Consider the following 115,343-nt stretch of genomic DNA (forward strand, 5'->3'; position numbering starts at 1 on the left):
ATCATTGCAAAGGCTAACTTATTTCAAGTATTGGGTGAGCAAGTAATTGGGAAAAAAATTGATGACATACTTGGAAGAACTATTGATTATTCTTCAAATCAAATAAAAAGTATGATTATTGCTGTTATTATCTCTTTTTTATTGTTGATTAGTACTATATATATTGCTTATAGGAATACAAAGATTGCTTCCAACGAAGGGAGTAATGAAGGAAAAGAGAAAAATGAATTTGTTACTCTGATTATGAATAGTCAAATTATGCTATTTACTACCGTATTAATAATACCGATGATGCCAGATATATATAGAATTCAAAGATATGGTATATTGTTAAACTATCTAGGATGTTCAAAGTATGAGATATCTGATGTTAATAAAAAAGTGATGAATAGTTTTTTTTACAATTTTTTAACAATTATTATTTCAGTATTGCTTTTTTATTTACAAATACAAAAGCTTGGAAATTTTGAATCTACTTTTATGTCACTAATGACTAATAACAAATTCTTGTAATTGGAGGATGAAATGAAGGTAACATTCGTTGTTAAGACTATTCCTAGAAAAATTGGAGGTGGTCCATTAATTATATTTAAATTGGCTAACTTTTTAGCTAGCAAAGGATATGATGTTAATATTCTAGTTGTTAAGCCTGATATGTGGGCGCGGGCACATTTACCAGAAGTATTTAGAAAATTATTAGTACGCCTTAGTGTTAAATTAAGACCGAAGTGGATAGAGCTTGATAGTCGTATTAAAAAGAATGTAGTATTTAGTGATGAAGAAAGAGTTGAAATATCAGATGCAATAATTGCTACTGCAGTTGATACGGCAGAATTTGTTTATAACTTACCGGACATTAATGGAAAAAAGTATTATTTAATTCAGGACTATGAAAATTGGGTGCTTCCTGATAGTAAGGTACAAAATACTTATGGATTTGGAATGACAAATATTACTGTATCAAAATGGTTAAGTAGCATTGTTGATAAATACTCACTCTCTCAATCAATTAATATTTCAAATGGAATTGATACTTCGATTTTTTATTTAAGAAAAAAACTGACTGAGAGGCCACCACATTCAATAGTTTTTCAATATCGCTCAAATTATTCTAAAGGAGGAAAGTATGCCATAAATGTAGCAAAAAGAGTCTATGAATTGTATGATGATGTTGAAATAAATGTTATAAGTAACGAGAAGAGGCCAAGTGATTTCCCAGAATATTTTAATTTTTATCAAAATATTAGTCAAGAAGAGGTTGCAACTATTAATAATAATTCTACTTTATTTTTGTGTACATCTGTGGATGAGGGATTTGGACTTCCAGGATTAGAAGCGATGGCTTGTGGATGTGTAGTTGTTTCAACTGATTATACAGGAGTACATGAATATGCAATTGATAAATATAATGCTTTATTGTCTCCTGTTTGTGATGTAAATGCACTTGTAACAAATATTCAAACGGTATTTGAAAACGAAGAATTAAAGCAGAATCTTAGTAAAAATGGTATTAATACAGGATATGATTCTTCGTTTGAGAATGTCGCTAAAAGGTTTGAAAAAATAATCCATAAATAAACTTAATGGTATTACAAAAATGCTTGATTAGGACAATATAATGTTGTTATTAGTTGTTAGTCTGTAAGTATTTTATTTGTATTACAACAATTTTTGATATATAACGAAAATTGTCAGAATTTATTATATTTAAATTGAAAGGTTGGGCAATGGATTACAAAGAACAAATATTAACTAATCACACACCTAAAGTTCGTAATTCAAGTATTGAATTGCTGAAAATTATCGGTATTATCTTAATTGTAATGAGCCATGTTATTCAAACACTTCATAGTTCTAATAGTATGGTAGGAATGCAAGATTATATATTACATATATCTATAGCAACAACCAATATACAATATTTAATTTTGGCTATGTTGCAATCTAGTGGCTCCTTTGGTAATACCATATTTTTTGTTTGCAGTGCATGGTTTTTATTAGATAGCAGTAAAGTGAATAAGAAAAAGATGTTGCAAATGTTGTTAGATATATGGGTAGTATCTATTGTAATTTTTATTGTTGTTTATTTTTTGAGAAATGGAAATATTGGTTTAGTAATGATTATAAAACAAGTATTTCCTACAACTTTCCAAAATAATTGGTATATGACATGTTATCTACTTTTTTATCCAATACACCCAATATTGAATTGGATAATTAAAAAAATGGATCAAAAAACGTTGTTTAGGACATCTTGTATTTTATCGTTTTTATATATTGGAGTTAATTTTGTACAGGATGGACACTTTTTCACATCTCAATTAATTTTGTGGGTTACAATTTACTTGATGATTGCTTACATGAAATATTACCTTGTTGATATGTCTAATAATATTAAACTTAATATTAGATTATTTATTGTAGGATTTGTAGGAAATTACGGAATAATAGCTTTGACTAATTTTTTAGGACTACACATTGTTGTTTTTAATGATAAACTACTAAGATGGGGGTCTAATTGTAGTCCGTTTATTATATTAATGGTGATCGGTATGTTAAATATTGCTAGAAATATTCATTTTGAAAATAGTATTGTAAATTATATATCGAAGTTATCATTATTGATATATATAATCCACGAAAATATTTTACTTAGAACATACTATAGACCCTTGATGTGGCAATGGGTATATACGAATATGGGGTATAGTCATGTGTTACTTTGGACGATCATTCTTACTGTAATAGTGTTTACTTTTGGATTAGTTGCAAGTATTATATATAAAAATACAATTCAAAAATGCGTTACAAAATTTATTAATGCTGCATATCCGTCATTATGCAAGAAATACACGAAATTTGAAATGCTATTATTAAGACTTCATTGATATAGGCTATAAAAATACAGTGCTATAATTAAGACTTAGCAATGCATAACTAGTGCTAAGTCTTTTTTTATAGTGAAGTTCAATGATAACGAGACGTATTGTTAAAATTTTAGAATTATTTCTAATAAACACCGCTCCTTACTGCTTTTTCTGAAAAAATAGTGTAAAATAGTAGGGAATGATTTAAAAGGTTTACAAGCCTTTAGATATTAAAAAACGAGGAGTGCTAAAATGATTTTAGTTACAGGTGCCAATGGGCAATTAGGAACAGAATTACGTTATCTTTTGGATGAACGTGGTGAGGAGTATGTAGCGGTTGACGTTGCAGAAATGGACATCACTAATGCTGAAAAAGTTGATGAAGTATTTGCACAAGTAAAACCAACACTTGTTTACCACTGTGCGGCTTACACTGCGGTTGATGCTGCTGAAGATGAAGGTAAAGAACTTGATTATGCGATTAACGTAACAGGTACTGAAATCGTAGCTAAAGCTGCAGCAAAATATGGTGCAACTCTTGTTTACATTTCAACTGACTATGTTTTTGATGGTAAAAAACCAGTTGGTCAAGAATGGGAAGTTGATGATACTCCAGATCCTCAAACTGAATATGGTCGTACAAAACGTTTGGGTGAAGAAGCGGTTGAAAAATACGCTAAAAACTTCTACATCATCCGTACTGCATGGGTATTTGGTAACTACGGTAAAAACTTTGTCTTCACAATGCAAAATCTTGCCAAAACTCATGACACATTGACTGTTGTTAATGACCAACACGGTCGTCCAACTTGGACTCGTACTTTGGCAGAATTCATGACTTATTTGACAGAAAACCAAAAAGAATTTGGTTACTACCACTTGTCAAATGATGCTGATGAAGATACAACTTGGTATGACTTCGCGGTTGAAATCTTGAAAGATACTGATGTTGTCGTTAAACCAGTTGATTCAAGTCAATTCCCAGCAAAAGCAAAACGTCCACTTAACTCAACAATGAGTCTTAAAAAAGCAAAAGCTACTGGTTTTGTCATTCCAACATGGCAAGAAGCTTTGCAAGAATTCTACAAACAAGACGTTAAAAAATAATGATTAGAAACGAGGGTTTAAGCCCTCGTTTTTTTATGCGTAAAAGCAGTAATAATTTTAGTATAACAAGAAAAAATGGTATAATAGGGCCATAGAAAATAGGTGGTATAATTATGGTTGCTATTATTGAAAGAAATCGAGATTTTAAGTTTTTGACTAATAAGGAATTGTTAGAGCAGGCAAAGATTAATTCGAAAAAACAGGGAACTACTTTGTCGAAGGCACTTGATTTATTTGTTAAGCAAGTGGCTATTACCGGAGAAATTAATCTGATGAGTGAAGAAGAGCTTGAAAAAGAAAGATTGTTTAGACAACTTCAAACAGAGGTAAATGAAAGTATAGCAGAATATAAAACTGGAAAATATTATACTGAGGAAGATTTAAATGAACGATACGGTTTATGAGATTGTTTTCCAAAGTAATGTGATTACAAAACTAGATGAAATATATGACTACATAGCTAGAGAGCTTTCTGCTCCGATTACTGCAAAGAAAAAAATTAAAGAAATTCGAGATAATATATCTGTATTGAAAATGTTTCCTGAAGCTGGTTTTGATGCAGATGAGAAATTTGGAAAGGTAATAGATTCCAATAACAAAACGAGGGGAATCACTTTAAAAAGAGATTATATTGTTTTATATTTTATTGATGATAATCAAAGACGTGTAGTTGTTACAAATTTATTTTCAACAAAAAGCGATTATATGAAACTTTTTAAGTAGACTAAGAAAAGAAACCTCCTCTTGAATTTTTGGTACTTCAGGAGGAGGTCTTTGTTATATTTTTCAAAGGTTAACTATTCGTGATTTAGGATTGTTGCGCCTTCAAAATCATCCATCATATGTAAGTTGCTTTTTTCCTTGAAAGGGTTAGATAGTTCAGTTGTTAACAATTTAGAATTGTTTTGCTCTTATTAAGCTTTATTGGTTTTACTGTAAAAGCCATTAAAATCCCTTCCTTCTCATTAGGGATAGAGTATGGGAAGAATCTTTTCCTGTCAATTAATATATCGTTCGGTTTTTCTTTTTATTTTCAGGCTTCTTATCTTTTTTTCGTTGTTCTTTTGCCTATTATATGATATATTAGTAGTAAAAGATTGTAATAAAAATGTAATATAAATTGTAATATAAATTGTAAGGTGAGTGTGATGGTAGTGAAGAAAGATATGAACTCAAATGGACATCGTTTATTAATTCAAAAATTACTTGTCAGCATTCATTACCTAACACTTTTCAGAGATGAGATTGTTTTGGTTGAGAAGACCCCATCTTTATTGGGGGCTTCTTTTTCGCCAAATGTTGTGCAATCAGAGTTAGGTGAAATTTTGGCAGCAGTGGATGCGCTTTCTAAGCAAGAAAAGTTGATTAAGTCAACTTTCTGGTATGATGAAGCGTCATTCAGATTGATGAATCACTCTTTGGATATTGTCGGTACTTGGGTTCGCGGGATTGATAACGTCTTAGAAATTTGCGAATCTAAGTCTGTTTTCCATGCGATTTTGGGTGATAATCGTCAACGTGTTTTTGGTGTTTTGATTGATGTCTTTACCTCTCTTCGTGTGACAAATTTATCAATCAAAGAAGAATCTGAATACCCTCTTTTGGTTGATCCGCTACAAGTTGTGGAATACAAGAAAAGAGAAGTCAAAAAAGCAGAGCTAATGGCTAAGATTGATGCTTTGACACCGAGAAAATCTGAAGAAGTTTATGATGACAGTGAAGACGAAAAAGTTGAGTCTATTCCAGAATTAGTAGAAAAAGAATTAGCTAAAGAAAAAGCAGCTAAGTCCGAAAAAGTCCTTGGACCAGGTGAATTAAAAGAAGTTGTTAAAGGAAATGACGAAGTAACTGACAGTCAAGAAGACGATGAGGAAGTTCTTGAACCTGTCGTTGCTGACGAAGCAGAAACTGTTGAAACTACTGATGCTGAAGAAGATGCTCCTCAAACTGAAGAAGTAAGCGAGTCAGTTGACGAAGAACCAGCTGTTGAGGTAGAGGTGGAAAATTCTGACGAGGAGAGTGAAGAGCAAGTTCAAGAAGAAGTGACTCAATCTCCTGAAGAAGAAACTGAACAAGAAGTCTCAGAAGAAGCTGAGTTTGAAGAAGTTTCTGATGAAAATGAAGAAATTGAAGAAACTGTAGAACTAGAATCTGAAGATGACCTTGTCGAGGCAGAAGAGCCTGAGACAGTTGACGAAGTTGCCACAAGCGATGAAAAACAAGTTAGTGATGAAGTTGATGAAGTTCTTCTTGATGAAGAATCTGAGAAAGAAGAAGTCAAAGAGTCTGAATTTCCAGTAATCAGTCGTGATGAGGCTGTTAAACAGTTCCGTCACTTTCTTTTCGACCATAAAGGTTTGGTGTGTGTCTTGGATGCTGGAGATGATTTGAAGCGCGAGATTAACTTCTACAATGCTTTTGATCGTTTTTATGGTGCAGTAGATAATATCTCAGATTGCTTGGTTATCCTTGAAAATGTTTTAGATGAATTACGCCGCCGTAAAAAAGAAGTCTTCGATGCAGAAGGAAACTTGATTAGCGAACCGACTGAACCAATCAATCTATTGGTTTACGGACAAAATATCTTGCTAGAAGATAGTCGCTTTGAAACCTTGATGTCAGAAATCGCCCCATTTACCGGACGCTCTGATTTACACATCTATTCTTATGCAGCATATCTAGATTAAAAAAACAGTCCAGTGGACTGTTTTTTCATGAGCCTGAAAACAGAAAAGCGAATAAGTCCAGTGAACAGGTTTTTTACGAGCCTAAAAATAAGAAAGCGAGTTAAGTCCAGTGGACAGTTTTTTCACAAGCCTAGAAATAGAAGAGCGAGTTAAGTCCATCAGAAACTTACAAAAATAATTGACAAGCAAATGAAAACGCGTTATAATAGTGAAAATTTGAAAACCTTTAATTAAGTCCAGAGAGACTTTCAAGGTTACTGTAAAAAAGAGTGTGATCTCTGATAAAGGGTATGAGTGTACTTTGGTGTGCTCTGCTTATTTTGCTGTAACCTTGCCTTCTGGTGAGGTTTTTTTGTGTGAAAGGAACACTATGAATTCAAGTTGTAAAGACAAAACTTCTGTGTTAAAAGAAGATTTACTGATTGTTAGTCAACGTGAGATTGCCCCACGCATTTTTGAGATGAAGCTTTCTGGTGAGATGGTCTTGGACATGGCACCTGGTCAATTTTTGCACTTGCGTGTGCCGGACCCTAGCAAACTCTTGCGACGTCCGATTTCGATTTGTCAGATTGATAAGGTCAATAAAGTTGCAACGATTGTTTACCGAGTAGAACGTGCTGGGACGGCTATTTTATCTCAGCTAAAAGCTGGTAATCGCGTTGATACCATGGGACCTCAGGGAAATGGCTTTAATCTGTCAGTTATCTCAGCTGGTCAAACAGCTCTTCTCATTGGTGGTGGTATTGGTGTTCCGCCTTTGGTTGAAACAGCTAAGCAGCTTGCTGCTAAGGGTGTTGAAGTTGTTTCTGTACTTGGCTTTGCGACTAAAGATGCTGTAATTCTAGAAGAGGAATTGTCAGCTTATGGTAAGGTTTATGTGACAACAGATGATGGCTCATATGGTATTAAGGGTTATGTGTCAACGGTTGTCGATGATTTGGTTGAAAAGCAGTCGTTTGATGCCATTTATTCATGTGGTGCGCCCGGTATGCTAAAATATGTGGACAAGAAATTTGAAAATCACCCACATGCTTATTTGTCAATGGAATCACGTATGGCATGTGGCATGGGAGCTTGCTACGCTTGCGTAGTACATTTGCGAAATGCCAAAGAAGCAGCCAACAAGCGCGTGTGTGAAGATGGTCCAGTCTTTGAAACTGGTCAAATCATTTTGTAAGGAGGCAAAATCATGTCAGAAAATCGTTTAGCGGTCAAACTTCCAGGGCTTGATTTGAAAAATCCGATTATCCCAGCGTCAGGATGTTTTGGTTTTGGGCAAGAATATGCTAAGTACTATGATTTGGATAAACTTGGTTCAATCATGATTAAGGCAACGACCAAGGATGCGCGTTTTGGTAATCCGACGCCTCGTGTGGCAGAAACACCGTCAGGCATGCTAAATGCTATTGGGCTGCAAAATCCTGGTGTTGATGTGGTCTTGTCAGAAAAACTTCCTTGGTTAGCTGAGCATTTCCCAGAATTGCCAATCATTGCTAATGTTGCAGGATTCTCAAACGACGAATACGCTTATGTGTCAGAAAAGATTTCAAAAGCTCCAAACGTCAAAGCAATTGAGCTTAACATCTCATGTCCGAATGTTGACCACGGTAATCATGGCCTTTTGATTGGTCAGGTACCAGAATTGGCTTATGCTGCTGTTAAAGCCAGTGTAGAGAACTCAGATGTGCCAGTCTATGTCAAGTTAACACCAAGCGTCGCTGACATTACGACGGTTGCTAAGGCTGTTGAAGAAGCCGGTGCGACAGGATTTACCATGATTAATACTTTGGTTGGTATGCGATTTGATTTGAAAACACGTAAACCAATCATCGCCAATGGTACTGGAGGCATGAGCGGTCCAGCGGTCTTTCCAGTAGCTCTTAAGCTTATTCGTCAAGTAGCGCAAAGTTCTGATTTACCAATTATTGGCATGGGTGGTGTTGATTCGGCAGAAGCTGCACTTGAGATGATGATTGCTGGCGCGTCAGCAATCGGTGTTGGAACAGCTAACTTTGCTGATCCATATGCGTGTCCAAATATCATCGACCGTTTGCCTGAGGTTATGGATCAATATGGTATCACTGATCTAGAAACACTCCGCCGTGAAGTCAGACAAGAATTACGCGGCAAATAAGCTCTGCTATTTTATTAAAAAGTCAGTAAATTTTTGACTTTGAAATTCAAAAAAGCTATAATAATTACAACTGAATAACCTTTAATTGAGTCCAGAGAGGCGAGAAAGGTTCGTGAAAAAATAAAAAGATATTTTCTTTGACTAATGGGTGTTTGCTACCCTAGTTTTCGTGTAACCTCGCCCTCGGGCGGGGTTTTCTTTATAGAAAAAGGAGAAAAAATGCACGAAAGTCGTCCGATTATTGCTCTTGATTTTCCATCGTTTGATGATGTGAAATCATTTCTTGCTTTGTTTCCAGCTGATGAGAAACTTTATGTCAAGATTGGTATGGAACTTTATTATGCTGAAGGACCAGAGGTTGTACGCTATGTCAAATCTCTAGGGCATTCAGTCTTCCTAGATTTGAAGTTACACGACATTCCAAATACGGTCAAATCAGCTATGCGAGTCCTTTCAAATCTGGGTGTGGATATGACTAATGTCCATGCAGCCGGTGGCGTTGAGATGATGAAAGCTGCGCGTGAAGGGCTTGGGCAAGGTCCGAAACTTATTGCAGTTACACAACTAACATCAACATCTGATGAGCAAATGAAATCTGACCAAAATATCCAGACAAGTCTTGTTCAATCAGTTTTGCACTATGCTAAGAAAACTCAAGAGGCAGGACTTGATGGTGTTGTTTGCTCAGCAAATGAAGTGGCTGTAATCAAGGATGAAACATCAGATGATTTTATTTGCTTGACGCCTGGTATTCGACCAGCTGGGTCAGCTGTTGGAGACCAAAAACGTGTCATGACGCCGAGTCAAGCAAGTGCAATTGGATCAAGTTATATTGTTGTTGGACGTCCAATTACAAAAGCAGAAGATCCGGTTGCAGCTTACAAGGCTATTTACGACGAATGGAATATTTAGTATTGGAATACTAAAATTGTTTTAGGGTTAGTATGGAGTTAACAATGAGGCAATCTTACAAAGCGGTTATTGATAGACCGATCGGTTATCAAGATAGATACGGGAATAACTATCCAATCAATTATGGTTATATTCCAAATCTACTCGGAGGTGATGGTGAGTGGCAGGATGTTTATATTATTTCCGAACAAGTCTCAACTCCTTTAGAGGTATTTGAAGGGGAATTAGTGGCTATCATTCACCGTGCTGATGATGTAGAAACTAAATGGATTTTAACTAGCCCTGGTGAGGAAGTTAGTTACGAGCGCATAAAACAAGCGACACGTTTTTTAGAACAATATTTTACATCAACCATTGAGTTATTATAGAAAAGAGGAATAAAATGACTTTAGCATCACAAATTGCATCAGATTTGCTTGATATTCAAGCAGTTTACTTAAAACCAAATGATCCATTTACATGGGCATCTGGAATCAAATCACCAATCTACACAGATAACCGTGTGACTTTGTCTTACCCAGAAACACGTACTTTGATTGAAAATGGTTTTGTTGACAAAATCAAAGAAGAATTTCCAGAAGTTGAAGTGATTGCCGGAACTGCAACAGCTGGTATCCCACACGGTGCCATTATCGCTGATAAGATGAATCTTCCATTTGCTTACATTCGTAGCAAACCAAAAGATCACGGTGCTGGAAATCAAATCGAAGGTCGTGTAAGAAAAGGTCAAAAAATGGTTGTCGTTGAAGACCTTATCTCTACTGGCGGTTCAGTCCTTGAAGCTGTTGCAGCTGCAGAACGTGAAGGTGCTGATGTTATCGGTGTGGTAGCCATCTTCACTTATGAATTGCCAAAAGCAACTGAAAACTTTGAAAAAGCAGGTGTAAAACTTGTAACACTTTCTAACTACACAGAGCTTATCAAAGTGGCTAAAGTGCAAGGTTACATCACTGCTGATGATTTGACATTGTTACGTAAGTTCAAAGAAAATCAAGAAACTTGGCGTGACTAATTGAGTTAGTATTTGGCTACTAAGGTGAAAAAACTTTGGTGGCCTTCTTGGTTTAAACATGGAAAGGGGTTATAATGAAACTATCATCACCATTTAAAGATAATGTTTTACCAGATACCTATGCTAAAGGGGCTAGTGTTCAAGTGAGAGGAAACGCTGTGATTTCTTTTCCTTTTACGATTGAGGATGCTCCTAAAGGAACAAAGACATTTGCTTGGACCTTTGTCGACTATGATTCTATTCCAGTTTGTGGCTTTGCTTACATTCACTGGGTAGTGGCTAATGTTCCTAGTGATATGACAGCTATCTCAGAGGATTTTTCTCGTCTAGATGCTAAGCACACTCATGGTAAAAATAGCTTGGTTAGCAAGTTTTTAAATGAGGATAACTCAGATATTTATGATGGTTATATGGGACCATATCCACCGGATAAAGACCATGTTTATACCCTTACGGTCTATGCTTTGGATTGTGAATTGCCACTTGAAAATGGTTTTTACATGAATGATTTGCGACATGCTATGGATGGTCATGTCTTGGCAAAAGAAAAGCTAGATTTAGTAGGGAAATACTAAAACTAACGAGGAGTGAACATGCAACATTCAACTTGGCATGAATTAATTAAAAAGGAATTACCAGAGCATTATTTTGGGCAAATCAATCAGTTTATGGACTTCGTCTATCAACAAGAATTGGTTTACCCACCACGTGAAAAAGTCTTTAACGCGATTCAGACAACAGCACTAGAAAATGTAAAAGTTGTCATCATTGGTCAGGATCCTTATCATGGTCCGAATCAAGCACAAGGATTATCATTTTCAGTGCCAGAAGACATTCCAGCTCCGCCATCTTTGCAAAATATTTTGAAAGAATTGGCAGATGATTTGGGGCAACGTGATCACCACGATTTAACACCTTGGGCACAGCAAGGAGTGCTTCTTTTAAATGCTTGTCTGACGGTTCCAGCTGGTCGTGCAAATGGTCATGCTGGTCAAATCTGGGAACCTTTCACAGATGCGATTATCAAGGTGGTTAACCAAAAAGAAACACCTGTTGTCTTCATCTTGTGGGGCGGCTTTGCACGTAAGAAAAAAGCTCTCATTACCAATCCTATCCATCATGTCATTGAAAGTGCGCATCCAAGTCCACTCTCAGCTTATCGAGGATTTTTTGGCAGCCACCCTTTCTCAAAAACTAACGCTTATTTGACAGAGGATGGACTCGAACCAATTGATTGGTTGAAATAATAGGAGTTTAACATGTTACTTATTAAAAATGGTCGTGTTGTTGATCCGAAATCTGGTTTTGATCAGGTAGCGGATGTACTTGTTGATGGTAAAAAAGTTGTTAAGATTGCGGATGCAATTGAAGAAGCTGGCGCTGAAGTAATTGACGCTACTGGTCTTGTTGTGGCACCAGGTTTGGTGGACATTCACGTACACTTCCGTGAACCAGGTCAAACGCATAAAGAAGACATTCACACAGGTGCATTAGCAGCGGCAGCTGGTGGCTTCACATCAGTTGTGATGATGGCAAATACCAACCCTACCATTTCTGACGTTGAGACTTTGAAAGAAGTTTTAGCAAGTGCAGCTAAGGAGAACGTTCACGTTTACACTAATGCAACCGTAACGAAAAACTTTGACGGCAAGACTTTGACTGATTTTAAGGCTTTGCTTGAAAATGGTGCTCTTAGCTTTTCTGACGATGGTATTCCGCTTCAAAGCACAAAAGTGTTAAAAGAAGCCTTGGATTTGGCTAAAGCAAACAACACATTTGTGGCTGTGCACGAAGAAGACCCAGAATTAAACGGCATCCTTGGATTTAACGAAGGTATCGCACGTGATAAATTCCATTTCTGCGGAGCAACAGGTGTGGCAGAATACAGCATGATTGCGCGTGATGTTATGATTGCCTATGACTGCGGAGCTCATTTGCATATCCAACACTTGTCAAAAGCTGAATCAGTGAAAGTGGTTGAATTTGCTCAACAATTGGGAGCAAACGTCACTGCAGAAGCAGCACCACAACATTTCTCAAAAACAGAAGACTTGCTTCTCATCAAAGGCTCTGCAGCTAAGATGAATCCACCTCTTCGTACTGAAAAAGACCGTTTGGCAGTTATTGAAGGTTTGAAATCTGGCGTTATTTCAGTGATTGCGACTGACCACGCTCCACACCACGCTGATGAAAAGAATGTCGAAGACATCACAAAAGCCCCATCAGGTATGACAGGGCTTGAAACGTCGTTATCACTTGGTTTGACAAACTTGGTAGCGACAGGCGACTTGACGCTTTCAGAATTGCTTGCTAAGATGACTATTAATCCATCATCTATGTACGATTTCGATGCAGGTTATTTGGCTGAAAATGGCCCAGCAGATATCGTGATTTTCGCTGACAAAGAAGAACGTGTTGTCTCAGACCATTTTGCTTCTAAAGCTTCAAATTCACCATTTATCGGTGAAAAACTCCAAGGTGTTGTCAAATACACTATCTGTGATGGTAACATTGTTTATAAAGCATAAAAAAAGAATTAGCGTTTTGCTAATTCTTTTTTTGTTCTTGATGACTTAAATTCATTCCCCAAGGAACGAGGTTTTCTTCATGATTTTTAATACGAATGATATTATCTTTGTGTCGTACAATGATGATGCCTGCAATAATGATAATGAGTAATGTAAAGAGCAAATCATAGTGAGTAAGCAAGAATCCAAATGCTGGAAAGACAAGTACACTAACCACAGCTGCGCTTGCAGCAACGACACTAGATAATGAAATCATGCTATAAAGGTAAAGTGTGATAACAAAGATAACGGCAAGGAAAAGAAGAAATAGCGGTGCGTATCCAAGAAGAACACCAGCACTTGTCGCAACTGCCTTACCACCTTTAAACTGTGCAAATAGTGGGAAGGTATGACCAATAATGGCAAATAAACCAATAAGAACAGGTGACACACCACTAACACCAAAGATAAGTGGAAGGAGTGCTGCCAGAGTTCCTTTTAGCATGTCAATCACAAATGTGACAATTCCTGCTTTGACACCTAAAACTCGAAAAGTATTGGTTGTCCCAGTATTACCGCTACCATGTTCTCTGAGGTTGACATGATAGAAGAATTTTCCAATCCATAGACCAGTTGGGATTGACCCCAACAAGTATGCAATCACAATCATAACTAAAATTTTCATGTTTTCATTATAACATAATCAGTTCTTATGAAAAGGTAAAATTTGAAAAATAAATAACTTGAAGAATCAAGTTAAATTTGTGATAACGCTTTAAATTTGTTATACTATTTCATGAAAAAATTAGTGATTTTCCTTGTAAAATCCTTATTCGATTTGATTTTTTTTTGCAAAAATCTGAAAAAACTTGTAAGATAAAAAAGATGAATTATTTGGAGGTCGCTTTTGGCTAAAAAAGAAATTAATGTAAATAATTATAATGACGATGCCATTCAAGTGTTAGAGGGGCTAGATGCCGTACGTAAACGCCCCGGAATGTACATCGGTTCAACAGATGCGACAGGACTACATCATTTAGTTTGGGAGATTGTTGACAATGCCGTCGATGAAGCACTTTCTGGTTTTGGTACTCAGATTGATGTTATTCTTAATCAAGATGGTAGTGTGACCGTAAAAGACCAAGGACGCGGTATGCCAACTGGTAAGCACGCTATGGGGATTCCAACTGTAGAAGTTATCTTCACAGTACTTCACGCAGGTGGTAAATTCGGTCAAGGTGGTTATAAAACATCTGGTGGGCTTCACGGTGTGGGGTCTTCAGTTGTTAATGCCCTCTCAAGATGGCTTGAAGTCGAAATTACTCGTGATGGTGCGGTTTACAAACAACGTTTTGAAAATGGTGGTAAACCTGTGACAACCCTTAAAAAGATTGGAACAGCACCAAAATCTAAGTCAGGTACTATGGTTACTTTTATGCCTGATGACACGATTTTCTCAACGACAGACTTTAAATTTAACACCATTGCTGAGCGCTTAAAAGAATCTGCCTTTTTGCTTAAGAATGTTACATTGACGTTGACGGATAATCGTCCAGAAGAAGCAGAACATCTAGAATTCCATTATGAAAATGGGGTGCAAGACTTTGTTGAATATCTTAACGAAGACAAAGAAACATTAACACCTGTCATTTGGGTGACTGGTGAAGACCAAGGTTTCCAAGTCGAAGTTGCACTTCAATACAATGACGGATTCTCAGATAATATCCTTTCTTTTGTTAACAATGTTCGTACTAAAGATGGTGGAACACACGAGACAGGATTGAAATCTGCCATTACCAAGGCAATGAATGACTACGCTCGCAAGTCAGGTCTTTTGAAAGAAAAAGATAAGAACCTTGAAGGGTCAGATTACCGTGAAGGGCTATCTGCAGTGCTTTCAATCTTGGTTCCAGAAGAACACTTGCAATTTGAAGGGCAAACCAAAGATAAACTCGGTAGTCCCCTAGCGCGTCCGATTGTAGACAGTATTGTCTCTGAAAAACTCACTTTCTTCCTTTTGGAAAATGGTGAAGTAGCATCTAACCTTGTTCGTAAGGCGATTAAAGCGCGAGATGCCAGAGAAGCAGCTCGTAAGGCGCGTGACGAATCTCGTAATGGTAAGAAGAACAAGAAAGACAAAGGACTCCTTTCTGGTAAATTGACACCAGCACAGTCTAAGAACCCTAAGAAAAACGAACTGTATCTCGTCGAAGGGGATTCTGCCGGCGGTTCAGCTAAGCAAGGGCGTGACCGCAAGTTCCAAGCTATTTTGCCACTTCGTGGTAAAGTCTTGAACACGGCAAAAGCAAAAATGTCTGACATCGTGAAAAATGAAGAAATCAATACCATGATTTACACCATTGGTGCAGGTGTCGGTGCTGAATTTAACGTTGAAAATTCAAACTACGATAAAATCATTATCATGACCGATGCCGATACCGACGGTGCTCACATTCAGACATTGTTACTAACTTTCTTTTACCGTTACATGCGTCCGCTTGTGGAAACAGGTCATGTCTATATCGCTTTGCCACCTTTGTATAAAATGTCCAAAGGTAAAGGTAAAAAAGAGCAAGTGGAGTATGCTTGGACTGATGGTGAGTTAGAAGAACTCCGTCAAAAATTTGGTAAAGGAGCTCAACTCCAACGTTACAAAGGTCTTGGTGAAATGAACGCTGACCAATTGTGGGAAACAACCATGAACCCTGAAACACGTACGCTTATTCGTGTGACTATTGATGATTTGGCGCGTGCAGAACGCCGTGTCAGTGTCCTTATGGGTGACAAAGTTGAACCACGCCGCAAATGGATTGAAGACAACGTTAAATTCACCTTGGAAGAAAATACAGTGTTTTAAGAATAATTTTTATTATCTTATTTTCTTTTCTTTTCTTGAAATAGTATTGTCATTTTTTGTTTATTATATTTGAATAGGAAAGTTTGTTATGAAAAGGAAATTTGTAGGAATTATATTTCTTGCTACTACAGTTTTAGCTTATTCGCCTTTGAATTCAGATGTTGTGCATGCTCAAAGAAAGAGTGTCAACAAAGTAGTTCTTTCGAAAGAGAAGAAAAAACAAGAGCAAGTGATTTATTCGGGCGATAAAGTTATAAATAAATATTTGATTAGTTATAATCAAAAAAATCCGGATGATGTTATTACACCGGATATGTTTGATGTATATTATCATCATGGAAGAAAACATGATAATCAAATTAAATTTTTTAATAAAGGTGGTTTTGAAATAGTTATTACTAATACTATTGGTAATATTGAAATTGTAATTGATAAATCACAGGGTGAACAATCGTTAAAAACTGTTGATGAGTTTAAAGCTGAATTTAAAAAATTTGCTAAGGCATCTAAAAAATCAGTTACTGATGATGAATTAGAACAAATTTGGAATGATGCTTTTGCTAATTATGGACATTATAGTTCAAAAACCTTAGAAGTTAGTTTGACTTCTTACGATTCTAAGGTTGAAAGAATTATGATTTCTGGAAAAACATCTTAAATATTAATCATAAAGAGGGCTTTTATGAGCAATGTACAAAATATGTCTCTTGAAGACATTATGGGGGATCGTTTTGGACGATACTCCAAATATATTATTCAAGAGCGGGCTTTGCCAGATATTCGTGATGGTTTGAAGCCTGTTCAACGTCGTATCCTTTATTCAATGAATAAGGACGGCAATACTTTTGATAAGGGTTTTCGTAAATCGGCTAAATCAGTCGGTAACGTCATGGGTAATTTTCACCCACACGGTGACTCATCAATTTATGACGCCATGGTGCGCATGAGTCAGGACTGGAAAAACCGTGAAACCTTGATTGAAATGCATGGTAACAATGGTTCTATGGACGGTGATCCACCGGCTGCCATGCGTTATACCGAAGCGCGCTTGTCAGAAATTGCTGGCTATTTGCTTCGTGATATTGATAAAGATACTGTTCCATTTGCTTGGAACTTTGATGATACCGAAAAAGAACCAACTGTTTTACCAGCTGCCTTTCCTAACCTTTTAGTGAATGGTGCGACAGGTATTTCAGCAGGTTATGCAACAGATATTCCACCACATAACTTGGCAGAAGTGATTGATGCGGTGGTTTACCTTATTGATCATCCAAATGCTAAATTAGACAAATTAATGGAATTCTTGCCTGGGCCTGATTTCCCAACAGGAGCCATCATCCAAGGTAAAGATGGTATTCGTAAGGCTTATGAGACTGGTAAAGGTCGTGTTGTGGTTCGCTCACGCACTGACATTGAGAACCTTCGTGGCGGTAAAAAACAAATCGTCGTCACTGAAATTCCTTATGAAGTCAATAAAGCCGTACTCGTTAAGAAAATCGACGATGTTCGTGTCAACAATAAAGTCCCTGGCATTGCAGAAGTTCGTGATGAGTCAGACCGTGATGGACTTCGTATTGCTATCGAACTTAAAAAAGATGCAGACGAGCAAACGATTCTCAACTATTTGTTGAAATACACTGATTTGCAAGTGAACTATAACTTCAACATGGTTGCTATTGACAACTATACACCACGCCAAGTGGGTATCATTCCGATGTTGACAAGTTACATTGCACACCGTAAAGAAATTATCGTTGCCCGTTCAAAATTTGACAAGGAAAAAGCTGAAAAACGTCTTCACATCGTGGAAGGCTTGATTCGTGTTATTTCAATTCTGGATGAGGTTATTGCGCTTATTCGTGCGTCTGAAAATAAAGCTGACGCCAAAGAAAACCTCAAAGTCAGCTATGAATTTTCAGAAGAACAAGCCGAAGCCATTGTGACTTTGCAATTGTACCGTTTGACAAATACCGATATCGTGACGCTTGAAAATGAAGAAGCAGAGCTTCGTGAACGCATCACTATGCTTAAAGCCATTATCGGTGATGAACGTACGATGTATAATGTCATGAAACGTGAATTACGTGAGGTTAAGAAGAAATTTGCTAATCCACGTTTGACAGAATTACAAGCCGAAGCACAAACGATTGAAATCGATGTAGCAAGCTTGATTGTCGAAGAAGATACTTATGTTAGCGTGACAAAAGGTGGTTACATCAAACGTACAAGTCCGCGCTCTTATAACGCCTCTACGGTTGAAGAAATTGGTAAACGTGATGATGATGAACTGGTCTTCGTCTCACAAGCTAAGACAACTCAACATTTGTTGATTTTCACAAATCTTGGTAATGTAATCTATCGTCCAGTCCATGAATTGACAGATATTCGCTGGAAAGACATTGGGGAACATTTATCACAAACCATTACTAATTTTGCGACAGACGAGTATGTCTTGTATGCTGAAATTGTCGATGAATTTGGTTCGCAAACTTATTTTGCAGCCACAAAATATGGTCAAATCAAACGCTTTGAACGCAAAGAATTCACGCCATGGCGCACTTACAAATCAAAAGCTGTTAAGTATGCTAAGTTGAAAAAAGACGATGATATTGTTGTGACTATTGCGCCAATTGCACTTGATGATGTCATGGTCATTACGCATAATGGCTATGCTTTGCATTTCAATATTGACGAAGTACCAGTAGTCGGTGCCAAAGCGGCTGGGGTTAAATCAATTAACCTTAAGGATGATGATTTTGTCGTGTCAGCCTTTATCGCCAATACAGAAAGCTTCTTTATCTTGACACAACGTGGTAGCCTTAAACGTATGGCAACTGAGCTAATTCCAGCGACAAGTCGTGCTAATCGAGGCTTGCAAGTCCTTCGTGAACTCAAATCAAAACCACATCGCGTCTTTATGGCAGGACCAGTCCATGCCTCAAATGATGTGCAAAATATTGATTTGTTCACTATTGAGCCATTAGACTCAGATAAAATCGAAACCTTAGAAGTTTATTCAAATAAAGGCAATCATTATCAAGCTATTCTTGAAGATTTGACCTTGTCAGAACGCACAAGTAATGGTTCCTTTATCTCAGATAAAATTTCAGATGAAGGTGTCTTTAGCGCAAGAATTAAATAGCGATAATAAGTCGGAGATTTTCTCCGATTTATTTTTTGAACAAATTTTCAGAATTTTATGAAAAAGTACTTGAAAAAAGATTTAAAAAGCGTACAATAGGATAAAAACAAAGAAAGAGGAATAGTTATGACAGTAGATTTAGACTGGGAAAATCTAGGCTTTGCCTATCGTAAATTACCATTTCGTTACATCTCTTACTACAAAGATGGTAAATGGGATGAAGGAAAATTAACAGAAGATTCAATGCTTCACATTTCTGAAGCATCACCAGCTTTGCACTATGGTCAACAAGCCTTTGAAGGTTTGAAAGCCTATCGTACAAAAGATGGTTCAGTACAATTGTTCCGCCCAAATATGAATGCTGAACGTTTGCAACGCACTGCAGATCGTCTTCTTATGCCACAAGTGCCTACAGAAAAATTCATTGATGCTGCAAAACAAGTCGTTCGTGCCAATGAAGAATTTGTACCACCATACGGCACAGGTGCAACACTTTATCTACGTCCTCTTTTGATTGGTGTCGGTGACATTATCGGTGTTCACCCTGCAGACGAATACATTTTCACTATTTTCGCAATGCCTGTTGGTAACTACTTCAAAGGTGGCTTGGTACCAACTAATTTCTTGATTCAAGACGAATATGACCGTGCGGCTCCACATGGTACAGGTGCTGCAAAAGTAGGTGGTAACTATGCCTCAAGTCTTCTTCCAGGTAAAATGGCTCACGACCGTAAGTTCTCTGATGTTATTTACCTAGACCCTGCGACACATACTAAGATTGAAGAAGTTGGTTCTGCAAACTTCTTTGGTATTACGGCTGATAATGAATTCATCACACCGCTTAGCCCATCAATCTTGCCATCTATCACAAAATACTCACTTCTTTATTTGGCAGAACACCGTTTTGGCATGAAAGCTATCCAAGGAGATGTTAAACTTGATGAATTGGATAAATTCGTTGAAGCAGGTGCCTGTGGTACAGCAGCCGTTATTTCACCAATCGGTGGTGTTCAACACGGTGATGACTTCCATGTCTTCTACAGTGAAACAGAAGTAGGACCTGTTACTCGTAAATTGTACGACGAACTTGTCGGCATCCAATTCGGTGATATTGAAGCTCCAGAAGGCTGGATTTACAAAGTTGACTAATAAATTAAAGCTTGCTCTTGCAAGCTTTTTTGTTTTTCGGTAAAATGAATAGCGTGAGGTGGAAAAATGAGCAAAAAAGATAAAAAAATCGAAATTCAACTTGCTGACGCCAAAGTTGCCATCAACAATGCTAATGTCGATGGTTATAATTTGACTGCTGGAAAAAAAGTTATCGGTGAAATTGCTGAGCTTGATAACAAATTTGCTGTTGTCAAAAACGGAGAAGTTGAAGCACTTTTCAAAACTTTAGAGCAAGCAATTGAAAGTATTATTGAAAATTACAACTTAAATCGCTAAAAAATAGCGAAAAGTACTTGTCAGAGAACAAAAACTATGCTAGAATAGTTTTTGTCGTAACGGAAGGGTAGCGAAGAGGCTAAACGCGGCGGACTGTAAATCCGCTCCTTCGGGTTCGGGGGTTCGAATCCCTCCCCTTCCATTTCTAAGAAGTTATCTTAGAATTAATTGAACCTTGTTTTTGGGGTATAGCCAAGCGGTAAGGCAAGGGACTTTGACTCCCTCATGCGTTGGTTCGAATCCAGCTACCCCAGTCAAAGGTATCGAGTTTCGGCTTGACACCGTCAAAGATAAAAGTTGTTGTCGTTGCGGGTTACCTTGAGAAATATTATTGTTGTCAAAAGCTAGCTTAAGCTAGCTTTTGTTGGAGGATTTTTTAGAATGAATGAATTTGAAGATTTGCTAAACAGTGTTAGCGAAGTAAACCCTGGTGATGTTGTCACTGCGGAAGTTTTAACTGTTGATAATGATCAAGCAAACGTTGTTATCGAAGGAACAGGTGTTGAAGGTGTTCTTACACTTCGTGAATTGACTAACGATCGCGATGCTGATATTAACGATTTCGTTAAAACTGGCGACACAGTTGAAGTACTTGTTCTTCGTCAAGTAGTAGGTAAAGATACTGATACAGTTACTTTCCTTGTCTCTAAAAAACGCTTGGAAGCTCGCAAAGCTTGGGATAAACTTGTTGGTCGCGAAGGCGAAGTTGTTACTGTTAAAGGTACACGCGCTGTTAAAGGTGGTCTTTCAGTTGAATTTGAAGGACTTCGCGGATTCATCCCTGCTTCAATGATCGATACACGTTTCGTACGTAACACTGAAAAATTTGTTGGTCAAGAATTTGAAGCTAAAATCAAAGAAGTTGTTCCAGCTGAAAACCGCTTCATCCTTTCACGTCGTGAAGTTGTTGAAGAAAAAGCTGCTGCAGCTCGTAAAGAAGTCTTCTCTAAACTTGAAGAAGGCGCAATCGTTAAAGGTAAAGTTGCTCGCTTGACAAGCTTTGGTGCTTTCATCGACCTTGGTGGTGTTGACGGACTTGTTCACGTAACTGAGTTGTCACACGAACGCAACGTTTCACCTAAATCAGTTGTTTCTGTTGGTGAAGAAGTTGAAGTTAAAGTTCTTTCAATCGATGAAGAAGCAGGTCGTGTATCACTTTCTCTTAAAGCTACAACACCTGGACCATGGGATGGCGTAGAACAAAAACTTGCTGCTGGCGATGTTGTTGAAGGTAAAGTTAAACGTTTGACTGACTTCGGTGCTTTCGTTGAAGTATTGCCTGGTATCGATGGACTTGTTCACATCTCACAAATCTCACACAAACGTGTTGAAAATCCAAAAGATGTTCTTTCAGTAGGTCAAGAAGTTAACGTTAAAGTTCTTGATGTTAACGCTGCTGCAGAACGTGTATCACTTTCAATCAAAGCTCTTGAAGAACGTCCAGCACAAGCTGAAAACGAAGAAAAACGTCAATCACGTCCACGTCGTCCAAAACGTGAAGCTAAACGTGATTACGAACTTCCAGAAACTCAAACTGGATTCTCAATGGCTGACTTGTTTGGCGATATTGAATTGTAATTATAAATGAGAAAAGACTTGATTTCCAAGTCTTTTCTTTTTGTTTCGATGTGGTATAATATAGTAGTTGCCACTCTTAGTGTAATGGATATCACGCAAGATTCCGGTTCTTGAAATAGGGGTTCGATTCCCTTAGGGTGGAGTGTTATACCGATTAGAAAAGCCAGTTCTTGGCTTTTTCTTTTTGTATATGCTCATAAAAGCCTTTCTGTGAAGTCTTCAGAGCTATTTAAGGAAAGTTGCCGCAAGTTAATATTGGATAGCGTTATGAGCAGTTTAAGGGCAAATAAAAAGCCTGTGATTTTCACCACAGGCACTTATAAAAAAGCTTATTTTAAAATAATTTGAGCCACGATTGGACTGATAATAACGTAAACAATTCCGGTAACTCCGATAGCAAGTCCGCCCATCGCTCCTTCAACGAGACCGTATTTTAGAGCTGTTCCAGTACCGATTGCGTGTCCTGTTCCACCAAGGCTAAGCCCGATAGCAACAGGATCTTCGATTTTTAAGAGTTTTAAAAAAACAGGTCCAAGAACACTTGTTAAAATCCCAGTAATAACAACGACAACAAGTGTTACAGTTGTAATTCCTCCCATTTTTTCAGTGATTCCAACCGCCATTGCAGTTGTTACTGATTTAGGGAATAGTGAAATAGCTAGCAAATATTTAATACCAAATGTTTTCGCAACAAGAGCAGTAAAAGTCGTGTTGACGATACAAGCAGCAAGAATACCAGTTAGGATACTTCTGATGTGATGTTTCATCAAGTGGAATGAGCGATAAAGTGGAATACCGAGCGCTACTGTTGATGGAACAATCAATGTGTTAAGATAACTTCCGCCGATGTAATAATCATGGTAGGAAATCTTAGTAATCTTTAAAAAGGCAATAATAAAAAAGGTTGCCAATAGTAAAGGGGTAGTAATTGGGTGTGGAAAACGCCTAAAAATAAGCATGCCCATAAGGTATGCTAGGATTGATAGCATGATACCAAAGATTGGGTTTGTAAGAATATCAGTCATGATGACCTCCTTTATCAACATAGTCTCCTTCAAAGCGTGTTTTGATGAATTGAACAACAAAACCAATAGTAGCAACATTCAAAAAGATGGCTACAAGAATGATAATGGTGATAGGGAGCAAATAATCCTTGATGTCATTGAATCGATCCATGATTCCGACAGCTGCAGGCAAGAAAAGAATGGTCATATTATTGAGCAAAAAATTTCCCACAACATCTATGTGTCTCAGACGAATTACCTTGAATTCCAGGGCAAGAAAAAGTAGCACTAACCCAATAATGCTACCAGGAACAGGTAAATTGAGTAAATTAGAAATCGCCTCCCCAATAAATGAAAAGATGAGAATTATCATAAATTGAACGTATAACTTCATTAGTAAACTCCTTCGTTATAAGTCTACTACTATGTAAGAATTTTTCAATACTGTGAAAATGTTTACATGAAATTTTTTTGAAAAATTACAGTTGTAATGAAAAAAGAAAAAGCCGAGCTAAGCTCAGGCTTTAGTGACCTAATAGTAATTTTAGGATATTTCCTCCAAAAATCCAGATATAACTATAAGAAATAATTGAAATTGGCTTGGTTAGTAGGATAATGAAGATGAAACGTTTTAATGAAATGCGAGATAATCCAGTTATCATCACCACGATATCAGCTGGTGAAATGGGTGATAACATGCAAATGATGAAGAAGTTTTCATAATTTTGAGTGTTTAGTTTTGCTTCGTATTTGTAAAAAGTCTTCTCATCGACAAAAAGTAGAATAAACTTGCGGCCATATAGTCTAACAAGAATAAATAGTATGATACTACCAATCACAATACCAACATAGTTGTAAAAGAAGGCAAGGATTGGATCAAAAATTAAAAAGCCAGCAACTGTTGTGACACCACCTGGAATCACTGGGAAGACGACTTGAAAGATTTGCACTAAGATAAAAACTAAAGGCCCACAGACACTGTGCTGATTAACAAAATCTTTGAGTGCATTACTATCGTTTAGAATCCCTAAATGGTAGAACCAGATGACTAAAACAAACGTTCCCAGCAAGGCTAATACTCCCAGAAACTTGATCAGTCGCTGCCAAAAGGCATAGTGGTCGAACATCTTCATTTTCATAATTCTTATCATATCATAAGAATTTCTTTTTTGCTATTTTAAACATTATTTGCTATAATAACAAACGTAGCTTTTGACTACTTTATAATATCTGGGGTCGTTACGGATTCGACAGGCATTATGAGGTACATTCTGCGACTCATCGGCAGATGTAAAAATGCCAGTTAAATATAACTGCAAAAAATACAAATTCTTACGCTGTAGCTGCCTAAAAACCAGCTCGCGTGATCTCTACAGGATTGCTTGTGTTTTGCTAGAGGTTTCATTGATTAGCAAGCTACGTTTGATTATTGCCTAGCTAGTCAAAAAGAGATTTATAGGCTCGCTTAATCTAGGTTTGAGTTATGTATCGAGCTTAAGTTAAATCAAAGACATAACCTATGGTTGTAGACGAATGTATTGGCAGGTGTTTGGACGTGGGTTCGACTCCCACCGGCTCCATAAAAGCTTTTCATAGTTTAGCAAAGTTACGCAAAACGTTGATATATCAACGTTTTTTGTTTTTACGTTTTGTCTAGTTTTGCCTTTTGGAGAGACCCAAAAAGAGACCCAAAAAAGTTTTTTTACTATCAGTAGTAGGAAGACTGCGAGAATGATTTTTTGTGCTTTCACCCAGACATAATTCCAGATATAAAAATAGCCACCAGAATTTGGTGGCTATAATATTTATTGAATATTAATTTTGTTTTTAAGCAAGTAATGTGTTGCTAAGTAGAAGATGGCACCTTCGATAAAGCACTCAATACAAGAATAGATAAAGAAATGGATAGTAAGGTCACTATTTAGTTCGTGGCTTCCGAGGATTTCAGACACTAATAAAACGATGAATGAAACGACGAAGTAGGCAACGAATGCCATAAGACCACGTCTATTAGCAAATAATTGACCAATTGTAATAGCTAAGTAGATGAGCAGAATTCCTGAAATAGAAGAGATTGCTAACCAAAGGAACCCAATTCCCCATTCGGCAGGAGTGAGCATTTTAGCTAATTGTGGTAGGAAAGCTAGAAAATGACCTAGGCCAAAAATCGGTATAATAAGCAACGTCACACCAATAGTAACAACGATAGTGTTAAAGGCAGTCCAAATCAGTGAAGCAATCAGTTTAGATAAAATGATTTGGTGAGTAGATACTGGCAAGGTTAAAGTAAGGTAACCTTCGCGACCAAAGATATTTTTATAAAAACGTCGCACGATGATAGCTAGTGTAGCAATCCAAGCACTGGCAACCACAACACCAAACATGATTGCTAAGATGATTGGAATCAGTTGTGTGTAATGATTAGCAGTACTTGTTGTATAGTTTTCAGCATAGTCTGTAAGTGTCTTGATGCTAAAGCCAAGGAAGATGGAAATAGCGATAATTGACGCATTAAGTGCGAAGTACCATTTACCGACAGATTTTAGTTCGTATTTTAAAAGTTTTGAAAACATAATTCCTCCCTAAGCTTTGTAAGTCTCACGGAAGAGTGAATCAATGGATTGACCGTGCTCTTCACGAATATCATCCGTATTGCCTTGCAAAATAATTTTTCCGTCCTTAAGGAAAATGATTTCATCAAGGATTGGTTCGATTTCTGAAATTAAGTGCGTTGAGATAATAACAGAAGCCTCTTCACAGTAATTATTGATGATAGTGCGTAAAATGTAGTCACGCGCGGCTGGGTCAACACCGCCAATTGGTTCATCAAGAATATAAAGTTTTGCTTGTCGGCTCATGACCAAGATTAGCTGCACTTTTTCTTTATTCCCTTTTGATAGGTTTTTGAGGATATCATTTGGATTAAGGTCTAAATCTTCTAAAAGGTGTTCAGCTTTTTCACGAGAGAAGTCTTCGTAAAAATCTTCGAAGAAAGCAAGGGCATCCTTGATTTTCATATCTTCTCTAAGGTAAGAAGTATCTGGAAGGTATGAAATGATTTTTTTAGTGTCGACTGAAGGACGGTAACCATCAATGACGATTTCTCCAGTTGTTGGGTGAAGAAGTCCGTTGATTAGTTTAATCAGTGTTGTTTTCCCGCTTCCATTTGGGCCGAGTAAGCCAATAATCTTACCGGCAGGTAAACTAAGTGTCACATCGTCAACAGCTACATGTTTTTTGTATTTTTTGGTAACGTGATGTAGTTGGAGTAATTGACTCATCCTATTTTTTCTCCTTAATATACGATTCTAGTGTAGTCACAATATCGTCGATTTCAAATCCTATTTTTTGCATGTTATTAACGAATGATTGCAATTCTGCCTCAGCAACTTCTCGACGTTTTTGCATGATGAGGTCAGTGTCATCTGTAACAAAGCGGCCAGATGTTCGTTGAGAGTAAACCATGCCTTCGCGTTCTAGTTCTGAAAAAGCGCGTTGCATTGTGTTGGGATTGACACCAGCTTCTTCAGCTAATTCGCGAACGGTTGGGAGTTGATCACCGCTTTTGATTTCTTGACTGATGATTTGCATCTTAATATGTTGTGCGATTTGGACATAAATAGGTGATTTTTCATCAAATTTCCAGGACATACGATAACCCCTTTCTATTAAAATTTAAAGAAGTCTTAATTGTATTAATTAGAAGAAGTCTTGAAAGAAGTCTTGTACTAAATAAATGGTACAAAAATAAGCTTGAAATGTCAAGGAATCAATCGCTAAGGCATCTTATTTCAATTTAAACGCAAATATGCTTTGATTTTTAGTGTATAATAGAAAAAGAAATCAATCGGAGAAAGGAGGGCTTTTATGTTTGCCCAATTAGATACCAAGACTGTTTATTCTTTTATGGATAGCTTAATTGACTTAGAGGGCTATGTCAAAGAAGCAAAAGTATTAGGCTACCAAACCATTGGGATTATGGACAAAGATAATCTCTATGCCGCCTTTCATTTTATTACAAAAGCTAAAAGCGAAGGTCTGCGTCCTGTTTTGGGGCTTGAGTTGACGCTTAATTTACAGGAAAATCTTTCCTTAAGTGTGTACTTAATTGCGCGTGATACGACAGGTTACAAAAACTTGATGAAAGTGTCTAGTCGTCAGATGACGTCTGGTATTCAGGTGGAGGATTTAAAGGATTACTTGTCAGGCTTAGTGGTTATTATCCCGTATTTTGATGGTTTGGAGAGCTTGTCGCTTCCTTTTGAGTATTATATCGGAGTAAATGTTCACTCAGAAGAAAGGGATTATGACAAACCTTTAATTCCACTTCATACAGTACGGTATTTTAATACTAATGAAGTCGAAACGCTTCACATGCTTCATGCTATTCGAGATAATATTAGCTTGAAAGATGCGCCAGCTGCACCGCAAGGACAACAGTTGATGGCTTGTGATATTTTAACACAGGCTTTTGAGCAAAAATTTCCACAAGCTCTAGATAATCTAGAAAAATTAGTTGCTGATATTCACTATGACTTTAATAGTGAATTAAAATTACCGCGCTTTAATCGTCAAAAGCCTGCTCAAGAGGAATTGATAGAATTAACTGAAGCAGGGCTTAAGGCTAAAAATCTTTGGTTGCCAGAGTACCAAGAACGCTTAGCTAAAGAACTTTCGGTCATTCACAAGATGGGATTTGATGATTACTTTCTTATCGTTTGGGATTTGCTGCGCTTTGGTCGAAGTCGAGGGTATTACATGGGAATGGGACGCGGTTCTGCTGCGGGAAGTTTAGTTTCCTATGCTCTTGATATTACTGGGATTGACCCAGTGAAGAACAATCTGCTCTTTGAACGTTTTCTAAATGAAGAACGTTATAGCATGCCTGATATTGATATTGACCTACCAGATGTTTATCGTAGTGAGTTTCTTCATTATGTCCGTAATCGTTATGGTAGTCTTCATTCGGCTCAAATTGTGACTTTTTCAACTTTTGGTGCTAAACAAGCTATTCGTGATGTTTTTAAACGATTCGGTGCACCAGAGCATGAATTGACTAATATCACTAAAAAAATCAGTTTCAGAGATAACTTAAGTACAGTTTACGAAAAGAATTTATCTTTCCGTCAAATTATTAATTCTAAAATCGAGTATCAAAAAGCCTTTGCGATTGCCAAACGTATCGAAGGAAATCCTCGGCAGACTTCAATTCACGCCGCTGGTGTCGTTATGAGCGATGACAATCTGACCGAGCATATTCCATTAAAAGCTGGCGAAGATATGATGATTACGCAATACGATGCGGCTGCAGTTGAAGCAAACGGTCTTCTTAAAATGGACTTTCTTGGGCTTCGTAACCTTACTTTTGTGCAACGCATGCAAGAAAAGGTCGCTAAAGAATACGGCATCACTATTGACATCAAATCGATTGATTTAGAAGATCAGCAAACGCTAGCTTTATTTGCTGCAGGAAAGACAAAAGGAATTTTTCAATTTGAACAAGCTGGCGCCATTAATCTGTTAAAACGTATTAAACCACAAAAATTTGAAGATATTGTGGCAACAACGAGTTTGAACCGTCCTGGGGCTAGTGATTACACCGAAAACTTTATTAGACGTCGTTTTGGACAAGAAGCGATTGATTTGATTGACCCTCTGGTGGCAAAAATCTTGGAGCCAACCTATGGCATCATGCTTTATCAAGAGCAAGTGATGCAAATTGCACAGGTCTATGCAGGATTCACTCTGGGAAAAGCGGATTTGTTGCGTCGTGCCATGTCTAAGAAAAAGGCAGAAGACATGCAAAAAATGGAAAGCGAGTTCTTAAAAGGTGCACAGGCTCTTGGTCGACCGCTTGAAACGGCTAAAGATTTATTTTCTCGCATGGCTAAATTTGCTGGCTACGGTTTTAATAGAAGTCACGCCTTTGCTTACTCAGCATTAGCTTTTCAACTAGCTTATTTTAAGGCACACTATCCTGCAGTTTTTTATGATGTCATGCTGAATTATTCAAGTGCCGATTATATTACGGATGCTATGGAATCAGAGTTTCGCATCAGGAAAATCGACATCAATACAGTGCCTTATAACGATAAGATAGCTGATGGTCAAATTTATCTTGGTTTGAAGAACCTACGAGCCCTTCCACGTGATTTATGTTACTGGATTATTGATCATCGACCGTTTTCAAGTATTGAGGACTTCTTAACCAAACTACCTGAAAATTATCAAAAGAAAGAACTCATCACACCATTGGTTGAAGTCGGTGCTTTTGATAACTTTGAAAAAAATCGCCGCAAGATTATTGAAAATCTGGAACCTCTTTTCATATTCGTTAATGAACTAGGTAGCCTTTTTGCTGAGAATTCTTATAATTGGATTGAAGTAGAAGACTTTCCAAATACTGAAAAATATCGTCAGGAACAGGGATTACTTGGAGTAGGAATCAGTCCACACCCACTTCTTGAAATTGCCAAGAACTCATCTGTTGCTTTTACGGCTTTAGCTGATTTGCATGAAAACACTGAAGCGACTATTCTTGTTGAGCTAAGTCAGATTCGTGTGATTAGAACAAAAACCAAGGGTGAGCAGATGGCTTTTCTGAATGTGACAGATACACAGAAAAAATTTGACGTCACTCTCTTTCCAGAAGTTTTTGCGCGCTATAAAGACGAATTGCAAGAGGGAAGATTTTATTATTTAACAGGTAAGATTCAAAATCGCAACAATCGATTGCAGATGGTGCTAAATCATGTTCAAGAAGCAAGTAGTGAACGTTTGTGGTTATTACTTCCAAATCATTTACATGATAGAGAAGTTTCGGACATCTTGTCACAATATCCAGGTAATATTCCTGTGATTTTGCACTACCAAGATAGTAAGCAAACCTTACAAAGTCAGAGACATTTGGTTAAAAAGGATGAAGAGCTTTTACAAGCTTTAACTCCATATACAGTGAAAACGATTTATCAATAAAAATTTAGTAAAAATAAAATAAAGTAAAGCTTTTTACAAAGTAATGTGCTATAATAAGAACGTTAGATTAATAAAAGGAGTATTAGCAAAATGAAACGTATTGCTGTTTTGACTAGTGGCGGCGACGCTCCTGGTATGAATGCTGCTGTTCGTGCAGTTGTTCGTAAAGCAATTAAAGAAGGAATGGAAGTCTTCGGAATCAACCGCGGTTATGCTGGTATGGTCGATGGCGACATTTTCCCATTGGACGCTCAAAGTGTTTCAAACATTTTGTCACGTGGTGGTACTTTCCTTCAATCAGCTCGTTACCCTGAGTTTGCAACTCTTGAAGGACAACTTGCTGGTATCGAACAACTTAAAAAACACGGTATCGAAGGTGTCGTTGTTATCGGTGGTGACGGTTCTTATCACGGTGCTATGCGCTTGACAGAACACGGATTCCCAGCAGTTGGTATCCCAGGTACAATCGATAACGATATCGCTGGTACAGATTACACTCTTGGGTTTGATACAGCTGTAAACACAGCTATGGAAGCTCTTGACAAAATCCGTGATACATCTTACAGTCACAAACGTACATTCGTTGTTGAAGTAATGGGACGTAACGCCGGTGATATCGCTCTTTGGGCAGGTATTGCTGCAGGTGCTGACCAAATCATTATTCCTGAAGAAGAATATGACATCAACGAAGTTGTTGCAAAAGTTAAAGATGGTTACGAAAACAAAGGTAAAGAACGTCACCTTATCGTTCTTGCTGAAGGTGTAATGCATGCTGAAAAATTTGCAGAGTTGATGAAAGAAGCTGGTGATACTAGCGACCTTCGTGCAACTAACCTTGGTCACATCCTTCGTGGTGGTGCACCATCACCTCGTGATCGTGTTCTTGCTTCTTGGATGGGTGCTCACGCTGTTGAATTGCTTCAACAAGGTCGTGGTGGACTTGCTGTTGGTATCCACAACGAAGAATTAGTAGAAAGCCCAATTCTTGGTACTAAAGAAGAAGGTGCTCTATTCTCATTGGCAGAAGATGGTAGCATTATCGTCAACATGCCACACAAAGCACGTCTTGACTTTGCTCAATTAAATCGAGACATTGCTCATTTATAATAGTATAGTATTTATAGATTAAAAATTATTGTTATTAATAGTCGTTCATTCGGCTTAAAAATAAAGGGAGTTTCATATTATCATGAATAAACGCGTAAAAATCGTTGCAACACTTGGTCCTGCGGTTGAAATCCGTGGCGGTAAAAAATTCGGTGAAGATGGATATTGGGGTGAAAGCCTTGATGTTGAAGCATCAGCACAAAAAATCGCTCAATTGATTAAAGAAGGTGCAAACGTCTTCCGTTTCAACTTCTCACACGGTGACCACGCAGAACAAGGTGAACGTATGGCAACTGTACGTCGTGCCGAAGAAATTGCTGGACAAAAAGTTGGTTTCCTTCTTGACACTAAAGGTCCTGAAATCCGTACTGAACTTTTTGAAGGCGAAGCTAAAGAATATTCATACAAAACTGGTGAACAAATCCGTGTTGCTACTAAACAAGGTATCAAATCAACTCGCGAAGTTATCGCTTTGAACGTTGCTGGTGCCCTTGACATCTACGATGACGTTGAAGTTGGTAAACAAGTTCTTGTTGACGATGGTAAACTTGGTCTTCGTGTTGTAGCTAAAGACGATGCAACTCGTGAATTTGTTGTTGAAGTTGAAAACGATGGTATTATCGCTAAACAAAAAGGTGTAAACATTCCTTACACTAAAATCCCATTCCCAGCTCTTGCTGAACGTGATAACGCTGATATCCGTTTTGGTCTTGAACAAGGTCTTAACTTCATCGCTATCTCATTCGTACGTACTGCAAAAGACGTTGAAGAAGTTCGTGCAATCTGTGAAGAAACTGGTAACGGACACGTTCGTTTGTTCGCTAAAATCGAAAACCAACAAGGTATCGAAAACATCGACGAAATCATCGAAGCTGCTGATGGTATCATGATCGCTCGTGGTGACATGGGTATCGAAGTTCCATTTGAAATGGTTCCAGTTTACCAAAAAATGATCATCACTAAAGTTAACGCAGCTGGTAAAGCAGTTATCACAGCAACAAACATGCTTGAATCTATGACTGAAAAACCACGTGCAACTCGTTCAGAAGTATCTGACGTGTTCAACGCTGTTATCGATGGTACTGACGCAACAATGCTTTCAGGTGAATCTGCAAACGGTAAATACCCAGTTGAAGCAGTTCGTGCAATGGCTACAATCGATAAAAACGCTCAAACTCTTCTTAACGAATACGGACGTCTTGATTCATCATCATTCGCTCGTACTTCTAAAACAGAAGTTGTTGCTTCTGCAGTTAAAGATGCAACAAGCTCAATGGATATCAAACTTGTAGTTGCTCTTACTGAATCTGGTAACACTGCTCGTCTTATCTCTAAATACCGTCCAGATGCTGACATCTTGGCTGTAACATTCGACGAAAAAACTCAAAAATCATTGATGATTAACTGGGGTGTTATTCCAGTCGTAACTGAAAAACCTGCATCAACTGATGACATGTTTGAAGTTGCTGAAAAAGCTGCTCTTGAATCAGGATTGGTTCAATCAGGTGATAACATCGTTATCGTCGCTGGTGTCCCTGTTGGTTCAGGTGGTACAAACACAATGCGTATCCGCACTGTAAAATAAGGTGGTAAGTCAGAAATCTTTGATTTCGTTGACGCACCTCCGTCAGGAATGCTAGGATGGTCACAGTTCTTTGAACGAAGAACATCCAGCAGTCTACGACGAAAATAAAAAAGTCCCTATCATATCAAGCTTTAAGGCCTGTGTGATAGGGTTTTTTTATGTTGTGGGACATTTTTGGGGCAAATATTCTCATTTTTTATTCTTTTATTCTGATAAAATAAGGTTAACTTACTTACTTTGTGTCAAAAGTCACATGCCTACTTTTTTTATGTTCAGAAACATGATATAATAGAACAAAGAATAGGAGAAATTATGGTTAAGCGCGATTTTATTCGAAATATTATTTTAGTCTTAATTGCTATTTTAGCGATATTCTTGTTGAGGATTTTTGTCTTTTCAACTTTTAAAGTGCATGAGGATGCCGCTAATTCATACCTATCAAATGGTGATGTCGTAGTTGTTAATCGAAATCGAGAACCACGCTATAAAGATTTCATCGTTTACAAGAAAGATGGCATTTTTTACATTAGTCGTGTTGTCGCAACAGCTGGACAAAGTGTGACTGTAATGGATGATATTCTTTATGTTAATAACAAAGTTAAAGAAGAACCATACATTAGCAAGATTAAATCTGAATATTTGTCAACTTCGGATACCCAACAGCCATTTACTTCGGATTTTTCTGTTAATACAGTTTCTAATGGTAAATATAACGAAGTACCAAAAGGGTATTATCTAGTCTTAAATGATGATCGTCAGAACACTAATGATAGTCGTAGTTTTGGACTAATCAAGGAAAGTCAAATTCGTGGTGTTGTGACTTTCAAAGTTCTGCCACTTAATCAATTTGGATTCATTACAACAGAGTAGTTTAGCTACTCTGTTTTTTTGTTTAATTTTTCTTTTAGACCAATAAAGAATTGGTATAGTATATTTTATACCAATCTTTCTGTTGACAAGGTAAAAGTAAAGTTATATACTGTTGCTGTAAGGTTTTGGTAGGTCTTTATTAGACTATACCAATTCAAAAAATAAGAAAGAGAAAATAGGTTTTTCCTATTAAAGGTAAAAAAATATGTGTGGTATTGTTGGTGTTGTTGGAAACAAAAACGCAACAGACATCTTAATGCAAGGTCTTGAAAAATTGGAATACCGTGGTTACGATTCTGCAGGAATTTACGTTACTAATGGTGTTAATCAAGGTCGCTTAATTAAATCAGTTGGACGTATTGCTGATCTTCGTGCGAAAATTGGAATTGATATGGCTGGTTACACAGGTATCGGTCACACACGTTGGGCAACTCACGGTCAACCAACTGAATTGAATGCTCACCCACATACATCTGAAACTGGACGTTTTGTCTTGGTTCACAACGGTGTTATTGAAAACTATCTACAAATCAAAGAAACATATCTTTCAAATCACCATCTTAAAGGTGAAACTGATACTGAAATCGCTGTTCATTTAGTTGGTGAATTCGTTGAACAAGGTTTGTCAGTTCTTGAAGCTTTTAAAAAAGCTTTGAAAATCATTGAAGGTTCATATGCGTTTGCTTTGGTTGATGCTGAAGATCCTGATACTATTTATGTGGCTAAAAACAAATCACCTCTTTTGATTGGTTTGGGTGACGGATACAATATGGTATGTTCAGATGCTATGGCTATGATTCGCGAAACTAGCGAATTTATGGAAATCCATGACAAAGAATTGGTTGTTTTGACAAAAGATTCTGTTTCAGTTATGGATTATGATGGCAATGCTATCGAACGTGATTCTTACACAGCTGAGCTTGACTTATCTGATATTGGTAAAGGAACTTACCCTTACTATATGTTGAAAGAAATTGATGAACAACCAACAGTTATGCGTAAGTTAATCACTGCTTACACAGATGACAATAATCAAGTCACTGTTGATCCTGAAATTATCAAAGCTGTTCAAGAAGCAGATCGTATTTACATTTTGGCTGCTGGAACATCTTACCATGCTGGTTTTGCTTCAAAATCATTCCTTGAACAAATGACTGATACACCAGTTGAACTTGGTATTGCATCTGAATGGGGCTACAACATGCCTTTATTGAGCCAAAAACCACTTTTCATCATGATTTCACAATCTGGTGAAACAGCTGATAGTCGTCAAGTCTTGGTTAAAGCAAATCAAATGGGCATTCCTAGCTTGACTATTACAAACGTTCCTGGTTCAACATTGTCACGTGAAGCAACATACACTATGCTTTTGCATGCAGGACCTGAAATTGCAGTTGCTTCAACAAAAGCTTACACAGCTCAAGTTGCAACATTGGCAATTCTTGCTAAAGCAGTTGGTGATGCTAATGGCAACAAAGCAGCAGCTGATTTTGATGTTGTTCACGAACTTGCTATCGTTGCACAATCTATTGAAGCAACACTTTCTGAAAAAGACACGATTGCTGAAAAAGCAGAAGCACTTCTTAAAGAAACTCGTAACGCCTTTTACATCGGTCGTGGTTCAGACTACTATGTTGCCATGGAAGCTAGCTTGAAATTAAAAGAAATTTCATACATTCAATGTGAAGGATTTGCAGCTGGTGAATTGAAACACGGTACAATTTCATTGATTGAAGAAGGTGTGCCTGTTATCGCACTTATCTCAAGCAATCCTGTTCTTGCATCACATACACGTGGTAATATCCAAGAAGTTGAAGCTCGTGGAGCAAGTGTTCTTACAATTGTTGACGAAAGTCAAGCACGTGAAGGAGACGATATCATCGTAACAACTGTACACCCATTCTTGTCAGCTATTGCAATGGTCGTACCAGCACAATTGATTGCTTACTACGCAACACTTCAACGTGGTTTGGACGTTGATAAACCTCGTAACCTTGCGAAATCGGTTACTGTGGAATAATACTTGCCAAAATTTACTTTCTAAGGTAGAATGGATAATGTAACTTTTAACTTTATGACAGTAATAAAGTTATAGCTATTTTTTGATAAGGAGAAATGATGTCTTTACCAAATTGTCCAAAATGTAACTCTGAGTATGTTTACGAAGATGGATTAATGTTAGTTTGCCCAGAGTGCGCTTATGAATGGAACCCAGCTGATTCAGTTGAAGAAGAAGATGGCTTGGTTGTTCTTGATAGCAACGGAACTCGTCTTGCTGACGGTGACAGTGTTACTATCGTTAAAAACTTGAAAGTAAAAGGTGCACCAAAAGATCTTAAACAAGGAACTCGTGTTAAAAACATTCGTCTTGTTGAAGGTGACCACAACATTGATTGTAAAATCGATGGTTTCGGTGCAATGAAATTAAAATCAGAGTTTGTTAAAAAACTATAATGACATTAACGCTATGAGCTTTTCTCGTAGCGTTTTTTTATATTTAAAGATAGAATTTACATAAATATAGTTATGTTATATCGACTTATTTTTATAAGGTCAAATGATAAAATATTCTTCTTTGCTCCCCAATTGTTTGAAAATTTGATATAATACTATAATAGTAACAAATTCTTTTTAGGAGATAACATGTCATATATTTCACAAGTTCTGCCTAGCTTGTTAGATGGCGCTGCGGTAACTTTGCAAGTTTTCTGTATTGTTATTGTGCTTTCCATTCCGATTGGCGCTATCCTAGCTTTTTTGATGCAGATTAAATTTAAACCTTTGCAATGGTTGTTGACATTATATGTATGGATTATGCGTGGAACACCATTGCTATTGCAACTTATTTTCTTCTACTATGTTTTACCAAGTGTAGGAGTGATTATGGACCGTATGCCAGCAGCTATTTTGGCATTTACCTTGAATTATGCAGCTTATTTTGCTGAAATTTTCCGTGGTGGGATTGCTGCTATTCCTAAAGGTCAATACGAAGCTGCAAAAGTTTTGAAATTAAATCAGTTGCAAACTATTCATTATATTATTTTGCCACAGGTTTTCAAGATTGTTTTACCAAGTGTTTTCAATGAAATTATCAACCTTGTCAAAGATTCTTCACTCGTTTATGTTCTTGGGGTTGGTGATTTGTTGCTTGCAAGTAAGACAGCTGCCAACCGTGATGCAACACTTGCACCGATGTTTGTGGCAGGGGCTATTTACTTGCTTATGATTGGTATTGTTACCTTGATTTCAAAACAAACTGAGAAAAAATTTGATTATTATAAATAAGAGGTGACCAGATGTTAGAATTAAAAAATATTTCCAAACAATTTGGTCAAAAGAAGATTTTTGATCATTTTAATTTAACAATTGAAGATGGTAAAATTTTGTCTCTTGTAGGACCTTCAGGTGGTGGTAAAACCACTTTACTACGCATGCTTGCTGGTCTTGAAAAAATTGATTCGGGTGAAATCATCTATAATGGTGAAGTTGTTCCGATTGATCACTTAGAGACACTTAACTTGCTTGGTTTTGTTTTCCAAGACTTTCAATTGTTCCCACATTTGTCTGTTTTAGATAATTTGATTTTATCGCCAGTTAAAACAATGGGAATGACAAAAGAAGCAGCAAAAGAAAAAGCGCTTGGTCTTCTTAAACGTCTTGGTTTGGGAGAACACGCGGATGCTTATCCTTACTCATTATCAGGTGGGCAAAAGCAACGTGTCGCCCTTGCTCGTGCGATGATGATTGATCCTCAAATCATTGGTTATGATGAACCAACGTCAGCGCTTGACCCAGAATTACGTCAAGAAGTTGAAAAATTGATTTTACAAAACCGAGAAGCTGGAATGACTCAGATTGTGGTTACCCATGATTTACAATTTGCAGAAACGATTTCAGATCACATTTTAAAAATTAATCCAAAATAACAGAAAGTCTCATTAGGTATCTTTATGAAATTGAAAAAAGTTCTTTTAAGTGCTATGGCGCTTGTTGCGACAGTTAGTTTAGCTGCTTGCGGGTCATCGTCATCAAAAAAAGTTGCTAAGACAGACCAATGGAAAACTTATCAAAAAGATGGTAAGATTACGATTGGTTTTGATAACACTTTTGTACCAATGGGGTACGAAGATGAAGATGGCAAAAATGTTGGTTTTGACATCGATCTTGCCAATGCCGTCTTTGAACAGTATGGTATTAAAGTGAAATGGCAATCAATCAACTGGGATATGAAAGAAACTGAATTGAATAACGGTACGATTGATTTGATTTGGAATGGTTATTCTATTAGTGATGAACGTGCCGAAAAAGTTCTCTTTACAAATCCTTACATGGTTAATGAACAAGTGCTAGTCACTAAAAAATCTTCAGGAATTACAAGTTTTGCAGGGATGAAAGATAAAGTCCTCGGAGCTCAATCAGGTTCATCTGGTTACGATGCTTTCAATGCAAAACCAAAAGTTTTGAAAGATATTATATCTGGTGGTGATGCGACACAGTATGAAACCTTCACACAAGCCCTTATCGACCTCAAAAACGATCGTATCGATGGTCTCTTGATTGATAAGGTTTATGCGAATTACTACCTTGAACAAGAAGGTGAATTAGATAACTACAATATCATTGCTAGTGAGTTTGATGGTGAAGATTTTGCTGTAGGGGCTAGAAAAGCTGATAAAACATTGGTTAAGAAAATCAATCAGGCTTTCCAAAAACTTTATCAAGAAGGCAAGTTCCAAGAAATCTCAAACAAATGGTTTGGTGATGACGTGGCAACTGATGCCGTTAAAAAATAAATTAAAAGAGTTCTAAGTAGTGAAACTTAGAACTTTTTTAGTTTTCATTTTTTTCTTGATTATCAATAGAATCGTGCTATAATATAAAATAGTTAACCGGTTAATTAAAATAACTGATTAATTCTAAGCATCTAAAAAACCAGGAGTATTAATCCTGGTTTTGCGGTTAATCTTGAGAATTTGTTGTTTGTGGAGTGATTTGGTGGAAGACAAGGAACCAATTTTCCTTGCGACGCCAGATACTTGTATGAGTCATATTATCGAGCTTGTAAGTGATAAGCTTTGTTTTTTGACTGATAGATGTCATTTCAAAAGCTTCGATATTGCTCATGTAGTGTCTTTCTCGAGCAGTCATTTCAGATTTGGTATAGGAATGACCGTCAACGTCAATGAGGTAGAAGTCATCTGAGATTAATTCTTCATAATCTGGAATCTTAGCAAGAATGGTTTTTTCTGCCTTGTAAAGTTTCTTGTAGACATTATCCCAAATCTCATCTTCAGGGATTGCTCCTGGTTCAACGTGAACATCTGTATCGTAAACAGAGAATTCTTTACGAAGGAGTTCTTCGATTTGTTCAGTAACTTCGTGGCTTTCGTAAACTGATAGGTCAGGATTCATCTCAACAACAATATCAAGATAAATGTTGCTTCCATATGAGCGACCACGTTGGGATTTTACATTTGACACTTTTGGTAATTTGAGAATGGCCTCTTTGTATTTTTGAAGTTCTTTTTGGTCAAATCCATCTGAAAGACTAAAGGCACTTTCGATAAAAATATCATAGGCTGTTTTCAAAATGAAGTAAGTAATAACGATGGCAGCCAATCTATCAATGATGACTAAGTTAAATGAAGCTGCGAGGATGGCTATAGAAGTACCGATAGAAGTGACAGCATCAGAAAGGTTATCTTTTGATGCGGCTAAGAGTGCGCTTGATTTGACACGTTGTGAGAGGCGTTTATTGTGAAGGTAAACACCATACATAATCGCTGCAGAGATGACTCCGACAATGGCACCTTCAGGATCAAGAGGTGTCATGCTACCTGAGATGATTTTTTCAATGGTTTGAAAGAGAACTTTAAAGCCAATGTAGAACATGATGAAAGAAGTGATCAAACTTGATAAATCTTCCATTTTCCAATGACCAAAGCGGTGATCTTCATCGGCTGGTTTGCTCGCCAAATGTAGTCCAATTAAAAGCACAACATTTCCGAGAATATCAGACAAGTTGTTAAAACCATCAGCGATTAATGATGATGAATTCAAAAAATAACCAGTGATTAGCTTCAATAAGGTGATGACCATGTAGGCAATAATACTAACAATGGGCCCTCGTTTTGCTAAGCGTAGGTTTTCTTCTGGTGTTGACATAAGAAATGCCTCCTTTGTTCAAATGAGGTTATAAATGTATCAGTAGATTATGTTAAATTTGAGCTACCTTTTATTATATCACTAAAACGCCTCTTTTGGCACAGAAATCCCGTTAATAAGCGTTTTCTTTAAGGGGAAAAACAAGAGATTAGGATAATCCCTAATCTCTTATTTTTTAATGTGTATCGAAATAGTGTTTTGTTTCTTTGATAATAATTGGTGAAAGGGCTAGTAAGGCAATCAAGTTTGGAATTGCCATCAAACCGTTAACGATATCAGCGATAACCCAGATAGTTTCAAGGCTAATGTAACCGCCAAGAGCGACCATAGCGATGAAAATGATACGGTAAACTGGAATAGCTTTGACACCAAATAGGAATTCAAAACAACGTTCTCCGTAATATCCCCAACCAAGAATTGTGGTAAAGGCAAAGAGAATTAAACTGAATGTCAAAGCATAGACACCGAAGTTGCCAAAAACAGTAGAGAAAGCAGACTGTGTTAAAGTTGCTCCGTTAAGTTTGCTTGACCAACCACCAGTAACAATAATTGAAAGTCCTGTTAGGGTACAAATAATGATGGTATCAATGAAAGTACCAGTCATAGAAACAAGACCTTGTTCAACAGGTTCGTCAGTTTTCGCAGCAGCAGCAGCGATTGGTGCAGAACCAAGCCCAGATTCATTTGAGAAGATACCACGTGCGATACCAGCTTGGATAGCTGTGATAACAGTTGCTCCAGCAAAACCACCAGTTGCTGCTTTTCCAGTAAAGGCTGATTTAATAACCAAAGCAATACTTGGAAGAATTTGGTTACAATGGAAAGCAAGAATTGTAATTGTTGCTAGAATATAAATGATTGCCATAAAAGGAACAATTTTTTCAGCAACTTTTGAAATTGATTGAATACCACCGAAGATGATAATGCTGACAAGGACAGCCAAGACAATACTGATGATTTTTGGTGACCAGCCAACAGTGTTGCTAAGTGAATCAGTGATTGAGTTAACTTGTGTGAAAGTCCCTGAACCAAACAAGGCAACCATTACCCCAAAAATTGAGAAGGCAATGGCCAAAGGTTTCCAACGTTTTCCCATCCCATTAACAATGTAGTGCATTGGACCACCAGAAATTTCACCATTTGCATCTGTTGTACGGTATTTGATGGCTAAAACACCTTCAGCATATTTTGTAGCCATTCCAAAGAATGCGGCCATCCACATCCAAAGAAGTGCCCCTGGACCACCAAGTTTGATGGCAGTTGCGACACCGACAATATTACCAGTACCGACAGTTGCTGCAAGAGCAGTAGCTAGTGCAGCAAAACTTGAAATATCCCCTTTACCTTTTGCTTCAGATTTAAAGATCAGTTTTAAGGCCTTTGGGAGGCGGAAAACTTGCAATAATCCTAAGCGAGAAGACAAATAAATTCCTGTTCCAACAAGAAGAACAAGAAGAGGTGGTCCCCAGACTAGACTGTCTAAAGACGATAGAAAATTATACATAATTAAACTCCTAAGTCAGTCATAGTACTGTAATCATTGGTTAAAGGGTAAATCATCAAGTGACTCTTTATCTTTTAGCCATTAAATCAGTACTACTTATTAAAATATATTTCCCATTTTCAGAAAAAATAGAATAATTTCAACTAATTAATTATATAGAGAGAAAGGGCTTTTGTCAAATTTTCTTCTATAGAATGAATGAAAAATGAGTAGTTTTCATACTTGATTTCATTTTTTGAAAAGATTTTTCCTCTAAGGTGAGGAAATAGTTTTATTATCATGTGATAGTATTGTTTTTTAAGATAATAGTGATAGAAAACACTTACATTTCAAGATATAATACAAGAGTAAACTAAAGTATGAGGTGAGAAAATATGACAAAACAATTTCCAAAAGATTTTTTATGGGGTGGTGCAACAGCTGCCAATCAATTTGAAGGGGCGTGGAATGTTGATGGACGCGGACCTGCTACCTCAGATACGTCACGTGCAGTAGCGCCAGAAGAGAGAAAATCAATGGGAAGTGAATTCAATAGCCCAATGACTCGTGCTAAATTGGATGCTGCTTTAAATGACACAGAAGGTTTATATCCGAAACGTTGGGGTTCAGATTTTTATCACCGTTACAAAGAAGATATTGCTCTTTATGCGGAAATGGGCTTTAAGACTTTCCGTATGTCAATTGCCTGGTCACGTATTTTTCCAAATGGTGATGATGCCACTCCAAATGAAGCAGGGCTAGCCTTTTATGACAAAGTTTTTGATGAGCTTAATAAATATGGCATCGAACCCCTTGTGACATTGTCACATTATGAATTTCCAATTCATCTAATCACAGAATATGGCGGTTGGAAGAATCGTAAAGTGATTGATTGCTTTGTGCGTTACGCTGAAACAGTCTTTAATCGCTACAAAGATAAAGTCAAATACTGGTTGACTTTTAACGAAATCAACATTATTGGTATGACAGGTTACTTGTCTGGTGGCCTCTTATTTGACGATGGTAAATTAAATTTGCAAGAGATGTATCAAGCAGCGCATCACCAATTTGTGGCATCAAGTTTAGCCACAAAAGTTGGTCATGAAATCAATCCTGACTTTAAAATTGGTTGTATGTTAGCGCGTATGCAAGCTTATCCAGCTACATGTAATCCTGATGATGTCATGGAAGAAATTAAAAAAGACCATGAAAATCTTTTCTTCTCTGATGTTCAAGTGCGTGGTAAATACCCTTCATACGCGAAACGTTTCTTCCAAGAAAACAATATTGAGTTAGAAATTGCTGATGGTGATCTTGAAATTCTTGAAAAATACCCTGTTGATTTCATGTCATTCTCTTATTACATGAGCTCTATTGCACGTAAGCAAAAATCTGGTGAAGAGACAGCTGGTAATTTAATCTTAAGTGAACCTAATCCATATCTGGAAGCTTCTGACTGGGGCTGGCAAATTGACCCTGTTGGACTTCGTATCACTTTAAATAAGCTTTATGACCGTTACCAAGTACCGCTTATGGTTGTTGAAAATGGTCTTGGCGCTCTTGATAAGGTGGAAAAAGATGGTTCTATTCATGACCAATACCGTATTGATTATCTGGAATCTCATGTCAAACAAATGTATGAAGCCATTGAAGATGGTGTTGACTTGATGGGATATACTTGGTGGGGTTGTACAGACCTTGTGTCAGCATCAACGTCTGAAATGTCTAAACGCTACGGTTTTGTTTACGTTGATGCGGATGACCAAGGTAATGGTAGCTTTGACCGCTCACGTAAGGACTCATTCTTCTATTACAAAGATTTGATTGCAACACGTGGTGCTAATATTTTAAACGATTAATAAGCTAAACTCGGTTGATAGTTTTCAACTGAGTTGCTTTGCTTCTATGAGATGGTGGAGGAGAAAATGGTTAAAACTTTTTATCTAATGCGACATGGGCAAACTCGCTTTAATGTTCAAGGGAGAATTCAAGGAGCGTGTGATTCTCCCTTGACAGAGGAAGGGATCGAACAAGCTAAGGCAGCAAGACGGTATTTTGAGCAAGAAGGGATTTCTTTTACGCGTGTCTATTCGTCAACGCAAGAGAGAGCTTGTGACACTGCTGAGTTAGCGACTGGGCGTGTAGACTACATTCGCTTAAAAGGAATCAAGGAAATGGATTTTGGAGCGTATGAAGCGCATCAAGAGTATTTGAATCCGCCAGTTCACCATGAAGATGGTTCTGGTTACCGTGATTTCTTTGTGCGTTATGGTGGTGAATCCACCACTCAGGTTTATGAGCGCATGGAGCGTACTATTCGTGAGGTTTTGGAAGCTAGCAAAGAAGATGAGACTTTGTTATTTGTCAGCCACGGTGGAGCTATTATGCAGTTTTATTTGCATGCTACGAAAAATCCGCCGACTCCTAAAAAACGTCCAGCAAACTGTGCGATTTTCAAAATAACTTATGATGGAAAAGAAATGTGTGTTCAATCGATTTATAATCCAAGCACGCAAGAATATATCTTTGAGCGGGATTGAAATGATAAAAGTAGGTAAAGCAGCAGACTTTTCGACATTTTAATAAAATTTGCTATAATGGGAATAACTTTATTAAGGAGAATTTATTCCCCATGAAATTTGAGAAAAAACAGGTCTATTATATAGTTCTTGCTTTTGTGATATGTTACGCGATTAAGGCATATTGGGATACGGGAACATCACTTGTGGCGACGGTGATTAAAGCTAGTCAGCCATTTCTGATTGGAGCTGGTATTGCTTATATCGTAAATATCGTCATGAGTCTTTATGAGATGATTTTCACACGTCTGATTAAAAATAAATACCTTTTGAAGGTAAAACGGGCTGTCTCAATGATTTTGGCTTATTTAACCTTTATCTTGTTGATTAGTTGGCTCTTTTCAATTGTTCTACCAGATTTGATTGCTAGTATCAATTCACTGTTGAAGATTGATACAAGTGGTATTGCAAACTTTATCAAAGAAGTTAATGACAATAAAGTTGTCAAAGATGTTATGGCATACTTTGGGACATCATCAGATGTGACGACGACATTGTCAGATTACAGTCAACAGATTTTGAATCAAGTGTTATCAGTTTTGACAAGCATTTTAACGTCAGTAAGTACCATTGCCTCAACGCTTCTGAATGTCTTTATTAGTTTGGTCTTTTCAATTTATGTGCTAGCTAGCAAAGAACAACTATCTCGTCAATTTAATCTGTTAATTGATTCTTATCTTGGAAAATACGCTAAGACTGTCCACTATGTTTTAGATATTTTACACCAGAGATTCCATGGTTTCTTTGTCGGACAGACCTTGGAAGCAATGATTCTTGGTAGTTTAACAGCTGGAGGTATGCTTTTGTTGCATTTGCCTTATGCAGCAACTATCGGGATTCTGGTGGCCTTCACGGCTTTAATCCCAGTTGTAGGAGCTTACATTGGTTTGACAATTGGATTTATTCTGATTGCAACTCAGTCAGTCTCTCAAGCTATTTTCTTCGTGATCTACCTTGTTGTTCTTCAGCAATTTGAAGGAAATCTTATTTACCCGCGCGTGGTTGGTGGCTCAATCGGATTACCTGGTATGTGGGTATTGATGGCTATTACCATTGGCGCAGCGCTTTGGGGCGTTTTAGGAATGCTAGTAGCTGTACCTTTAGCAGCTAGTCTTTATCAGATTATCAAGGACAATGTCGCTAAACGCCAAGAAAATCGTTTAAAATAGCGAATTAAAGAAAAAATACCTCTAACTTACGAATAAATAAGTGGAGGTATTTTTATGTATGCAATAGAAATGAAAGCAGATGCCATGTTGCCGCGCGAACGATTGAGAGATTTAGGTGCCGAGCAATTAAGCAATCAAGAATTATTGTCCATTTTATTACGAACAGGTACCAAGACAAGGCCAGTTTTAGAAGTAGCTAATGATATTTTAAAACACATCGATACACTTGCTGACTTTCAGCATTTATCCTTACAAGAATTGCAAAAAATTAAAGGAATTGGCTATGTCAAATCTATTGAAATCAAAGCAATGATTGAACTGGCAAAGCGCATTAGCAAAGCAGAATATGTCCAAAAAGAGCGTATCATGAGTAGTGAACGTTTGGCTAGAAAGATGATGTTAGAGTTGAGCGATCAGAAGCAGGAGCATTTGGTGGCGATTTATTTGGATACTCAGAATCGCATTATCGAACAACGGACGATTTTTATTGGTTCGGTTCGTCGTTCAATCGCAGAACCTCGTGAGATTTTGTACTATGCTTGTAAAAACATGGCAACTTCAGTGATTATTATTCACAATCACCCGTCAGGTTCACCAGCACCGAGTGAAAATGACCTACGATTTACTGAGAAAATGAAACGAGCTTGCGATGATATTGGCATAGTCTGTTTAGATCACATTATAGTAGGCAAATACCAATATTATAGTTTTAGGGAAGAAACAGATGTACTGTAAAACTAAAAAAACCTGAAAGGAAAACTCTCAGGCAAGAAAAAGTATTCTAATACTAAATAAACTCAGCTAAGCAAAAAGCAGTTGGATTGCAGTTTGTTATTGATTTGATTGACTCATGAAATAAAGAAGTGTCTGTAATTCACTCGTTAAGTCGACGTATTGGACGATGACACCTTTTGGAACATTTAGATGAACGGGAGAAAAACTTAAAATACCACGAATACCAGCTTCAACCAAGATATCAGCAACTTCTTGAGCTTTAGTACTCGGAACGGTTAAAATAGCGGTTTCGATACCAGCTTCTTGTGCGTGCTCCTTAAGTGATGAGATACCATAAACTGGAATACCATCTGATGTTTGATGCCCAACAATTTCATTATCGTCTGTATCAAAAGCCATAGCAATTTGCATCTTGTTACGATCATGGAAACGGTAGTGAAGTAATGCTCGACCGATATTACCACATCCAACCAATAAAACATTTGTTGTTGAATGGTCGTTTAGGATATCAGCAAAGAAGTTCATTAATTTTTTGACGTCATAGCCGAAGCCACGTCTTCCTAGCTCACCAAAATAGGAAAAATCTCGGCGAACAGTTGCAGAATCGATTCCCATAGCATCTGCAATTTGTTTTGAACTTGCTTTTTCGACATTATCTGTATTAAAACGTTTGAAAATGCGATAATACAGCGAAAGTCGCTTAGCCGTTGCTTTAGGAATAGATTTCTCAGTAGTCACAATACCATCTCCCTTTTACTTGTTACATCTATTGTAACAAAAACTTTGTGAAAATAAAAACAAATTTTACAAAATAGAGTAAAAAAACAACTCCAAAGCTAATAAGAAGTAGCTTTGGAGTTGTTTTTATTGATTAAGCTTCTTTTTTAGTGAAAATATCACGTTCAACGAGGCTGTCCATCAAGAAATAGAATTTTTCTTGGAGGATTTTATTATCTTCAGATTTGAAGATATTAACGAAACGAAGCCCTGATTTGTCAGTGATGCTTAGTTTGAAGCCTGTCAAATCTTTGTTGATAGTGATTTTTAGTGGGAATCCATCACCTGAATTAGGGACTTTTTCCAATAAACGCGTTAATTCGTAATTACCGATACGGTTTTGTGTAAAGGTTGTGTCACGAAGCGTATATTTTTTAATATTATCGCTAATAGCATAGCTGTAAAGACAGTCTTTTAAAGTGATTTCTTTTTCAAATGCCATCCTATTTTCCTACAATTTCTATTAATTTTTTAGCGAGTTCTTGAACTTCTTCGATAGTGTTAAGTTCTGAGAAGCTAACGCGGATTGATTCTGCCAAACGTGGTGAATCTTCACCATATAGGCTTGCCAAGACGTGACTTGGATCGACAGTACCAGCAGTACATGCAGAACCAGTTGAAACAGCGATACCAGCTAAATCAAGGCGAGTTAGGAGAATACCATTGTTTTGATTTGGAAAACCAATGTTGAGCACGTGAGGCATTTTGTTTTGGCTACCGTTGATGTAATAGTCTAAGCTAGAAATAGCATCAAGGAAGGCTTGACGTAGTTCTTGGACGTGTTTGTAATTAGCATCTTTGTTAGCAACAGCATCTGATAGGGCTTTTGCCATACCAGCAATACCAATCATATTTTCAGTGCTAGCTCTGCGTTTTTCTTCTTGTTCCCCACCATGGAGCAAATTATCAAAGTGTTGTGGTGTTGAGTAAAGAATACCCACACCTTTTGGTCCGTGGAATTTATGAGCAGAAGCTGAAAGGAAATCAGCTTTAATCTCTTCAGGATAAACATCAATTTTCCCGATAGCTTGAACAGCATCAACGTGGAAAGCAGCTTGATGGTCTGAGAGAAGTTCGCCAATTTCTTTAACGGGAAGAAGGTCACCTGTTTCGTTGTTTGCAAACATTGTGCTGACTAAAATCGTATCATCGCGAAGAGCGTCAGCCACTTGTTTAGCAGAAATATGACCATCTTCAGGTTTTAGGTATGTGACTTCAAAACCAAAACGTTTTTCCAAATACTCCATTGTATGAAGAACAGAGTGGTGTTCGATAGAAGTGGTAATGATGTGTTTACCTTTTTCTTGGTTAGCAAGAGCATAGCCTTTGATGGCAGTGTTGTTGCTTTCAGTAGCACCAGATGTAAAGATAATGCGGCGTGGGTCAGTTTTTAAAGCTGAGGCAATGGTCTGGCGGTAAGAACGCAAACGCTGGTTAGCGTGACGTCCAATCCCATGAATACTTGATGGGTTACCAAAATCGTTGACCATAATTTCTGTCATTGCATCAATAACAGAAGGTGTGAGAGGGGTAGTTGCAGCATTATCGAGATATATCATATAGTAAATTAATCCTTTTTAGCGTTATATGAGAATAGTGGGCTGAGCGGAGTTTTTTCGTGGATACGAATAATCGCGTCAGCAATCAATTTGCTTGCTGAAAGGTATTTAATATTCTTAGGCAAGCGTTCTTTAGTAGCAACTGAGTCAGTTACTAAGATTTCTTTAATAGGAGCAGCATCAAGGCTTTCTGCAGCAGCTCCAGCAAATAGACCGTGACTAGCAACGGCATAAATTTCAGTAGCGCCATCGCGTTCAACGATTTTAGCTGCCTCAGCAAATGTTTTACCAGTGTTCAAAATGTCATCGATAAGGATTGCTTTTTTACCAGCAACATCACCGATAATGTAGCCTTCTTCACGGTGTGCATCATCTTCAGCGTAGTCGATGATAGCGATTGGTGAATCAAGGGTTTGAGCCAAGCTACGAGCACGTTTGATACCAGAGTTTTTAGGGCTGACAACAACAACGTCTTCACCTTTCAAACCAAGGTCGCAGTAGTATTTAGCAAACAATGGAACAGTAAAGAGGTTATCAACTGGGACATCAAAGAAACCTTGTACTTGAACAGCGTGAAGGTCAAGAGTCAAAAGACGGTCAACACCAGCTTTAACAAGCATGTTTGCTACAAGTTTAGCTGTGATTGGTTCACGTGATGCAGCAATACGGTCTTGACGTGAGTATCCGAAGTAAGGGATAACGACATTGACAGTGTGGGCGCTGGCACGTTTACAAGCGTCTACCATAATCAAGAGTTCCCAAAGGTTGTCATTAACAGGGTAGCTAGTTGATTGGATGATGTAGATATCATCACCACGAACTGTTTCTTCGATGTTAATCATGATTTCGCCGTCTGAAAACTTGCGTGTTGACACTTTTCCAAGAGGGACTCCAACTTCGTCCGCAATTTTTTGTGCAATCTCTACGTTAGAAGAAAGAGAAAAAAGCTTGAATTGTTTGTCGGCGTAATGTTCTGCCATGATATAAATAAACTCCTTTAAAATTAATACTTATATTTTACCAAAAAAACTGAAATAATTCAGCATTTTCTAAGGAAAAAGCGTCTTTAATTTCGCTTAAGGGTTGCGCTAAAGCGAGCAACTTTGCTTTTAGCATACTTAAAGTCAATGTCATGCTGAGCTAAGAAGTTGTCAAAATCTTTTTTGCCTTTTTCAGCATTTTCAACTTCTAGTTCAAGTTCATAGTCTTTAATATCAGCATATTGATTGCTATCAAGAGCCATAAGACCAATATCTGTCATTGTTTCGCGGCGTGTTGTCGTCAGACTACCAAAATTTTTAAGGCTTGATAGTTTAACACCATTTTCTTCGATAAGTTTCAAAAAATCAACTTCTGGGAATTGACCTGATTTGATGATTTCTTTGGCATCAGCCACACTCAAATCATAGTTGTATTCCAAATTACCAACTTCTTTTGGAATTTTCAATGTGATTTCTGCGCGATTTGGCAATGTCCGGATGCGAAGAGACATGCGATGTGCTTTCATGTCAAAATTATCTGAATCGAAGTAGTAATTCGTTTGCGTTACTGGTGTAACGTGTGAAAGTTGACTGTTAAGACGATTGAATTCGTCTTTAGTGAGTAATGTTTTGTACTCAATTTCAAGGTGTGTCATAAAATAATTTTCCTTTTTTCCTCAATTAGAAATATGGTATAATAGGTTTGTTATATTAATTCTATACAAAAGTCAATTTTTTGACAAGGATTGGTTATGTCTGCGTGACAAGCCCATCCCATTAGGAAGGAAATGTGATGGACTGGGAGAAATTTTTAGATCCTTACATACAAACTGTTGGTGAATTGAAGATTAAATTGCGCGGAATCCGCAAGCAATTTCGTAAACAAAATCGACATTCACCGATTGAGTTTGTGACTGGTCGTGTAAAATCGGTCGAAAGTATCAAGGAAAAAATGGTGCTACGCGGGATTAAACCAGAGAACATTGAACAAGATTTGCAAGATATTGCTGGTCTTCGTATTATGGTTCAATTTGTTGATGACGTTGATGAAGTTTTGGCACTTTTACGTAGTCGACATGATATGAAAATCGTGCAGGAACGTGATTACATCACGCATATGAAAGCCAGTGGTTATCGTTCATACCATGTTATTGTGGAATATCCTGTTGATACCATTGATGGTCAAAAAACAGTTCTAGCTGAGATTCAAATTAGGACTTTAGCGATGAACTTCTGGGCAACGATTGAACATTCATTGAACTATAAATATAAAGGCGAGTTTCCTGATGAAATTAAAAAACGTTTGGAAACAACAGCAAAAATTGCCCTTGAGTTGGATGAGGAGATGCGAAAAATTCGCGAGGATATTAGGGAAGCACAGCTTTTATTTGATCCCGCAAGTCGGAAATTAAGTGATGGTGTAGGAAATAGTGATGACACAGACGAATATTACAGATAAAGTAACACGTGTTGCTATCGTAGCAAACGGGAAATATCAGAGTAGACGAGTTGCCTCAAAGCTTTTTGCGGCATTCAAGGAAGATAAAGGATTCTATTTGTCTAAAAAAGATCCAGATATTGTCATTTCCATTGGTGGTGATGGAATGCTATTGTCTGCTTTTCACACGTATGAAAAGATCCTTGATAAAGTCCGCTTTGTGGGAATTCATACCGGTCATCTGGGTTTTTACACCGATTACCGAGATTTTGAAGTAGAAAAGTTAATTGAGAATTTGCGAGCTGATAAGGGGCGTAAGGCATCTTATCCAGTTTTGCGAGCTAAAATCACTTTAGATGATGGTCGTGTGGTGAAAGCGCGCGCCCTTAACGAAGTAGCCATCAAACGTATTGAGAAAACAATGGTTGCTGACGTTGTCATTGATAAAGTGAAGTTAGAACGTTTCCGTGGTGATGGTATTTCGGTATCAACACCGACAGGAAGCACAGCTTACAATAAATCTTTAGGCGGAGCTATTTTGCACCCAACGATGGAAGCGATGCAGTTGACAGAGATTTCTAGTCTTAACAACCGTGTTTATCGCACTCTTGGGTCATCTGTGATTGTGCCGAAAAAAGATAAAATTGAAATCATTCCTAAACGCCAAGGCGTTTATACAGTGTCAATCGATAACAAAACCATGCATTATAAAAATGTGTCTAAAATTGAATATTGTATTGACAATAAAAAAATTAGTTTTGTGGCAACACCCTTCCATACAAGTTTCTGGGAGCGCGTGAGAGATGCCTTTATAGGAGAAGTAGATTCGTGAGATTTGAATTTATTGCGGACCGACGAACAAAAGTAAAAACATTTTTAAAGGGACATGATGTCTCAAAAGGTTTATTAGCCAAAGTGAAATTTAAAGGTGGAAATATTTGGGTAAATGGCGTTGAGCAAAATGCCATTTATTTATTGGATGTGGGAGATGTGGTGACGATTGAAATTCCTGATGAACAGGAACATGAAACCCTTATTCCAGTCAAACATGACCTTGATATTGCCTATGAAGATGATCATTTTTTGATTATCAATAAACCCCATGGTTATGCAAGCATTCCAAGTGTTTTGCATTCAAATACCATCGCTAATTTTGTCAAATATTACTACATGGAGCAAAATTATCCTAACAAGCAAGTTCACATCGTAACTCGACTTGATAAGGATACAAGCGGTTTGATGCTTTTTGCCAAACACGGCTATGCCCATGCTCGACTTGATAAGCAATTACAAAGTAAGACCATTGAAAAACGTTATTATGCCTTGGTTTCTGGTCAAGGTGTACTAGAAGATGAGGGAGAAATCATTGCGCCGATTGCTCGAGATGAAGATAGTATTATCACACGTCGCGTGCACCCGTCTGGAAAATACGCTCACACAAGTTATCGCGTTGTGGAACGCTTTGGCGATGTGGCTTTGGTAGATATTCGACTTCACACAGGACGAACTCACCAAATTCGTGTGCATTTTGCTCACATTGGTTTCCCACTTTTGGGAGATGATTTGTATGGTGGCCGCATGGATCTTGGCATTACGCGACAAGCGCTGCATTGCCATTATTTACGTTTTGTAGACCCTTACACAAATAAAGAGATTATTCAAAGTGCAAACTTGACAGATGACTTTGATAGCGTTATCATGAAGCTACAACAAAAATAGATGGAAGGTTAATTTTTATGGGAATTCGATCTTTATTTGGTAGCTTAAGGGAAAAAATTGTTGGTAAAAACCTCAAAATTGTTTTTCCTGAAGGAAATGATGAACGTGTTCTTCGTGCAGCCGCTCGTTTAAAATTTGAAGGTTTGATTGAACCAATTATTTTAGGAGAAGCTACGGAAGTTCGAGAATTACTGGCTAAATTCGGTTTTGCTGATCAAAACTATGTGATTATTAACCCGCAAACTTATGATAAGTTTAATGAGATGAAGGAAGCCTTTCTTGAAATCCGAAAAGGTAAAGCAACTCCTGAAGATGCTGATCGTCTATTGAAAGACGTTAATTATTTTGGTGTTATGTTGGTCAAACTTGGTTTGGCTGATGGTATGGTTTCTGGTGCGATTCATTCAACAGCAGATACTGTTCGCCCAGCTCTTCAAATCATCAAAACAAAACCGGGCATTTCCAGAACATCAGGTGTTTTCTTGATGAACCGTGAAAGCACTGATCAACGTTTTATGTTCGCAGATTGTGCTATCAATATTGATCCGAATGCTCAAGAGCTATCTGAAATTGCTTTAAACACTGCTGAAACGGCAAGAATTTTTGACATTGATCCAAAGATTGCCATGCTTAGCTTTTCAACAAAAGGAAGTGCCAAAGCACCTCAAGCTGAAAAAGTTCGTGAAGCCACTCAACTGGCTAAGGGACGTCAGCCTGAATTGGCTATCGATGGTGAATTGCAATTTGATGCTGCTTTTGTTCCAAGTACAGCAGAAGTAAAAGCACCAGATAGTGACGTCGCTGGACAAGCAAACGTCTTTATCTTCCCAGACCTTCAATCAGGAAACATTGGTTACAAGATTGCTCAACGTCTTGGTATGTTTGAGGCAATCGGTCCAATTCTTCAAGGATTGAACAAACCAGTCAATGATTTATCACGTGGTTCAAGTGCAGAAGATATTTATAAATTAGCTATTATCACAGCAGCTCAGGCTGTTGATGACATGAACGAATAATAAGAAAGAATCAGTTGGCTGATAACCAACTGACTTTCTTATATCCAGAAGAGTATAGAAAGAGAGTAACATGACAAAAATTGCATTAGTAACAGGCGCTTCGGCAGGATTTGGAAAAGCTATTGTTAAGAAATTAGTAGCAGATGGTTATCAAGTTATTGCCAGTGCTCGTCGTTTAGAAAAATTGCAGAGCTTACAAGCAGAACTAGGTAGTGATAAGGTTTATCCTTTACAAATGGATGTTTCTGAGCCAAAACTCATTGATCAAGCTTTAGCAAGTTTACCAGAAGCTTGGCAAAACATTGACCTTTTAGTCAATAATGCTGGTTTGGCACTTGGTTTAGATAAGGCATATGAGGCCGATTTTACTGACTGGATGACCATGATTAATACCAATATCGTAGGTCTTGTTTATTTAACACGCCAAATTTTGCCAAGCATGGTTAAGCGTAATTCAGGGATGATTATCAATCTTGGTTCAACAGCTGGAACAATTCCATACCCAGGTGCAAATATTTACGGTGCTTCAAAAGCTTTTGTGAAACAATTCTCGTTGAACTTGCGTGCTGACCTTGCTGGTACTAAGATTCGTGTGACAAATATCGAACCAGGACTTTGCGAAGGCACAGAGTTTTCGAACGTACGCTTTAAAGGCGATGATGAACGTGCTGAAAAACTTTATGAAGGAGCGCATGCCATTACGCCAGAAGATATCGCAAACACCGTCTCATGGGTGGCTAGCCAACCAGAACATGTTAATTTCAACCGCATTGAAATGATGCCTGTGTCTCAAACATATGGAGCACAGCCAGTTTATCGCGATTAAGAATAAGCAAAAAGAGCCAAAAGGCTCTTTTTTAATCATCGAAAATAGGATTGGTGCTAGAAGGTCCAGAAGTGACATCAGACCAGCCAACGATTGCTTGACCAGATTCATTTAGGTAACTTGCCAGAACAGGCTTTAAGTCTTGGATAAAAGTAATAACACCCATAAGTTCACCAGAATCATCTTTAACTGCTTGATAAGTTTGAAATAAGATACGGTCAAATGATTCGGTAGGAATTTGAAAATGAAGGGCTTGTTCTGGTGATTGTTCAAGACTGCTCCAAACCCATTGTGGTAATTCATTTTCTTCGGGTTCCGAGAAAAAAGAGCCGTCTGAACGATTATTGCTATAAATCAGTTTTAAATTTTTATCATAAAAACTAGCTCGGTAAGGAAGATGTGCTAGTAAGTCTTTTACATTTTTCATGGTTTTAGGATAGCGATTTTGTATCAGAAATGCAAGCAAGCTGTCTGAAAGCTGTCAGCTGGAAAAAAGCAGAGGAAAGTATCAGTTTTTCGTAAGATATAACTATCGTTTTCAAACTTTTCTTAGTAAAATAGAGGCATTAAAAACGAAGAGGACAGTGCTGTGAGTAAAATTATTTTTTTAGATGTTGATGGAACCTTGGTGGATTATCACAATCGTATTCCAGAATCTGCTGCGATCGCAATTCGACAAGCGCGTGCCAATGGGCATAAAGTCTTTGTCTGTACGGGACGTAGTCGTGCAGAAATGCAACCTGAATTATGGAAAATTGGGCTTGATGGCATGATTGGTGGTAATGGCTCATATGTCGAATACAATGAAGAAGTTATCATGCATCAGATGATTTCAAAAGAAGATTCGAGAGCGATTGTTGACTGGTTACATGAGCGCGGATTGGAATTTTATTTGGAATCTAATAACGGATTATTTGCTTCAGAAAACTTTAAAGAAGCTGCTCGCCCAGTCATGCGCAAGTACGTCATGCAAAAAGGAAAAACAGCCGCAGAAGTAGAACACATGGAAGCTGAAGATGCTCTTCATGGCTTGGTTTATGGTGGCGAATTATACCGTGATGACCTAAATAAAGTCAGCTTTATTTTGAATTCTTACCAAGATCATTTGGATTCTGCTAAGGCTTTTCCAAACTTAAAAGCTGGGACTTGGGGCGGCCGAGGGGAAACAGCTTTGTTTGGCGACCTTGGCGTTAAAGATATTACCAAAGCGCATGCTATTGACGTTATTTTAGAGCATTTGCAGGCTAGTCGTGAGGATACCATTGCTTTTGGGGATGCCAAAGTGGACATTCCAATGCTTGAGTGTTGTAAGATTGGTGTTTCTATGGGAAATGGTGGCCCAGAAATTCTAGCGATGGCTGATATGGTGACTGACGATGTCGAAGAAGCTGGCCTCTACAACGCCTTTGCCAAATTAGGTTTGATGGAATGAAAATGACTTGAGATAGGAATTGTCAGATTGTTTATATTTTGTTTCGATATCTGATATTTGTCGTCATTTTTTCGTATGATAGTACAAGGATAGCGTTGGATAGCATTAGTTTTTTAGAAATGATAGCGCTATAATTGTAGTCAATGAAAAGTTAAAAGGAGATTGACATGTTACACAAAACGCTAAAACCATTTCCAGATTATTTCTTGTGGGGAGCTTCAACCTCTGCTTACCAAGTAGAAGGTGCCTCTTTAGAAGACGGCAAAGGACCTTCTTGTCAAGATGTGAAAGAATTACCAGCAGGAACTGCAGATTTGACAGTTTCAGTTGACCATTATCATCACTACAAAGAAGATATTGCCTTGATGGCAGAAATGGGCTTTAAATCTTATCGTTTTTCAATTTCTTGGTCACGTGTTTTACCAAACGGGACTGGCGAAGTGAATCCAAAAGGAATTGAGTTTTATAACAACTTGATTGATGAATGTTTGAAATATGATATCGAACCAATTGTGACAATGTTCCACTTTGATATGCCAGCAGCGCTTGATGAACGTGGCTCATGGTCAACACATGAGTCAGTAGATTGGTTTGCTGAATATGCGCGTGTCTTGTTTGAAAACTTTGGTGACCGTGTGAAATATTGGCTAACAATCAATGAACAAAATATGCTTACTTTGGTTGGCCCTGTTATCGGTACCCTTCATGTGCCAGAAGGAACAACAAACCTTACAAAAGAAATTTACCAACAAAATCACCATCAATTGGTAGCGCAAGCTAAAGCTATGCAGCTTTGTCACGAAATGCTTCCAGAAGCTAAAATTGGTCCAGCACCAAATATTTCACTTGTTTATGCGGCTTCATCAAAACCAGAAGATGTTCTAGCTGCTCAAAACTTCAATGCAATTCGTAACTGGCTCTATCTTGATGCTTATATCCTAGGTGAATACAATAACCTTGTCTGGGCATACCTTGAAGAACAAGCTGCTACACCAGTGATTACTGATGAAGATCGTGCCATCATGAAAGCTGCAAAACCAGACTTTATCGGATTTAACTACTATAATACAGCAACAGTAGCTGCATCAGATGGTACAGAAAGCTTGAACCCATCAGCTGACCAACAAACAGCACGTGGAGAAGCAGGTTTCTACCGTGGTGTTGACAATCCAAACCTTCCAAAAACTGAATTTGGTTGGGAAATTGACCCAGTCGGTTTCCGTGCAACTGTTCGTGAAATGTACAGCCGTTACCGCTTGCCACTTTTGGTTACTGAAAACGGTCTTGGAGCTTACGATACTTTGACAGAAGATGGTAAAGTTCACGACCAATACCGTATCGATTATCTTCGTGCTCATATTGAACAAATTCAATTAGCGATTACGGACGGTGTTGATATGCTTGGTTACAATCCATGGTCAGCTATTGACCTTATCTCAACACACGAAGGCATTCGTAAACGTTATGGTTTCATTTACGTTGACCGTACTGATGAAGAAGTTGGCAGCCTTGAACGTTACCGCAAAGATTCATTCTTCTGGTATAAAAAAGTTATTGCTACTAATGGACAAGATTTGTCAGATTAAAATAAGAAGAAAAAGCACTCAGCAGTTTTGCTGGGTGCTTTTCGTTTATAGTTGGGTGAATTGTTTTTTCTTGAGTTCAAAAACGACATCTGTTTCTTTAGCGACAGCCGTTTCATGTGTCACGATAATCACGGTTTTATTTTGCTGATGAGCGATGTCTTTGAAGATATTGACAATGTCTTGGGTAGTTTCTTCGTCTAAGTTTCCCGTTGGTTCATCAGCGATAATGACATCATGATTGGTTGCTAGGGCTCGGACGATGGCAACACGCTGTTGTTGACCACCGGAAAGTTGAAGAACTGGCTTGTCAATCAATTCTTTAGGAATGCCCACCAGCTCAAAAAGCTCATCGATTTTAGCATTGTCAACGGGAGTGTTTGTGATTTCGAGTGCTGTTTGAACATTTTGACGTGCGGTCATGTAAGTCATTAAATTATAAGCTTGGAAAATAGTTGAAACAGCGTTTTTACGGTAATTGGTCAAGCCAGACTTATTAATATCTTTGTCATCTAAGTAAATCTTGCCTGTTTTTGGGCTATCTAAGCCAGCCAGCAAGGAAAGAAAGGTGGTCTTTCCACTTCCTGACTGTCCAAGAATGGCATAAATTTTTCCTCTTTCGAAGCTTAGATTGACATCTTTGAACAGGTAATCATCTGGATTATTAGTGTACCAATAGCCAATATTTTTTGTGTGTAAGGTCATATGAGCGTCCTTTCTAGTTAGAAGTCAAGATGTCTTTAGGTTTCATTCGGATAATACCGATACTTGCTAAAATCGTTGACACAAATGAAATAAGAAGAGCAATACCACCGAGTTTTGCGACATCAGTTCCTGTTAGTTTGATATCGAGATTATCGATTTCTTGTGGTGAAGTTGTTGCCATTGACATCATGTTGCCAAAACCACTGCCGGATGGTTTGTCATTTTGGGGTTTTGAGTCATTTTGCTTATTGTCATCATTAGAAGAGTTTGTCTCTTGACCAGGACCACCGCCATTAGGTCCTTGGTTTGTAGTTTGTTGTGTCTGAGTTGAAGATGACAACAGTTGATTACCAAGGGCATTTCCGACAAAATTTCCTGCAAATGATGCAATTACAAGAGAAACAATAGTTACCATGAATAACTCTGTGAAGAATTGGCCAATGATTTTAAGGCGATTTTCACCCAAGCTCATGAGAACTCCAATTTCGTAACGGCGCTCACGAATGCTTAAAATAACAATCAAGGTTAGGATAACTGCGCCAGCAACAGCCACCAAAATAACAATATTTTGTGCAATTGATGAAATGTTATTAAGTGGTGAAAGCATTTGTTCGTAGATTTCATCGCTTGATGTCACAGAGTAAGTGTCAGTGTCGATTTCTGATTTTACTTCTTTAACGAAACTGTTCATTTTTTCAGGATTTGAAAGGGTATAGACAGCTGAATCAAGTTTATCTGTTTCACCTTTCATGGTATTAGCTGTTGTCAGTGTTGTGTAAATGTTGTTTTGTGGGTTTGAGGCATTTGACATCATTTGAGCTGTCGTTGCTGTTGATGAATTGTCGTAGATACCAATGACAGTTAGAGTGTAGTTTGTCTCAGTACTATCTACAGTAGTTGTTACTGTGAAAGTATCACCTACACTTAAATTGTTTTCGCTAGCCAAATCTGAAGAGATAAGTGCGGAGTTGTCGGCAGTTTCTGACGTAATGCCAACACCTTTTTTAATCTCACTTGTGCCTGAAGTGAAGTCACTGACATTGTCAGTTGTGTTAACACCAGTAATGGTAAAATCACCCGATGCCATCATGCCGCCGTGGTTTTCAGGTTGGTTGCCATTTTGTGAAGCATTATCGCTTGAATCATCAGAAGATGAAGAAGTAGAGATAGCAGAAATACCGTCACCTGCATTAGCCGTTGTGGTTGTTGTGAAAAGGTGTGATGAGACACCACTTTTTTCTGCGATTGATTTTGCTGTTGCAAGGTCAACAGAAGTAGTAGCTGTGGTGGTGCTACTTGAGTCAGAACTATTTTCGCTGTCAGGTTTAAAAGCCTTCATCATAGTTTCGCGGTTAACAGATAAAGTCACTGTTGCACCTGCTTGTTTTTTAGCTGATGTGACAGCAGAATCTGCCGCATTTTTAATGGTTAATCCAGCTAGCACAAAAATTAAAATCGCACTGGTCACCAAAACGAGTAGTCCCGTGCGTCCTTTTTTGGCTTTTGTCGCAAGCCAGGCTCGCTTAATAAAATTCATGTCAATAACTCCTTTGCAATCGTATTACAAAAAAGTCTAGGGGATTAAACTTAAGTCAAACTGAAAGAAAACTGAAATAAAACTTAAAAAATATGAAAATGTTACCAATAAATATAGTTCGTGAAAAACGAACGATACAAAAATATAAAATAGAAATATTTGACATTAAACGAATGAAGTTGTAGAATGATAGTGGAAGGGTAAGGTTTTACCTAGCGATGCTTTATTAAGTCAATGCTTAATAGAGTTATAGGAAGGTCATTTTTTAATGAAAGAGTCGATGTGTTTTTGAGCTACTCTGACAGAGAAAAGGTGACCTTTTTAGATTGTCCTTTGACCTTGTCTGAGTGTTCACTGACACAAAGACCACGGAGAAATTGATATGTATAACGAAATGCCTGTCTTTGATTATGAAGATATTCAACTCATTCCTAACAAATGTATCATTAAAAGCCGTTCGGAAGCTGATACGCATGTAACACTTGGTGATTATACCTTTAAATTGCCAGTTGTTCCTGCTAATATGCAGACGATTATCGATGAAGATATCGCTGAAAAGCTTGCTAAAAATGGTTACTTTTACATTATGCATCGTTTTGACGAAGCTTCTCGAAAACCTTTTGTCAAACGCATGCATGACCAAGGCTTGATTGCTTCAATCTCAGTAGGTGTTAAAGATTATGAGTACGACTTTGTCTCAAGCTTAAAAGATGATGCGCCGGAATTCATTACCATTGATATCGCTCATGGACATTCTGATAGTGTCATTGAGATGATTAAGCACATTAAAAAAGAATTGCCAGATACTTTTGTTATCGCTGGTAATGTTGGAACACCTGAGGCTGTTCGTGAGTTGGAAAATGCAGGTGCTGATGCCACAAAAGTTGGGATTGGTCCTGGTAAAGTTTGTATCACAAAAGTGAAAACTGGTTTTGGAACAGGCGGCTGGCAATTAGCAGCACTACGTTGGTGCGCAAAAGCAGCTCGTAAACCAATTATCGCTGATGGTGGTATTCGTACTCACGGTGACATTGCAAAATCTATTCGTTTTGGTGCGACAATGGTTATGATTGGTTCTCTCTTTGCTGGACACTTAGAAAGCCCAGGAAAATTGGTAGAAGTAGATGGAAAACAATATAAAGAATACTACGGTTCTGCTTCTGAGTACCAAAAAGGAGAACACAAAAACGTTGAAGGTAAGAAAATCTTACTCCCTGTCAAAGGACATCTAAAAGACACACTTGTTGAAATGCAAGAAGATCTTCAAAGCTCTATTTCATATGCTGGTGGTCGTGATTTGCATGCCTTGACACGTGTTGATTATGTTATCGTTAAAAATTCAATCTGGAATGGTGATTCAATTTAGAACAGGAAAGTTGTCATTATTTTCAGAATATTACTTCTTTAATAATAGGACCAATGTCATCTTGAAATCCAAGTTTAAAATGATACAATAGTTCTATCATTAATGTGATGGTTAAAATTCAATATTACTTATTTATGCTACGAATAGGCGTAGCGTTTCTACAAGACACCGTAATGTCTAACAATAAGTCAATTCTCAGTTGCTGTCTGAGAAAACATTTTTGCATACCTGTAAAAATGTGACCGAGTTTTGCAAGAGGTGTTTACAATTCGTAAACACCTCTTTTTATACAATCTGTCTTTGTTTAATGACGCTTGAAAAGTTTCATAGTAAGTTGTTTGTTTTAACAATCCGATTTTAAAAATTTTTCAAAAGGAGAATCCATGAAATTATTGGAAGATCGCATCTTAAAAGATGGTAATGTTTTGGGTGAGGATATCTTGAAAGTAGATAGTTTCCTCACTCATCAAGTTGACTATGAACTCATGCAAGAAATTGGTAAAGTTCTTGCGGCAGCTTATAAAGACGCTGGTATCACAAAAGTAGTTACAATTGAAGCATCTGGTATTGCACCAGCTTTATATACGGCACAAGCCATGAACGTTCCAATGATTTTCGCTAAAAAAGCTAAAAATATCACAATGACAGAAGGTATTTTAACAGCAGAAGTTTATTCATTTACTAAGCGTGTGACAAGCACAGTATCAATCGCAAGTAAATTCTTGTCAGAAGACGACACTGTTCTTATCGTTGATGATTTCTTGGCAAATGGACAAGCTGCTAAAGGGCTACTTGAAATTATTGGTCAAGCAGGTGCTAAAGTAGCTGGTATTGGTATTGTCATTGAAAAATCTTTCCAAACAGGTCGTAAATTACTTGAAGAAACAGGTGTTCCTGTAACGTCTCTAGCTCGAATCAAAGAATTTAAAGATGGTCAAGTTGTCTTTATGGAGGCTGATGCATAATATGGAAATGAATGAACAAAAACACTCACAAGCCGCTATTCTAGGTTTGCAACATTTACTTGCCATGTATGCAGGATCAATCTTGGTTCCTATCATGATTGCCAGCGCCCTCAACTATTCAGCTGAACAATTAACTTACCTAATCTCAACTGATATTTTCATGTGTGGGGTTGCTACATTCTTGCAATTGCAGTTACGTAAGCACTTTGGTGTCGGACTTCCAGTTGTTCTTGGTTGTGCCTTCCAATCTGTTGCACCGTTATCAATCATTGGGGCTAAACAAGGTTCTGGTTACATGTTTGGTGCTTTGATTGTCTCTGGTATTTATGTGATTTTGATTTCTGGCATTTTCTCAAAAATTGCTGATTTCTTCCCACCAGTTGTTACTGGTTCTGTCATCACAACTATTGGTTTAACTTTGATTCCAGTTGCTATCGGTAACATGGGTGATAACTCAGACAAACCAACAGCACAATCATTGATTTTGGCACTTGTAACCATTGCGATTGTTCTTGCGGTTAATATTTTTGCTAAAGGATTCATTAAATCAATTGCCATTTTGATTGGTTTGATTGGTGGAACGATTGTGGCTGCCTTTATGGGCTTGGTTGATACATCAGTAGTCGCTAACGCACCGCTTGTTCACATTCCACAACCATTCTACTTTGGCGCACCAAAATTTGAAATCACATCAATCATTATGATGTGTATCATTGCAACTGTTTCAATGGTTGAATCAACTGGTGTTTATCTTGCATTGTCAGATTTGACTGGTGAAAAATTAGACAGCAAACGTCTTCGTAACGGTTACCGTGCAGAAGGTGCAGCCGTTCTTCTTGGAGGTATTTTCAATACTTTCCCATATACTGGATTCTCACAAAACGTTGGTTTGGTTCGTATTTCAGGAATCAAAACACGTCGTCCAATTTACTATACAGCTTTGTTCCTTGTGATTCTTGGGCTTCTTCCAAAATTCGGTGCAATGGCACAAATGATTCCAAGTCCAGTTCTTGGTGGTGCTATGATTGTTCTTTTTGGTATGGTAGCTCTTCAAGGGATTCAAATGCTAAATCAAGTTGATTTCCAAAATAACGAATACAACTTTATCATTGCTGCGGTTTCAATCGCTTGTGGAGTTGGTTTTAACGGAACAAATCTCTTTGTTAGCCTTCCAAATACAGTTCAAATGTTCTTAACAAATGGTATTGTTATTGCTGCATTATTTGCTGTTGTTCTTAATTTGATTTTAAACGGAAAACCAAAAAAATAAGCGTTTAGACATAAATAAACACATCTAGGATTTTTCCTAGATGTGTTTTGTTTTTATCGTAAGAGTTGAAAGTTGGAGCGTAAGCCATTTGTCAAAGCTAAGCGATTATCTTTAGTAATGAGAATGCCTTCGATACGCGGAGTAGCTTGAATAGTTGCCAGAGCTTGCATGACGGGAAGACCAAAGAGTCTTGTGGTCCAGATTTCACAATCAACAGACAAGTCAGAAACGATGGTAAGGCTTGCCATTTCGGTCTCGATAGGATAGCCAGTTTCTTGGTCAAAAATATGGTGATATTCTTTGTTTCCGACTTTTAGGCGACGTTCATAAATGCCTGAGGTGACGACAGATTGATTTTTGAGAGTCAAAATCCCGATATGATTGCCTCTTGGTTTTTGAGGATTTTGAATGCCAATTCGCCAGATGCCTTTATCGTTTCTTGGATTATCGCCGTAAACAAGGACATTTCCACCAAGGTTAATCATGGCAGAAGTGACTTTTTCTGATTTTAAATAATCCATGATTTTATCAGCAATATAACCTTTAGCAAGAGCACCAAGGTCGATTTTCATGCCTTTTTGGCTTAGAAAGACACTTTGTTTAGTCGCATCTAAAATGATATTTTCTGGTTTAGATAAGGCTAGCGCTTTTTGAATTTTTTGAGGACTAGGAACTCTAGCGTCGTCAAAACCAATGCGCCAGCTTTGTACCAAAGGACCAATAGCGATGTTGAGGTTACTAGGAGTTGCTAAGCTATGCTTTTTTCCAATCGCAATTAAATCAAATAAATCTGGGTGAACAGTGACAGGAGTGATGTTAGAGTTATCATTAATGACCATGAGTTCAGAGTCAGCATCGTTAGCACTGAAGCGATTCTTGTAAAGTTCTAGCAGACGACAAACTTCGGCGATGTGCTCTTTTGGGGTGTCAGAATCGATTAAGATATCAATAGTAGTTCCCATCATCTGAATACTATGGCTAAGTTGCATGCTTTTCCTCCTTAAAGTTTCTTAGTTTTAGCATAATGTTTTCTGGTCAAAAAAGCAATTTCTAAGTCAGTAAAAAAGCTTGAGACGATCGCCTCAAACTTAGTTGCTATGAAAAATTAGTTTTTCTTTTTCATTTCTCCGTGTGGGTAGTAAGTACCTTCTGGCATGTCATTGATGAAAACGTGGATTGCTTCTTTTGGAGCTTTAGCAATACGTGAAACAACTTCAGTTACTTCGCGAGCAAGCTCAACTTTTTGTTCTTGAGTACGACCTTCAAACAAATCGATTTTTACGAATGGCATAAGAGTCTCCTTTTTTATCATTTAATAGTAACATTGTAGCATATTTTGCAGGAAAATTCAGGAAATTTTTAGAAAGTTTCAAGGCTAACTTGATTTCCGTATCTTGCTAAAATAGGGTTCTTGAGACAAATTTATTTGAAGAGTTTTAAAATGTCTGACAAGCCAAAGGTTGTTTTGTGATAGACCTTGTTGTAAGCTGCTTTTTTCGGATTTTTAATCCAACCTGAACCTTTCTTCCCATATCCTGGAATGATAGCTTTTTTAGCTTGTCTTTTCCATTTAGCAGTAGTACGAGCTTTCAAGCTCTTCTTTAAACTCGGTTTTCTAAGTCCAATTTTCATAGTTTAACCTCTTTATATTAAAAAATATCATTTTCTCCTATAAGATACTTCAATCTTTTTGCTTCGTCAATATGATTCTTGGGGATTTTAATTGAAGAATTTCTGTTCAGACAACATATTTTTGTAACATAATCGTGATTCTTTTAATAAAGTGTCATCAAATTTACATGACTTGCTGTGTTATAATTTTTAGTGAGCATTAACAACTTAACAGCACAAGGAGTGGCGTTTTAGTCGCTCTTTAGTGCGTTGATTTGTTATTCAATAGTGTTGGTTACCGATATCATATTTTGTGATAAAAGCTAAAGCAAAATTTGCTTTAGCTTTTTTTGTTGGTCAAATACTTAGTCTGGTGGGGTGTAGACGTTTTTGTCTGGTTAATTTGCTTATCCTACTTGTTTATCCATGAGCGATTTTATGGTAGAATAGTAGAATATTAGTAGAAGGTAGGATTGTCACTTTTGGCTCAACTCTATTATAAATATGGAACCATGAATTCTGGTAAGACCATTGAAATTTTAAAAGTAGCCCATAACTATGAAGAACAAGGAAAACCTGTTGTCATCATGACTTCAGCACTTGATACACGTGATGGTTATGGTATTGTTTCTAGTCGTATCGGTATGCGCCGTGAAGCTATTGCAATTACTAATGAGATGGATGTTTTTGCTTACGTCAAAGCTTTACCAGAGAAACCTTATTGTGTTCTTATTGATGAATGTCAGTTTTTAACGAAAAAGCATGTCTATGAATTAGCTCGTGTGGTTGATGAACTAGAAGTCCCTGTGATGGCTTTTGGGTTAAAAAATGATTTTCAGAACGAATTATTCGAAGGTTCAAAATACCTACTGCTTTTAGCAGATAAAATTGATGAAATTAAAACCATTTGCCAGTTTTGCTCAAAAAAAGCCACAATGGTTTTGCGAACTGAAAATGGAAAACCGGTTTACGAGGGAGACCAAATTCAAATTGGTGGAAATGAAACTTACATCCCTGTTTGCCGTAAACACTATTTTAATCCCATGATTTCAACTGAAAAATAAGAAATGAATTTGTAAGAGAGAGGATAACAAACACACATGAACATTTATGATCAGCTACAAGCGGTCGAAGACCGTTATGAGGAATTAGGAGAATTACTAAGTGACCCAGATGTCGTTAGTGATACCAAACGTTTCATGGCTTTGTCAAAAGAAGAAGCAAGCACGCGTGAAACAGTAGCCGTTTACCGTGAATACAAAAAAGTTCTTCAAAACATCGAAGATGCCGAAGAAATGATTAAAGATGCTGGTGGCGATCCAGAACTTGAAGAAATGGCAAAAGAAGAACTCAAAGAATCAAAAGCAGCAAAAGAAGATTACGAAGAAAAACTTAAAATTCTTCTTTTACCAAAAGATCCAAATGATGACAAAAACATTATCTTGGAAATTCGCGGTGCTGCTGGTGGTGACGAAGCTGCTTTATTTGCTGGTGACCTTCTTCAAATGTATCAAAAATACGCTGAAAGCCAAGGCTGGAAATTTGAAGTTATGGAAGCCTCATACAATGGTGTCGGTGGTATCAAAGAAGTTGTTGTCATGGTATCAGGCCAATCTGTTTATTCTAAATTGAAATATGAATCAGGTGCTCACCGTGTGCAACGTGTCCCTGTTACAGAAAGCCAAGGTCGTGTCCACACATCTACAGCGACAGTTCTTGTCATGCCTGAAGTTGAAGAAGTAGAATACGAAATCGATCCAAAAGATTTGCGTGTAGATATTTACCACGCATCAGGTGCTGGTGGACAAAACGTCAATAAAGTTGCGACAGCCGTTCGTATGGTTCACATTCCAACTGGTATTAAAGTTGAAATGCAAGAAGAACGTACACAACAAAAGAACCGTGATAAAGCCATGAAAGTCATTCGTGCGCGTGTTGCGGACCACTTTGCTCAAATCGCTCAAGACGAACAAGATGCTGAACGTAAATCAACAGTTGGTACTGGTGACCGTTCAGAACGTATCCGTACATATAACTTCCCACAAAACCGTGTGACAGACCACCGTATTGGTTTGACATTGCAAAAACTTGATAGCATTTTGTCAGGTAAATTGGATGAAGTGATTGATGCGCTTATTCTTTTTGATCAAACTAAGAAACTAGAAGAGTTAAATAAATAATGAACTACGCTGAAACAATCAGCCAACTAGAAAAAAACTTACAAGAAATTGGAGAAGATCCAGAAAACCTCACTTACGTTTTTCGTGAGTTAAAGGGCTGGAGTCTTCTTGATTTCATCTTACATCAAAATAAAGATGTTTCTGCTCAAGATCAAGCTCTGATAGAAGACATCATGAGCCAGTTAAAAGAGCACCGTTCGCCTCAGTACATCACTGGGAAAGCTTACTTTCGTGATTTAGAACTTGCTGTTGATGAGCGTGTCTTGATTCCGCGTCCTGAGACAGAAGAGCTAGTTGATTTGGTTTTAAAGGAAAATGGCAAAGCAGATTTACGTGTTTTAGATATTGGAACGGGCAGCGGAGCTATTGCCATTTCACTTAAGTCTGCGCGACCTGACTGGCAAGTTACAGCCTCAGATATCTCGCAAGCTGCTCTGCAATTGGCTGAAGAAAACAGTAAGCTCAATCAAGTGTCGCTTGATTTTGTGGAATCAGATGTTTTTAATCAGATTTCAGGAAAATTTGATGTGATTATCTCAAACCCTCCTTACATTGCTTATGATGACGAGGATGAGGTTGGTGTTAATGTTCTTGCTTCAGAACCACATTTGGCGCTTTTTGCGGATGAAGATGGTTTTGCTATTTACCGTCAAATTATCGAAAGTGCTGGTGAGCATTTATCAGAAAATGGTAAACTTTATTTTGAAATTGGCTACAAGCAAGGAGATGGTTTGCGTGCTTTGCTTAGCAAACATTTCCCACAAAAACGTGTCCGTGTCTTAGAAGACATATTTGGTAAAGATAGAATGGTCGTGATGGATAATGGCTAATTTGGAAGAAATACTTCAAACGGGTGGTGCGGTGATTCTGCCGACAGAAACCGTCTATGGGCTTTTTGCACAAGCCATGAATGAAGAAGCAGTTGAACATGTGTATCACTTAAAACGTCGTCCTAAAGACAAAGCCATGAATCTTAATGTGGCAGATTACGAGACAATTTTAGCTTTTTCCAAAAATCAGCCAACTTATCTAAAAAAACTCTATGACGCTTTTTTACCTGGACCGTTAACCATTATTTTACAGGCAAATGACCGTGTGCCAGCTTGGATCAATTCTGGCTTATCAACAATTGGTTTTAGAATTCCAAAACACCCGCAGACTTTGGCACTTATTAAAGAGACCGGTCCTCTCATTGGACCGTCAGCCAATATTTCTGGTCAAGAAAGTGGCAAAGTTTTTGTACAAATTCAGAAGCAGTTTGGCAACTCAGTTGAAGGGCTTGCTGACGATGCTGCAATCACTGGTGTTGACTCGACAATTTTGGATTTGTCTGGTGATTTTGCACGTATTTTACGTCAGGGAGCTATTACAAAAGAAGATTTGTTGGCGCGTGTCCCTGAGTTGACGTTTGCAAAAGATTAGATTTGGAATTTATTGATACTGTTTCGGCTTTTACAATCGAGAGAAGATTGTGACTTGATCTTATCAAAAGGAGATAAGGATATGATTTTTGACAAGGAAAACTACGAAGCATTTGACACCGAACTTTGGCAAGCTATCCATGCGGAAGAAGTTCGTCAACAAAATAACATTGAACTCATTGCCTCTGAAAATGTTGTTTCTAAAGCTGTTATGGCAGCTCAAGGAACGGTACTGACAAATAAATATGCCGAAGGTTATCCTGGCAAACGTTATTATGGCGGTACTGATTGTGTGGACGTGGTTGAAAATTTGGCTATCGAACGTGCCAAAGAATTGTTTGGTGCTAAGTTTGCCAATGTTCAACCGCATTCAGGAAGTCAAGCTAATGCCGCAGCATACATGGCTTTAATCCAACCAGGTGATACTGTCCTTGGAATGGATTTGGCTGCAGGTGGTCACTTGACTCATGGGGCATCAGTCAGCTTTTCAGGAAAAACATACCACTTTGTCTCTTATTCAGTTGACCCTGTCACAGAACGTATCGATTATGATAAATTGGCAGATTTGGCTAAAGAAGTCAAACCTAAATTAATCGTTGCTGGGGCGTCAGCTTATTCACGTATTATTGATTTTCCGAGATTCCGCGAGATTGCAGACAGCGTTGGTGCTTATCTAATGGTTGATATGGCCCACATTGCTGGTCTTGTGGCATCTGGTCATCACCCAAGTCCAGTCCCATATGCTCATGTGACAACGACAACTACTCACAAAACCCTTCGTGGCCCTCGTGGCGGACTCATTTTGACGAATGATGAAGCTATTGCTAAGAAAATTAATTCTGCGGTCTTTCCGGGTCTTCAAGGTGGTCCATTGATGCATGTGATTGCTGGAAAAGCTGTCGCTCTAAAAGAAGCGCTGGATCCAGCTTTCAAAGAATACGGTGAACAGGTGATTAAAAATGCAGCTGCTATGGCTGATGTCTTTAATCAACACTCTGATTTCCGTGTCATTTCAGGCGGTACAGATAACCACGTCTTTTTGGTTGACGTGACTAAAGTGGTTGAAAATGGAAAATTGGCACAAAATATTCTTGAGTCTGTTAACATTACGCTTAACAAAAATTCTATTCCATTTGAAACCTTGTCACCGTTTAAGACATCTGGTATTCGTATTGGTTCACCAGCCATTACCAGTCGTGGAATGGGTGAGAAAGAATCACGCCTTATTGCTGAATTGATTGTAAAAGCTCTTGAAAACTATCAAAACGAAACTATTTTAGAGGAGGTTCGTCGTGAGGTTAAAGCATTGACAGATGCTTTCCCACTTTATTAACGAACAGCTGAACACTTTTAAGTGTTCAGACAGACTTAACCATGATTGATTTGTATATTAAACGCATTGTTATTCATCAATTTACGCCAAATGATACGGAATTGATTTTGTCAGATCAGTTATTGACGATTACGCCGCGTATTGATGAGTATTTTCGTAAAAAATTAAGCAAAGTTTTCTCAGATGAAGCCAAACGTGGAACGTTCTCAGAAGACAATGTCTTTCTTAGTTATTTAAGTGATGATTTGATGGAATCATCCGTTAAAATCGCTCAGCTTTGGAAAGAAGAGTTTGTCATTTCTGATAATCAAAAGACAAATGATTTGGTCTTCATCCAGTTTGATAAAGACGGTGTTGAGCATTTTGCTTTCCTTCGTGTGGCGTTAAGAGAAAATTTCACGCATATCTCAAGTGACAGTGAAAGTCCGATTAAAATCACACAAAATAATTACCCATCTGCGGCTCAAACACCAGATGAAGCCTTGGTGATTAATCGTGTTAACCATCATTATTATTTGATTGAAAAACGCATTAAGCACAATGGTAGCTTTGCCAACTATTTCTCAGAGAATCTCTTGCAAGTTCAGCCTGAACAGTCGGTCAAAAAATCGATTAAAATGGTGGAACAAGCAGCCCAAAAAATTGCTGAAAACTTCCAACAAGATGATTTTGCTTTCCAATCAAAAATGAAAGCAGCCATTCACAAAAACTTGGAAGAAGAGCAAGAATTATCACCTGAAAAGCTGGCAGATCAACTCTTTGACAATAATTTAACAGCTCGTTTAACCTTTGTTGATGAGTTGAAAGAGAGCATTCCAGAGCCTATTCAGGTGTCGGATATTGACCACTCGCGTCAAACGAAAAAATTAGAGAATCAAAAATTGTCACTGTCAAATGGTATTCAATTGATTGTTCCTAATAATGTTTATGAAGACGCTGAGTCGGTTGAATTTATTCAAAATCCAAATGGAACCTATTCCATCTTGATTAAAAATATAGAGGATATTCAAAATAAATAATGTTTAAGTTCTTAAAACGCCTGATTGTACTGGCATTTGTCATTTTCTGTGGCTACCAAGTTTACGTCACTCATGAAAATGTTCATAATGTATTGCAGTATAAAAGCATGGTCAAAGAGATTTTAGACGATAATGACACCACAGCCAACGTTGAGTTGGTCTTGGCAATGATTTACACAGAAACAAAGGGAAATGATGGCGACGTTATGCAATCTAGCGAAAGTTCAGACGGCGTTGCTAATTCCATCACTGATAGTAAAACGAGTATTCGCCAAGGGGTCACAGTCCTTTCAGAAAATCTTTCTTTAGCCCATGAGGCAGGAGTAGATGTTTGGACAGCTGTTCAAGCTTATAACTTTGGAACATCTTATATTGATTATGTTGCAAGGCACGGTAGTAAAAATACAATTACTTTAGCTAAAACTTATTCACGCGATGTAGTAGCTCCAAGTCTTGGTAACACGACTGGTGAATCTTATTTTTACTATCATCCTCTGGCTTTGATTTCAGGTGGACAGCTATATCGAAATGGTGGTAATATTTACTACTCGCGTGAGGTTCATTTTAATTTATATTTGATTGAATTAATGAGCTTATTTTAAAATAGTAAGGTTTAGAGTTTAATATCTCTATTAAAAAAGAGAAATATGAAATATTTAAGTCGTTATTTCAAAGGGTACCTTAAAGAGACTGTCTTAGGTCCCCTTTTCAAATTGTTTGAAGCATCTTTTGAATTATTAGTTCCTATTATCATTGCGCGAATCGTTGATACGATTATTCCAAGCAATAACAAGATGAATCTTGTTTTGATGATTGGACTTTTGTTCCTATTCGCTGTTGTCGGTGTTATTGTGGCGATTACTGCACAATACTTTTCTTCAAAAGCCGCAGTTGGCTATACGCGTCAGCTGACCAAGGATTTGTTTAAAAAAATCATGGGCTTGAGTAAGGAAGACCGTGATAAACTGACAACTTCAAGTTTGGTAACACGCTTAACCAGCGATACTTACCAAATCCAAACAGGAATTAACCAATTCTTGCGTCTTTTCTTACGCGCACCGATTATTGTCTTTGGTGCCATCATCATGGCTTTTAATATCAGCCCTAAGATGACTATCGACTTTTTGGTCATGGTTGCCATTTTATTTGTGATTGTCTTTACCATGTCACATCTTTTGAATCCAATCTATGCTAAGATTCGTCGTGCGACAGATAAGATTGTTAACATGACACGTCAACAATTAGAAGGGGTTCGTGTTATTCGAGCTTTTGGTCAAGTGGACAAGGAAGAAAGAGAATTTGCGGCTGCTAACCAAAACTACACTGACTTGCAATTAAAAGCGGGGCGCTTATCAAGTTTGGTAACCCCACTGACTTACCTTGTGGTAAACAGCACTTTGATTCTTGTCATTTGGCAAGGAAATATCCAAATCGGTAAAGATCTTCTTTCTCAAGGGATGTTGATTGCCTTGGTTAACTACCTTTTGCAAATTTTGACTGAATTGCTTAAGATGACAATGCTTGTAACCTCTCTTAACCAATCATTTATCAGTGCTAAACGTATCACAGAAGTTTTTGAAAAAGAGTCTGAAGACTTGTCGACTGAGCTTGAAGAAATGACATCTGATTTTGCGGTTAGCGTGAGTGATATGAGCTTCACTTATCCAACAGCAGCAGAACCATCACTATCACACATTGATTTTCAACTAAATTCAGGTGACTTTTTAGGAGTTATTGGAGGAACGGGTTCAGGGAAATCAACCTTAGTTGAACTCCTTACACATCTCTACACACCTCAGGAAGGTCGCTTAGCCATTTTCCAAAATCAAAAATCGCCTAAAACCTTAGGTGAGTGGCGCTCATGGGTAAATGTGGTGCCACAAAAAGCCGAGCTTTTCCAAGGTACGATTCGTTCTAACTTAACTCTAGGAATGAAGGGTGATGTGAGCGATGAGACGCTTTGGAAAGCTTTGGATATTGCACAAGCGAGTGATTTTGTTTCTGAAAAAGAAGGACAGCTTGATGCGACAGTTGAAGCTTTTGGACGTAATTTTTCTGGTGGGCAACGTCAACGTTTGACGATTGCGCGTGCTATTGTTCAAAAAGCTCCGCTTCTTATTTTGGATGATTCAACATCAGCCCTTGATTACTTGACAGAATCAAAATTATTGACTGCTATTCATGAGCAACTGAGTGATACAACTTTGATTTTGATTTCACAACGTACTAATAGTTTGAAGGCTGCTGATAAGATTTTGCTTTTGGATAAGGGACATCAACTAGGATTTGCTAGTCACGATGACTTGCTTGCAACTAATGAGCTTTACCGAGACATCCATTACTCACAACACCAAAAAGGAAAGGAGGACTAGAAGATGAAAGCAAGAAAACAATCTGATACAAGTCGTCGTTTGTTTAAAGAACTTCTTTCTCAAAAGGGACTTGTGATTGGAGCGACTCTTGGAACAATTGCCCAAGTGGCTCTAACGGTTTACCTTCCTGTCCTAATTGGTAATGCAGTTGACGTGGTGTTATCACCAAAATCATTGACCTTGATTATCCCGATTATCACGAAAATGGCAATTGTCATTGGTCTAAATACTTTGGTTCAGTGGTTGAATCCATTGATTTACAATCGTTTGACCTTTGGTTATATCTATGATCTTCGTCAAAGAGTTATGGCAAAATTGAACCAAATGCCAATTTCTTATCTTGATAAGAAGAGTTCTGGTGATTTGGTCAGTCGTGTCACAACTGACGCTGAGCAATTAAGTAATGGTCTCTTGATGGTCTTCAACCAATTTTTCATTGGGGTTTTGACAATTATCATTACTATCGTGACAATGGCTGACATTGATTTATTGATGCTTGGTTTGGTGCTTATTTTGACACCTTTATCTCTTTTCTTAGCACGCTTTATTGCTAATAAGAGCTATCATTTGTATCAAAAACAAACTAAATCTCGTGGTCGCCAAACGCAGTACATTGAAGAGATGATTCGTCAAGAAAGTCTTTTGCATGTCTTTAATGCGCAAGAAGCAGCGATTGATACTTTCACAGAAATCAATGATACTTATGCGGACTATTCACAAGGTGCCATTTTCTATTCATCAACGGTTAACCCATCAACACGCTTTATCAATAGTTTGATTTACGCTTTGCTTGCAGGTGTTGGGGCTCTCCGTATCATGTCAGGTGCCTTTACCGTTGGTCAATTGACAACTTTCTTGAATTACGTCACTCAATATACCAAACCATTTAATGATATTTCATCAGTCTTGTCTGAATTGCAAGGAGCCATTGCCTGTGCGGAACGACTTTACGATATTTTAGATGAAGAATACGAGCCACTTCCAGTAAAAGCACAGCTTGATGCTGATAAGATTCAAGGACAAATTGAATTTAAAGATGTGTCATTTGGTTACACACCACAGAAAACTTTGATTAATCATTTGAATCTCTCAATCCCTGCCGCTTCTAAAGTTGCTATCGTTGGGCCGACTGGTGCTGGTAAATCAACTTTGATTAATCTTTTGATGCGTTTCTACGAAGTTGATAAGGGTGCAATTTACCTTGATGGCGTGTCAATGGCTGATTACTCAGTTGAAGAGCTCCGCCAACAAATCGGTATGGTTCTGCAAGAGACTTGGTTAAAAGTCGGAACAATTCATGATAACATCGCTTATGGTAATCCAGAGGCTACTCGTGAAGAAGTGATTGCAGCAGCAAAAGCAGCCAACGCAGATTTCTTCATTCGTCAATTGCCAAATGGTTATGACACTTACTTGTCTGATGCGGGAGCGTCATTGTCACAAGGTCAACGTCAGCTTTTGACTATCGCTCGTATTTTTGTGAAATTACCAAAAATCTTGATTTTGGACGAAGCGACATCATCTATCGATACTCGCACAGAAATCCTTGTTCAAGAAGCCTTTGAAAAATTGATGAAGGGTCGTACAAGCTTTATCATCGCTCACCGTTTGTCAACGATTCAATCAGCCGACTGTATCTTAGTAATGGTTGATGGTGACATCGTAGAATACGGTACCCATGACGAGCTAATGACAAAACAAGGCGTTTATTATCAAATGCAGACAGCACAAGCTGGATAGACCATTTGTTTTGTTACATAAATATAAATATGCAAAAAAGTGATTAGAAATATTTTCTAATCGCTTTTTTTAGATCATTATTTTGCTAGTGGTATCCAAGTGCTGATTGATTTTTCACCGACTAGGAAATCGCCATAGCCTTGCTCATCGATTTGGACATGCGCAGCTTGGTTGCCAAGAGCATCAGTGAACAATTTACCACCCCATTTTTCTCCAACAAACATGCGCTTTGATGTGGATTTACTATTGTTGATGAGAACAGCAAGAGCAGTAGGGTGTTTGTCATCTCCAAGGCAAGTCCAGCCTATACAGTTAGCTTGGTCAAAGTAATCTAGTTCTTGACCATAAACGGCGTTTTTTCTAAGTTCAAGCAATTTATCAACGACAGTTTGGAAGCTTTCCTGAGCAAATTGTCCCGAAATGCCGTAATAATCTCCGTAGAAAATGCAAGGAAGTCCAGTTTGACGAAGTAAAATGAGGGCATAAGCTGCTGGTTTAAACCATTCTTCGATAGTTGATTCCAGTGCTTGACCACGTTGGGTATCATGATTATCAACAAAAGTAACAGCAGAATCTGGATGATTTTTCACTAAAGTTTGCTCGAAAATCTGACGTAAATCATAAGTTTCTTTGGCTTTACTTGCTTCAAAGAGATTTTGGTGTAGACGAACATCGACCAAATCAAATCGATAATCAGTACTTGCTAGGTAATCATTATTTGACTTTTCATCACCGTTCCAAAATTCACCAAAAACGTAAAAATCATTGCCGTACTTGGCTTTCATATCACGGATAAAGTTTCCCATGAAGAAAGAATCGATGTGCTTAATGGCGTCTAAACGAAATCCCTTAACACCAGTTGTTTCAACAAACCAATCAGCCCAATCGTAGATATTTTTAATGACTTCTGGATGTTTGAAATCTAGGTCGGCATACATAAGGTAGTCGTAATTCCCATTTTCACCGTCAACTAAATCTTGGTTTGCCCAGCCTTTATTGTCTCCTTGAATTTGGAAAATGCCCGTTTTGCCAGTTTTGACATCATAGTCTGTGCCAGTAAAGTGATACCAATGCCATTCAAAATCGTTGTAGGCATGGTGGCGACCATCAAAGGTAAAATTTGTCCACCCTTCAATTTCAAAAGTCTGACTGAGGACTTTTGTCCGATCTTCAGGAGCAACCTCGACAACCTTAAAAGTTTCAGTGTGGTCAGCTGCAGCCTTGTGATTTAAAATAACATCAGCCAATGGCTCAATACCATTACTTTTAAGAGCTGAAATAGCTTCAAGGTAGTCAGCTTTTGTTCCGTATTTTGTTCGAACGGTTCCTTTTTGGTTAAATTCACCTAGGTCAAAAAGGTCATAGACGCCATAGCCCACATCACCATCATGCGTCGCTTTAAAAGCAGGGGGCATCCAAATTTTGGTGATACCTTTTTGGGCAAGATGAGAAGCATCAGCTGCCAAACGTTTCCAGTGCTTGCCGTCATTTGGTAAATACCATTCAAAGTATTGCATCAAAGTTTCATTTGTCATGATCGAGTACCTCAAAGAGAAAGACTTTTTCTTTTATTTTAGCAGAAAGTTTAAATAATGCAAACGTTTGCGCTATAAAAATAACAAAAAGTTCCAAGAAAAATTCCCAGAACTTAGATGATATGAATGACCCATTCACCACCATAAAAAAGCAGTAAAATGTGACCGATAATTGAGATGGGTTTGCAGCAGACGATGATTCTAGCGAAGGTTTTAAACTGCATGTTACTGAGAGCTGCTAACATAACCAGTAAGTCTGCAGGGGCAAAAGGTAGAAGCATACAAATAATGAAAATCACGGTAAAGGATTTATGACCTTCAATCAAATCTTCGTATTTTTTCAGTGTACTTTCTTTGATAAAGAGAAGGCAGAAACGCTTTCCATACCAACGTGTTAGCAAAAATAAAATCATTGTGCCGATAATAATTCCGATACAACTTGTCAAAACACCAACAAGAGGATGGAAAGTCATGACAGCAAGCATCATGGTCAGACTTGCTGGAACGATTGGCACGACAACTTGCATCATTTGAAAAAGGGTGAAAAAGAGTGCACCCCAGACTTTATCCTGTCCAATTAGTGCTTGGATTTTTTCCTGATTAGTCAGATAGCCGTGTTGGTATAGCCAAAAAATACAGGCACACGAAACGATAAAGACAAGAGCTGATAGGATATGAATTAAGCGCTGAATAATTTTATAATGTTGAAACAAAAACAAATCCCCCATCTGATTCTTTCTTTGCTGATATCATTGTAAAGCTTTTTAGAGATAAGTCAACTTTTTAAAGAAAAATGTTTAAAAAATAAAAATAGGTCTTAAGACGGATGCAGCATAAAAGTGAAAATCATATAATATAATCATCCTAAAAACTTTTCATATAACTCCGAAGCAAGTGGTTTTCCCGGCCGCTTGCTTTTTTTATTGGCCGACTAATTTTAGAAATCTTGTTAATCCAAGGCGTAGCTAGCGTCTTTTTAATTTACCTCGAAGCGTTTGCAAAAAAGCGGTTAAATAATTTGTGATTTGCTGGATATTATCATATGATGAATGGACTACGAAAAAGATAATTGGAGGGCAAAAGATGACTTTGTCTCGAGAACTATATATGGAAATGTATCTGAAGATGCAGCGTATTCGTGAATTTGATATGCGAATTAATAAGCTAGTCCGTCGTGGCTTTGTCCAAGGAATGACACACTTTTCTGTTGGAGAAGAGGCGGCTAGTGTTGGAGCGATTGCTCATTTATCTTACGATGATATTATTTTTTCAAATCACCGTGGGCATGGACAAAGCATTGCCAAAGATATGGATTTGAATAAAATGATGGCCGAGCTTGCTGGAAAAGCAACGGGTGTGTCAAAAGGTCGCGGTGGTTCCATGCACTTGGCTGATTTTGAAAAAGGCAATTACGGCACGAATGGGATTGTTGGTGGTGGATATGCCCTTGCTGTTGGCGCAGCGATTACCCAAGATTATCAAAAAACTGGCAATATCGTTGTGGCTTTTTCTGGCGACGGGGCAACCAACGAAGGCTCTTTTCATGAATCGGTCAACTTAGCAGCTACTTGGAAACTCCCAGTGATTTTTTATATCATCAATAATCGCTACGGAATTTCGATGAATATCAAGCGTGCGACAAATACACCTCACCTTTATACACGCGCAGAAGCTTATGGTATTCCAGGATTTTATTGTGAGGATGGCAATGATGTTTTAGCAGTTTACGAGACAATGGGCAAGGCAGTGGAACATGTGCGTTCTGGTAATGGCCCTGCGATTGTTGAGGTAGAATCTTACCGTTGGTTCGGGCATTCAACAGCTGATGCTGGAAAATATCGTAGCAAAGAAGAGGTGGATGAGTGGAAGAAAAAAGATCCGCTTGTCAAATTCCGTACTTATTTGACGGAACATGAGCTAGCAAGTATTGCCGAACTTGATGCTATTGATGCTCAAGTGGTGAAAGAAGTCGATGAGGCTTATGAATTTGCTAAAAATAGTCCTGCACCAGATTTGTCAGTCGCTTTTGAAGATGTCTGGGTAGACTAAGCAGCCTTTCATTAATAGAGGAGAAAAATAATGACTGAAACAAAACAAATGGCCTTGCGCGAGGCAATCAATCTTGCCATGACAGAAGAAATGCGAAAAGATGAGTCCATTTTTCTCATGGGAGAAGATGTCGGAATTTACGGCGGAGATTTTGGCACGTCTGTAGGAATGTTTGAAGAATTTGGTTCAGAACGTGTCAGAGACACTCCAATTTCAGAAGCGGCTATTGCTGGGAGTGCAATTGGAGCTGCTATTACAGGTCTTCGTCCGATTGTTGACGTGACTTTCATGGATTTTATCACCATTATGATGGATGCCATTGTCAACAATGGTGCTAAAAACAATTACATGTTTGGTGGTGGGTTGAAAACGCCGGTCACTTTTCGGGTAGCATCAGGTTCAGGAATCGGTTCAGCGGCTCAGCACTCGCAATCTTTGGAGGCTTGGTTGACGCATATTCCAGGCATTAAAGTGGTGGCACCTGGAACTGCAAATGACGCCAAAGGTCTTTTAAAATCAGCCATTCGAGATAACAATATTGTCATTTTCATGGAGCCAAAAGCTTTGTATGGCAAGAAAGAAGAGGTTTTTCTAGATAGTGATGCTTACATTCCTCTTGGTAAGGGAGACGTTAAACGTGAAGGAACTGATTTGACGATTGTGACTTATGGTCGCATGTTGGAGCGTGTTCTTAAAGCTGCTGATGAAGTGGCTGCTGACGGCATTAGCGTTGAAGTGGTTGACCCTCGCACCCTCATTCCGCTTGATAAGGATTTGATTGTCAACTCGGTTAAGAAAACGGGTAAGTTGATGTTAGTCAATGACGCTTATAAAACGGGTGGGTTTATTGGAGAAATAGCTGCGCAGGTTACAGAAAGCGAAGCTTTTGATTATCTTGATTATCCAATTGTGCGTTTGGCGAGTGAAGATGTACCAGTGCCTTATGCCAGTGTTTTGGAACAAGCTATCCTACCTGATGTCGAAAAGATTAAAGCAGCTATTTATAAGATGACTCGAAACGGGCGCGCGAATTAAAAGGAGGTGCTTTCTGTGGCAAATGAGATTATCATGCCAAAACTTGGCGTTGACATGCAAGAGGGAGAAATTCTCGAGTGGAAATTTTCCGAAGGCGATGTTGTGAACGAAGGTGACATTCTCCTTGAAATCATGTCCGACAAAACTAATATGGAAATCGAAGCTGAAAACTCAGGTGTTCTACTGAAAATCGTGCACCCAGCTGGTGACGTGGTGCCAGTGACTGAAGTGATTGGCTATGTCGGAGCAGCAGGGGAAAACGTTGATGATTTGGTGGGAGAAGGGCAGGCTGAACAGTTAGAGCCTGTTCAGGAAGCATCAGCTGATTTCTCTCAACCGTCTGATGCGTCAGCTATTTTTCAAAAAGGTAAGATACGTGCTACACCAGCAGCAAGAAAGCTAGCCGCAGAGCGTGGAATCGCGCTTGATGAGGTTAGTGGGACTGGTGAAAATGGACGTATTCATAAAGATGACGTGGCGAAGTTTGCTAAGGTGCGCGTGACGCCGCTTGCTCGTAAGATTGCGGCAGATATGGGCCTTGAGCTTTCTGGTATCGCTGGAACTGGTGCTAGTGGCAAGATTACTAAAGATGATGTCCTTGCTAAAGCAGGTGCCGATAAGAGTGAGAGTAGTGAGGAGGTTCACAGTGTGCCAGATGGTATCGAAGTGATTAAAATGTCTGGCATGCGTCAGGCGATTTCAAAAGGCATGTCGAAGTCTTACTTTACAGCTCCAACTTTCACGCTTGATTATGACATTGATATGACGAATCTTTTGGCGCTTCGTAAGCAGTTGATAGAGCCAATCATGGCAAAAACGGGCTACAAGGTGACTGTAACTGATTTGATTGGCCTTGCGGTTACGAAGATCTTGATGAAAGAGGAGCATCGTTATTTAAATGCCTCTTTGATTAATGACGCGAAAGCTATTGAGCTGCATCATTTTGTCAATCTGGGTATTGCCGTGGGCTTGCCAGATGGTTTGGTGGTTCCAGTTGTTCATGGAGCTGATAAGATGACCTTGTCTGATTTTGTGGTTGCCTCAAAAGATGTGATTCAAAAAGCGCAAGCTGGCAAATTAAAAGCAGCTGATATGTCTGGGTCAACTTTCTCTATCACAAACTTAGGGATGTTTGGGGTTAAGTCCTTTAACCCAATTATTAATCAGCCAAACTCTGCTATTTTAGGAATTTCAGCGACTGTTGACACGCCGGTTGCCATTGATGGACAGGTAGTGATTCGTCCAATTATGGGACTTAGCTTGACCATTGATCACCGTTTGGTCGACGGGATGAATGGCGCTAAATTTATGTTGGATTTAAAAGCGTTGCTGGAAAATCCTTTGGAACTATTGATTTGAGATTAAAAAGATAAGAAAGGAAATTTATGGCAGTAGAAATTATCATGCCAAAGCTTGGTGTGGACATGCAAGAAGGTGAGATTCTCGAGTGGAAATTCTCTGAAGGCGATGTAGTGAACGAAGGTGATATTCTTCTTGAAATCATGTCCGACAAAACTAACATGGAAATCGAAGCTGACGACTCTGGTGTGCTTTTGAAAATTGTGCACCCAGATGGTGATGTGGTGCCAGTGACTGAAGTGATTGGATATATCGGAGCAGAAGGGAAAGTGATTGCTGAAGAGGTCAGTCTCAAGGAAGCTGCTAGTCAACTTGAGTCTGCAGGTCTTGAAGTACCAGATGCTGTTTCTGCTAAAGCTGGAGTTTTTAGCGCAGCTGATTTAGTGGCAGATGAATATGACTTGATTGTCGTTGGTGGTGGCCCTGCGGGTTACTATGCCGCCATTCGCGGAGCACAGTTAGGGGCTAAGGTTGCTATCGTTGAAAAATCAGAATTCGGTGGGACTTGCTTGAATGTTGGTTGTATCCCAACTAAGACTTATCTCAAGAATGCTGAAATTTTAGACGGCCTTAAAATTGCTGCAGGCCGAGGCATTAATCTTGCCTCAACGAATTACAGTATTGACATGGACAAGACCGTTGATTTTAAAAATACGGTTGTAAAAACGCTAACTGGCGGTGTCCGTTCACTTCTAAAAGCCAATAAAGTAACCATTTTTAATGGACTTGCCAAAGTCAATCCTGATAAAACAGTCCTTATCGGTTCTGAAGTCATCAAAGGGCGCAAAATTATTCTTGCTACAGGTTCCAAAGTGTCACGTATCAATATTCCTGGCATTGATTCGCCACGTGTTTTGACATCTGATGAGATTCTTGATTTACGTGAGATGCCGAAATCTCTTGTTGTCATGGGTGGTGGCGTTGTTGGAATCGAGCTTGGTTTGGTTTGGGCATCTTACGGCGTTGAGGTGACTGTTATCGAAATGGCTGACCGCATTATTCCAGCAATGGACAAAGAAATCTCACAAGAATTGCAAAACATCTTGACGAAAAAAGGCATGACCATTAAGACAAATGTTGGGGTGAGCGAAATCATTGATGAGACAAGTTACTTAAGCTTGAAATTATCAAATGGTGAGACCATCCAAGCTGATAAAGCTCTGCTATCTATTGGACGTGTGCCACAGATGAAAGGTCTTGAAAATCTCGACTTAGAGATGGACGGCAATCGTATCAAAGTTAACGATTATCAAGAGACGTCAATACCAGGCATCTATGCCCCAGGCGACGTCAACGGTCAGAAAATGCTGGCGCACGCTGCTTACCGCATGGGAGAAGTGGCTGCTGAGAATGCTCTTTCTGGTAATCATCGCAAAGCAAAACTCAAGTACACTCCCGCAGCAGTTTATACGCATCCAGAAGTTGCCATGGTCGGATTGACCGAAGAAGCTGCGCGCAAGCAATACGGTGATATTTTGATTGGCAAATCAAGTTTTTCTGGTAATGGACGCGCTATCGCTTCAAATGAAGCTCAAGGATTTGTCAAAGTCATTGCAGATAGCAAGTACCATGAAATCTTGGGGGTTCATATCATTGGACCAGCAGCTGCAGAGCTCATCAACGAAGCAGCAACCATCATGGAAAATGAGTTGACCGTTGATGACGTGGCCCAAGCTATCCATGGGCACCCGACTTTCTCAGAAAACATGTACGAAGCTTTTCTAGACACCATCGGACAAGCCATTCACAATCCACCGAAGAAATAGTTTGACATGTGCTATGAATGTTAACACTTGAAAAATTATTTTTAAGTTGTATACTTTTTAAGAAATTAGACATTATGAAATTAACTAGTTTATTGGAAGTGTAACATGAACAAATTTTCTTTATATGTTAGGTTGCTTTATTTTTTAGTATTTGTCTTTGCAACGGCTCTATTTTTATTCTCACCTGAGATAATTGTGGTGCATTTCAATAATGGTATACCTGATGGTTATGACAATAGAATATTTCTTTATGTATTCTTTATTATTTCTGTGTTAATTGGTGAAATCAGTATCTTTTTTTCAAAATATTATCGAAAAAAAGGAAATACACAAGAGTTTCCGTTACTTTTCCCAGGTGAAATTAGATTTCTTCAGGTTTATTTACTGATAAATTTGGTATTTATTTGTGCTATGATTCAACAAGTTCTTACCAGTTAGTATAGATTAAAAGGAGTATGAGATAGTATTCTCATGCTCTTTATATGTGAATTTTTCACAAATAAAAAAGGGATTGCAGTCACAATTAAGTGTTTACTGCAATCCTTTTTAGTTGAGCATGAAAATTGAAGTGTGAATTAAGTTTTGAGGATGTTTCTGTTTTGAATGTAACAATTAAAAAGACTAAGCTTTTTCTTGTGCGATGTTAGTTGATGTTTGTGTTTTAGCAAGGTAAACACCTGTCAATGTAATTAAAATGGCGATGACAGTTTGCAGATTTAAGTTCTCGTTAAAAATTACCCAAGCGTATAATGCGGCAACGACTGGCTGAGATAGGGTAATTAAGGATGATAGGCAAGCATTCACTTTTCCCAAACAATAAGCTAATAAGCCTTGCCCTAAAATTTGAGAGACGAGAGCTAGTGCCAAAAGTGGCCAAAGCTCACCAAAATTCTGTGGCACATAAAAGCCTTCGGTAAAGAAAATCACAGTAGCTAGTACCAGTAGAGTTCCAAAAGCACTGATAAACATAATGATGGTTGATGTTACCGAATCGCGCAATTTGTAAACTGTAATCATAAACATGGCGTAAAAGACAGATGAGCCAAGACTCAGTGAATCTCCAAGCAGACGGTCTGGAGACATACTCACTTTATTTGCCATGAGAACCAGCACACCAATAAGTGTAACGAGACCGCCAAACAAAAATTTAGGTGTCATTTTTTCTTTGAATAGGAAATAACTGACTGGAATAACAGTGAATGGGGTAAGATTCACCAAAAGATTGGCATTAGCCACACTAGTATACGAAAATGAGCTATTCCATAAAGTTAAATCACCCGCTAAAAATGCTCCCGCTAAAACGATTGTTGCGATTTGTTTGCGGTTTAAAGCCTGTAACTCAGACTTCTTGAGAAAAGGCATCAGCATGGGGATGGAAAATAAAACACGGTAAAATCCAGTGTTGATTGGTGGTAAGGGACTGAGTTTAACAAAGATGCCACCAGTTGCTAAAAAACAGATAGCTAGAAAAATTAAGAAAATATATTTGCTATCATTTGTACGATTTTGCTTCATTTTTTCACCTCAGTCTAAATTGTAAAGGATACGTGGTATAATAAAAAGTACCAGTATTTAAAAATTTTTAGGTGCCACTTTGGAGGAAATATGATACATCTTAATCGCAGTGCAGGGAGTAGTCCCCTGTACCAGCAGATTTACCAGCAGATAAAATCAGATATTTTGCAGGGCTATTTAGCGCCTGATGAGAAACTGTTAGGAACACGAACCCTAGCAAAAATGCTAAGCGTCAGTCGAAATACGGTTGACCGAGCTTACATGCAGCTGACCCTAGAAGGGTATATCGAGAGCCGTCAAAATGCAGGCTTTTACGTTTTAAAAATGCCAAAGGCTTTTCAGTCAGAAAGAACTTTGACCGAGCCCATTTCAAAAACTGAAGCCAAGTCTGATGACGACCACATTGTTTACGATTTGACCAACAGCAGCCATACGAGTAATCTATTTCCCAAGAAAGTTTGGAAAAAACATTATCAAAATGCCCTTGATGAGCTAGATAAAGCAGAGCAATTGTCAACCTTGCAGCCTTTTCAGGGAGAGTACAAACTGAGAAAGGAAATCAGTCGTTATCTGGAGCGTATTCGAGGGGTAAAATGTCACCCAGACCAAATCATTATCACTAGCGGGCTTCAACAATCTTTGGATTATATTTGCCAGTTTTTGGGGAACACGAAAAGAAGTGTTCTGATGGAAGACCCGAGTTATCCTAAGGCGCGTGAAATCTTTAAAAAAAATCACTATCCTATCATAACTGCTGACGTTGATGACAAGGGCTTAGAATTGACGCAAGTGGCTGAAAGTGCTGAAATTGAAATGATTTATACCACACCCTCTCACCAATTTCCGCTTGGTATGATTATGCCGATTTCTAGACGTCGTGAACTCTTGAGTTTTGCTGAAGCGCACAATTCTTTTATTCTTGAGGATGACTATGACAGCGAGCTCCGTTATTACCAACGTCCCATCCCAGCCTTGAAATCAATTGACTATCTGGGTCGTGTGATTTATCTGGGGACTTTTTCAAAAATCCTTTCACCGTCTTTTCGTATGGGTTATATGGTTTTGCCAGAACAATTCACTGAGAGTTTTTTAGAACAATTCAAGCTTTACAATAGCACGGTTAATCTCTTAAATCAGATTGCTCTAGCCAATATCCTATCGAGTGGTGATTACGACCGCTTGGTTCGCAAAATGAATCACGTCTTCAAAAAACGTTATGAAGCATTTGAAAAGGAATTCGAGCAATTTAAGGCTCCAATTAAACTATCTTCAAATGTTAGTGGACAATATTTTCTGGTGACTTTTCCAGATAAAATCAATCAGTGTGATGTCATTAAACGTGCTGAAAAAGAAGGTGTCCGAGTTTATGATACTATGCAATTTTGGCAAGAAAAAGCGGCTTGTCCGCAGGAAAGCCTCTTTCTTGGATTTAGTAAGATTGATTTGGAAGACATCCCAGATTGTGTCAGACGCCTTAGAAAAGCTTGGGAGAATTAATGAGCAAATTAAGAGACGGTGGGATTTGATTCTGATATACTAAGCCTAATGAAAAATGAAGGAGCTTTCAGATGAAATACATCGTTAACAAGTCCCACAATCCCTTTTACAATATTGCCTTGGAAGCTTACGCTTTTCGTGAATTGCGAGACGAAGATGAGCTTTTTATTCTCTGGATAAATGAGCCGACCATTGTGATTGGAAAACACCAGAATGCAATTGAAGAGATTAACAAGGCTTACACTGATGAACACAGGATTCATGTCGTTCGCCGTTTGTCAGGTGGCGGAGCAGTATACCATGATCTTAATAATTTGAACTACACCATTATTTCTAATAAAACCCAAGAAGGTGCCTTTGATTTTAAGACCTTCTCACAACCTGTCATTGAAACCATTGCTGATCTTGGTGTGACAGCGTCCTTCACTGGAAGAAATGACCTTGAAATAGATGGCAAAAAGTTTTGTGGTAATGCACAAGCTTATTACAAAGGTCGCATGATGCATCATGGTTGCCTGCTTTTTGACGTGGACATGACTGTTCTTGGTAATGCCCTGCAGGTTTCAAAAGATAAAATCGAGTCAAAAGGTGTTAAATCAGTGCGTGCGCGTGTGACCAATATTTTGGATGAATTACCAGAGAAAATCACAGTTCAAGAGTTTTCAGAGAGATTATTAGACAAAATGAAAGCATCTTATCCAGATATGACCGAGTACGTCTTTTCTGATGAGGAACTGACTGAGATTGAGAAACTTGCTGGTGAGCAATTTGGCACTTGGGATTGGACTTACGGCAAATCACCAGACTACACCATCAAACGTTCAATCCGCTACCCAGCAGGTAAGCTGACAAGTTATGTGAAAGTCGAAAAATCTGTGATAACAGGTCTTAAAATTTATGGTGACTTTTTTGGCATCAAAGACGTTTCAGATATTGAAGAAGAACTCATTGGCCTTCGCTACGAATACCAAGACGTCTTAGACAAACTCCGAACCATAGAGACTACACAATATTTCACTAATATCACCCCACAAGAAATTGCGGGAGCAATCGTGGAGTGAGGAAAGAAATAACCCCAGCTAGAAAAAAATGCTAGCTGGGGTTTTGGATAGTTTTAATTATCTTTTATTTCAATGTAATCAATGCTATATTCAATTGTTGAGAATGTTTTATCAGTCCCAAATTCAACTTGACGAGTTTCGCTAGGTGTCCAGTTGTTAAGAGATAAATATTCTTCATCAACAACTACGCCTTGATCATTTTTTAATTTTGCTACCACGCTTAAGTCTTCAATTGTAAATTCTGTGTTGTTAGTTACAGTAGCAGTGTATTCTGCATACTCTTCGAAAGAATCTTCTTCGTTTTTAGCAAATGACAAAGAGTTAATTAGATTAAGAACTTGTTCTTTTGCATTATTATTGTTTTGAACTTCTTTACCAGAAGCTAAGAGTTCATCTAAATTCTTTTGATTAGCTTTTGAAACTTTTATCTTTTTGATTTTGTTAATTTTATTTAAAACTTCAGTTCTGTTATCATAAGCATCAAACCATTTTTCATAAAATGAATCTGCTCCGAATGTTTGAGCAACTTTATTACATTCTTTTAATGAGTTGATATAAGCAATAGCTTCTTCTTGTAATTTACTATCTTTGAATGAGAGATTGCTATATTCACCGATTTCGTCAAGTTCTTTTTTGATAGCAGTAGTGTAGAATTCTTTTGATTCATCGTCGCAGCTATCTGTGTAAGCCCATCTTGACTCTAAACCTTTTGCAAGAGATGACATAAATTTATCATCGTAATACGTTTTTTCATCAGTCTTTTTAGAACATCCAACTAAAACTAAACAAATAATGGCAATGAAACCTAAAAACCATTTTTTCATGCTTTTAATTCTCCTATCAGCTTTTTACGTGGTTCAGTTTTTGCACGTGTATTCTTTATTAATTTAAATGATGTGTGTGTTTGGTAATCCATTGTTCCAACTTGATGTTAAGCCAGAATGAGTAAATACCTAGTGTAATGATTGTTAGAATTAACCATTTGATCCAATTGCCAAAGAGTTGTGTAGCTGTACCATCAAAGTACAAACGGTGACCGTCGATGACAGTGTGTTTGACTTTCCAATTAATCATGATACAAATCCCCCAAGGCGCACAAATGCCTAGGGTACAAATAGTAATCAGACTAGCGATGATACGGTGGCCAACATAACTTAGCAAACTACCATCAAAATAACTTTCTTGCTTCATAAAAACTCCTATATGTGAAATTCTAAACATTTTAATGTTAGCAAAACGATATTAGTTTAACATATTGAAAATAGCTATGCAATATAGATTGAAAAAATAGTGAAAATTATATTTAGCTACAGAAAAAACTTACATTTTTGTTATAATGTTTAAAAAAGGATTGGTGGTATATTTATGCCAGAGATGAGACGCCGTGACCGAGAAGTGACTGATTTAGCAGAAATTCAGGCAATCGTTGAGAAAAATATGATTTTACATTTAGGTCTTTTTGATAAAGAGTTTCCTTATGTGGTTCCTCTTCATTATGGCTATGAATACGATGAAGAAAAGGATCAATTTATTTTTTACATGCATGGAGCAAGGCAAGGACATAAACTTGATTTGATTGCTCAAAATCCAAAAGTTTGTATTCAAATTGAAGGTGAAGTGATACCTGATTACAATCATGAAATTCCATGTAAGTATGGTGCCTTCTTTACATCGTATATTGGACGCGGAAAAGCAGAACTTTTAGAAAAACATGATGAAAAAGCACACGCTTTAAATCAATTAATGCAACATCAAACTGGAAAAAGATTTGAATTTACCGAGAAAATGACCAAGCCTGTAGCCGTGATAAAAGTCGTGGTAACAGATTATTCAGCCAAAGCGAAGAAAATGATGCCTAAAAAATAACACAAAGCAACTAAACACTTTAGTTTGGTTGTTTTTATCATTAAAATTCCAGAAAAATTAAAAAAGTTCTTGACTTTGAGTAGACTCCAAGGTGTAATATTATTAGTAGTTATCAGAATAGGAGGAAAGAATGGACAGCTTTTCGGATAGGGCTATGAAAAAGGATTACTTTTTTAGTAATCGTGATTTAGCTAAATTATTTATTCCATTAATTATCGAGCAGGGTTTGGAATTTTTGGTCGGTTTAATTGCTTCCATCATGGTTTCAAGGGTTGGTGAAGCAGCGGTGTCAGGTGTATCCTTGGTTGAATTCTTGATGGCACTCTTTATCAGTATTTTTGCGGCTTTTGCGACTGGTGGAGGGATTGTTGCTGGGCAATATCTTGGTGACCGCGATAGCAAAAATGCTAATAAAGCAGTCAATCAGTTGGTGAAGTTCACTTTGTACTTTAGCTTAGCGATTACGCTTTTGATTTTTGTAATCAAACCTTTTATTTTGAGTCACCTGTTTGGGTCAATCACGCCTGAAGTTCACGCGCAAGCCGATCGTTATTTTAATATCGTCGCACTCTCAACACCGTTTATCGCTCTTTACAATTCGGGCGCAGCGATTTTCAGAACCTTAAATAAATCACGCTTGCCGATGAATATCATGCTGGTGATGAATGGCTTGAATATTGTCATGGGTGTTAGCTTGATTTATGGTTGCGGTTGGGGCGTTGAAGGAGTGGCTGTTCCAATCCTTCTTTCTCGCGTTGGTGCCATGCTGTTAATTCTGTGGTTTGCGCATCATATCAAGTCAGATTTGACCTTAGGAAACTTCTTGAAAGAAAAAGTTGACTGGCAAATGATTAAAAAAGTCCTTGGTATTGGACTACCATTTGGTTTTGAAAATGGCATGTTTTTCCTTGGACGCTTGATTGTCTTGTCTGTTGTTTCTTTGTTTGGGACAGCAGCGATTGCAGCTAACTCAGTTGGTGGAACGATTATCATGTTTCAAGGTTTGCCAGGTATTTCAATTGTCCTTGGTTTAGCTGTTATCATTTCAAAATGTGTTGGTGCTGGCGACTATGAGCAGGCTGAGTTTTACAAGCGAAAAGTTAGTCGCATCATCCATGCTGCAAATGCTCTTTTTTCAGTTATTGTTGTAGCTTTAATGCCTTTTTTGATGATGATTTATGATTTGTCAGACCAAGCGACACATTATGTTTGGATTATTGTGCTTGCTCATGGGATTTTAGTGAGTATTTTCTGGAATTCAGGTTATGTCTTGCCTGTAGTCTTTCGTAGTGCGGGAGATGCAAATTTCCCGATGGTTATCGGTATCGCTTCAATGCTTTTAGTTCGCGTGGTATGTGCCTATTTTTTATCGGTCAATTTTGGTATGGGAATGCTTGGAACTTGGGTAGCTATGTTCTTAGATTGGATTGTTAAAGGTATTATTTATGAAATACGCTACCGCAAAGGCACTTGGAAAAATTACAAATTAGTATGATAAAACTAAAAAAGGAACTGGATTATCCAGTTCCTTTTGAGTTGTTTAATGCAACAATTCGTGATAAATAGCTGCTTCATCGTCTTGGTCAACATTGAAAATGATTTTTTTGACATACTGACTTTGATCTAGAAATGCTTTAACAGTGTTTACAGCGATTCTAGCAGCATCTTCGTTGATAAAGTGTTTGTCATGATTAGTTGCTAGGGATGATAGGGCAACAGATTCGAGTTGATTTTTTTCTGCTAGGGTTAGGCAAGAAAGGTAACTTTGTGCAAGCAAATCAGCATCAGACTCTGTTAAGTGCTCGTTGATGGCAGGACCAACGGTGTGAAGAATGAATTTTGCTGGAAGGTTGTAACCAGGAGTGATTTTTGCACTACCTTCTGGTTCGTCGTGCCCTTGGTCTTTCATAAGATTATAGCATTCCAGACGCAGTTGAACACCGGCATAAGTATGAATGGTATTGTCAGTGCATTCGTGAAGCGGTTGAAAGCAACCTAGCATTTGGCGATTAGCCGTATTGACGATAGCATCGACTTGAAGTCGTGAAATATCACCTTTCCAGACATACAAGCGGTCGTCTGTCGCAAGTGGTTGTAAATGATTTAAAAAAACGACCACCCGTTCAGCTTTTTTTAATTGAAGGTAATCATTTTGCATGATTAAAAAACGCGTTGAGACAGCCATTGGCGGTCTGACATTAAGAAGAGCACGCAAGAGAGTTTCTTGTCCAGGTAAGTCATCTGGAACATCGATGGCTTTAAATTGCGGATTCTCCATAATTAGGTAATCTAATAGGAAGCTTACCATTTCTTTCTTAGTCATATGGACTCCTTACTAATTTTAAAATCGCTTTCTCAAATGCTAGTATATCACCTTTTTAAGGAATTCGCATCAAGAAAAAGAAGTTTGAAAGTTAAAATTAAAAAAGTAGAGATTGCTTTTTCAGTCAATCTCTACTTTTTAATAATCAAATCAATAGCTTTAGCAAGGTTTTCTTCTTGCTGTTTAGGATCTGCTACGGGCTCTTCGATGACTTGATTGATTTTATTGCCAATGACAATACCAATGGTACGATTGATACTTGAACGAACAGCAGTTAGTTGTGTCACGATATCAATACATTCTTGGTCTTCGTCAATCATTTTTTGAATGCCCCGAAGTTGGCCTTCGGCACGTTTTAAACGGTTGATAATATCTTTTTTATCTGTTTTCATGAGGCCTCCTTTGATTTTATTATACCGGTGGTAGGTATATTTGTCAAACCTAAGACCTTTTTGTTGACAGGATAAAAGTAGCTATGATATTATTTTATCATACCTATAGGGGTATTCGATAGAAAGGAGAAAAAGCTTATTTTTCTTAAAAAACTATTTTCTCAGTCAGTGAGAACAATTACGACAAGTGAACTAGAAGCTGTTATGCAGGACAAGTCTACGGTTTTACTAGATGTTCGAACAGCTCAAGAATACACTGGGGGGCATATTAAGGGAGCACGACTTTTCCCGCTTGATAGAATTCATACCTACGAGGGTAAAAAAGAAAGTCCTGTTTACCTAATCTGTCATTCAGGAGCACGTAGCAAACGCGCTGCGAAACTCTTGAAAAAGAAAGGTTATGATGCCATTTCAGTTAAAGGTGGCATGCTTGCTTGGCAAGGAAAAACAATTGGAGGTAACAAATGAGTAAAATTTTGATTGTCGGTGGTGTCGCTGGGGGCATGTCAGCTGCGACACGTCTTCGCCGTTTGATGGAAGATGCTGAAATTATTGTTTTTGATAAAGGACCATACGTTTCATTTGCTAACTGTGGCTTACCTTTCCACGTTTCTGGAGAAATTGCAGAGCGTAGCAATTTACTAGTTCAGACACCTGAGCGATTGAAAGCACGCTTTAACATTGATGTACGTCCAGAATCAGAGGTCTTATCAGTTGATGCGGACAAGAAAGAAATCACCGTTCGTCATGATGATAAGGTCTACACAGAATCATATGATAAATTAATCCTATCACCAGGTGCCAAACCATTTGTCCCTCAAATGGAAGGTCTAGACAGTGCAGACAATGTTTTTGTGCTTCGCAATATTCCAGATTTGGATAAAATCATGGCAGCTTTGTCTGATGTGCAATCAGGAAATGCGACGGTTATCGGTGCTGGCTTTATTGGTCTAGAAATGGCAGAAAGCTTAGTCAAAAAAGGTTTGAAAGTGACCATCGTTGAAAGGGCACCGCATGTCTTACCGCCACTTGATGAAGAAATGTCTGCTTTTGTTAAGCAAGAGTTGGAAGAAAATGGTATCAAAGTTTATACCAATCAATCCGCTAAAGCTTTCAAAGATAATGGAAAAGTGATTATTTTGGAAGACGGTAGTGAGTTGACTTCAGATATTACTATTATGTCTGTTGGGGTTCAACCTGAATCAAGTCTCGCTAAAGAAGTTGGTCTTGAGCTCGGCCTTCGTGGCGGTATTTTGGTTAACCAAAACTACCAAACAAGTAACTCAGATATTTACGCAGTGGGTGATGCTATTATTGTTAAACAAGAAATCACTGGTCAAGATGCGCTTATTTCTCTTGCCAGTCCAGCGAACCGTCAAGGTCGTCAAGTAGCTGATAATATTGCTGGCATTGCGCGTCAGAATAAAGGTAGTATCGGAACAGCTATTGTGCGCGTCTTTGATTTAGCAGCGGCTTCGACAGGGCTAAGTGAACGTATAGCTCGTCAGCATTTTGATGATGTTGCTGTTGTTCATACGAATAACAAAGATCACGCTGGCTATTATCCAGGGGCAACTGATGTTGTTTTGAAATTGATTTTCAATAAGAAAACTGGTGTTATTTATGGAGCTCAAGCAGTTGGTCAAAAAGGTGTTGATAAACGTATCGATGTTTTAGCGACAGCCATTAAAGCAGGCTTGACCGTGGCAGATCTTCCAGAATTAGAATTTACTTATGCGCCACCATTTGGAGCAGCAAAAGACCCAGTTAATATGGCAGGATATGCTGCACTTAATGTCATTGAAGGCGTTAGTGAAAATATTCAATGGTATGATTTGGCTGACGAATTAGCCAAAGGCAAGGTCTTTCTTGATGTCCGTACTGAAGCAGAAGTTGCTAGAGGTTATATTGCAAATGGTATTAACATACCACTAGATAGTTTGCGTGACCGTTTGTCTGAGTTAGACCCTAACAAGGAATACATTATTAGCTGTCACAGCGGTCTTCGTTCTTACATTGGCGAACGTATCTTGAAGCAAAACGGTTTTAAAGTGAAAAACCTTGATGGGGCATACCACCTTTATAGTACTGTAAAACCAGAGGAGATTAAACGTGATTAAATACATTTCAGCTAGTCAACTACAAGAGGCTTTAAAGGAACAGCCATTAAACATTATCGATGTCCGTGAGCGAATGGAGTTTGCCATGGGACACGTCCCAACAGCAGTTAACCTTCCTTTGAGTGAATTTGTATCTGGCTACCAAGCACTTGATAAAGATAAAACATATCATATCATTTGCCAAAGTGGTGCCCGTTCAGAACAAGTCTGCTTTTTTCTAGATGACCAAGGCTATAAAGTGGTAAATGTTGATGGCGGCACATCAGCGTGGCCAGGAGCATTAGAATACTAATAGAACATTTTCTTTAAACATCTTCCTATTTTTTAGCAGGGCAAATTTGTCCTGCTTTTATGATATAATCATTTTATGACTGATAAAAATGATATTTTACAAAGGGCTGAAAAGCTTGTTTATGATAAATTACACGCAGAAGCTAGTGGTCATGACTGGTGGCATGCGGTTCGTGTGAGAAATACAGCGCGTGAATTAGCCGAAAAAGAAGGAGCAGATAGCTTTATCTGTCAGTTGACTGCTTTGGTGCATGATATGGCTGATGAAAAGTTAAATGATGATCCTAAGCAAGCTCTAGCTAATTTAAAAGCTTGGCTCGTTGAGCGGCAACTTTCTCAAGCAGACGTTGAACATGTTATTCAAATCATCAATACCATGTCTTTTAAAGGAGATGGTAGCAGTGTTCCAGCAACTTTAGAAGGAAAAGTTGTGCAAGATGCTGACCGTTTGGATGCTATTGGTGCGATTGGTATTGCGCGTTGCATGGCTTATTCAGGCAGCAAGGGTCGTCCGATTCATGACCCCAGCATGACTGCCCGTGAACATTTGACTGCTGAGGAGTATCGTAATGGCAAGGACACAGCAATCATGCATTTTTACGAGAAACTGCTTAAACTTAAAGACTTGATGAACACAAGCCACGCTAGAAAAATGGCTGAGCACCGCCACGCTGTTTTGGAAGAATTCTTAAAAGAATTCTACGCAGAATGGGATGGCAAGTTGTAAGAAGGAGAGACTGATATGACGATTAGACGAGCAAAAGAAAGTGATATTTCAAAACTGATTGATTTACTAGAGCAAGTTCTCTTGGTGCACCACAAGGTTAGACCTGATTTGTTCCAAGAAAAGGGTGTCAAATATACGGAAGCCCAATTAGCTGAGCTGATTGCTGATGATAATCGTCCGATTTTTGTCTATGAAGACGAAGAGGGACAAGTTCTTGGGCATATGTTTACCGTTATCGAGCAATCGTCAGCGCCAAAAGTGCCGCAAAAGACACTTTTTATTGATGATTTGTGTGTGGATGAAGCTGCGCGTGGGCAAAAAATCGGTGAGCAGTTATATCAGTTTGCCTTGCAGTATGCCAAAGAGATTGGTTGTTACAACTTAACGTTGAATGTCTGGAGTGCTAATAAATCAGCAGTTCGTTTCTATGAACGCCAAGGCATGACACCGCAAGAAACACGCATGGAACAGATTATTGATTAAAAATAGAAGTCACGAGAAATCGTGGCTTTTTAGCAGCTGAAATTTCTAAAATCAAGTGCGGAAACCGCTTTATCTGATTATATAATTATGAGAATAGTTGTTAAATTGCTAATTTTAATGAGATGCCGAAAATCTACTGCCAAATATGGGAAATTATGCTACAATTAAGGAGAACACAGTTAGCTAGAATAGCTGACTTTAATAGAAAGGGTAATAATGACTGACAAATCTACTTTGAACGATGTTCAAAAAATCATTGTTCTTGACTATGGTAGCCAGTACAACCAATTGATTGCTCGTCGTATCCGTGAATTTGGTGTCTTCTCTGAACTACGAAGCCACAAAATTACAGCAGACGAAGTTCGTGCAATTAACCCAATTGGTATCGTACTTTCAGGTGGTCCAAACTCAGTTTATGCTGATAATGCTTTTGGCATTGATGAGGAAATTTTTGAATTGGGTATTCCAATTCTTGGTATCTGTTATGGTATGCAATTGTTGACTGACAAACTTGGTGGTAAAGTTGTTCCAGCTGGACAAACTGGTCACAGCGAATACGGTCAATCAACACTTCGTCTAAAAGCTAAATCAGAACTTTTTGCTGAAACACCAGATGAACAAACTGTTTTGATGAGCCACGGCGATGCTGTTACTGAAATTCCTGCAGGCTTCCACTTGGTTGGGGACTCTGCTGATTGCCCTTACGCAGCAATTGAAAATACTGAGAAGAAAATCTTCGGTATCCAATTCCACCCAGAAGTTCGTCACTCAGTATATGGTAACGATATTTTACGTAACTTTGCTTTCCGAATCTGTGGTGCTAAAGGCGATTGGTCAATGGATAACTTCATCGATTTGCAAATCAATGAAATCCGTCAAAAAGTTGGAGACCGTAAAGTTCTTTTGGGACTTTCAGGTGGTGTTGACTCATCAGTTGTAGGTGTCCTTCTTCAACGTGCTATCGGTGACCAATTGACATGTATTTTCGTTGACCACGGTCTTCTTCGTAAAGGAGAAGGTGACCAAGTTATGAACATGCTTGGTGGTAAATTCGGCTTGAACATCATCCGTGTTGATGCTTCAAAACGTTTCTTAGACCTTCTTGCTGGCGTTGATGACCCAGAGAAAAAACGTAAAATCATCGGTAATGAATTTGTCAGTGTATTTGACGACGAAGCAAGCAAACTTAAAGGTGTTGACTTCCTAGCACAAGGTACTCTTTACACAGACGTTATCGAATCTGGTACAGATACAGCACAAACAATCAAATCACACCACAACGTTGGTGGTCTTCCAGAAGACATGCAATTTGAATTGATTGAACCACTTAACACACTTTTCAAAGACGAAGTTCGTGCGCTTGGTACAGCTCTTGGTATGCCTGACGAAATCGTTTGGCGCCAACCATTCCCAGGACCAGGACTTGCTATCCGTGTAATGGGTGAAATCACAGCAGAACGTCTTGAAACAGTTCGTGAATCTGATGCTATCCTTCGTGAAGAAATTGCTAAAGCTGGTCTTGACCGTGATATCTGGCAATACTTCACAGTTAACACAGGTGTTCGCTCAGTTGGTGTTATGGGTGATGGACGTACTTACGATTACACAATCGCAATCCGTGCAATCACATCAATCGACGGTATGACAGCAGACTTTGCACGTATCCCATGGGATGTTCTTCAAAAAATCTCTGTTCGTATTGTAAATGAAGTTGACCACGTTAACCGCATCGTCTACGATATTACAAGTAAACCACCTGCAACAGTAGAATGGGAATAATGTACAGCGATTTGCAGTACATTAGTACAAGAGAGCTGATGCATTACCCCTGTAATAGTGGCCTAAGAACAAGGAGCAAAAGCGACGATGTGATTAGTTAGCCATGAACTGCTGAATTGCTGGGAGTTTAAATGATATACCCACTTAGAACAAGATAGTCTAAGTGGGTTTTTATTTTTTGTTTAACACCAAAAATTACTAAGTTTTTGCTAATGTTGCATGTTATAATATTTTCTTAAGAAGGAAAGTATTATGTTTTATACAATAGAACAGATATAGTCGGCTTTTATTTTATGATGTTACTTAGAGTAACAATGTTGTTTATCAAAGTATATTTAAAAAATAACCAATATATTGTACTATCTGTATAAAGGAGAAGAAAGTAAAATGAACATTTCAGAAAAAATCAAAAATATTAGGAACACTGAAAACTTAACTCAAGAAAAATTTGCAGAGCGAATTAATGTTTCAAGAAATGCAGTTGCAAAATGGGAAACTAATAGAGGCTATCCAGATATTCAAAATTTAATTAATATAAGCGAAACATTTAATATTAGTTTGGATGACTTGGTAAAAGAAGATAATTTGGTAAAAAATAAACTTATTGCAGCTAGTTCTTCGAGAAAGTGGCATTTTTTGACGATATTGTATTTAATAGCTATTGTGCTGTATATATTTTATTTTCTAATCTTTCATAAAATATTTATGCTTGGATTTCTGATTGCGACTCTTTTTATGTTAGGAATAGAAACGTATGTGATTATAAAAGATAAAATTTATAAAAGGAAAAATTGAGTTTAAAGATATCAAATCAAGTGGTATAATATCAAAGCTTATTAACAGTATTTGTCTGGAATAAAGGAGGTTTGAAATGGAACTTTGGGATGCTTATGATGCGCATTTGAATGTTATCGGTGGTCAAGTTTTGGTTCGTGGGAAAAAGATTCCAAAGGGTGTTTATCATTTGGTGAGTGAAGTTATCGTGAGGCATCAAGATGGGACTTATTTGCTAACTCAGAGAGATTCAAGAAAAAATCTTGGTGGTATGTGGGAAGCGACTGCTGGTGGTTCAGCTTTGCAAGGTGAAAGTCCTTTAGAGTGTGCCAAACGCGAATTGCGTGAAGAGACAGGAATCGTGACAGGTGATTTTGTTGAGGTGGGGCGAGTGTTGCACCAGAGACATCAGACCTATTATGTCAATTATCTCTGTCACACAGATGTCGATAAGGATAGTATCGTTTTACAAGAAGGGGAAACATCAGCGTATAAATGGGTGACAGCTGAAGAATTGTGTCAAATGTCTCGAGGAGAACTAGCCACGCAGAGAATACGGAACTTTATCGAAGAATTGAGCTAACCAAATCTGGTTAGCTTTTTCTTTTGCTTTTAGTTACCTTTTATCACCAAAAATTAACCTCTTGTCCCAAACTATTGCTAATTAATAGCAAGTGTGTTTTACTATAATCAAAAGGAGGGTTGAAGGAGTGAAAATCACCATTGATGTCGATGATTCTTTGGAGCAAGATTACATTACTATTCATTGTAAAGAGTTGACAGATGATATCTTGGAGTTGCAAAAGACTTTGGTCAGTCAATCTTCTGGCAGTCTTCGTTTATCAGCTTTTCAAGATGATGTTGAGCATTTTTTGGAGCTTAAGTCCATTATTTTCATGGAATCTGATGGTAACTACATTCTGATTCACACGTCAACAGATATTTTCAAAACGAGGCGAAAATTATACGAGTTGGAAGAGCTTCTTCCAAGGGACTTTGTCAGAGTTTCGCGCTCAACGATTGTGAATACGCTAAGTATTTCTGGCATAAAGAAAAATATCACGGGAGCTAGTGAGATTGCCTTTAGCCATTCCAGCAAAAAAGCTTACGCATCAAGAAATTACATTAAGGCACTTATTGATATTATGAATGAAAAGAGGTTAAAAAGATGAAAAGACATAGAATCAATTCCATTATCACAGGACTTTTATTAATTTTATTTGCTGCCATGCTAATGCTTAATAAAATGGGTATTCTGACAGCATTTCCACCTGTAAAACTGATGCTGAAAGTCGTTTTAATTGCGATTTTAATCTACTTTATCATTGTAAATGGTTTTGGCAAACGTAGTTTTTTGGGAGTGACAGTGCCACTTGGTATCATTGCTTGCTTATTTTCTGACTTGCTTGGAATTGGCATGGTTTCACCCGTTACCATTATCCTAGTGTCAGTTCTTGTAGGGATTGGGTTATCAATGATTTTTGGTCACACACCAAGGGTAAATGTCGCATCAACTAAATACGAACACCGACAAAGCAATGGTTTTAGTTCTAAAGAATATTCTGATAGCGAAGGGACTTTTGCGGTTGATAATAGTTTAGGCGAACGAACAGCATATATGTCTGTTAATGAGTTAAGACATGGTAAAATTGAGAATGCTCTTGGTAGTTTGACGGTTTATCTTAACGGGACAAGTCTAGATGAAGCAGGCGCTACGATTGATATCGATAATGGCTTAGGTAAGCTGCAAGTCTATGTGCCAAAAGAATTTAGAGTGCGTCTTAACGCCGACAATGGTCTTGGAAGTATTAATACACACGGCACATCATCTACAGATACTAACCAACCGCTCTTGACCCTTAACGTTGACAATGGTCTAGGAACTACGGATATTTATTTTGAGTAGACTTGCTAAGCACAGAGCCTTGAAGAATTTCTTTGAGGCTTTTTTAGTTTTGTCTTGAAATGCATTTTTAGGTAACGTATAATAAAAATGTTTTGAAAATTTAATGAAAATTTGTAACAGATACATTTAGAATTAGGAGATAACGATGACACATAAGTTACCAAAACTGAAAGTGCTGATTTTAACTTTGCTAATGGCATTTATGGAACTGTCAGCCTTACCTGCAGCTTTTTTAGGTCAAATAACTTTTAAAGATATTAATCCTATGTATTTTACATTGATGTTCAATTTTATCATAGCTTTGCTTGTTTGTTGCTTGTGCCAAAAATTTTGGATTAAGTCTTTGCAGTTTGGGTTACAAAAGTCAGGACTAATGATGGGCTTGAAAAGGTATGGTTTGCCAGCATTTATAGCAACACTTATTGTAACGCTTGTTTTTTGCATCAGCTTAACACCATTTGACAATCAACCGACTTTTTGGCGTGTTTTAATCGAAGGAATTGTCTATTATGTTGGCGTAGCTCTTGTAGAAGAAGTGTATTTGAGAGGATTGCTGCAAAATCTTTTAGAAGATTGTTTTGAAAATAGTCAGAATGCGGTCTTGTATGCTATTTTGATAACTTCTTTCTTATTTGGTTTTGGTCATGTCTTTGGGGCACTTGGACAACCACTTGGAACAATTATTGGTAAAACTGTCTGGGCAATGGCTCTTGGTGTTTATCTTGGAAGTGTCTATGTAAAAACTCGTAACCTTTGGGTACCAATCGTCTTGCACTTTGTTATCGACCTTTGTGGCATTCCTTTCTGTTTTTCAACAAGCAATCAATATCCGCAAATTGCCTTGGTAACGTCACTTGTAGCTTATGTTTTGTTAGGCATTTATGGTTTGTCCCTTTTAAAAAACAAGGATTAAAAAATTAATGAAAGAAGTGAGTGATAAATGTATATCCATGAATTTGGTAATCCTGCACATCCCAAAATAATTCTTTTAGCTCCGATGATGATATCTGGCGAGAATTTATATCATTTGATGAAGCCTTATTTAAAAGGTGATTATTGTATTATTGCACCTGATCAAGGTGGTCATGGTAAAGCGGGACAGTATTTGAGTGCCGATGATGAATATCAACATCTGAAATATTATTTGGAAGAAAAAGGGTATTTTGATATTAAACTGGTTTATGGCGCCTCACTGGGTGTAGCTATTGGATGGCGATTATTTAATGACCAACGTTTCAAAATTGAACACGCTTGGTTTGATGGAGTTGCTCTAAAGAAAAATGCTTGGTTGTTGGAAAATGTCACGCGCCTTCTTTTTAGACAAAAGAAAAGAGCACTAAAAAAGTCAGGCGCAGCTGCATCACAATCTCTTGTTAAAATGTATGGCGAGGATTTAGCTAAGTTGATGACGAAAAATTTTGATAGAATTACTAGTCAGGATATCGATGCTATTTGTCACGCATGTTGTCATTATAATTTACAGCTGTTAACGCAAGAGCAGCAAAGTAAGCTTCATTTAGAGTACGGTGAGAAAGATTTTGATCTTGGCGTTTCTAAAAAAGCTTTTAAAAAATATCTTCCAGAAGTTGATGTGATTATCCGAATGGGCTACCCACATTGTGGTTATTTTGCTGGTAATACGGCAGCTTATGTAGCCGAATTAGAAGCGTTTATAAAATAAAAAATTTAGGTAAAAGATTTTTTAATATGATATGATAACTATAATCAATAACAATTATGAAGAGAATTATGAAAAAAGAAAATATGAAATTAAACAGAGTGTGGCTATCTTTTCTGGTATATTTAGTGCTTTTTTGGTTTGGCATTCTAATACTAAAACAAAAACAGCTTGTTTGGCTTCTTTTAGAATTTTATGCGCTTGTGATTGCTAGTTTTATCCTTTGGAAATACCATCGTTATTTGCAGCGTAAGCACCTTATCAGTTCTAGTGTGCTTTGTAGTTTGTATGCTTTGTCAGAACTAATTCACATGACACCATTATCGATTTTTAATATCTTACTTGTCTTTTTATCGGCTTGTGCTGTGATGGCTGTTTTTGCTCAAAAACCAGAAGGAGCACTAAAATGGTTTAAAGGACATTCAAGAAAAAGTATTGCAACAAGTGTTAGTATTGGAATACTATGTGGAATCATTTGGGGTGCTATTAATTGTTTACTGATGTTAGGAAGCAATGACCTTCAGCCTTCTAGTATTTTTAAAGCTTTTTTACTTTCTTTAAGTCCAGCTATTATTGAAGAAGTTGCCTATCGAACTGTTTTTTACGCTTTTTGTTTAGCTATGATAAGTGGCGAGAAGCTGAATACGAAAGGTCAGGAATTGACAACTTATGCTATGATGACTGTTCCGCATATATTACCGCATACGGTGGAGTGTTTTAACAATGGTTTTCTATTTGGATTGCTGGAATGGCTGATTTCAGTGGTTTTATACATCCTTATTTTTGGACTGATTTTTGCTTTTTTGCAGAGAAAACGAGATATTGTATCGGCTATGATTGCCCACGGTACCGTTGATTTTATTCGCTTTTGTTTATTTGGGTTGCCTATTTGATTTGAATGGGGTGAGATAAATGAGTGAGAAACTTTTTTTGCAAGCTATCAGCAAATTTTTCCTTGGCTTTTTGCTTGTCGCCACTTTGTTATTTCTTCCAGCAGGGACTTTGTGTTATTGGAATGCTTGGCTTTTATTAGCGATTCTTTTTATTCCCATGTTTATCGCAGGGCTTGTCATGATGATTTTTAGTCCAGAATTGCTTAAAAAGCGTCTTAATGCTAAAGAAAGTGAGAAAGAGCAACAGCAGGTTATTAAGTTCAGCGCGCTGATGTTTATCGCAGCTTTTCTGTCAGCTGGCTTTAGTTTTCGTTTCAATTGGCTTCGCTTATCAGCTAGTGTCAGCTATATTGCAGCAGTTATTTTTTTACTAGCTTATGGTTTATATGCAGAAGTTTTGCGTGAAAATGCCTATCTAGCTCGAACGATTGAGGTTCAAGAAGGGCAAAAAGTGATTGATACAGGATTATATGGTGTGATTCGTCACCCGATGTACATGGCAACTATACTTTTGTTTTTATCAATGGGATTGGTTTTAGGCTCACTACTTTCTTTTATTATTTTGCTCTGCTATCTTCCGCTAATCATCAAGCGCATTCGCAATGAAGAAGCAGTACTAGAAAAAGATTTAGAAGGCTACTTGGCATATGAGAAGAAGGTTCAGTACAGATTATTTCCGTTTATTTGGTAAGTCATTTCTTTTGAAATGGCTTTTTTAATAAGCAAAAGTCGTTTGATTAATCAAAGTAAGACTTTGCAAAGCTGCAAATTCCGAATGATAATCGAACTTTTTCTGAAATTTTCTTGAAAACATACAAAAATATCTTTTCATAAACCTAAAAATGGAGTAATATAGATACTGTTCTATTTTTTATGGGAAAGGGATACAACATGGAAAATAATTTAGGAAAATGCTTTAAACTTTTGAGGGAGTCAAAAGGTTTATCGCAAAAGGAAATAGCCGGGGAAGTTATTTCGATTGCACAATTATCACGCTTTGAGCGTGGTGTCAGCAACATAAACGCTGATACACTTTATCATTGTTTAGAGAATATGAATGTCTCTATTGCTGAATTTCAATGCGTTTGTCGCAATTATTCGCAAAATCAAAAACTACTTTTTCAGGATGAAGTGGCTAAAGCCTATCTTGAAAAAAATATATTGACCTTGAAACATTATTTGGTTAAATGTCATCAGCTAGAAGCAGCGTTTCCAAGTCAAAAATTTTATAAACTCAATACGATTATTGTTAGAGCATTGATTTACCAATGTAATCAACAAGAAAAGGTTGCTAAAAAAGATGTTCAATTTTTGGTTGACTATCTGTTTTCTGTTGATGAATGGGGGCGTTATGAACTATGGCTGTTCACTTACGGCGCTTCTTTGATGACTAACAGTATGGTGGAAACATTTGCCTGCGAGATGATTAGTAGAACGCAGTTTTATCAAGAAATCCCAGAAAATCGACATTTGGTGAACCAGATGTTATTCAATATCATTAATGTTTGTATTGAAAGAAGTCACTTTTCACTGGCTTTCAAGCTGTTAAATTACGCTGATAATTTAAAACAGAATGAAACAGATTTATTTATGCGAAATGCTATCAAATATTGCCGTGGCTATTACTTGTTTAAAACAGGAAATTTATCAGGTTTGCAGGTCATGGAAAAATGCGCAGAAGTCATGATTTTTTTGGAATGCCATAGCATCGCTCAGCAAATGCTAGATAGAATTTCAGATTTAAAACAAGAAACATCACATATGCAAAAAGAATTAACCCATTTATAATTTTGAGTAAACTAATAGCTGTAATCTTTTTATGGAATTTATTTAGGAGGATTTATGGAAAAAAAGATTCGCTATAAGCTACACAAAGTTAAAAAGCAATGGGTAACTATTGCTGTTACAAGTTTGGCACTTGTTGCAGGAGTAGGCGTGGGAGTTGCTAGCTCAACACAACAAGTATCTGCCGACGAATATGCTGTCACAAGAGGAAGTGACATGCCAAGAACAAGCGAAAGCAGTAGTCAAACTCAAACAAGTAGCTCAGATGTCGATACTCAAGAGTCATCAACAGAAGCTAGTTCAACAGTAAAAGAAGAAACAAATGCTAAAACTACAACTGAAGATGCTACTCAGGAGACAACTGAAAGTTCAGTAGAAAAAGCAGAAACTACAGAAGCTTCATCAGAAGAAACTCAAGAAAAAGCTGACTCAACTGAACAATCAGAAACAACTGCTGGTGAGGATGTTGCAGACGACAGTCAAAAAACATCTGAAACTGATGTTCGTGATGACAAAACAACAAAAGCAGCTGAAGAAGAAACTCAAAAAGCTGAAGACGAACAATTGAGCTTGGACAACATCAAGAAAATTGATGGTAAATACTACTATGTCCAAGAAGATGGTACTGTTAAGAAAAACTTCGCCATCACTGTAAATGGTCAATTGCTTTACTTTGATGCTGAAACAGGTGCTTTGTCATCAACTTCAACTTACTCATTTACAGAAGGTTTGACAAATCTTGTCGATAACTTCTCAAAAAATAACCAAGCTTACGATTCAACTGAAAAAAGCTTTGAATTGGTTGATGGGTATTTGACTGCCAACTCTTGGTATCGTCCTACTAAAGTTTTGGAAAATGGTGAAAAATGGGTTGATTCAACAGAAGACACTTACCGTCCATTGGTAATGGCATGGTGGCCTGATGTTGATACACAAGTCAACTACCTTAACCATATGTCTGAATACTTTGGCATGGGTAAAAAATACTCAGCAACTGACAAACAATCAACATTGAACGTTGCAGCAGAAGCTATTCAAATTAAAATCGAACAAGAAATCGCACGTCGTGGTAACGCTGCTTGGTTGCGTGAAATCATTGCTTCGTTTGTAGCTACACAAGACAAATGGAACATGAATTCTGAAGACCGTGACACTGACCACTTGCAAGGTGGTGCCCTTCTTTACGTTAACAGTGATTTGACTGAATGGGCTAATTCAGATTATCGTCTTCTTAACCGCGCACCGACTTACCAAAACGGTCAAACAAATTACCACAAAGCAGACCGCACAGGTGGTTATGACTTCTTGCTTGCAAACGACGTTGATAACTCAAACCCAGTTGTTCAAGCAGAACAATTGAACCAACTTTATTACCTTATGAACTGGGGTAAAGTGGTCTTTGGTGATGCTGAAGCCAACTTTGATGGTGTTCGTGTTGATGCCGTGGATAACGTAGATGCTGACCTTCTTCAACTTTACACAGACTTGTTTGAAGCAGCTTACGGCGTTAATAAAACAGAAGCACAAGCTCTTGCCCATATTTCTATTCTAGAAGCTTGGAGTTTCAATGACCCTGATTATAACCATGATACAAATGGTGCAGCCCTTGCTATCGACAACGGTCTTCGTATGGCTTTCCTTGATGTTTTAACACGACCAGAAGGTAGCCGTTCAAACTTGGAATCATTGATTCATAATGATCTTGGTATGACTGACCGTACAGTAGATAGTGCTTACGGTGATACAATGCCTTCATATGCTTTTGTTCGTGCACACGATAGTGAAGTACAAGGTATTATCGCATCAATCATCGCTGGTCAAATCAATCCGAAAACAGATGGTTTCACATTCACACTTGAAGAATTGCAAAAAGCCTTTGAAATCTATAACGCTGATATGAACAGTGTTCACAAAAAATACACTCACTTCAATATTCCAGCAGCTTATGCACTTCTTTTGACAAATATGGAATCTGTTCCACGTGTTTACTATGGTGATTTGTTCACTGACAATGGTCAATACATGGCAGTTAAATCTCCATACTACAACCAAATCGTTGCTCTTCTTAAATCTCGTATCAAATACGCAGCTGGTGGTCAAGCAATGAACGTTCAATACCCTGCAGGAGCAAATGGTGGTATTTTAACATCAGTTCGTTTTGGTAAAGGTATCATGACTGCTGACCAAAAAGCAAAAGACGAATCTGTTCCAACTTCAGGTATTGTCACAATCATTTCTAACAATCCAAATCTTAAATTAAATGGTTCTGATGTGATTGCAGTACAAGTTGGTATCGCACATGCTGGTCAATATTACCGTCCATTGCTTTCACCAACTGAAAACGGTTTGCAAGCTTATCTCAACGATTCTGATACTAACATCACTAAACTCGTTGATGAAAATGGATTTATCTACTTCACAGGTGATGAAATCAAAGGCTTCCAAACTGTTGATATGAATGGTTTCCTTACTGTTTGGGTACCAGTTGGTGCAGCTGCTGATCAAGATATTCGCGTGAAACCAAGCACAGAAGCTAAAGAAGCAGGCAAATTAACTTACGAAACATCAGCAGCTCTTGATTCACAAGTTATCTTTGAAGGATTCTCAAACTTCCAAGATTTTGTAAAAGATCCTTCACAATACACTAACAAAGTTATTGCTGAAAATGCTGATCTCTTTGCATCATGGGGTATCACATCATTTGAATTGGCACCACAATACGTGTCATCAACTGACGGTACATTCCTTGATTCAATCATCCAAAATGGTTATGCCTTTAGCGACCGTTATGACTTGGCAATGAGCAAAAACAATAAATACGGTTCAGCAGAAGATTTGCGAAATGCTATTAAAGCCCTTCACAAACGTGGTATCCAAGTTATTGCTGACTGGGTTCCAGACCAAATCTACGCTCTTCCAGGTGAAGAAATTGTTACAGCAACTCGTGTTAACGACTATGGTGAAGAACGCGAAGGTGCTCAAATTAAGAACAAACCATATGCCGCAAACACTAAAAGTAGTGGTAAAGACTACCAAGCACAATATGGTGGTGAATTCTTAGATTATCTTCAAAAAACTTACCCATCAATCTTTGAACGTGTCATGATTTCTAACGGTCAAAAAATTGACCCATCAACTAAGATTAAAGTTTGGAAAGCTGAATACTTCAACGGAACAAACATTCTTGGCAAAGGTTCAGATTATGTTCTTAATGATCAAGCAACAGGTACTTACTTCACAGTCACTGAAAATGGAGCTTTCCTTCCAAAACAAATGACATCAGATGATGCCAAAACTGGTTTCTACTATGATGGTAAAGGCATGACTTACTTCTCAACAAGTGGATACCAAGCTAAATCATCATTTATCGTGTACAACGGAAATCGTTATTACTTTGACGAAGAAGGTCACATGGTGACAGGTATGCGTGAAATCGATGGTGAAACTTACTTCTTCTTGCCAAATGGTATTGAACTTCGTGATGCTATCTATGAAGATGCAGAAGGAAACCAATACTACTTCGGTAAAACAGGTAGCCGTTATGAAGGTGGTCATTACTATGCCTTCAATACAACTGAAACAGTTGATGGCGTTGCTAAGACTGTAACTAACTGGCGCTACTTCGGTAAAGATGGTGTTATGGCGCGTGGTCTTGTTAAAATCGGTGAAGATTACCAATACTATGATGAAAATGGTAACCAAGTTAAAGGTCAACTTGTTAAAGACAAAGATGGTCAACTTCGTTACTTCAAAGGTGACTCAGGTGCCATGGTTGCTTCTGAATTCGCTCTTATCAATGGCGGATGGTATTACTTTAACGAAGACGGTGTAGCAGTTAAAGGTGCCCAAACAATTAACGGTCAACAATTGTACTTTGACGAAAATGGTGTCCAAGCCAAAGGTATCTTCGTAACCAATGAAGATGGTACACGTAGTTACTATGATGCTAAATCTGGTGAAAAATTTGTTGGTGATTTCTTCACAACAGGTGACAACCACTGGTACTATGCTGACGAAAATGGTAACTTGGCAACAGGTTCACAAGTTATTCGTGGTCAAAAACTTTACTTTGCTGAAGATGGTCTCCAAGCTAAAGGTATCTTCGTAACCAATGAAGATGGTACACGTAGTTACTATGATGCTAAATCTGGTGAAAAATTTGTTGGTGATTTCTTCACAACAGGTGACAACCACTGGTACTATGCTGACGAAAATGGTAACTTGGCAACAGGTTCACAAGTTATTCGTGGTCAAAAACTTTACTTTGCTGAAGATGGTCTCCAAGCTAAAGGTATCTTCGTAACAGATGCAGAAGGAAATCGTCACTTTTACGATCCAGATTCAGGTGACCTTGCCACAAATAAATTTATCGCTGATGGTGACAACTGGTATTACTTTGACGAAAACGGTCAAGTCGTAACAGGTGACCAAGAAATCAACGGTCAAGAATTGCATTTCGATGAAAATGGTGTTCAAACTAAAGGCGGATTTGCTACAGACGCTGAAGGTCACAAACACTATTACGATGCAAAAACTGGAGACTTGGAAGATGAAGATGTAGCTTTTGTAGAAGCTTAATCACTCATTAATGAATTTTAGTATTTCAATACTAGTTTAGTTAAACAAGCAATAACTCCATAATAAAAAGCTATCAAATCTAGTGATGTGCGTGCTAGTATTTGGTAGCTTTTTTATGCTTAAAACTTTAAGTTTCATTAGCATTGGTGTATAATTTGGGTGAAGGAGGATGCCTTAGTATTTCAATACTAAGATAAGTTAACATCTAAAAAGGAGATTTCAGGCTATGATGAGTGAACAGAAAAAGACTAGTTTTAGAGATTATATTGCTTCAAATGCTATTCCTATTTTGATTGAAGTGGTTTTTATCTTGTCGTGTTTGATTGTTCCGTCAAGCTACCTTATCTACACCAACGCTTTGTTTTACTTTTTGCTTTTGGTTTATTTTCTCATCTCTAAAGACCTTAATTTAAAAGAATGGTTTAGGAGTTTTAAAAGCGGCAGAAAGTACTGGATTCAGGTTTTATTGACGTTTTTAGGATTCGTGCTTACCTTTGCTTTGACAAGGATGTTAGAAGGATTTTTTCCAAACTTTGAGATAGGGAGTATCAGTTTAAGAAGAGATAGTTGGCTGACCTTAATCGTATTTTCCATTTCGACCATCTTTTTGCCAGCTATGACCGAAGAGACATTTTACCGAAAAAACATGATTCTGTTTGATAGTAAGAAGGCAATTTTCCTCACGACCTTTTTTAGTATGTTACTCTATGCTTTGGAACACTCGCTTTCTTGGTGGGGAATTTTCTTGACCATGATTTGGGCGCTGCCGTTGAGTTTTTCTTATATCAAAACTAGAAACATTTACGTTGTCATGACGGCGCATTTTATTGGCAATCTTATCGGCAATGGCAGCGATGTGATAGCTACCTTGATTCATTGGTTATCTTAACTGAAATCTTACAATAGGTATCCTTAGCTGAATTTGGCTAAGGGTGCTTTTTTTAGGTTTAAATGACCAAAAAAATTGTGCAGATAGACCACTAGTGATATGCAAGCGTTTGCGATATAATGCACTTAGTAATAATGATGGAGAAAAATTATGGCAAAAAGAGAACATTTTTTAAGAGAAGCAATGGCAATTGCCATTCCCGTAGCCTTACAAGCCATGTTGCAGTCATCCTTTTCAATGATTGACCAATTAATGGTCGGACAGCTTGGAAAGACTGCCATTGCAGCCGTTGAAGTTGGCGGAAAGCCACAGTTTGTCTTTGCCTTTGTTAGCGGAGCGATTGCGACCGTAACAGGTATCATGGTTTCTCAGTATATGGGAAAAAATGATCAGAAAAAGATTAATACCAGCATGTCAGTTAACCTCATAGTCATGCTGTGCTTGGCTTTATTTACCATGGGCTTGTGCTTAATCTTCCCTGATGTTTTGGCAGGAATCTTCACTAAGGATACCGAAGTTGTGGTGACGGCTAAGCCCTATATTCAGCTCTTAGCTTGGGTCTATCCTTTATCTGGGGTTGCAACACTTTTAGCGGTTCAGCTGCGTTGCCGAAATTACGCTAAGTATCCGCTCTACATCAGTGCAGTCGCTGCGGTGGTCAATACCTGCTTAAATTATCTCTTGATTTTTGGTCATTTTGGTTTTCCTGCCATGGGAATCAAGGGGGCAGCGCTAGCTAGCTTAATGTCTCAAGTAGTGAATCTGGCTTTGATGGTTTATTTTTACCATAGAACTTGTCAATTTAGCTTTGATTTGCGGATGAAGGCTTCAGAGATTAGTCAGTACCTCATCATGCTAACGCCTATTGTGGTTAATGAGTTGCTTTGGACTTTGGGGCAAAATGTCAATACCTACATTTATGGGCACATGGGAACGAGCGAGCTTGCTGGGATGTCTCTAACTGGTCCCATTCAGGGGCTATTTATTGGGGCTTTGTCTGGCTTGTCACAAGCGGCGGGAATTTTAATCGGACGCAGGCTTGGTGAGCATGATTACGAACGAGCTTATCAGGATTCGAAACGTTTGTGCTTTTATGGTTTTGTAGGCTCTCTCATCTTATCAATCTTCTTGGTTCTGGGTGAAAATCTCTACATTGACTTATATAATGTTGGTCCTGATGTTAGACAAGTCGGATCACAACTCTTGTTGACTTTTGCGATTTTAGCACCGGTTAAAGTTCAAAATATGATTTTGGGTGGTGGTGTTATCCGAAGTGGTGGGAGAACCAAGTACATCATGATTATCGATATTTTGGGTACATGGTGTATTGGTGTGCCTTTAGGGCTCTTTACGGGACTGGTTCTTAAACTTCCAATTGTTTGGGTTTATTTTATTCTATCGCAAGAGGAATTGTTCCGTTTTATCGTGTCAGTCTTTATGTTCCGCAGTAGAAAATGGATGAATACCATTAAATAAGCTGTTTTCACCAAAATTGACAAATTGTCAAAAAAATAGGCCGTTTTACGACTTTATGTGAGACCTTTTGATTAAAAAGTTTTATAATGAAGAAAAAGGTTTCTATGATACCGCTTTCTTTTAGCAGTGTTTAGGATGATAAAAGGAGTGTTTTATATGAAATTAGAGACTGCAAAAAGGTGGCTCATCTTGTTCTACGAAAAAATCCAAGAAAATGTAGCTGTTTTAGCTGAATTGGACTCAACGATGGGAGGAGATGGAGACCATGGTGAAAATATGTTGCGTGGTATGAAGGCTGTTGTCAATGCCGTTGAACCAAAAGAATTTGCATCGACAGTTGATTTGTTTACAGAAACGGGGATGCTTCTTTTGACAAAAGTCGGTGGTGTGTCTGGAACGTTGTATGGCTCAGCATTTTTAGGAATGGCAAGGGCTGAAGAAGCAGATGACTCGCTTTACCATGATATCAAAGAAGGTTTGGTCATGATTCAAAGGCGTGGTCGAGCAGAAATCGATGATAAAACTATGGTTGATGTCTGGGCGCCTGTAGTAGAAGATTTGAAAAATCATCAGCTAACACCAGAGCGTATTGATGAGTATATTCTAAAGACAGCTCTTTTGAGAGCTAAAAAGGGACGTCATGCATATGCTGCAGATGGTTCACTTGGGCTTGTCGATCCTGGTTCATATTCATCTGGTTTATTGTTTAAAGCACTATTAGAAGCGGAGGAAAAAGATTATGTCTAAAAAAACTGGTATTGTTATTGTGTCACACTCAAAAGATATTGCTCAGGGTGTCGTAGATTTAATCTCACAAGTGGCAACAGATGTTCCAATTACATTTTCTGGTGGAACTGAAGATGGTAGAATCGGAACAAGTTTCCAACAAATCAAAGAAACTGTCGATAACAACGCTGCAGATACCTTGCTAGGATTCTTTGATTTTGGCTCTTCAAAGATGAATCTAGAAATGGTTGGGGAATTGTCTGAAAAGAACATCCTTATGTGTAAAGTTCCTCTCGTTGAAGGGGCTTATACAGCAGCCTCTTTACTGCAAGCAGGTGTTCCATTTGAGGCTGTCATTGAACAACTTCGTGAAATGGATATCGATAAATAATGATAAAAAAATCTAAGCGGGCCTAGGTTCGCTTTTTTTTCTGCTAAACATCCAGATTTAATGGAAAAATTGGTAATAATCTTTGCAACTTCATCTACATGTCAAAGTGGACAATGATCCACTTTTTTTATATAATAAAGTCAGTTGTATAACTGACTTTTTGAAAACAAATCAGTTTATCTTTACAAAATGCGATAAAAGAGGTGAGTTTGATGTATTATCCTGAAAAGTTAAAAAATCGTCGTTTGGAGCTTGGTTTGAAGCAGACAGAACTAGCGAAGGAGCTTGGGATTTCTAAGCAGTCTTATTTTGCTTGGGAAAAAGGTACGGCAAAGCCAACAAAAGCTAACTTGGCTAAGTTAGAAGAGCTTTTGCAAGTGTCGCACGGCTATTTTTCTGAGCTTGAGATTGCGACTCTTTATAAGCAATTAACTGACCAAAATCAGGATAAAGCTTTGACTTATGTTCAAGATTTACTTGAACAGCAGCGTAAGGTGGTTACTATGGTTCAAGAACCACGTTTTGCCTACAAGGTTTACGAACGTTTGTCAGCTGGTATCGGTGCTAATGTCTATGATGATATGGATTACGATACAGTTTATTTTGATAAAGAGTTGGCGCATGATTTTGCCTCGTGGATTGATGGGGATTCTATGGAACCGACTTATCATAATGGCTCAGTAGCTCTCATTCGTGACACTGGTTTTGATTATGACGGCGCGGTTTACGCCGTTGTTTGGAATTCACAGACTTATATCAAAAAAGTTTACCGCGAGGAAAATGGGCTACGCCTAGTATCGATTAACAAAGATTACGCCGATAAATTTGCACCATACGATGAAAATCCGCGTATTGTCGGGAAAATCGTTGGAAGTTTTATACCAATCATAGGAGGATAAGATGCGATTAAAAGATATTTTAGATTTAGATTCATATGACTTAGCTCCTGATAGCAAGGTCGAAATTTTTGATATGGATGATTTTGCGGAATCTGTCATGCATCAGCGGTTTTCAAGAGTTTATTTACCAGAAAATCAAGACAGCGAACTCTCACCATATGCCTTTTTAGTCAATGATTCTATCCTGATTACCATGGAGGCTTAGATGGGGTATTTTGATTATTCACGGGAGCCACGCGCAGACATCGCTTTTGTGGATATGAAATCATTTTATGCCAGCGTGGAATGTGTCGACCGTGGTTTGCACCCGTTAAAAACTTCGCTTTGCGTCATGAGCCGTGCTGAAAATGCCAGTGGCTTGATTTTGGCATCTTCACCGACGTTCAAGAAAGTTTTTGGAACGTCAAATGTCAGCCGTGCTTATGATTTGCCGTTTGATGTGCACACGCGTAAGTTTTCTTATTACAATGCCAAACGTCAAGGTTTACCAACGACGCCTGAATATGTCGCTTACATCGAAAATTGGGCAAAGGCGACTTGGATTGTGCCACCGAGAATGAGCCGTTACATCGAGAAAAACCTGGAAATCCAGCATATTTTCCAGAATTACGGTAGCATTGAGGACATTTTGCCTTACTCTATTGATGAAGGCTTTATTGATTTGACCTCGTCGCTGAACTATTTTATCCCTGACAAGACCCTAGGTAAGAAAGAAAAGCTGGATAAGGTTTCTGCCATGATTCAGCGAGAAATTTGGCAAAAGACAGGCATCTACTCAACGGTTGGCATGTCAAATGCCAATCCATTGCTTGCAAAGCTTGCCCTTGATAACGAAGCCAAGCACAATCAGAACATGCGTGCCAATTGGTCTTATGAGGACGTCGAGACTAAGGTTTGGGCGATTCCTAAGATGACTGACTTTTGGGGGATTGGCAGCCGTATGGAAAAGCGTCTTAATAAGCTTGGCATTTTTACCATCAAAGAACTTGCTAATTTCAATCCCGATATTCTCAAGAAAGAGCTTGGTATCGTGGGGGTTGACCTCTTCTTTCATGCTAACGGCATTGATGAAAGCAACGTTCACCAGCCCTACAAGCCTAAGTCTAAGAGTATTGGCAATTCTCAGGTTTTACCACGCGATTATCGTAAGAAGGCCGATATCGAGTTAGTTTTTAGGGAAATGGCAGAGCAGGTTGCCATTCGCCTGAGAAGAGCTCACAAGAAGGCGACAAATGTGTCGATTTATGTCGGCTTTTCAAAGCAAGAGAAAAAGCACCGCATTCAGGCGCAAATGAAAATCGAGCCTAGCAATAACACCAAGCAACTGACTGAGCACGTTTTAACTTTGCTGCGCAAAAAATATGATTCGGGTGCTGTCAGACATATCGCGGTATCTTATTCAGGCTTAGTCGATGAATCGTACACTACGTTTTCCTTATTTGATGACATTGAAAAAATAGAAAAAGAAGAAAGGCTCCAATCAGCTATTGATGCTATTCGTGATCAGTTTGGCTTTACAACTATTCAAAAGGCTAATGCTCTGCAGGAAGCCTCACGCAGTTTAGAGCGCAGCAAATTGGTCGGAGGGCATTCAGCAGGAGGATTGGATGGATTAAGTTAAGATGATTGACCGCAGTTATTTACCATTTCAAGCGGCGCGTGAGCACTACGACAGAGGCATGGAAAAATGGATGGGCTTTTTCTTATCAGAACACACCAGCTCACTAAAAGCTGACAAAACCAAAGAACTCCTACACACCAACCTTACTAAAGACCAAAAAGCCCTTCTCCTAAGCCAACTCTACACCAGCCACCTCACTGGTGTTTTTACAACCGCAAAAGACAAAGACCACAGCCAACAACTCAGAGGCAAAATCACCGAAATCACCCCACAAGAAATCATCATCAAAACAAAATCCCACTACCACCTCATCAAAACCAAGGACATCCTAGCAATCGGCGTCGAAGTCGAGGGAGTGTGAGGAGAGATAAGGAGACTACAATGACCACAAAGGAAGAAGTAAAAAGAATAGTTGATAAATATAACGAAAGCTTTTCAGAGTTATCTAACAATGGCACCGCAAAAGAATTTAAAACTGTGATGAAATACATTGATGAAATACATTGCAGACCAATCCAACAAACGCCAACGACAGTTAGTGGGGCTGGAAGAGGAAGAACGTGAAGACTAACCAAGAATAACTTACCAAGTTTTATAAAGAGCTAGGTAAGTTTTTTATTTGAATGGTCAAGATTTTTTGATTTTAAGTGATATAATAGAAAGCAACGAAACGTTTTCAGGAGGAAACTTTGGAAGAGAAGCTAATTAAATCAAAACATAGAGTTCAAAAACATGGTGAAGTCTTCACACCTTCTTGGATGGTGCAAAAAATGCTAGACACTCCAGGGGTGAAAGAAGCTTGTGAAAATGTTTCAGCAACTTTTTTAGAGCCTGCAGCTGGTGATGGGAATTTTTTGCTTGCTATCCTTGAGAGAAAATTACAAGCAGTTGCCGACCAATACGATGAAAGAAATTGGAAAACCAAATCACTAGTTGCCTTATCTTCGATTTACGGTATAGAATTTTTAGAGGATAATCTAGAAGTTGCTCGCTCAAGGATGTTTTTATATTATCTTGACTGGTATGAAAAGCATTTTGGAGAGAGACTTAGTAGCAAAAGTGACATCTACCAATCTGCTCACTATTTGATTCATAAAAATATCATTAGAGGTAATACTCTTACGAAAGAACACCCAGTGACAGGTGAGCCACTAATGTT

Annotated in this window: 112 protein-coding genes, 3 tRNA genes, 1 other RNA gene, 4 pseudogenes and 1 riboswitch (2 of these 121 cut by a window edge); of the genes and pseudogenes, 93 read left to right on the top strand and 27 right to left on the bottom strand. The window is 38.0% G+C overall.

Features of this window, described 5'->3' with window-relative positions; translation table 11 throughout:
- The 15 genes and pseudogenes from GPZ88_RS08220 to GPZ88_RS08290 form a co-directional block, all read left to right on the top strand.
- Nucleotides 1–513 carry the 3' end of an EpsG family protein gene (locus tag GPZ88_RS08220; protein WP_240915115.1) on the top strand. The gene continues 522 nt to the left of window position 1, outside the view, so the window shows 513 of its 1,035 coding nt (coding positions 523–1,035); the start codon falls outside the window, past its left edge; it ends in the stop codon at nucleotides 511–513.
- Between the two features lie 12 nt (nucleotides 514–525).
- Nucleotides 526–1,578, top strand: coding sequence for a glycosyltransferase family 4 protein (locus GPZ88_RS08225; RefSeq protein WP_074639170.1), 1,053 nt, complete (start codon nucleotides 526–528; stop codon nucleotides 1,576–1,578).
- A 110-nt stretch (nucleotides 1,579–1,688) separates the two neighbouring features.
- Nucleotides 1,689–2,888 carry an acyltransferase family protein gene (locus tag GPZ88_RS08230; RefSeq protein ID WP_166044023.1) on the top strand — a complete coding sequence of 400 codons (1,200 nt, stop codon included), beginning with the start codon at nucleotides 1,689–1,691 and terminating at the stop codon, nucleotides 2,886–2,888.
- A 231-nt stretch (nucleotides 2,889–3,119) separates the two neighbouring features.
- Nucleotides 3,120–3,974: a dTDP-4-dehydrorhamnose reductase gene (gene rfbD, locus GPZ88_RS08235; protein WP_024344189.1), complete on the top strand. Its 855-nt coding sequence runs from the start codon at nucleotides 3,120–3,122 to the stop codon at nucleotides 3,972–3,974.
- Between the two features lie 113 nt (nucleotides 3,975–4,087).
- The gene (gene relB / locus GPZ88_RS08240) at nucleotides 4,088–4,378 is read left to right on the top strand and encodes a type II toxin-antitoxin system RelB/ParD family antitoxin (RefSeq protein WP_074625846.1); all 291 of its coding nucleotides are present in this window, start codon (nucleotides 4,088–4,090) and stop codon (nucleotides 4,376–4,378) included.
- Nucleotides 4,359–4,697, top strand: a complete 339-nt coding sequence (locus tag GPZ88_RS08245; RefSeq protein ID WP_166044025.1) for a type II toxin-antitoxin system RelE/ParE family toxin — start codon at nucleotides 4,359–4,361, stop codon at nucleotides 4,695–4,697. Before relB ends, GPZ88_RS08245 begins: the two co-directional genes overlap by 20 nt.
- A 425-nt stretch (nucleotides 4,698–5,122) precedes the next feature.
- A pseudogene (locus tag GPZ88_RS10450) lies at nucleotides 5,123–5,737 on the top strand (hypothetical protein); the annotation flags it as partial.
- A 1,294-nt stretch (nucleotides 5,738–7,031) separates the two neighbouring features.
- Nucleotides 7,032–7,838, top strand: a complete 807-nt coding sequence (locus GPZ88_RS08255; RefSeq protein ID WP_166044029.1) for a dihydroorotate dehydrogenase electron transfer subunit — start codon at nucleotides 7,032–7,034, stop codon at nucleotides 7,836–7,838.
- Between the two features lie 12 nt (nucleotides 7,839–7,850).
- Complete coding sequence (locus tag GPZ88_RS08260) at nucleotides 7,851–8,795, top strand: dihydroorotate dehydrogenase (protein ID WP_166044030.1); 945 nt, start codon at nucleotides 7,851–7,853, stop codon at nucleotides 8,793–8,795.
- A gap of 219 nt (nucleotides 8,796–9,014) precedes the next feature.
- On the top strand, nucleotides 9,015–9,707 hold the full coding sequence (gene pyrF, locus GPZ88_RS08265) for an orotidine-5'-phosphate decarboxylase (RefSeq protein WP_166044032.1): 693 nt from the start codon (nucleotides 9,015–9,017) through the stop codon (nucleotides 9,705–9,707).
- A 44-nt stretch (nucleotides 9,708–9,751) separates the two neighbouring features.
- Nucleotides 9,752–10,075, top strand: coding sequence for an inorganic diphosphatase (locus GPZ88_RS08270; RefSeq protein WP_166044034.1), 324 nt, complete (start codon nucleotides 9,752–9,754; stop codon nucleotides 10,073–10,075).
- Between the two features lie 14 nt (nucleotides 10,076–10,089).
- Nucleotides 10,090–10,719, top strand: coding sequence for an orotate phosphoribosyltransferase (gene pyrE, locus GPZ88_RS08275; RefSeq protein ID WP_006532509.1), 630 nt, complete (start codon nucleotides 10,090–10,092; stop codon nucleotides 10,717–10,719).
- A gap of 74 nt (nucleotides 10,720–10,793) precedes the next feature.
- On the top strand, nucleotides 10,794–11,294 hold the full coding sequence (locus GPZ88_RS08280) for a YbhB/YbcL family Raf kinase inhibitor-like protein (protein ID WP_039697055.1): 501 nt from the start codon (nucleotides 10,794–10,796) through the stop codon (nucleotides 11,292–11,294).
- Nucleotides 11,295–11,312: 18 nt separating this feature from the next.
- Complete coding sequence (locus GPZ88_RS08285) at nucleotides 11,313–11,966, top strand: uracil-DNA glycosylase (RefSeq protein WP_166044036.1); 654 nt, start codon at nucleotides 11,313–11,315, stop codon at nucleotides 11,964–11,966.
- 12 nt (nucleotides 11,967–11,978) lie between these two features.
- Nucleotides 11,979–13,247, top strand: coding sequence for a dihydroorotase (locus tag GPZ88_RS08290; protein ID WP_074625833.1), 1,269 nt, complete (start codon nucleotides 11,979–11,981; stop codon nucleotides 13,245–13,247).
- 19 nt (nucleotides 13,248–13,266) lie between these two features.
- On the opposite strand, the gene plsY is transcribed toward GPZ88_RS08290, so the two are convergent.
- On the bottom strand, nucleotides 13,267–13,911 hold the full coding sequence (plsY, locus tag GPZ88_RS08295) for a glycerol-3-phosphate 1-O-acyltransferase PlsY (RefSeq protein ID WP_166044038.1): 645 nt from the start codon (nucleotides 13,909–13,911) through the stop codon (nucleotides 13,267–13,269).
- A gap of 222 nt (nucleotides 13,912–14,133) precedes the next feature.
- On the opposite strand from plsY, the gene parE reads away from it, so the two are divergent.
- The 9 genes from parE to GPZ88_RS08340 all read left to right on the top strand — a co-directional run bounded on the left by parE (nucleotide 14,134) and on the right by GPZ88_RS08340 (nucleotide 22,391).
- Nucleotides 14,134–16,083 carry a DNA topoisomerase IV subunit B gene (parE, locus tag GPZ88_RS08300; RefSeq protein WP_074559867.1) on the top strand — a complete coding sequence of 650 codons (1,950 nt, stop codon included), beginning with the start codon at nucleotides 14,134–14,136 and terminating at the stop codon, nucleotides 16,081–16,083.
- Nucleotides 16,084–16,171: 88 nt separating this feature from the next.
- A complete protein-coding gene (locus GPZ88_RS08305) occupies nucleotides 16,172–16,741 on the top strand; it encodes a hypothetical protein (RefSeq protein ID WP_166044040.1) in 570 nt (189 codons plus the stop codon).
- Between the two features lie 24 nt (nucleotides 16,742–16,765).
- Nucleotides 16,766–19,225: a DNA topoisomerase IV subunit A gene (gene parC / locus GPZ88_RS08310; protein WP_157628937.1), complete on the top strand. Its 2,460-nt coding sequence runs from the start codon at nucleotides 16,766–16,768 to the stop codon at nucleotides 19,223–19,225.
- Between the two features lie 126 nt (nucleotides 19,226–19,351).
- Nucleotides 19,352–20,374: a branched-chain amino acid aminotransferase gene (locus GPZ88_RS08315; RefSeq protein ID WP_039697049.1), complete on the top strand. Its 1,023-nt coding sequence runs from the start codon at nucleotides 19,352–19,354 to the stop codon at nucleotides 20,372–20,374.
- A gap of 66 nt (nucleotides 20,375–20,440) precedes the next feature.
- Complete coding sequence (locus GPZ88_RS08320) at nucleotides 20,441–20,671, top strand: DUF2969 domain-containing protein (protein ID WP_039697048.1); 231 nt, start codon at nucleotides 20,441–20,443, stop codon at nucleotides 20,669–20,671.
- A gap of 61 nt (nucleotides 20,672–20,732) precedes the next feature.
- Nucleotides 20,733–20,813, top strand: a tRNA-Tyr gene (locus GPZ88_RS08325).
- A gap of 40 nt (nucleotides 20,814–20,853) precedes the next feature.
- Nucleotides 20,854–20,925, top strand: a tRNA-Gln gene (locus tag GPZ88_RS08330).
- A gap of 127 nt (nucleotides 20,926–21,052) precedes the next feature.
- A complete protein-coding gene (rpsA, locus tag GPZ88_RS08335; protein ID WP_009854084.1) occupies nucleotides 21,053–22,249 on the top strand; it encodes a 30S ribosomal protein S1 in 1,197 nt (398 codons plus the stop codon).
- A 70-nt stretch (nucleotides 22,250–22,319) separates the two neighbouring features.
- Nucleotides 22,320–22,391, top strand: a tRNA-Arg gene (locus tag GPZ88_RS08340).
- A 187-nt stretch (nucleotides 22,392–22,578) separates the two neighbouring features.
- Here GPZ88_RS08340 and GPZ88_RS08345 read toward each other — a convergent pair.
- The 3 genes from GPZ88_RS08345 to GPZ88_RS08355 form a co-directional block, all read right to left on the bottom strand.
- Nucleotides 22,579–23,274 carry an LrgB family protein gene (locus GPZ88_RS08345; RefSeq protein WP_074563513.1) on the bottom strand — a complete coding sequence of 232 codons (696 nt, stop codon included), beginning with the start codon at nucleotides 23,272–23,274 and terminating at the stop codon, nucleotides 22,579–22,581.
- Nucleotides 23,267–23,647 carry a CidA/LrgA family protein gene (locus tag GPZ88_RS08350; RefSeq protein ID WP_039697045.1) on the bottom strand — a complete coding sequence of 127 codons (381 nt, stop codon included), beginning with the start codon at nucleotides 23,645–23,647 and terminating at the stop codon, nucleotides 23,267–23,269. The genes GPZ88_RS08345 and GPZ88_RS08350 overlap by 8 nt, the downstream gene beginning before the upstream one ends.
- A gap of 130 nt (nucleotides 23,648–23,777) precedes the next feature.
- Nucleotides 23,778–24,392 carry a TVP38/TMEM64 family protein gene (locus tag GPZ88_RS08355; RefSeq protein WP_074601748.1) on the bottom strand — a complete coding sequence of 205 codons (615 nt, stop codon included), beginning with the start codon at nucleotides 24,390–24,392 and terminating at the stop codon, nucleotides 23,778–23,780.
- A gap of 93 nt (nucleotides 24,393–24,485) precedes the next feature.
- Here GPZ88_RS08355 and ssrA point away from each other — a divergent pair.
- Nucleotides 24,486–24,836: a transfer-messenger RNA gene (ssrA, locus tag GPZ88_RS08360) on the top strand.
- 222 nt (nucleotides 24,837–25,058) lie between these two features.
- Here ssrA and GPZ88_RS08365 read toward each other — a convergent pair.
- From GPZ88_RS08365 to GPZ88_RS08375, 3 genes are read right to left on the bottom strand one after another with little or no spacing between them, the layout of a single operon-like run.
- Entirely contained in the window at nucleotides 25,059–25,826 is a 768-nt protein-coding gene (locus GPZ88_RS08365; protein WP_133017750.1) for an ABC transporter permease, read from the bottom strand.
- Between the two features lie 9 nt (nucleotides 25,827–25,835).
- Nucleotides 25,836–26,534 carry an ABC transporter ATP-binding protein gene (locus GPZ88_RS08370; protein WP_039696991.1) on the bottom strand — a complete coding sequence of 233 codons (699 nt, stop codon included), beginning with the start codon at nucleotides 26,532–26,534 and terminating at the stop codon, nucleotides 25,836–25,838.
- A 1-nt stretch (nucleotide 26,535) separates the two neighbouring features.
- The gene (locus GPZ88_RS08375; RefSeq protein WP_006532025.1) at nucleotides 26,536–26,904 is read right to left on the bottom strand and encodes a GntR family transcriptional regulator; all 369 of its coding nucleotides are present in this window, start codon (nucleotides 26,902–26,904) and stop codon (nucleotides 26,536–26,538) included.
- Nucleotides 26,905–27,120: 216 nt separating this feature from the next.
- Between GPZ88_RS08375 and GPZ88_RS08380 the strand changes: the two genes are divergently transcribed.
- The 9 genes from GPZ88_RS08380 to GPZ88_RS08420 all read left to right on the top strand — a co-directional run bounded on the left by GPZ88_RS08380 (nucleotide 27,121) and on the right by GPZ88_RS08420 (nucleotide 38,583).
- Nucleotides 27,121–30,228, top strand: coding sequence for a DNA polymerase III subunit alpha (locus GPZ88_RS08380; protein ID WP_166044042.1), 3,108 nt, complete (start codon nucleotides 27,121–27,123; stop codon nucleotides 30,226–30,228).
- A 90-nt stretch (nucleotides 30,229–30,318) separates the two neighbouring features.
- Entirely contained in the window at nucleotides 30,319–31,335 is a 1,017-nt protein-coding gene (gene pfkA, locus GPZ88_RS08385; protein ID WP_074559978.1) for a 6-phosphofructokinase, read from the top strand.
- A gap of 82 nt (nucleotides 31,336–31,417) precedes the next feature.
- The gene (pyk, locus tag GPZ88_RS08390) at nucleotides 31,418–32,920 is read left to right on the top strand and encodes a pyruvate kinase (protein ID WP_074563519.1); all 1,503 of its coding nucleotides are present in this window, start codon (nucleotides 31,418–31,420) and stop codon (nucleotides 32,918–32,920) included.
- Nucleotides 32,921–33,232: 312 nt separating this feature from the next.
- A complete protein-coding gene (lepB, locus tag GPZ88_RS08395; protein ID WP_074601756.1) occupies nucleotides 33,233–33,790 on the top strand; it encodes a signal peptidase I in 558 nt (185 codons plus the stop codon).
- Between the two features lie 205 nt (nucleotides 33,791–33,995).
- Entirely contained in the window at nucleotides 33,996–35,810 is a 1,815-nt protein-coding gene (gene glmS / locus GPZ88_RS08400) for a glutamine--fructose-6-phosphate transaminase (isomerizing) (RefSeq protein ID WP_158913604.1), read from the top strand.
- A gap of 98 nt (nucleotides 35,811–35,908) precedes the next feature.
- Nucleotides 35,909–36,244, top strand: coding sequence for a zinc ribbon domain-containing protein YjdM (locus GPZ88_RS08405; protein WP_039696985.1), 336 nt, complete (start codon nucleotides 35,909–35,911; stop codon nucleotides 36,242–36,244).
- Nucleotides 36,245–36,433: 189 nt separating this feature from the next.
- The gene (locus GPZ88_RS08410) at nucleotides 36,434–37,075 is read left to right on the top strand and encodes an amino acid ABC transporter permease (protein ID WP_166044044.1); all 642 of its coding nucleotides are present in this window, start codon (nucleotides 36,434–36,436) and stop codon (nucleotides 37,073–37,075) included.
- An 11-nt stretch (nucleotides 37,076–37,086) separates the two neighbouring features.
- The gene (locus tag GPZ88_RS08415; protein ID WP_074482136.1) at nucleotides 37,087–37,716 is read left to right on the top strand and encodes an amino acid ABC transporter ATP-binding protein; all 630 of its coding nucleotides are present in this window, start codon (nucleotides 37,087–37,089) and stop codon (nucleotides 37,714–37,716) included.
- 24 nt (nucleotides 37,717–37,740) lie between these two features.
- A complete protein-coding gene (locus tag GPZ88_RS08420) occupies nucleotides 37,741–38,583 on the top strand; it encodes an amino acid ABC transporter substrate-binding protein (RefSeq protein ID WP_166044046.1) in 843 nt (280 codons plus the stop codon).
- Nucleotides 38,584–38,749: 166 nt separating this feature from the next.
- Here GPZ88_RS08420 and GPZ88_RS08425 read toward each other — a convergent pair whose 3' ends face one another.
- Together GPZ88_RS08425 and GPZ88_RS08430 are read right to left on the bottom strand one after the other, a co-directional pair.
- A complete protein-coding gene (locus GPZ88_RS08425) occupies nucleotides 38,750–39,955 on the bottom strand; it encodes a cation diffusion facilitator family transporter (RefSeq protein ID WP_166044048.1) in 1,206 nt (401 codons plus the stop codon).
- Between the two features lie 175 nt (nucleotides 39,956–40,130).
- Nucleotides 40,131–41,459: an alanine/glycine:cation symporter family protein gene (locus GPZ88_RS08430; protein ID WP_166044051.1), complete on the bottom strand. Its 1,329-nt coding sequence runs from the start codon at nucleotides 41,457–41,459 to the stop codon at nucleotides 40,131–40,133.
- Between the two features lie 374 nt (nucleotides 41,460–41,833).
- Between GPZ88_RS08430 and GPZ88_RS08435 the strand changes: the two genes are divergently transcribed.
- The 4 genes from GPZ88_RS08435 to radC all read left to right on the top strand — a co-directional run bounded on the left by GPZ88_RS08435 (nucleotide 41,834) and on the right by radC (nucleotide 45,921).
- Nucleotides 41,834–43,297, top strand: a complete 1,464-nt coding sequence (locus GPZ88_RS08435) for a glycoside hydrolase family 1 protein (protein WP_166044053.1) — start codon at nucleotides 41,834–41,836, stop codon at nucleotides 43,295–43,297.
- A 66-nt stretch (nucleotides 43,298–43,363) separates the two neighbouring features.
- Nucleotides 43,364–43,978, top strand: a complete 615-nt coding sequence (locus GPZ88_RS08440) for a histidine phosphatase family protein (RefSeq protein ID WP_166044055.1) — start codon at nucleotides 43,364–43,366, stop codon at nucleotides 43,976–43,978.
- Between the two features lie 92 nt (nucleotides 43,979–44,070).
- Complete coding sequence (locus tag GPZ88_RS08445) at nucleotides 44,071–45,186, top strand: AI-2E family transporter (protein ID WP_166044057.1); 1,116 nt, start codon at nucleotides 44,071–44,073, stop codon at nucleotides 45,184–45,186.
- 54 nt (nucleotides 45,187–45,240) lie between these two features.
- Nucleotides 45,241–45,921: a RadC family protein gene (gene radC, locus GPZ88_RS08450; RefSeq protein ID WP_014334663.1), complete on the top strand. Its 681-nt coding sequence runs from the start codon at nucleotides 45,241–45,243 to the stop codon at nucleotides 45,919–45,921.
- A 96-nt stretch (nucleotides 45,922–46,017) separates the two neighbouring features.
- On the opposite strand, the gene GPZ88_RS08455 is transcribed toward radC, so the two are convergent.
- From GPZ88_RS08455 to GPZ88_RS08475, 5 genes are all read right to left on the bottom strand, one after another.
- Nucleotides 46,018–46,659, bottom strand: a complete 642-nt coding sequence (locus GPZ88_RS08455) for a redox-sensing transcriptional repressor Rex (protein ID WP_039696977.1) — start codon at nucleotides 46,657–46,659, stop codon at nucleotides 46,018–46,020.
- 133 nt (nucleotides 46,660–46,792) lie between these two features.
- Nucleotides 46,793–47,140, bottom strand: coding sequence for a DUF1831 domain-containing protein (locus GPZ88_RS08460; protein ID WP_039696976.1), 348 nt, complete (start codon nucleotides 47,138–47,140; stop codon nucleotides 46,793–46,795).
- Between the two features lies 1 nt (nucleotide 47,141).
- Nucleotides 47,142–48,257 carry a cysteine desulfurase family protein gene (locus GPZ88_RS08465; RefSeq protein ID WP_166044059.1) on the bottom strand — a complete coding sequence of 372 codons (1,116 nt, stop codon included), beginning with the start codon at nucleotides 48,255–48,257 and terminating at the stop codon, nucleotides 47,142–47,144.
- Between the two features lie 8 nt (nucleotides 48,258–48,265).
- Nucleotides 48,266–49,237, bottom strand: a complete 972-nt coding sequence (locus tag GPZ88_RS08470) for a ribose-phosphate diphosphokinase (protein ID WP_039696974.1) — start codon at nucleotides 49,235–49,237, stop codon at nucleotides 48,266–48,268.
- A gap of 86 nt (nucleotides 49,238–49,323) precedes the next feature.
- Nucleotides 49,324–49,893 (bottom strand): CYTH domain-containing protein, encoded by a 570-nt coding sequence (locus GPZ88_RS08475; protein WP_014334666.1) that lies wholly within the window; start codon nucleotides 49,891–49,893, stop codon nucleotides 49,324–49,326.
- A gap of 137 nt (nucleotides 49,894–50,030) precedes the next feature.
- On the opposite strand from GPZ88_RS08475, the gene yjbM reads away from it, so the two are divergent.
- The 5 genes from yjbM (at nucleotide 50,031) to GPZ88_RS08500 (ending at nucleotide 54,236) form a co-directional block, all read left to right on the top strand.
- Nucleotides 50,031–50,696, top strand: coding sequence for a GTP diphosphokinase (gene yjbM / locus GPZ88_RS08480; protein WP_039696973.1), 666 nt, complete (start codon nucleotides 50,031–50,033; stop codon nucleotides 50,694–50,696).
- The gene (locus GPZ88_RS08485; protein ID WP_039696972.1) at nucleotides 50,671–51,507 is read left to right on the top strand and encodes an NAD kinase; all 837 of its coding nucleotides are present in this window, start codon (nucleotides 50,671–50,673) and stop codon (nucleotides 51,505–51,507) included. The genes yjbM and GPZ88_RS08485 overlap by 26 nt, the downstream gene beginning before the upstream one ends.
- On the top strand, nucleotides 51,504–52,394 hold the full coding sequence (locus tag GPZ88_RS08490; RefSeq protein WP_157628946.1) for an RluA family pseudouridine synthase: 891 nt from the start codon (nucleotides 51,504–51,506) through the stop codon (nucleotides 52,392–52,394). Before GPZ88_RS08485 ends, GPZ88_RS08490 begins: the two co-directional genes overlap by 4 nt.
- Before the next feature lie 17 nt (nucleotides 52,395–52,411).
- On the top strand, nucleotides 52,412–53,410 hold the full coding sequence (gene pta, locus GPZ88_RS08495; RefSeq protein ID WP_157628947.1) for a phosphate acetyltransferase: 999 nt from the start codon (nucleotides 52,412–52,414) through the stop codon (nucleotides 53,408–53,410).
- A gap of 70 nt (nucleotides 53,411–53,480) precedes the next feature.
- The gene (locus GPZ88_RS08500; protein ID WP_166044061.1) at nucleotides 53,481–54,236 is read left to right on the top strand and encodes an SDR family oxidoreductase; all 756 of its coding nucleotides are present in this window, start codon (nucleotides 53,481–53,483) and stop codon (nucleotides 54,234–54,236) included.
- Nucleotides 54,237–54,267: 31 nt separating this feature from the next.
- Here the strand turns inward: GPZ88_RS08500 and GPZ88_RS08505 are convergent, their stop codons facing one another.
- Nucleotides 54,268–54,663, bottom strand: a complete 396-nt coding sequence (locus GPZ88_RS08505; protein ID WP_157628949.1) for a sodium transporter — start codon at nucleotides 54,661–54,663, stop codon at nucleotides 54,268–54,270.
- Between the two features lie 162 nt (nucleotides 54,664–54,825).
- Here GPZ88_RS08505 and GPZ88_RS08510 point away from each other — a divergent pair, with 162 nt between their 5' ends.
- Together GPZ88_RS08510 and GPZ88_RS08515 are read left to right on the top strand one after the other, a co-directional pair.
- Nucleotides 54,826–55,668, top strand: a complete 843-nt coding sequence (locus GPZ88_RS08510; protein WP_166044063.1) for a Cof-type HAD-IIB family hydrolase — start codon at nucleotides 54,826–54,828, stop codon at nucleotides 55,666–55,668.
- Between the two features lie 167 nt (nucleotides 55,669–55,835).
- Nucleotides 55,836–57,254, top strand: a complete 1,419-nt coding sequence (locus tag GPZ88_RS08515) for a glycoside hydrolase family 1 protein (protein ID WP_166044065.1) — start codon at nucleotides 55,836–55,838, stop codon at nucleotides 57,252–57,254.
- A 45-nt stretch (nucleotides 57,255–57,299) separates the two neighbouring features.
- On the opposite strand, the gene GPZ88_RS08520 is transcribed toward GPZ88_RS08515, so the two are convergent.
- The gene (locus GPZ88_RS08520) at nucleotides 57,300–57,956 is read right to left on the bottom strand and encodes an ABC transporter ATP-binding protein (protein WP_166044067.1); all 657 of its coding nucleotides are present in this window, start codon (nucleotides 57,954–57,956) and stop codon (nucleotides 57,300–57,302) included.
- Between the two features lie 13 nt (nucleotides 57,957–57,969).
- Nucleotides 57,970–59,493 carry an ABC transporter permease gene (locus tag GPZ88_RS08525; protein WP_166044069.1) on the bottom strand — a complete coding sequence of 508 codons (1,524 nt, stop codon included), beginning with the start codon at nucleotides 59,491–59,493 and terminating at the stop codon, nucleotides 57,970–57,972.
- A gap of 382 nt (nucleotides 59,494–59,875) precedes the next feature.
- On the opposite strand from GPZ88_RS08525, the gene guaC reads away from it, so the two are divergent.
- The 3 genes from guaC (at nucleotide 59,876) to GPZ88_RS08540 (ending at nucleotide 63,094) form a co-directional block, all read left to right on the top strand.
- Nucleotides 59,876–60,859, top strand: a complete 984-nt coding sequence (guaC, locus tag GPZ88_RS08530) for a GMP reductase (protein WP_039696963.1) — start codon at nucleotides 59,876–59,878, stop codon at nucleotides 60,857–60,859.
- 108 nt (nucleotides 60,860–60,967) lie between these two features.
- Nucleotides 60,968–61,063, top strand: a riboswitch (purine riboswitch).
- Nucleotides 61,064–61,242: 179 nt separating this feature from the next.
- Entirely contained in the window at nucleotides 61,243–61,824 is a 582-nt protein-coding gene (locus GPZ88_RS08535) for a xanthine phosphoribosyltransferase (protein ID WP_157628954.1), read from the top strand.
- On the top strand, nucleotides 61,817–63,094 hold the full coding sequence (locus GPZ88_RS08540; RefSeq protein WP_074563550.1) for a nucleobase:cation symporter-2 family protein: 1,278 nt from the start codon (nucleotides 61,817–61,819) through the stop codon (nucleotides 63,092–63,094). Before GPZ88_RS08535 ends, GPZ88_RS08540 begins: the two co-directional genes overlap by 8 nt.
- Nucleotides 63,095–63,147: 53 nt before the next feature.
- On the opposite strand, the gene GPZ88_RS08545 is transcribed toward GPZ88_RS08540, so the two are convergent.
- The 3 genes from GPZ88_RS08545 to GPZ88_RS08555 form a co-directional block, all read right to left on the bottom strand.
- Complete coding sequence (locus GPZ88_RS08545; protein ID WP_157628955.1) at nucleotides 63,148–64,083, bottom strand: FAD:protein FMN transferase; 936 nt, start codon at nucleotides 64,081–64,083, stop codon at nucleotides 63,148–63,150.
- 116 nt (nucleotides 64,084–64,199) lie between these two features.
- Entirely contained in the window at nucleotides 64,200–64,385 is a 186-nt protein-coding gene (locus tag GPZ88_RS08550; RefSeq protein ID WP_002888803.1) for a 4-oxalocrotonate tautomerase, read from the bottom strand.
- Between the two features lie 131 nt (nucleotides 64,386–64,516).
- The gene (locus tag GPZ88_RS08555) at nucleotides 64,517–64,726 is read right to left on the bottom strand and encodes a hypothetical protein (protein ID WP_157628956.1); all 210 of its coding nucleotides are present in this window, start codon (nucleotides 64,724–64,726) and stop codon (nucleotides 64,517–64,519) included.
- 461 nt (nucleotides 64,727–65,187) lie between these two features.
- Here GPZ88_RS08555 and GPZ88_RS08560 point away from each other — a divergent pair, with 461 nt between their 5' ends.
- From GPZ88_RS08560 to GPZ88_RS08600, 9 genes are all read left to right on the top strand, one after another.
- Nucleotides 65,188–65,769, top strand: coding sequence for a thymidine kinase (locus GPZ88_RS08560; protein ID WP_039696960.1), 582 nt, complete (start codon nucleotides 65,188–65,190; stop codon nucleotides 65,767–65,769).
- 36 nt (nucleotides 65,770–65,805) lie between these two features.
- Complete coding sequence (gene prfA, locus GPZ88_RS08565) at nucleotides 65,806–66,885, top strand: peptide chain release factor 1 (RefSeq protein WP_074482165.1); 1,080 nt, start codon at nucleotides 65,806–65,808, stop codon at nucleotides 66,883–66,885.
- A complete protein-coding gene (prmC, locus tag GPZ88_RS08570; RefSeq protein WP_166044071.1) occupies nucleotides 66,885–67,715 on the top strand; it encodes a peptide chain release factor N(5)-glutamine methyltransferase in 831 nt (276 codons plus the stop codon). Before prfA ends, prmC begins: the two co-directional genes overlap by 1 nt.
- Nucleotides 67,708–68,307 (top strand): L-threonylcarbamoyladenylate synthase, encoded by a 600-nt coding sequence (locus GPZ88_RS08575; protein ID WP_074625803.1) that lies wholly within the window; start codon nucleotides 67,708–67,710, stop codon nucleotides 68,305–68,307. Before prmC ends, GPZ88_RS08575 begins: the two co-directional genes overlap by 8 nt.
- Nucleotides 68,308–68,388: 81 nt before the next feature.
- Nucleotides 68,389–69,639: a serine hydroxymethyltransferase gene (glyA, locus tag GPZ88_RS08580; RefSeq protein WP_074868785.1), complete on the top strand. Its 1,251-nt coding sequence runs from the start codon at nucleotides 68,389–68,391 to the stop codon at nucleotides 69,637–69,639.
- A 41-nt stretch (nucleotides 69,640–69,680) separates the two neighbouring features.
- The gene (locus tag GPZ88_RS08585; protein ID WP_039696955.1) at nucleotides 69,681–70,658 is read left to right on the top strand and encodes a nucleoid-associated protein; all 978 of its coding nucleotides are present in this window, start codon (nucleotides 69,681–69,683) and stop codon (nucleotides 70,656–70,658) included.
- The gene (locus GPZ88_RS08590; protein ID WP_074601803.1) at nucleotides 70,658–71,260 is read left to right on the top strand and encodes a lysozyme family protein; all 603 of its coding nucleotides are present in this window, start codon (nucleotides 70,658–70,660) and stop codon (nucleotides 71,258–71,260) included. Before GPZ88_RS08585 ends, GPZ88_RS08590 begins: the two co-directional genes overlap by 1 nt.
- 45 nt (nucleotides 71,261–71,305) lie before the next feature.
- Nucleotides 71,306–73,030 (top strand): ABC transporter ATP-binding protein, encoded by a 1,725-nt coding sequence (locus GPZ88_RS08595; protein WP_166044073.1) that lies wholly within the window; start codon nucleotides 71,306–71,308, stop codon nucleotides 73,028–73,030.
- Nucleotides 73,031–73,033: 3 nt separating this feature from the next.
- Nucleotides 73,034–74,770, top strand: coding sequence for an ABC transporter ATP-binding protein (locus tag GPZ88_RS08600; RefSeq protein ID WP_166044074.1), 1,737 nt, complete (start codon nucleotides 73,034–73,036; stop codon nucleotides 74,768–74,770).
- A 77-nt stretch (nucleotides 74,771–74,847) separates the two neighbouring features.
- Here GPZ88_RS08600 and GPZ88_RS08605 read toward each other — a convergent pair whose 3' ends face one another.
- On the bottom strand, nucleotides 74,848–76,305 hold the full coding sequence (locus GPZ88_RS08605; protein ID WP_166044076.1) for an alpha-amylase: 1,458 nt from the start codon (nucleotides 76,303–76,305) through the stop codon (nucleotides 74,848–74,850).
- 113 nt (nucleotides 76,306–76,418) lie between these two features.
- Entirely contained in the window at nucleotides 76,419–77,018 is a 600-nt protein-coding gene (locus tag GPZ88_RS08610; protein WP_240915083.1) for a TVP38/TMEM64 family protein, read from the bottom strand.
- A 370-nt stretch (nucleotides 77,019–77,388) separates the two neighbouring features.
- Between GPZ88_RS08610 and GPZ88_RS08615 the strand changes: the two genes are divergently transcribed.
- The 6 genes and pseudogenes from GPZ88_RS08615 (at nucleotide 77,389) to GPZ88_RS08635 (ending at nucleotide 82,952) form a co-directional block, all read left to right on the top strand.
- Nucleotides 77,389–78,354, top strand: coding sequence for a thiamine pyrophosphate-dependent dehydrogenase E1 component subunit alpha (locus tag GPZ88_RS08615; RefSeq protein WP_039696949.1), 966 nt, complete (start codon nucleotides 77,389–77,391; stop codon nucleotides 78,352–78,354).
- Nucleotides 78,355–78,384: 30 nt separating this feature from the next.
- Entirely contained in the window at nucleotides 78,385–79,389 is a 1,005-nt protein-coding gene (locus tag GPZ88_RS08620) for an alpha-ketoacid dehydrogenase subunit beta (RefSeq protein WP_166044080.1), read from the top strand.
- Nucleotides 79,390–79,443: 54 nt separating this feature from the next.
- Nucleotides 79,444–79,563, top strand: a pseudogene (locus GPZ88_RS10455) (biotin/lipoyl-containing protein); the annotation flags it as partial.
- Between the two features lie 192 nt (nucleotides 79,564–79,755).
- Nucleotides 79,756–80,748, top strand: a pseudogene (locus GPZ88_RS08625) (dihydrolipoamide acetyltransferase); the annotation flags it as partial.
- A 26-nt stretch (nucleotides 80,749–80,774) separates the two neighbouring features.
- Nucleotides 80,775–82,514, top strand: a complete 1,740-nt coding sequence (lpdA, locus tag GPZ88_RS08630; RefSeq protein ID WP_166044084.1) for a dihydrolipoyl dehydrogenase — start codon at nucleotides 80,775–80,777, stop codon at nucleotides 82,512–82,514.
- A gap of 105 nt (nucleotides 82,515–82,619) precedes the next feature.
- Entirely contained in the window at nucleotides 82,620–82,952 is a 333-nt protein-coding gene (locus GPZ88_RS08635) for a DUF1648 domain-containing protein (RefSeq protein ID WP_157628967.1), read from the top strand.
- Between the two features lie 183 nt (nucleotides 82,953–83,135).
- Here the strand turns inward: GPZ88_RS08635 and GPZ88_RS08640 are convergent, their stop codons facing one another.
- Nucleotides 83,136–84,029, bottom strand: coding sequence for a DMT family transporter (locus GPZ88_RS08640; protein WP_039696939.1), 894 nt, complete (start codon nucleotides 84,027–84,029; stop codon nucleotides 83,136–83,138).
- Between the two features lie 90 nt (nucleotides 84,030–84,119).
- On the opposite strand from GPZ88_RS08640, the gene pdxR reads away from it, so the two are divergent.
- Both pdxR and GPZ88_RS08650 read left to right on the top strand, forming a co-directional pair.
- Nucleotides 84,120–85,526, top strand: coding sequence for a MocR-like pyridoxine biosynthesis transcription factor PdxR (gene pdxR / locus GPZ88_RS08645; RefSeq protein ID WP_166044086.1), 1,407 nt, complete (start codon nucleotides 84,120–84,122; stop codon nucleotides 85,524–85,526).
- 71 nt (nucleotides 85,527–85,597) lie between these two features.
- Nucleotides 85,598–86,587 (top strand): lipoate--protein ligase, encoded by a 990-nt coding sequence (locus GPZ88_RS08650; protein WP_166044088.1) that lies wholly within the window; start codon nucleotides 85,598–85,600, stop codon nucleotides 86,585–86,587.
- 53 nt (nucleotides 86,588–86,640) lie between these two features.
- On the opposite strand, the gene GPZ88_RS08655 is transcribed toward GPZ88_RS08650, so the two are convergent.
- On the bottom strand, nucleotides 86,641–87,411 hold the full coding sequence (locus GPZ88_RS08655; protein ID WP_166044090.1) for an FxLYD domain-containing protein: 771 nt from the start codon (nucleotides 87,409–87,411) through the stop codon (nucleotides 86,641–86,643).
- 58 nt (nucleotides 87,412–87,469) lie between these two features.
- On the bottom strand, nucleotides 87,470–87,778 hold the full coding sequence (locus tag GPZ88_RS08660; protein ID WP_166044092.1) for a DUF898 family protein: 309 nt from the start codon (nucleotides 87,776–87,778) through the stop codon (nucleotides 87,470–87,472).
- Between the two features lie 174 nt (nucleotides 87,779–87,952).
- On the opposite strand from GPZ88_RS08660, the gene GPZ88_RS08665 reads away from it, so the two are divergent.
- Nucleotides 87,953–88,453: a pyridoxamine 5'-phosphate oxidase family protein gene (locus tag GPZ88_RS08665; RefSeq protein ID WP_166044094.1), complete on the top strand. Its 501-nt coding sequence runs from the start codon at nucleotides 87,953–87,955 to the stop codon at nucleotides 88,451–88,453.
- A gap of 130 nt (nucleotides 88,454–88,583) precedes the next feature.
- The gene (locus GPZ88_RS08670) at nucleotides 88,584–89,948 is read left to right on the top strand and encodes an MATE family efflux transporter (RefSeq protein ID WP_166044096.1); all 1,365 of its coding nucleotides are present in this window, start codon (nucleotides 88,584–88,586) and stop codon (nucleotides 89,946–89,948) included.
- 45 nt (nucleotides 89,949–89,993) lie between these two features.
- Here the strand turns inward: GPZ88_RS08670 and GPZ88_RS08675 are convergent, their stop codons facing one another.
- Together GPZ88_RS08675 and GPZ88_RS08680 are read right to left on the bottom strand one after the other, a co-directional pair.
- Nucleotides 89,994–90,776, bottom strand: coding sequence for a protein-ADP-ribose hydrolase (locus GPZ88_RS08675; RefSeq protein WP_074868748.1), 783 nt, complete (start codon nucleotides 90,774–90,776; stop codon nucleotides 89,994–89,996).
- Nucleotides 90,777–90,907: 131 nt separating this feature from the next.
- Nucleotides 90,908–91,168: a metal-sensitive transcriptional regulator gene (locus tag GPZ88_RS08680; protein WP_006532083.1), complete on the bottom strand. Its 261-nt coding sequence runs from the start codon at nucleotides 91,166–91,168 to the stop codon at nucleotides 90,908–90,910.
- 168 nt (nucleotides 91,169–91,336) lie between these two features.
- On the opposite strand from GPZ88_RS08680, the gene GPZ88_RS08685 reads away from it, so the two are divergent.
- The 26 genes and pseudogenes from GPZ88_RS08685 to GPZ88_RS08815 form a co-directional block, all read left to right on the top strand.
- Nucleotides 91,337–91,636: a rhodanese-like domain-containing protein gene (locus GPZ88_RS08685; protein WP_166044098.1), complete on the top strand. Its 300-nt coding sequence runs from the start codon at nucleotides 91,337–91,339 to the stop codon at nucleotides 91,634–91,636.
- Entirely contained in the window at nucleotides 91,633–93,288 is a 1,656-nt protein-coding gene (locus GPZ88_RS08690; RefSeq protein WP_166044100.1) for an FAD-dependent oxidoreductase, read from the top strand. The genes GPZ88_RS08685 and GPZ88_RS08690 overlap by 4 nt, the downstream gene beginning before the upstream one ends.
- A complete protein-coding gene (locus GPZ88_RS08695) occupies nucleotides 93,281–93,580 on the top strand; it encodes a rhodanese-like domain-containing protein (RefSeq protein WP_166044102.1) in 300 nt (99 codons plus the stop codon). Before GPZ88_RS08690 ends, GPZ88_RS08695 begins: the two co-directional genes overlap by 8 nt.
- A gap of 75 nt (nucleotides 93,581–93,655) precedes the next feature.
- Entirely contained in the window at nucleotides 93,656–94,306 is a 651-nt protein-coding gene (locus GPZ88_RS08700) for an HD domain-containing protein (RefSeq protein WP_166044104.1), read from the top strand.
- A 15-nt stretch (nucleotides 94,307–94,321) separates the two neighbouring features.
- A complete protein-coding gene (locus tag GPZ88_RS08705; RefSeq protein WP_157628983.1) occupies nucleotides 94,322–94,789 on the top strand; it encodes a GNAT family N-acetyltransferase in 468 nt (155 codons plus the stop codon).
- A gap of 216 nt (nucleotides 94,790–95,005) precedes the next feature.
- The gene (gene guaA, locus GPZ88_RS08710) at nucleotides 95,006–96,568 is read left to right on the top strand and encodes a glutamine-hydrolyzing GMP synthase (RefSeq protein ID WP_074482188.1); all 1,563 of its coding nucleotides are present in this window, start codon (nucleotides 95,006–95,008) and stop codon (nucleotides 96,566–96,568) included.
- Nucleotides 96,569–96,955: 387 nt separating this feature from the next.
- Nucleotides 96,956–97,363, top strand: coding sequence for a helix-turn-helix domain-containing protein (locus GPZ88_RS08715; RefSeq protein ID WP_166044106.1), 408 nt, complete (start codon nucleotides 96,956–96,958; stop codon nucleotides 97,361–97,363).
- Between the two features lie 76 nt (nucleotides 97,364–97,439).
- Nucleotides 97,440–97,925 (top strand): NUDIX hydrolase, encoded by a 486-nt coding sequence (locus tag GPZ88_RS08720; RefSeq protein WP_166044107.1) that lies wholly within the window; start codon nucleotides 97,440–97,442, stop codon nucleotides 97,923–97,925.
- Nucleotides 97,926–98,052: 127 nt separating this feature from the next.
- Nucleotides 98,053–98,514 carry a LytTR family DNA-binding domain-containing protein gene (locus GPZ88_RS08725; RefSeq protein WP_166044109.1) on the top strand — a complete coding sequence of 154 codons (462 nt, stop codon included), beginning with the start codon at nucleotides 98,053–98,055 and terminating at the stop codon, nucleotides 98,512–98,514.
- Complete coding sequence (locus tag GPZ88_RS08730; RefSeq protein WP_024344133.1) at nucleotides 98,511–99,248, top strand: LiaF domain-containing protein; 738 nt, start codon at nucleotides 98,511–98,513, stop codon at nucleotides 99,246–99,248. The genes GPZ88_RS08725 and GPZ88_RS08730 overlap by 4 nt, the downstream gene beginning before the upstream one ends.
- A 145-nt stretch (nucleotides 99,249–99,393) precedes the next feature.
- The gene (locus tag GPZ88_RS08735) at nucleotides 99,394–100,161 is read left to right on the top strand and encodes a CPBP family intramembrane glutamic endopeptidase (protein ID WP_166044111.1); all 768 of its coding nucleotides are present in this window, start codon (nucleotides 99,394–99,396) and stop codon (nucleotides 100,159–100,161) included.
- A gap of 27 nt (nucleotides 100,162–100,188) precedes the next feature.
- On the top strand, nucleotides 100,189–100,929 hold the full coding sequence (locus tag GPZ88_RS10375; RefSeq protein WP_234701902.1) for an alpha/beta fold hydrolase: 741 nt from the start codon (nucleotides 100,189–100,191) through the stop codon (nucleotides 100,927–100,929).
- Between the two features lie 68 nt (nucleotides 100,930–100,997).
- Nucleotides 100,998–101,819 carry a CPBP family glutamic-type intramembrane protease gene (locus GPZ88_RS08745; RefSeq protein ID WP_166044113.1) on the top strand — a complete coding sequence of 274 codons (822 nt, stop codon included), beginning with the start codon at nucleotides 100,998–101,000 and terminating at the stop codon, nucleotides 101,817–101,819.
- A 19-nt stretch (nucleotides 101,820–101,838) separates the two neighbouring features.
- Nucleotides 101,839–102,510, top strand: coding sequence for a methyltransferase family protein (locus GPZ88_RS08750; protein ID WP_166044115.1), 672 nt, complete (start codon nucleotides 101,839–101,841; stop codon nucleotides 102,508–102,510).
- Nucleotides 102,511–102,710: 200 nt separating this feature from the next.
- Complete coding sequence (locus GPZ88_RS08755) at nucleotides 102,711–103,607, top strand: helix-turn-helix domain-containing protein (RefSeq protein ID WP_166044117.1); 897 nt, start codon at nucleotides 102,711–102,713, stop codon at nucleotides 103,605–103,607.
- A 54-nt stretch (nucleotides 103,608–103,661) separates the two neighbouring features.
- A complete protein-coding gene (locus GPZ88_RS08760; RefSeq protein WP_166044119.1) occupies nucleotides 103,662–108,182 on the top strand; it encodes a glycoside hydrolase family 70 protein in 4,521 nt (1,506 codons plus the stop codon).
- Between the two features lie 226 nt (nucleotides 108,183–108,408).
- Nucleotides 108,409–109,071: a CPBP family intramembrane glutamic endopeptidase gene (locus GPZ88_RS10380; RefSeq protein WP_240915084.1), complete on the top strand. Its 663-nt coding sequence runs from the start codon at nucleotides 108,409–108,411 to the stop codon at nucleotides 109,069–109,071.
- Nucleotides 109,072–109,221: 150 nt separating this feature from the next.
- Nucleotides 109,222–110,547 (top strand): MATE family efflux transporter, encoded by a 1,326-nt coding sequence (locus GPZ88_RS08775; protein WP_166044121.1) that lies wholly within the window; start codon nucleotides 109,222–109,224, stop codon nucleotides 110,545–110,547.
- Nucleotides 110,548–110,703: 156 nt separating this feature from the next.
- Complete coding sequence (dhaL, locus tag GPZ88_RS08780; protein ID WP_166044123.1) at nucleotides 110,704–111,294, top strand: dihydroxyacetone kinase subunit DhaL; 591 nt, start codon at nucleotides 110,704–110,706, stop codon at nucleotides 111,292–111,294.
- Entirely contained in the window at nucleotides 111,287–111,664 is a 378-nt protein-coding gene (dhaM, locus tag GPZ88_RS08785) for a dihydroxyacetone kinase phosphoryl donor subunit DhaM (protein WP_074560098.1), read from the top strand. Before dhaL ends, dhaM begins: the two co-directional genes overlap by 8 nt.
- A 212-nt stretch (nucleotides 111,665–111,876) precedes the next feature.
- A complete protein-coding gene (locus GPZ88_RS08790) occupies nucleotides 111,877–112,563 on the top strand; it encodes a LexA family transcriptional regulator (RefSeq protein ID WP_074563632.1) in 687 nt (228 codons plus the stop codon).
- A 1-nt stretch (nucleotide 112,564) separates the two neighbouring features.
- The gene (locus GPZ88_RS08795; RefSeq protein ID WP_074563634.1) at nucleotides 112,565–112,768 is read left to right on the top strand and encodes a hypothetical protein; all 204 of its coding nucleotides are present in this window, start codon (nucleotides 112,565–112,567) and stop codon (nucleotides 112,766–112,768) included.
- Complete coding sequence (locus GPZ88_RS08800; RefSeq protein ID WP_166044125.1) at nucleotides 112,769–114,184, top strand: Y-family DNA polymerase; 1,416 nt, start codon at nucleotides 112,769–112,771, stop codon at nucleotides 114,182–114,184.
- Nucleotide 114,185: 1 nt separating this feature from the next.
- The gene (locus GPZ88_RS08805; RefSeq protein ID WP_166044127.1) at nucleotides 114,186–114,545 is read left to right on the top strand and encodes a hypothetical protein; all 360 of its coding nucleotides are present in this window, start codon (nucleotides 114,186–114,188) and stop codon (nucleotides 114,543–114,545) included.
- Nucleotides 114,546–114,565: 20 nt separating this feature from the next.
- Nucleotides 114,566–114,755 (top strand): annotated as a pseudogene (locus GPZ88_RS08810) (hypothetical protein).
- 118 nt (nucleotides 114,756–114,873) lie between these two features.
- Nucleotides 114,874–115,343, top strand: partial view of a DNA methyltransferase family protein gene (locus GPZ88_RS08815; RefSeq protein WP_166044129.1) — the 5' portion only. It continues 208 nt past the right edge of the window; 470 of the gene's 678 nt are visible here — the first part of the coding sequence; its start codon is at nucleotides 114,874–114,876; the stop codon falls past the right edge of the window.

Source organism: Streptococcus ruminicola (assembly GCF_011387195.1).
Lineage (GTDB): Bacteria > Bacillota > Bacilli > Lactobacillales > Streptococcaceae > Streptococcus > Streptococcus ruminicola.

Excerpts from the sequence above, each read along its gene's own strand:
- GPZ88_RS08225 (WP_074639170.1), top strand. The coding sequence starts at position 526 with ATGAAGGTAACATTCGTTGTTAAGACTATTCCTAGAAAAATTGGAGGT.
- rfbD (WP_024344189.1), top strand. The coding sequence starts at position 3,120 with ATGATTTTAGTTACAGGTGCCAATGGGCAATTAGGAACAGAATTACGT.
- relB (WP_074625846.1), top strand. The coding sequence starts at position 4,088 with ATGGTTGCTATTATTGAAAGAAATCGAGATTTTAAGTTTTTGACTAAT.
- GPZ88_RS08245 (WP_166044025.1), top strand. The coding sequence starts at position 4,359 with ATGAACGATACGGTTTATGAGATTGTTTTCCAAAGTAATGTGATTACA.
- GPZ88_RS08255 (WP_166044029.1), top strand. The coding sequence starts at position 7,032 with ATGAATTCAAGTTGTAAAGACAAAACTTCTGTGTTAAAAGAAGATTTA.
- GPZ88_RS08260 (WP_166044030.1), top strand. The coding sequence starts at position 7,851 with ATGTCAGAAAATCGTTTAGCGGTCAAACTTCCAGGGCTTGATTTGAAA.
- pyrF (WP_166044032.1), top strand. The coding sequence starts at position 9,015 with ATGCACGAAAGTCGTCCGATTATTGCTCTTGATTTTCCATCGTTTGAT.
- GPZ88_RS08270 (WP_166044034.1), top strand. The coding sequence starts at position 9,752 with ATGAGGCAATCTTACAAAGCGGTTATTGATAGACCGATCGGTTATCAA.
- pyrE (WP_006532509.1), top strand. The coding sequence starts at position 10,090 with ATGACTTTAGCATCACAAATTGCATCAGATTTGCTTGATATTCAAGCA.
- GPZ88_RS08280 (WP_039697055.1), top strand. The coding sequence starts at position 10,794 with ATGAAACTATCATCACCATTTAAAGATAATGTTTTACCAGATACCTAT.
- GPZ88_RS08285 (WP_166044036.1), top strand. The coding sequence starts at position 11,313 with ATGCAACATTCAACTTGGCATGAATTAATTAAAAAGGAATTACCAGAG.
- GPZ88_RS08290 (WP_074625833.1), top strand. The coding sequence starts at position 11,979 with ATGTTACTTATTAAAAATGGTCGTGTTGTTGATCCGAAATCTGGTTTT.
- plsY (WP_166044038.1), bottom strand. The coding sequence starts at position 13,911 with ATGAAAATTTTAGTTATGATTGTGATTGCATACTTGTTGGGGTCAATC.
- GPZ88_RS08305 (WP_166044040.1), top strand. The coding sequence starts at position 16,172 with ATGAAAAGGAAATTTGTAGGAATTATATTTCTTGCTACTACAGTTTTA.
- parC (WP_157628937.1), top strand. The coding sequence starts at position 16,766 with ATGAGCAATGTACAAAATATGTCTCTTGAAGACATTATGGGGGATCGT.
- GPZ88_RS08315 (WP_039697049.1), top strand. The coding sequence starts at position 19,352 with ATGACAGTAGATTTAGACTGGGAAAATCTAGGCTTTGCCTATCGTAAA.
- GPZ88_RS08320 (WP_039697048.1), top strand. The coding sequence starts at position 20,441 with ATGAGCAAAAAAGATAAAAAAATCGAAATTCAACTTGCTGACGCCAAA.
- rpsA (WP_009854084.1), top strand. The coding sequence starts at position 21,053 with ATGAATGAATTTGAAGATTTGCTAAACAGTGTTAGCGAAGTAAACCCT.
- GPZ88_RS08345 (WP_074563513.1), bottom strand. The coding sequence starts at position 23,274 with ATGACTGATATTCTTACAAACCCAATCTTTGGTATCATGCTATCAATC.
- GPZ88_RS08350 (WP_039697045.1), bottom strand. The coding sequence starts at position 23,647 with ATGAAGTTATACGTTCAATTTATGATAATTCTCATCTTTTCATTTATT.
- GPZ88_RS08355 (WP_074601748.1), bottom strand. The coding sequence starts at position 24,392 with ATGAAAATGAAGATGTTCGACCACTATGCCTTTTGGCAGCGACTGATC.
- GPZ88_RS08365 (WP_133017750.1), bottom strand. The coding sequence starts at position 25,826 with ATGTTTTCAAAACTTTTAAAATACGAACTAAAATCTGTCGGTAAATGG.
- GPZ88_RS08370 (WP_039696991.1), bottom strand. The coding sequence starts at position 26,534 with ATGAGTCAATTACTCCAACTACATCACGTTACCAAAAAATACAAAAAA.
- GPZ88_RS08375 (WP_006532025.1), bottom strand. The coding sequence starts at position 26,904 with ATGTCCTGGAAATTTGATGAAAAATCACCTATTTATGTCCAAATCGCA.
- GPZ88_RS08380 (WP_166044042.1), top strand. The coding sequence starts at position 27,121 with ATGTTTGCCCAATTAGATACCAAGACTGTTTATTCTTTTATGGATAGC.
- pfkA (WP_074559978.1), top strand. The coding sequence starts at position 30,319 with ATGAAACGTATTGCTGTTTTGACTAGTGGCGGCGACGCTCCTGGTATG.
- pyk (WP_074563519.1), top strand. The coding sequence starts at position 31,418 with ATGAATAAACGCGTAAAAATCGTTGCAACACTTGGTCCTGCGGTTGAA.
- lepB (WP_074601756.1), top strand. The coding sequence starts at position 33,233 with ATGGTTAAGCGCGATTTTATTCGAAATATTATTTTAGTCTTAATTGCT.
- glmS (WP_158913604.1), top strand. The coding sequence starts at position 33,996 with ATGTGTGGTATTGTTGGTGTTGTTGGAAACAAAAACGCAACAGACATC.
- GPZ88_RS08405 (WP_039696985.1), top strand. The coding sequence starts at position 35,909 with ATGTCTTTACCAAATTGTCCAAAATGTAACTCTGAGTATGTTTACGAA.
- GPZ88_RS08410 (WP_166044044.1), top strand. The coding sequence starts at position 36,434 with ATGTCATATATTTCACAAGTTCTGCCTAGCTTGTTAGATGGCGCTGCG.
- GPZ88_RS08415 (WP_074482136.1), top strand. The coding sequence starts at position 37,087 with ATGTTAGAATTAAAAAATATTTCCAAACAATTTGGTCAAAAGAAGATT.
- GPZ88_RS08420 (WP_166044046.1), top strand. The coding sequence starts at position 37,741 with ATGAAATTGAAAAAAGTTCTTTTAAGTGCTATGGCGCTTGTTGCGACA.
- GPZ88_RS08425 (WP_166044048.1), bottom strand. The coding sequence starts at position 39,955 with ATGTCAACACCAGAAGAAAACCTACGCTTAGCAAAACGAGGGCCCATT.
- GPZ88_RS08430 (WP_166044051.1), bottom strand. The coding sequence starts at position 41,459 with ATGTATAATTTTCTATCGTCTTTAGACAGTCTAGTCTGGGGACCACCT.
- GPZ88_RS08435 (WP_166044053.1), top strand. The coding sequence starts at position 41,834 with ATGACAAAACAATTTCCAAAAGATTTTTTATGGGGTGGTGCAACAGCT.
- GPZ88_RS08440 (WP_166044055.1), top strand. The coding sequence starts at position 43,364 with ATGGTTAAAACTTTTTATCTAATGCGACATGGGCAAACTCGCTTTAAT.
- GPZ88_RS08445 (WP_166044057.1), top strand. The coding sequence starts at position 44,071 with ATGAAATTTGAGAAAAAACAGGTCTATTATATAGTTCTTGCTTTTGTG.
- radC (WP_014334663.1), top strand. The coding sequence starts at position 45,241 with ATGTATGCAATAGAAATGAAAGCAGATGCCATGTTGCCGCGCGAACGA.
- GPZ88_RS08460 (WP_039696976.1), bottom strand. The coding sequence starts at position 47,140 with ATGGCATTTGAAAAAGAAATCACTTTAAAAGACTGTCTTTACAGCTAT.
- GPZ88_RS08465 (WP_166044059.1), bottom strand. The coding sequence starts at position 48,257 with ATGATATATCTCGATAATGCTGCAACTACCCCTCTCACACCTTCTGTT.
- GPZ88_RS08470 (WP_039696974.1), bottom strand. The coding sequence starts at position 49,237 with ATGGCAGAACATTACGCCGACAAACAATTCAAGCTTTTTTCTCTTTCT.
- GPZ88_RS08475 (WP_014334666.1), bottom strand. The coding sequence starts at position 49,893 with ATGACACACCTTGAAATTGAGTACAAAACATTACTCACTAAAGACGAA.
- yjbM (WP_039696973.1), top strand. The coding sequence starts at position 50,031 with ATGGACTGGGAGAAATTTTTAGATCCTTACATACAAACTGTTGGTGAA.
- GPZ88_RS08485 (WP_039696972.1), top strand. The coding sequence starts at position 50,671 with ATGACACAGACGAATATTACAGATAAAGTAACACGTGTTGCTATCGTA.
- pta (WP_157628947.1), top strand. The coding sequence starts at position 52,412 with ATGGGAATTCGATCTTTATTTGGTAGCTTAAGGGAAAAAATTGTTGGT.
- GPZ88_RS08500 (WP_166044061.1), top strand. The coding sequence starts at position 53,481 with ATGACAAAAATTGCATTAGTAACAGGCGCTTCGGCAGGATTTGGAAAA.
- GPZ88_RS08505 (WP_157628949.1), bottom strand. The coding sequence starts at position 54,663 with ATGAAAAATGTAAAAGACTTACTAGCACATCTTCCTTACCGAGCTAGT.
- GPZ88_RS08515 (WP_166044065.1), top strand. The coding sequence starts at position 55,836 with ATGTTACACAAAACGCTAAAACCATTTCCAGATTATTTCTTGTGGGGA.
- GPZ88_RS08520 (WP_166044067.1), bottom strand. The coding sequence starts at position 57,956 with ATGACCTTACACACAAAAAATATTGGCTATTGGTACACTAATAATCCA.
- GPZ88_RS08525 (WP_166044069.1), bottom strand. The coding sequence starts at position 59,493 with ATGAATTTTATTAAGCGAGCCTGGCTTGCGACAAAAGCCAAAAAAGGA.
- guaC (WP_039696963.1), top strand. The coding sequence starts at position 59,876 with ATGTATAACGAAATGCCTGTCTTTGATTATGAAGATATTCAACTCATT.
- GPZ88_RS08535 (WP_157628954.1), top strand. The coding sequence starts at position 61,243 with ATGAAATTATTGGAAGATCGCATCTTAAAAGATGGTAATGTTTTGGGT.
- GPZ88_RS08540 (WP_074563550.1), top strand. The coding sequence starts at position 61,817 with ATGCATAATATGGAAATGAATGAACAAAAACACTCACAAGCCGCTATT.
- GPZ88_RS08545 (WP_157628955.1), bottom strand. The coding sequence starts at position 64,083 with ATGCAACTTAGCCATAGTATTCAGATGATGGGAACTACTATTGATATC.
- GPZ88_RS08550 (WP_002888803.1), bottom strand. The coding sequence starts at position 64,385 with ATGCCATTCGTAAAAATCGATTTGTTTGAAGGTCGTACTCAAGAACAA.
- GPZ88_RS08555 (WP_157628956.1), bottom strand. The coding sequence starts at position 64,726 with ATGAAAATTGGACTTAGAAAACCGAGTTTAAAGAAGAGCTTGAAAGCT.
- prfA (WP_074482165.1), top strand. The coding sequence starts at position 65,806 with ATGAACATTTATGATCAGCTACAAGCGGTCGAAGACCGTTATGAGGAA.
- prmC (WP_166044071.1), top strand. The coding sequence starts at position 66,885 with ATGAACTACGCTGAAACAATCAGCCAACTAGAAAAAAACTTACAAGAA.
- GPZ88_RS08575 (WP_074625803.1), top strand. The coding sequence starts at position 67,708 with ATGGCTAATTTGGAAGAAATACTTCAAACGGGTGGTGCGGTGATTCTG.
- glyA (WP_074868785.1), top strand. The coding sequence starts at position 68,389 with ATGATTTTTGACAAGGAAAACTACGAAGCATTTGACACCGAACTTTGG.
- GPZ88_RS08585 (WP_039696955.1), top strand. The coding sequence starts at position 69,681 with ATGATTGATTTGTATATTAAACGCATTGTTATTCATCAATTTACGCCA.
- GPZ88_RS08590 (WP_074601803.1), top strand. The coding sequence starts at position 70,658 with ATGTTTAAGTTCTTAAAACGCCTGATTGTACTGGCATTTGTCATTTTC.
- GPZ88_RS08595 (WP_166044073.1), top strand. The coding sequence starts at position 71,306 with ATGAAATATTTAAGTCGTTATTTCAAAGGGTACCTTAAAGAGACTGTC.
- GPZ88_RS08600 (WP_166044074.1), top strand. The coding sequence starts at position 73,034 with ATGAAAGCAAGAAAACAATCTGATACAAGTCGTCGTTTGTTTAAAGAA.
- GPZ88_RS08605 (WP_166044076.1), bottom strand. The coding sequence starts at position 76,305 with ATGACAAATGAAACTTTGATGCAATACTTTGAATGGTATTTACCAAAT.
- GPZ88_RS08615 (WP_039696949.1), top strand. The coding sequence starts at position 77,389 with ATGACTTTGTCTCGAGAACTATATATGGAAATGTATCTGAAGATGCAG.
- GPZ88_RS08620 (WP_166044080.1), top strand. The coding sequence starts at position 78,385 with ATGACTGAAACAAAACAAATGGCCTTGCGCGAGGCAATCAATCTTGCC.
- lpdA (WP_166044084.1), top strand. The coding sequence starts at position 80,775 with ATGGCAGTAGAAATTATCATGCCAAAGCTTGGTGTGGACATGCAAGAA.
- GPZ88_RS08635 (WP_157628967.1), top strand. The coding sequence starts at position 82,620 with ATGAACAAATTTTCTTTATATGTTAGGTTGCTTTATTTTTTAGTATTT.
- GPZ88_RS08640 (WP_039696939.1), bottom strand. The coding sequence starts at position 84,029 with ATGAAGCAAAATCGTACAAATGATAGCAAATATATTTTCTTAATTTTT.
- pdxR (WP_166044086.1), top strand. The coding sequence starts at position 84,120 with ATGATACATCTTAATCGCAGTGCAGGGAGTAGTCCCCTGTACCAGCAG.
- GPZ88_RS08650 (WP_166044088.1), top strand. The coding sequence starts at position 85,598 with ATGAAATACATCGTTAACAAGTCCCACAATCCCTTTTACAATATTGCC.
- GPZ88_RS08655 (WP_166044090.1), bottom strand. The coding sequence starts at position 87,411 with ATGAAAAAATGGTTTTTAGGTTTCATTGCCATTATTTGTTTAGTTTTA.
- GPZ88_RS08660 (WP_166044092.1), bottom strand. The coding sequence starts at position 87,778 with ATGAAGCAAGAAAGTTATTTTGATGGTAGTTTGCTAAGTTATGTTGGC.
- GPZ88_RS08665 (WP_166044094.1), top strand. The coding sequence starts at position 87,953 with ATGCCAGAGATGAGACGCCGTGACCGAGAAGTGACTGATTTAGCAGAA.
- GPZ88_RS08670 (WP_166044096.1), top strand. The coding sequence starts at position 88,584 with ATGGACAGCTTTTCGGATAGGGCTATGAAAAAGGATTACTTTTTTAGT.
- GPZ88_RS08675 (WP_074868748.1), bottom strand. The coding sequence starts at position 90,776 with ATGACTAAGAAAGAAATGGTAAGCTTCCTATTAGATTACCTAATTATG.
- GPZ88_RS08680 (WP_006532083.1), bottom strand. The coding sequence starts at position 91,168 with ATGAAAACAGATAAAAAAGATATTATCAACCGTTTAAAACGTGCCGAA.
- GPZ88_RS08690 (WP_166044100.1), top strand. The coding sequence starts at position 91,633 with ATGAGTAAAATTTTGATTGTCGGTGGTGTCGCTGGGGGCATGTCAGCT.
- GPZ88_RS08700 (WP_166044104.1), top strand. The coding sequence starts at position 93,656 with ATGACTGATAAAAATGATATTTTACAAAGGGCTGAAAAGCTTGTTTAT.
- GPZ88_RS08705 (WP_157628983.1), top strand. The coding sequence starts at position 94,322 with ATGACGATTAGACGAGCAAAAGAAAGTGATATTTCAAAACTGATTGAT.
- guaA (WP_074482188.1), top strand. The coding sequence starts at position 95,006 with ATGACTGACAAATCTACTTTGAACGATGTTCAAAAAATCATTGTTCTT.
- GPZ88_RS08715 (WP_166044106.1), top strand. The coding sequence starts at position 96,956 with ATGAACATTTCAGAAAAAATCAAAAATATTAGGAACACTGAAAACTTA.
- GPZ88_RS08720 (WP_166044107.1), top strand. The coding sequence starts at position 97,440 with ATGGAACTTTGGGATGCTTATGATGCGCATTTGAATGTTATCGGTGGT.
- GPZ88_RS08730 (WP_024344133.1), top strand. The coding sequence starts at position 98,511 with ATGAAAAGACATAGAATCAATTCCATTATCACAGGACTTTTATTAATT.
- GPZ88_RS08735 (WP_166044111.1), top strand. The coding sequence starts at position 99,394 with ATGACACATAAGTTACCAAAACTGAAAGTGCTGATTTTAACTTTGCTA.
- GPZ88_RS10375 (WP_234701902.1), top strand. The coding sequence starts at position 100,189 with ATGTATATCCATGAATTTGGTAATCCTGCACATCCCAAAATAATTCTT.
- GPZ88_RS08745 (WP_166044113.1), top strand. The coding sequence starts at position 100,998 with ATGAAAAAAGAAAATATGAAATTAAACAGAGTGTGGCTATCTTTTCTG.
- GPZ88_RS08750 (WP_166044115.1), top strand. The coding sequence starts at position 101,839 with ATGAGTGAGAAACTTTTTTTGCAAGCTATCAGCAAATTTTTCCTTGGC.
- GPZ88_RS08755 (WP_166044117.1), top strand. The coding sequence starts at position 102,711 with ATGGAAAATAATTTAGGAAAATGCTTTAAACTTTTGAGGGAGTCAAAA.
- GPZ88_RS08760 (WP_166044119.1), top strand. The coding sequence starts at position 103,662 with ATGGAAAAAAAGATTCGCTATAAGCTACACAAAGTTAAAAAGCAATGG.
- GPZ88_RS10380 (WP_240915084.1), top strand. The coding sequence starts at position 108,409 with ATGATGAGTGAACAGAAAAAGACTAGTTTTAGAGATTATATTGCTTCA.
- GPZ88_RS08775 (WP_166044121.1), top strand. The coding sequence starts at position 109,222 with ATGGCAAAAAGAGAACATTTTTTAAGAGAAGCAATGGCAATTGCCATT.
- dhaL (WP_166044123.1), top strand. The coding sequence starts at position 110,704 with ATGAAATTAGAGACTGCAAAAAGGTGGCTCATCTTGTTCTACGAAAAA.
- dhaM (WP_074560098.1), top strand. The coding sequence starts at position 111,287 with ATGTCTAAAAAAACTGGTATTGTTATTGTGTCACACTCAAAAGATATT.
- GPZ88_RS08790 (WP_074563632.1), top strand. The coding sequence starts at position 111,877 with ATGTATTATCCTGAAAAGTTAAAAAATCGTCGTTTGGAGCTTGGTTTG.
- GPZ88_RS08795 (WP_074563634.1), top strand. The coding sequence starts at position 112,565 with ATGCGATTAAAAGATATTTTAGATTTAGATTCATATGACTTAGCTCCT.
- GPZ88_RS08800 (WP_166044125.1), top strand. The coding sequence starts at position 112,769 with ATGGGGTATTTTGATTATTCACGGGAGCCACGCGCAGACATCGCTTTT.
- GPZ88_RS08805 (WP_166044127.1), top strand. The coding sequence starts at position 114,186 with ATGATTGACCGCAGTTATTTACCATTTCAAGCGGCGCGTGAGCACTAC.